Origin of the sequence: Bacillus cereus group sp. MYBK15-3 (assembly GCF_051916765.1) — a bacterium.
GTDB classification, from domain to species: domain Bacteria; phylum Bacillota; class Bacilli; order Bacillales; family Bacillaceae_G; genus Bacillus_A; species Bacillus_A cereus.
In genome coordinates this window covers 1-114804 of the sequence record NZ_JBQAHG010000002.1, presented here as the reverse complement: position 1 = coordinate 114804, position 114804 = coordinate 1, and the positions used below count along the sequence as shown (strand labels likewise).

The following is a 114804-nucleotide window of genomic DNA, read 5'->3' as shown; positions in this document are numbered from 1 at the left end:
GAAACTGCAAAAAGAGTCGCTCTTCTTGCAACGGAAGCGACAGTTCAAGCTGGTATTTATCAAGACGGGATTGCAAAACGGAATATAGAATACATTCATTATGAAAAATGGCAAAGGATGATTAATCAAATTATTACGTATATTAAAAGCGGAGAAGTTGAAGAAGCTCGCAAATTATGGAGCGCACTCGTTGTGCAATTGAAGGATGAAGTAGATAACGCAATTATCGCATGTACTGATTTGAATGTTGTGGCTAGTGAGGATTTTGTTGATTCTTCTCAATGTCTTGCGAAAGCGGTTGTTAGGACGTACTTATCAAATATAAAGATATCTTCATAAACATAAAAAACACTCCTTCTAAAATGTGTTTTCTGTTTAATAAAAATCCCACAAACTTTTAACTTTCTTCACAATTCTTTCAAAGTAATCACACTTAATCTCGCTATATTAAATAAGTAGTTATTCATATAGGGAAGGTTAGGGGAACTGAAAGTATGAAAGTAAATCGTTCGCTTCATTACATTTTTTGGCGTTGGCATTTTTATGCTGGGCTTTTTATTACGCCACTTCTTATTACGTTGTCACTGAGCGGAATTGGGTATTTATTTCGGGAGGAAGTTGAAGATTTCATCTATAAAGATTTATATTTTGGGAAGAGTGCTCAAACAGAATCTATTTCGATGTCTGATTCTATTTCCTTAACAGAGAAAAAATATCCACATTATAGCGTGGCGAAAATTAGTGAGTTTAATGGGGATTATAATACGAGACTTACGATTGCAAATGAGTATACTGGACAACAAAAATATGTGTATTTAGATAGTAATAATCAAATTGTTGGAGATCAAAACGCAAGTGAAACGTTTGCGAATATAATGAGGGAATTACATAGTTCTCTTTTAATCGGTGGCACTGTCGTCAACTATACTGTAGAACTCGCGGCATGCTGGACAATCTTTTTAATCGTAACCGGATTGTACATGAGTATACGCCAATTCAAAAACACACCATCATCCAATAAGCGAGAAAAAGCAAAAAGACGTCATTCTATTATCGGTATTATATTTACAATTCCACTCGTTTTGTTAGTCGCATCTGGATTGCCATGGTCAGGATTTATGGGTAACCAAATTTATAAAATCGCATCGTCGAATGAATCGATTGGATATCCAAAGTTGTATATGGCACCGCCTGAATCAAAGGTAAAAGAATTGCCATGGGCAACAAGAAAAGAAGCTCCTCCTGAATCGAATTCGAGTAAGCCAAAAACAATTTCTGTCGATGAATTACAAAAAGGAATTGAAATAAAGAAGCCATACGTTATCTCACTACCAGCTGATCCGAAAGGTGTATTCACTGTTTCGAAATCGAGCGGTTCTGGTATTACAGGTATGCATGTTGCACCAAATGAAGAGATAACAGCTTACTTTGACCAATATAGCGGGGAACTCATTTCAAAAACGGACTATCGTGATTATGGATTACTTGCACAATGGTTCACTTACGGCATCCCGCTTCATGAAGGACATTTATTTGGATGGCCAAATAAAATATTATGCTTACTAACGACATTATCTCTACTACTTCTTATTTATTACGGGGTAAAAATGTGGTTAGCAAGAAAGCCGAAAGGAAAATTAGCAGCACCTCCAAAACAAAGAGATAAGAACAGTATATTCGTTTTCTTTATCATGATGGTTATACTGGGCGCTGTCATGCCTTTATTTGGATTATCTGTATTAGTGATTTTTGCGATTGAACTTCTTATATATGTATTTTCAAAAATACAATCATAATGAAAAGAAAACCACTCTACATGAGTGGTTTTCTTCATCACTGCGCTGTTTTCTTTCGGTACATCTTCCCGTTCCAATAGAAGAATCGTGAAGTGAGGCCTCCGTACTTTACAATGCGCCGTGCCATTTTGTGCATATTCTTTTGTGCTGATACTTTTTGATCTGATAAATAAATACCAAGTAACCCTCGGCTTATAAGGCGATGAAACTTCGCATGAGGCAAATCACCAATACTCTTCTCCGCTTCTTCTACAAAATGTTTCATCCGATCTAATATTGCTTGCTCGTTTTCGTAATAACTACAGAAATTCAAATCTCCGCCTATACGGTCTTCTTCTTGATCAATGAAATAATCAAGTAAGATATGAAGCCCTTGTACGTAAGGGAAGTATCCTTGTCTAATTTTCGCAATATCTTCATCATGTAATTCATCATGAAAGGCATATGCGACAAGACAGAAGATTCCAAGTGTAGAACCGGCACATGCTGAAAATTCAAACCAACTCATCTCTGGTAAGTTTTCTTTATGCGCTTCAAACCACTTTTGTAATCGTGGTTCTCTTTCTTCTAATTTTACATGTTTATGAATTTGTAAATCACAATAATAACAAGCAAGTTCATGAAGAACAGGAGCAATTTTGTCATAGTGCTTCGTTTTCTTTAAAACATCTTGGCATGTTTCAACAAGTTCATCTAAATAACCACCATCATCTTGATCATCACGATAACGATAATAATTACCGCCGCCTTCTACTTCAGGTGATAATGCCATTAACATCGATTCATGCAGTGCGGCAAAATCATTTGGATCAAGTGATGTACTGCGATCACATAAATTATCTAAATAGTCGCTGATCGTTTGATACGCTACGATAAAACGAATACATTCTTCTCGGTGTTCATTTGCTAGCAGAGCTAAAATGCCACCGCCCTCGCAATGAAACGTTTTATGCTCAATACTTGCGATTGCCTGACTATGAAGCTCATCATTCGGAATATGGTAGGCACGCTCTTTCCACATCGCTAGCTCATGGTGTACAACCGGAAACACATCACGGTATACTTTCGCCATGAGCGTTATGGGATTACTCGGTACGTTCACTTCTTCCTTCATCTCCTCTATTAAATGTACAAATAATGATTTATTTGTTTGTTTTTACTATATTATTGACATGCATTTCAGTAAATGACTGAATATAACTCAAAATTTCATCACGCTCATACTCATTTAATAGCTCGTGATAACAATTCGGCCATTCTTTAAAAGCCTTATCACTTATTTTAACATTATCAAACCAAGTGCGGACACGTGTTTTATCTACAAGTTTATCCTCACAAGCTTGCATTAGCAAGAGCGGAACATCTGGAAAATCATCTATTTTTTTATGAGCAATTTCGATAGACTTGATCAATTCACTATACCAACGTACTGATACTTTGCGCAAGAACAAAGAATCATTCTCCATTGCATCTCTTACTTCATGGTTACGTGTTGACATTTCCACCGTAAGATTCGTTGCAAATTGCAATTTTGGAGCCACAACATTTAATATTTTTGAAGCAAATTGAAGCGGAGCAGAGGGTCCAGTCACTACCCCTAAACAAGGCGAACTCAAAATAACACCTTCTACATCTTCTCTCTTCGTTTCTTGCATCATACGAATGACAATAAGACCACCCATACTATGACCGAATAGAAAAATAGGTAACCTATACTTTCTTGCTTCTTTCACCCATAATTTAACTTCCTCTATGTATTCATCAAATGAATCAATATGTCCTCTATTCCTTGAAGTCGTTCCATGTGACGGAAGATCCCCCATCACGACGTGGTAGCCGATATGATTCCACATTTCCGCAACTGCTTCGTAACGTCCGTGATATTCCATTGCGCCGTGCACAATAACAATGACAGCTTTTGCTTCCTCCGCTTCATAATTCCACATACGGCTCTCCTCCATTTCACTCTTTCTCATAATTTGATACACTAAAACTAGTCTCTAGGAAAGGAAGACTTTACATGATATATCCTTACAAAGAAAAAAAACCGAAAATTGCGAGTAGTGCTTTTATCGCTGACTATGTTACGATTACAGGCGATGTTTCCGTTGGCGAGGAATCAAGTATTTGGTTTAATACAGTCATCCGTGGTGATGTGTCACCGACAATCATTGGAGACCGAGTAAATGTACAAGACCAATGTACACTTCACCAAAGCCCGCAGTATCCTCTTATTTTAGAAAACGACGTAACAATTGGGCATCAAGTCATTTTACATAGTTGCCATATTAAGAAAGATGCTTTAATTGGAATGGGATCTATTATATTAGATGGTGCTGAAATTGGCGAAGGAGCTTTTATCGGCGCTGGAAGCCTCGTTTCACAAGGAAAGAAAATTCCGCCGAACACGTTAGCTTTCGGTCGTCCCGCGAAAGTCATTCGTGAATTAACAGAAGAAGACCGTAAAGATATGGAGCGTATTCGCACGCAATACGTTGAAAAAGGTCAATATTATAAATCATTACAGAAGTAAATTTCCGCTGCCATAAGATTGGCAGCTTTTTTTATATAAAATCTAACTTTTTCTTTACAAAACATTATTACTCCCTCAACAAAATCTTATTAAAATAAAAGCTAATATCTCCATATATATGTAGATGAGGGAGGAGAATTTTCATGAAGGTCAGTGGATTATATAAAATAGAATGTTACATTTTCAGAGGAATTAACCGCTACTTTGATCAAAAAACATTAAATATCTTTTTCAGCAATATTACTCATATCGGTGGCGCGACTTTCTCCATCGCACTCACACTTTTCTTTTTAATTTTCGCAAAGGGAACTTTGCATCAAGCTGCAATTGCAACTGCTATTTCGTTAGCAATTAGCCATATTCCTGTGCAAATATTAAAAAGGTGGTATCCGCGAAAACGTCCTTATTTAACAATTCAGGATGCAAAATATCCAGTCCATCCATTAAAAGACCACTCTTTCCCGTCTGGTCATACAACAGCCGTTTTCTCTGTCTTCATTCCATTTATTTGCTATAATCCAAGCTTACTTGCTTTCCTATTACCGTTAGCATTATGCGTCGGTATTTCACGTATTTATTTAGGACTTCACTATCCGTCAGATGTATTCGTCGGTATGTGCCTTGGCACTTGCTCTGGCATCATCTCTTTTTATCAATTCATCCCACTTTTCACATAAAGGAGTGATATGATGAGAGTCGCCATTTTTACCGATACTTTTACGCCACAAGTTAACGGGGTTGCGAAAACGTTAGAGCGATTAACACAATATTTTCAGAAAGAACAGATCGCCTATTCTGTTTTCGCTCCTCAGCATACAGCTGAAGATAATTTTGTAGCGAATGTGAATAAGATGAGAAGTATCCCATTAACAATATTATATCCAGAATGTCGTTTTTCTTTTCCTACTCCGCGCATTAAACGAGAACTACTTTCCTTTAAACCTGACATTATTCACATTGCCACACCTTTCAACATGGGACTTTGTGGATTGTATTATGCAAAAAAGTTAAACATCCCAGTTGTCGGTTCTTATCATACTGATTTCGATGCCTATTTACGTTATTACAAAATCGAATTCCTCTCCAATATGCTGTGGAACTATTTAAAATGGTTTCATAGTCATATGCAAAAAAATTTTGTACCTTCCTTTGAAACATTACATCAATTAAAAAACAAAGGCTTTCAGACCCTCTCTATATGGGGACGTGGTGTAGATTGCACACTCTTTCATCCTGCTTACAATACAGACCTATTCCGAAAAAAATATAATATTACAGCGAAGTATGTCCTTTCCTATGTTGGACGAATTGCTCCTGAAAAAGATATTGATACGCTGCAACACCTTATCGTTAAAACAGCACATACTCGAAACGATATTCATTGGCTCATTGCAGGAGATGGTCCTCTAGCAACAAGTTTACGTGAAGCTGTTCCGAAAACAAATATCACTTTTACTGGCTATTTACAAAGTACAGATTTAGCTGAAGCATATGCTTGTTCTAACATAATGGTGTTTCCATCAGCTACTGAAACATTCGGAAATGTCGTACTTGAATCACTCGCATGCGGTACACCTGTCATTGGTGCAAATAGTGGCGGGGTTAAAAATATTATTACAGATGGAAAAACGGGAGTTCTTTGTCCGCCTAAAAATGAAGATGCATTTCTATCATCCATTTATTTTTTATTACAAAATGAAGAAAAACTTGAGCAGATGGGAATAGCAGCTTCATCTTTTGCGAAATCAAAGAGCTGGGATGAGATCTTTCACGGTTTGCTTAACCAATATGAAGAAGTCCTGCAGCATAACGCATCAGAGTTGCTTGCTTAAATAGAAAAACTCCCTTCAAAAAAACGAAGGGAGTTTATTACATGGTTATAAATTTTAGTTTAATAAATGATACATAAGGTTAAACATTGTTTTATTTCTATATTAATTATATCAAAAATAAACATAACTAAACAGACTTGTAATAAAAAACCATAAAAATAAATATATGGTTATACAGTATTTTAAACTGTATAATGATTTTAAGAATTCCCCTTAAAATCAACTTACTCACATACCTTTATACAGCAATTGTTCCCCAATTCTGTATATCCAAAAACCTTTCATTCATTTGAAAGGTCTTTTTGAGCCTGCACATATTCTTCTTTCGTATTTACATTTATAAACCAATCCGCATTCGCTTGTACATCTTCTCCAGAAACATACTTCACATTACATTGTGATAAAAGCTGGCCCATACTTCTTTTTTCTTCCTGAAGTAAAGCATAAATCTTTTCTTTCACGCGGTTGTGATACGCTGCAAGTAACGGTTGTTTTCTTCCATTAATAATAGGTACAACCGCATCATATTCATTACTCGTTTGCTCTAATAAAATGATAAACCATTCATGCGAAACGTTTGGTGCATCGCAAGGCATAATAGCGTACCAATCTGCTTCTATGTATTCCATACCTGATACAATGCCGGCAAGCGGTCCATTTCCTTTATAGTGCGGGATATCTTCTATAACAGGAACTTGTACGAATTGCTCTACTCGCTCTTTTATATCAGTATGGCTAATTACTACAATGTCTTGCAAAGTAGTTCCCATCACTTTCACAATATGCTCAACAAAAGTAGTTCCCTTCCAAATTGCTAACGCTTTCGGCTCACCAAATCTACTCGACATACCGCCCGCTAATACAATTCCAGCACACTTCCTCATTGGCGATGCAGCTCAAACGTAATATGGCCTAATTCCGGTAAAATTAATTTATTCATCGCAAGTCGAACCGCTCCGCTAGACCCTGGCATCGAGAAGACTACTTTGCGCCCAATTGTACCACCAATCGCTCTACTTAACATTGCGCTGCTTCCGATATCTTCTAAATAACTAATCATACGGAACAGCTCACCAAATCCAACAATTTCTTTATCTAATAACGCTGATACTGCTTCAATTGTAACATCGCGTTTCGTAATACCAGTACCGCCATTTGTTAATACAACATCTACATCTCCCTTATGATAACCAGCTAACACTGCTTGCTGAATACTTTCTTTATCATCTTTTACAATTTCATAAGAAGTTACTTTATGTCCCGCTTCTTTTAACAATTCATGTAATAGTTGTCCGCTCTTATCTGTTTCTTCCGTACGTGTATCGGAAATCGTAACAATCTTGCAACGCACTTCTTTTGGAGCTTGCTTTTTATGTTCAGTTACACTCATTTTTTATCTTTCCTTTCTTAAAGACTTTTCTTCATTTTATCATACATACCTTTACACAATTATGTATGAAGCCACTCATGCGGCATGATACAATATAAGTATACTAACCCACAAAAAGGAAAGTGTACTTTCTTATACTCCTAGACTACACATCTTTAGCTACTCTTTATATTTTCTACATAATAGAATTCAATTTTAAAACTTGTACTAAAAAATAAATTGGAGGTCTACATAGTATGGAACTTTATAAAAAATTAACAACAACATTTATCCTCTTATTCATCGCTTCAATCACTGTCGGCTTTTCCTTAAAAGGCGCAATTCCATACGCTACATTAGTAAGCATTATATTTGCGACACTATTTTTACTAAGTAGTGCCTTTTGCGCAAGTAAAGCACGTCAAATGAAAGGTTGATTACATATGTTCAGAAAGAAATCAATCTTTTGTAAATCATGTAAAACAGAAATACAAACGTATGAAAAAGCGTGGATTCATATGCCCTTTCCGGCGAATGGCATGACGAATATGAAAAAGTATATTGAATTAGAAGGACAAATTTATTGTAGTTCGTGTGTTGAGATAATGAATAAAAACCAGTAAATACAAAAGGGGTGTTTACATTGTTTGAGTCCAACCGTATCCAGTTACGAAAGTTTTCCGAAGATGATATTCTAACATATTATAAATGGCATAATGATATAGACGTTATGAGTTCAACTACACTTACTCTTGATAAATATTCCTTTCAAGACACAGAAAAACTTTGCCAGCAATTTATTCATTCTTCGAACTCTAAGAGCTATATCATTGAAGAAAAAGCTACGCATCTTCCAATTGGTATTACTTCTTTAATTCATATTGATTCGTATAATCGAAACGCTGAATGCATTATTGATATTGGTAAAAAGGATTACTGGGGACAAGGTTATGGGCAGGAAGCTTTAACCCTATTATTGGATTATGCATTTTTAGAATTAAATTTACATCGCCTTTCTTTACGAGTATTTTCTTTTAACGATAGAGCAGTTAAATTATATAAATCACTTGGTTTTCAACATGAAGGAACTTGTAAAGAAGCTATATTCCGCAACGGCACTTGGCATGACATTGAACTCTTCGCTTTATTCCAACGTAATTATAAATAAAAAAAGCTTTGCGCTCACCGCGCAAAGCTTTTTTTCATATATTATAGACCAGCTTGCTCTTTTAAAGCTGCAGCTTTGTCTGTACGTTCCCATGATAGATCTACATCAGTACGTCCGAAGTGGCCGTAAGCTGCTGTTTGTTTGTAAATTGGGCGACGTAAGTCTAACATTTTAATAATACCAGCTGGGCGAAGATCGAAGTTGTTACGAACTAGTTCTACTAGTACGTCTTCAGATACTTTACCAGTGCCGAATGTATCAACTGAAATTGATACTGGTTGTGCTACACCGATTGCGTATGCAAGTTGTACTTCTGCTTTTTCAGCAAGACCAGCTGCTACGATGTTTTTCGCAACATAACGAGCTGCATATGCTGCAGAACGGTCAACTTTCGTTGCATCTTTACCAGAGAATGCACCGCCACCGTGGCGAGCGTATCCACCGTAAGTATCAACGATGATTTTACGTCCTGTTAAACCAGCATCACCTTGTGGTCCACCAATTACGAAGCGGCCAGTTGGATTAATGAAGAATTTCGTTTCTTCATCCATTAATTCTGCTGGTACTACAGCTTTAATTACGTGCTCTTTTAAATCGCGATCGATTTCTTCCCATGTAACATCTGGGTGATGTTGTGTAGAAATTACGATAGTATCAACACGTACTGGTTTACCATTTTCATCATACTCAACTGTAACTTGCGTTTTTCCATCTGGACGTAAGTATGATAATGTATCATCTTTACGTACTTCAGTTAAACGGCGAGCTAATTTGTGAGCAAGCGAGATTGGAAGTGGCATTAATTCTTGTGTTTCATTACATGCAAAACCAAACATTAAACCTTGGTCTCCTGCACCAATCGCCTCAATCTCAGCGTCAGTCATTTGACCTTCGCGTGCTTCTAGCGCTTGGTCAACACCCATAGCGATGTCAGCAGACTGCTCATCGATAGATGTTAAAACAGCACAAGTTTCTGCATCGAATCCGTATTTTGCGCGTGTGTAACCAATGCCTTGAATTGTTTCACGAACGATTTTCGGAATATCTACGTAAGTAGAAGTCGTAATTTCCCCCGCTACCAATACTAAACCAGTTGTTACAGTTGTTTCACAAGCTACACGTGCATTTGCGTCTTTTGATAAGATCGCATCTAAAATTGAATCAGAAATTTGGTCACAAATTTTATCTGGATGTCCTTCAGTTACAGACTCAGATGTGAACAGATGACGTTTTTTTGTCATGTGGTAAACCTCCCTACAGTAATTGTATATATTGTACGGAACTCATCCTTAATTTGCCACAAACTGCGACATACATTTATTCTCCCACACAAGCATACAGAAAAACCTTTCCTACTTTACATAGAGGAAAGGTTTAATTTGCTACTTGCATACTGCTTTTTGCCCTTCGCTCTTATCGTTCGAGACCTGTAGCCTCGCACAGGTTTTAGCACCTATTCACCTGCATTTATCAATACAAGTGAGGTTGCTGGGCTTCATCGGGCCTGTCCCTCCGCCAGCTCGGGATAAGAGAGTATCCGTCCCAACCTATACTAAAGAAATGATATTCATTTGTCAATTAATATTCACATTTTCCTGAAAGTTTTTCTCAATACGCCTGAAATGAAATATTAATAAGGAAATAATGCATTCACACAAACAAAAAGAAATAAATAGTATACATTATTTATATAATTGTGTTATACTCTTGTTGGGGATTACGAGAAATATTTCATTAAATGAAAAGGATGGTATATAAATATGAGTACTGTGAATGTCCAAATTGGTTTACACGAATTATTGAACGGAAGCAATGCACAGATTCAACTAAGTGTTCCGCAATTAGTGGAAAAAGTATTAATGCGAAATGAAGGGAAATTAACTTCTACTGGTGCCGTTTCTGCTTCAACAGGAAAATATACAGGACGTTCTCCTAAAGATAAATTTATTGTGAAAGAAGCATCGGTTGCTGACAAAATTGCTTGGGGAGCTGTGAACCAACCGATTTCTGAAGAACATTTTAATAAATTATATACTAAAGTTTTAGAATACTTAAAAGAAAAAGAAGAGTTATTCGTCTTCAAAGGATTTGCAGGCGCTGACCGCAATTACCGCCTACCAATTCAAGTTATTAACGAATATGCATGGCACAATTTATTTGTACATCAATTATTCATTCGTCCAACTGAAGAAGAATTAACGACTCATGAATCAGAGTTCACAATTGTTTCTGCACCGAATTTCAAAGCTGATCCAGCTGTTGACGGTACAAACTCTGAAGCATTCATTATGGTTTCATTCGAAAAACGCATCGTATTAATTGGTGGTACAGAATACGCTGGAGAAATGAAAAAATCAATCTTCTCTATTATGAACTTCTTATTACCTGAACAAGATATTCTTTCTATGCACTGTTCTGCAAACGTAGGTGAAGAAGGCGATGTAGCATTATTCTTCGGTTTATCTGGAACAGGTAAAACAACATTATCTGCTGATCCAAACCGTAAATTAATTGGTGATGATGAGCACGGTTGGTCTGATAACGGTGTATTCAATATTGAAGGCGGTTGCTACGCGAAATGTGTAAACCTTTCTCACGAGAAAGAACCACAAATTTTCGATGCAATCACATTTGGATCTGTTTTAGAAAACGTTATCATTAATGACCAAACGCGTATCGCAGACTATAACGATACTACTTTAACAGAAAATACTCGTGCTGCATACCCTATGCATGCGATCGACAATATCGTACTGCCAAGTGTTGCTGGACACCCAAATACAATCATTTTCTTAACTGCTGATGCATCTGGCGTATTGCCTCCAATCAGTAAGTTATCAAAAGAACAAGCTATGTATCATTTCTTAAGTGGTTACACTAGTAAACTAGCAGGAACAGAGCGCGGTGTTACATCTCCGCAAGCAACATTCTCAACTTGCTTCGGTTCACCATTCTTACCACTTGATGCATCTCGCTATGCTGAAATGCTTGGTGAAAAAATTGAGAAACACGATGCGAAAGTATTCTTAGTAAACACTGGCTGGACTGGTGGCGAATACGGCGTTGGTAAACGTATGAACTTAGGTTACACTCGTGCAATGATTCAAGCTGCATTAAACGGTGAACTTGCGAAAACTGAAACAGCTAAACATGACATCTTTGGTCTTGAAGTTCCACTTCACGTACCAGGTGTACCTGACGAAGTGTTAATGCCTGAACAAACTTGGGCTGATAAAGCTGCTTACAAAGCAAAAGCAATCGAACTTGCAAATGAATTCAAAGCTAACTTCAAAAAGTTCGACAGCGTATCTGAAGACATTATTAACTTAGGCGGTCCAATCGCTTAAATTAAAACTTTCTGTTGAAATAACCCTTTACTCATATGAATAAGTGTCGTGTAACCGTAAAGTTTCGCGTACTCACCGACAAAACCCAATGCGGCTTAACGGTTTATACACACTTACATAAAAAAGAAGCTTACGTGAAAACGTAAGCTTCTTTCTATATCTTATATAAAGTGAAGCGCTAATCTCTTCATCTGTGACTTAGATTATAAAATTACAGCTGCAAATTTATACATTATATCCCTACTCGCTACATCTCTCTGGTTTCACACCACATGGGAGCAAAAAAGGTCCTGACCGCTTCTATCCGTGGCTGGATCATCTATTCCATCTAAAAAGAAGTCTTTTATCTTTTTTAGCTCTTTGTTAGTTCTTTCTCATCTTTCATGCTATAGTATCCTAAATTAACAACGATTAAGAAATAACCACCCATAATCCCTACTGCAAATGCCCACATAACCATGTGGTGCTCAATTTCGTACATAATAATAGCACCCAAAATGGCAGCTGCAAAACGGTTAAACATACCGAGTGTCGGTGCTTTCGTCTTCTTTACAATACTATCTCCAAGCTTCTCAATTCTTCTCCCTAAAAGCCAAACGCAATACATACTTACAATAAGCCCAATTCCAGCGCCTAAAAAATGTGCCGAAAAAGGTGTTAACATCCAACCTAGTAACAAAATACCTAGTATATAATACGATTGGATTTTAAATGATCTTAGTGACATACTAATCATGCTGTACCTCTCTTCATTCGTTCTTATCTATCCAACAAAAAATTTCTTTCAAATTCATATTCCTTACATCCATTTCATTCAAATTAAAAACAACATAAACAGTATGTTTATGTTGTTTAAATATTTTTAGGAAATAATATTATACAAGATTTCAAACATCATATTCTCATATTTTGTGACGGTTTTTCAAACTTTTTTCGTCCATTTATGAAAAAAATGATATCAATCTATGAACATACGGATATGATGTAATAAGCACACAAATAAAGGGGGCGTCTAATGATTTATTTTTTAATGGCTCTCATTCACCTCATTATCCCTGCACTTATTGGACTTTCATTGTATTGGTACACGAAAAACCATAGCATTTTTTACGCTGTCCTCGGTGTTCTTCTTCCAGGTATTATTCTTATTACACTCTTCCGTATTCCATTTTTAAACTTAATTCCACTTATTACTGCTATCTTATTTCTCATCTTCTTACCAAAAATAAAAAAATAGGAAAGCAGATCATAGGTGATCTGTTTTCCTATTTTGATATAGGTTCCCCTGCAATAGAATGAACTTTTACTTTCTCCGATTTCACAAACCATAGACCGACAAAAATGATAATTCCACCGATGATTTGTTGAAACGATACATATTCATTTGCCCAGACAGCTGCAAATAGAACAGCTACAAGCGGCGTTATATACATATATACCATCGTATGTGACGCCCCAATTTTTTGAACACCAACATACCACATTACTAGACCAAATACTGTTACAAAGAAAATAGAATATAGTAAAGCAAATAGTGTCATTCCGTGAGTAATGTGAAATGGCATGACAAACACATGTGGACCACTTAACAATAATAGCGGAATCGCACCCACTAATGCAGACCATGCTGTAACACGTAATGCTGAATATTTTTTAATTAATGGTCCTGCTAAAACAGGATAAAGCCCCCAGCATATTGATGTAATAAGTCCAATTCCATTGCCATAAAAAGAACTAGTAAGAGAATGTCCTGCTACTAAAACTAATGCTGCACCAACAAAGGCAGTCATAGAACCGATTAACTTTCGAGAAGAAAAATTTTCTTGTTTCAAGAAAATCGCAAATGCAGTTGTAAAAATAGGTGAAATAGAAATGAGTAAAGAGGCATTTGTAGCAGATGTATATTTGACAGTTTCCATAAATAACGTTTGATACAGTACAATACCTACAATGCTAACGATAATTAATCTAGGTATATCCTTTCGCTCCATATAAACCGACTTTTCAATAAAAAAGGTAAGGAGTAACAGAAGCGGTGCCGCCGCCATCATGCGAAGTGCAGTAAACTCAATTGCTGTAAATTCTAAAAGTCCATACTTCGCAATTGTATAGTTAATCCCCCAAATAATAACAACACTTAAAATTAACAACTCAATTCCCCATCTTCTCATGCGTATCCCCTCCGCAAAGAAGATTATACAGAAAATTCAATCACATGTACATTTCATTATGTGAAAAAATCTTTTTACTATTGAAACGTTTTGGTAAATGAAATTATATCAGCGATTTTCTGAATATATCGGCGCAACTCCATTTATATCAGCGATTTTTTCAATATATCGACTTATCAACAAAAATCGACAATAATAGCGACTTATAAAATAAAAAAGGTGATTCCAAAATACATTTTGGAATCACCTTTCCTTTACTATATTCGAACGTGTAACTTCATATTTGGATTATAAAACTGGCTTGGGCTCTTTAACTGAAAAGTTCCTCCACCTTCATGCCAATCAACAGTTAACTTATCATCCATAAATACAAGCTTTGTACGATCAGCGATAAAGTTCATTGTGCTTGATTCAATATCCACATCGCGCTCATCTTTCTCTGCTACAGCTACTAAATCGATAATTCCGCTCATAACACAACCGCAACCTTCATTATCGTAAAATAACTTTATATATTTCGCTTCACTTGGAATCGTATCCATAATCTTTTTATATGCTGCTTCTGTTACAGTAACGTACATACGTTAATCTTCATCCTCTCTTCTCTTATCATTCATATATTGTATCACCATTTTTCTTAAAAGTTATATACAGAAAATTAAGACTAATATACAATGTATGTGATAAAGTTTCAGCAATCTAGCTTTTATGAATAGTTCATGCAGGAGAAAGGAGGTTTACTATCCGTGTTCAAACTACAACGATATCCTATGTTATTAGGTCTATTGGGTAGTTTCTTCATTTCTAGCGGAATACTGTTACAGCATGTACTTCCCTATTCTCCTTCTATCGGCTGGATTCTAGGTTTTATTTGTTACCTATCCGCTTCTTATTTTACTACGAAGAATACAAACAACTCATAAAGCAAAAATCATCTTAAGGAGGATTATCAAACATGCCAGCCTTAAAAAAAATAGAGCAATCACTCAATCACTTATTCCAAATTGAAAAATACGGAAAAGATAGTGCCTTTAGTCGATTTATCCCAGCCGTATATGATCCTATCAAATTTCCTTGGCAACAATTTTTCGAAGCAAATTTTGTAGATTTATTTAACGGCCTTATGATGCACGGATCTGAAAATGTAAACAAAGTATTTTTAGCTGTATTCCCTACAGATGACGTTCTTGAAACATTCATTTCACAATCCACACCTGGTGATTTACTCTTTATGCACCATCCCCTTGTAATGGAGTGTGGTGATCCGCTTGGAAGATCAGGTCGCGGTTTCATACCAATTCCTGAAAAATATTTGCAAGGAATAAAAGAAAAACAACTTTCTATATATACATGTCATGTACCAATGGATTTTCATCAAACGCATGGAACGAGTATTTCAATTGCAAAAGCATTAAACGCTACTGTAGTGGACGACTTTGCATATGGAGGTCCAGAACAAGAACCAATTGGTCTTATTTGTGAAATAGATGAAACATCAACAGAAGCACTCCAAAAACATCTAAAACAACTCTTCCAGATTCCTTACACAGACTTCGAAGGTAAACGACATGATTCCATTAAAAAAATCGCAATTATCGCTGGGTGTGGCGATGTTGTATCTTTAATGAAGGAAGCAGAAGAAAAAGGTGCTGAAGCATATATTACAGGAGAAATCCATTGCCATATCGACAATGATTACGGCCGACATAAATACTCGCTCATTATGGATTATGTAAAAGAAACGAATATGTCTCTAATTGGTGTGTCACACTCTGCCTCTGAATATTTAGTGAAAGAGACATTGATGTATGATTGGTTTAAAGAAAATTTTGATGTGGATGTTATTTTGCTTCCGCAGGAGAAATGGTGGCTATAAATTTTTAAAGAGATAGCTAATTTAGCTATCTCTTTTTACTAAACTTAAAATTTCATGAGGCGTTTGAAAAATATAATCAGCCACCTCGAATCCTTTCCTTGTTTTCGCTCCCCACAGGGCTAAACCAAATTTTGCTCCCGCTTGTTTTGCGCATTGTAAGTCATATACTGAATCACCTATGTATATCGCTTCTTGTGCATCTATATTCAATCTTTTTAGACATGTCACAAGTGGCTCTGGATGTGGTTTATGTTTTATTGTATCTTCTACACAAATAGAGTGTTCAAAATATGAATGTAATCCAAATGGCTTGAAATCATTGATAAACTCTTGGCGTGTTTTTGAAGTAACAATACCTGTTCGAATCTTATATGAAGATACTATTTCAATCACTTCCGCAATTCCTTTAAATACTGTAATTTCATTCTTAAAATCTGCCATATTACGTATCCATTTCTCATGAACTGCTTTCATATTTTCCACACCAATTTCTTGTAACGCAGCCATACCAGGAATACCTAATGCAAAATGTAGCTTTTCTAATGAATAATTCATCCCTTCATCTCGCAACGTTCTCTGTAATGAATATAAAACTGCTTTTTCCGTATCTAACATTGTTCCGTCAATATCAAATATAATTCCCTTCATTTTTGCGTCCCCCTTTACTTCACTCCAGTGATTAGCTCAATTCCATATTCTTTCACTACTCTTTCTAAATTGCCGGGAATAACATCATTCGTAATAATTGTATCTATTGATTCTAATGACAGTGCCTTAAAGTTTTGACGTTGATTCATTTTTGTCTCATCGGCAAGTAAAAACACTCCATTCGTTTGTTTAACAATTTGACGCTTAAAATGAATATCTTCCTCATACGCATAATAAACACCATCTTCTGTAAGGCCGGGTGATCCAATAAAAACTTTATCAAAATGATAATCTTTTAGTTTCTCCATTGCAGAAAAACCCGCCATATAACGTGAGTGTTTATTTAATTCTCCACCCAAAATATGAATATTTACATTCTCCATATCCATTAAATGATTTACTGTATCAATTGAATTTGTAACAACCGTTATATTACTTGCTGTCAAAAATGAAGCCATACAGTTAACAGTTGTTGAAACATCAAGATAAATAATTTCATTATCTCCTACAAAAGAAGCAGCTTGCTTTCCAATAGATATCTTATATTCAATTTCTTTTTCCTCACGATTTACATAATCCGATATTTTACGGTGGAAAGATGATAAAGCTACACCACCATGAGTTCGTATTATTGTTGTTTCATTTGTTAACTTTACAATATCTCTTCTTGCTGTATCTCTGGAAACTTGAAATAGCTCACACATCATCTTCAAACTCATCGTCCTATGTTCATTCAAATAATCCATTATTTTTATTAAACGTTCCTCTTGATTCATACTCTCACCCATTTTCATTTACTTTTAAGTGATTTTAAGTTATTTTAAGTATATCACAACAAAATCACTTAAATAAACCTTAAAATAACTTAAAACGGAAGTGAGAAAATGCTACGTACAATTATTTTTGATTTTGATGGCACACTAGCTGATACTTTACCTTTATGTTATTACTCGTTTCAAAACGTTTTTTGGCAATTTGATAATAAAGAAATTACTGAAGCAGAGATTCTTTCTATGTTTGGTCCAAGTGAAGTTGGTATTATTCATGAGAACTTACTTTCTGAAGAAAAAGAAGTAGCAGTTGAAAGATACTATGAATGTTATGAAGAAAAGCATCATGATTACGTAAAGCGAAATCATGAAATAGTAGACCTTTTAATACATTTAAAAAAACAAGGGTTTCAGTTAGCTATCGTAACTGGAAAAGCAAAAAGAAGCCTGGATATTACTCTAAAAGCATTAGGATTAGTTTCTTTCTTCGACTGTATAGTAGCTGGAGATGATGTAATGAAGCCAAAACCTGACCCTGAAGGTATTCTTCTTGTATTAAATACATTAAATGTAAATGCAAACGAAGCAATTTTTATTGGGGATAGTGATGCTGACATACTTGCTGGAAAACAGGCAGATGTACGAACGATTGGCGTACAATGGTTACCAAACTATCAATCTGCTACATTTACTGTGCAACCAGATGATTTTATTAAGAAAACAGATGATTTTCTCATCTCATTAAATACTAGATTTTCAAAATATAGAAAGGAGAACGTATATGTACCACTTAATTGCTTTAGTTGCGACGGCAGACGCAACAGCAGTTCTAACGGAAACACCAGAACTATGGTATTTTCCATTAAACCAACGGATAGCGGAGTAGGACAAATTCAAGTATTTAATCCTACTCCAGCAGTAGGTTCCGCTACTGTAACTTGGACTAGTATTACAACTGGAAACCCAGTTGCAAGAGGAGATGCTATATCCCTTTATATTACCCCTGGAATTACTGCAAGTGCTATATATTCTATTTTTCTAATCACTGACATATAGCAATTCATTTCATAAAAAAAAGACCCGAGATTCGGGTCAACAAATAGAAATATAAATGAACTACAACAAATAACAGACAAAGCCATTATATATTTTTCATAGTAAAACATCCATTATTTTCTTTTTACACTATCAATATATTATTTTTCGTTATCGTCCTCTTTTTTAGAACGTCTACCTAAGAAGAACACAAAAACATTACTTCCAAATAAGTGATGTTTTCTCTATTTAATGCAGTGGTAACATAACCTCAACCGTTGTTCCAACCCCAACTTCACTTTCAAAACTCATTTTACCATTGTGGTCTTTAATAATTTTTTCTGTAACTACTAAACCTAGACCAGTTCCTGTTTCTTTCGTTGTATAAAAGGCTTCATTTAACTTTGGAATTTTATCTTTTGGAATACCACATCCCTCATCTTTCACTTGAACGATGATTCCATCTTTTACAGTAACTTTAATCGTAATTGTTCCCCCAACTGACATTGCTTCAATTGCATTTTTGATTAAATTAAAAAAGACCTGTTTTAATCGTTTTTCATCACATGTAATGGACGGTAAGTCTTTACTGTAAATACCTTGTATGTGGACTCCTTGTTTTAAAGCAGGCTTTTCCATAACTCGAATAACATAAGAGATAATTTCTTGTATGTTATGAGTTTCTGATTCTAGTGATTTAGATTTCTCAAATCCACTAAGTTCTGTAGCAATTATATGAATCCGATCTACTTCTTGTTTCATAATATCACTATAAATTTTATCCTCTGGATGCTTGTCGGCTTGTTTATTCACAAGTTTTTTTAAGTTTGCTAAAGGTCTTCTAATCTTATAACCAATAACCGTTGCCATTTTTCCAACAGCTGCTAGTTTTTCTGTCTGTTTTATTTCTTTGTCCATCATCTCAAGCGTACGAACGTAAGACTGAACCCTCAAAAATATAATCCAACATATAATAGTAAATACACTATATAATGCCATTGGGATTAAAACGAGAGAAGATTGAATAATGATTCCTGTAAGAGCGTACTTCCCGACAAGTATCGCTGGAACTAACCAGAAATATCTTTTGTTCACAAAGATTGGTGCGAACAAAATAAAAAATACTTCTACTATATTTCCACCGTCAAATTCCGCATCGCTACCATAATAAATCATAATGTTATGGATACAATCTAATACATTATAGCCAATTAGAATAATATACTTTACCACAAAAACATTCTTCCATTTCATAAAGTATATTCCAATGCAAAACAATACTACCGTCAAAAGGTAAAGCCATAAACCTAAACCATCTTCAAACTTTCCTACGCCTTCTTGCTCTCCCGCGATTAAAGGTACGATAAATTCATAGGCAAGATCATACACAAAAAATATAATAAAAAATAAACTTAAAAATACTTTCAATGCCTTTATTTCTTCATTTTTAAATATATAGCCTTTATTCATATGGTAACTCCTAGCTTTTCTTCCACTTGGATTTCAGTATTTCCACACTTCCTTGGGAGAATGATGTCTATTCTCGTTCCAGTATCTCTTTCACTTGAAATATGCAGCTCACCAAGGTGCTCGGCGACAATTCGATTCGCTACCGTAAGTCCCAGACCAATTTTATCTTGTTTCGTTGTATAAAAGGCTTCTGTAACACGGGTTAAGTTTTCTTGCTTAATACCATGACCATTATCGATTACGCTGATTATTACATATTCTTTCCCTTTATTCTCTAATTGTAAATGTAATATGCCACCTTGTTCCATTGCCTCTAAAGCATTTTTTATCGTATATAAAAAGACTCCTCTTATTTTTCGTTCATCACATTCAACTTCTATTGTTTTTTCTTCCACATTAGAAATAAACTGCACGTTTAATTCATTCATTTTTCCGCGAAGACTTGTTATTACTTGTAATACAATTTTTCCTACATCATGTTTCTTATAAATAGAAGGTTTGCATGTAGCAACTTCCATCAACTCACTTATCATATTATTCATATTTTCTATTTCAAAAATCATACGTTTATAAATAGGATCCTCTTCATGCTTCTCTCGTTGTAATTGCGTAAATCCTTTTAATGAAGCCAGTGGATTTTTAATTTCATGTCCAACAGTCGCTGCCATTTTTCCGATTACTGCTAATTTTTGTGATTCACTAGCAATCGCAATACTTTCCTTTACGGCTGAAAGATATTGTAAAAATCGATTTAAAATGATATATGCAGCTATTAACATAAGTGTACACATAATAAGGAACATAAATGCTTTTATTTCCTCTAATACAAATAAATAAATTAAATATTTTCCTACAATAGAGGAAAGCAAAAACACATAAAATTTTTTATTTAAAAATATGGGTACAAAGAAAATGAGAATAATTTCTATTATATTTGTCGCATCAAACGCCGCCTTATTATAAAAAATATACGAAATTATATTAGCGATTTCTATCCCTATGTATGCAAATATCCATGCATATTTAACAAGGTTTGCCTTTTCTTTTTTCAGTAAATATATATTCACGCACAGTATTGCTACTCCGCAAATAACTTGCCATACTATGTTGTATCCCTTATCCATTATTGATTTATCTTCTAATACGATTGGATAAAAAATTTGATATGCAATAACAATGACATATAACACCCATAAAAGGATTTTTGCATTCCTTTCTTCTTCTTTATATGATAGAAAACTTTCTTTCACTTCAACACCCCTTCAAAATAACATCTCAAAGAATACCATTTATTATAATAAATGATTTTCATAGACAAACAAAGATAAATCGAACATTTGAGGAAAATCGTACCAAAAACGCAATATATTTAGACTATATACAGAGCATAAAATCTATGATCATTAATACATATATTATGGAGAATGTTTTATATAGACGGCCTAAAAAGTAAAACAAAGCTTTTAGAATGGAGCCTATTGATAGAACAGGGGGAGTTTTATGTTTGTTACTGTCGAGAAAGATGTGCATATTTTTGTGCAAGACGTTAATCCTGGTCCAGGTAGTAAGACTGTTTTCTTCGTTCACGGATGGCCTTTAAATCATCAAATGTATCAATATCAACTCAATGTTTTACCAGAGCATGGCTTTCGCTGTATTGCCATGGATATACGAGGGAATGGGCAATCTGATAAGCCATGGACTGGTTACACGTATGATCGATTAGCCGATGATATCGCAATTGTTCTGGAAGCACTTCAAGTAGAGAACGCTACATTAGTCGGTTTCTCAGTTGGTGGTGCTCTTTCTATTCGCTATATGTCTCGCTATAATGGCCGCCGCATTTCTAAGCTCGCATTAATTGACGCTGTCTCCCCCTCTTTCGTTAAAAATCAAGAGTCCCCTTACGGTGTACCGAAAGAACAAGCAGATGCTCTCATTAATCAAATGTATGCTAATTTACCAAAATTTTTAAATGATGTATCTTTATCCTTTTTCAATAGAAACTTAGGAGCTGCAACCCTTGAATGGTTTTCTTATCTCGGTATGCAGTCCGCTTCTTATGCCCTTATCAAAATTTTACAAGCAGCTGCAAATGAAGATGTAACGAAAGATTTAAATAAAATTAACGTCCCAACAAAAATCTTCCACGGCGTTCACGACCAACTAATTCCTTACAAAAGTGCTGAACTTACACAACAACGAATTAAAAATTCTCAGTTACATGCTCTTACAAATAGTGGTCATGGTTCACCAATCGATCAAGCGGATGAATTAAATAAAGAACTGATAAAATTTTTACAAACATAACAACTGCAATATAAGAATGAAAGTTAACATAATCGTTTTTATAAAACATAAAATTCACACATTTCTCACAAATACACGAATAAAACGATTACATTTTCATATATACTAAATGTACAAGTAATACTCCCTAAACCCAGCTTGTCTGGTTACCCCGTTAAATACTATGAAAAAAGAACTTGTATCGTTATACAAGTTCTTTTTGTTTCTTTTATTTAAAGAGGATATCTTTACTATATTGATTTCCAACGAGTAAATCATATTGAAGCATTTTATATTGCTCTAACATTTCTTTTTGTTTCTTTGTTAAATCATTGATTACTTCTCCATTTTTATCAACTTTTAATTCATCTCTAAGCACTGGTATTTCCTTGTAAAGTTCCGATAAAAATTGATAAAATAAGGATTTATTTAATCCTGCATAATCAAAAATAAGATTAGAAAAATGAATTGGGCTTACTAAACCTAAATTATCATTTGGCATATCAAAGTTTGCATACATTAATAACGGAGTTTGCGCCATCGCTAAACGTTCGCTCGGTGTTTTTTCATTCGTTATATACCCATTTTCTTTATAAAAAGATTTATTTGTTCCTAATGATGGAAGATGATCTCCAAAGAATACTAATAATGTAGGTCTATCTAAATTATCTAGTTGCTCTATTAAATATTGAAGGGCCTCATCTGAACGTCTTAATCCTTCTGTATACGTCTCTAATTCTCCTTTTGATTCTTCATTTTCTAGACCGCTAATTTCTATTAGGTTTTCACCAAATCGGCCTTCTGTAAATGGAAAATGATTTTGCATCGTAACTGCATGAATAAATGTTGGCTGTTTTTGTTCCTCTAACTCAGCAATTATCTCTTTACTCATCGCTAAATCACTAATATAATCTCCATCAATATCCACATTTTCCATCGTGTCCTCTGCATTAAACTTATCAAATCCTAACACCTTATATACATCGTCACGTTTAAAGAATGTGCGACCAAATGAATGAATTGCACTTGTATAATAACCTTCTTTTTTCAACGCCGTAGGGATTGATGGAACTTCTTTCTTATTTGTAATAACCTGCTGATATGGTATAGAACCTGGCTTTAACAAACTCATTGAATAACTTGTTAATGCCTCAAATTCAACGTTCGCTGTATTTCCCCCAAATGTAGGAGAAATAGTTTGTCCCCCAGGAAAGTTTTCTATATAATGATGCAAATTTGGTACAGGATCTTCACTAAAAGAAAGGTTGGTTACTTTCGTCGGATCCCAAAACGATTCACTCATTACAAAAATAATATTCGGTTTCTTTTTTTTCTTTTGATTCCCTATATTTCCACTATATTGTTTTTTTATATCGTTTGCTATTTGAAGCATATTTTCTTTAGAATAATTTTTTGGTTTTTCCATAACTGTTGTATCTAAATTGCTAATAAACCCAAGTACAAAACCATTTGAAGCGTAGTTCTCATTTTGATTCCACAAAACAAAATCTACACCTGATTTTTGAAATACTTTATTCATAAATGTATTCGCAAAATTACCGTACGCATATAGAACAAAAATAGATCCTACTACTAATAAGGCTCTTATTCCTAGATGAATCTTTACATTTTGAATATACCTTCTCATATATATCCCTGCTACAATACAAGCTACGATACTTACGATAATGACAAAAATATAACTCCAACTAAAATAGTCCATCACCATCGGTATAACAGATTGCATATGCGTAATTTGTGTGAAATCAGAAGGATATAACGGATCACCTCTGAAAATAAGCTTCAAATAATTCACAATACATAAAATGACTAACGTACAGCTCGTTAAAACCATACTTAGAAAAACCTTACCTATTAAATTATATACAAGAATATATATTGCATAAATTACTACAAAACTTAATATAAACTGCATATTATAAAAGTAAATCCAATTCATTGCCTCTATGAAACTCATATTAACTTGCATGACAATATAAAATAACGCTACTGTATGAGCTAATAAAAGTAATATAAAATGCACTCGCAGGGATGCTCTAAGTATAGGCATCTCTTTTTTATTGAAATGCGTAATATAAAACGTTATGCCCCATATGAAAATCATCATAACACTTAAAACAAGCTTTTGATTTAAATGATCTTTCATCATGTCTAAATTAAAAACCTTTAAAATCATAAACAGCATAGTTATTACTAATAAAGTCACCATACTACTTATAATGCTAGAAATTAATATATTTCTTTTTGGAAGATGAAAAAGTGTAGAACCATACTTCAATTCATTCCCTCGTTTCTATGTCTTAATTTCCCCCGCATCGAAAGAACTATTTCTATTAAAATAACATATATTACATATTTCGTCTGCATACTTGCTTCTACCATAAATGTATTGTCTTAATATTCCCTTAATCAACAGTTAAATTGTGGTATACAAATTACTCATTCTTGAAAAACTTAATTTCAGCATTCCACTTTATGATATAATAACTATGTTTTGGAAATCCTTAATACTATTAAAGATTTCACATAAAAATACGAAAGAATTAATAAAAAAGGAGTTGCTCATTTTTGCTTACTAAGTTTAAGAGTTTGCCTAAAGCGGTATATGCAATTTTGGCGCTTTCTTTCCTGTTGCACGTTTTTTGTTTAATAAAACAGCCAGGATTAGATGGAGAGTTAGTCAAAGTAACATATGGTGCAAATGATGCCTTTAACTATTCGTTAACAGCTGAACAACTATTAAAACATGGTGTATTTGGTTATGTGTATTTAGAACCTAGTGAAGTTCCAGGGAAAAATGCATATATTACACCAGGTCAGCCATTACTATTAGCTGGCGCTATGATTATTTCTGATATTACATCAATTCCTTACTATTACGTAGCAACTGTTATTAACATGATCATGAACCTTTGCACAGTGCTATTAGTATTCTTAATAGGAAAAGAATTGTTCGAAAAAAACATTTATGGAATTGTTGCAAGTATTTTATATGCTATTTATCCAAGTAACTATACATACTTCCGTACATTGCTAACAGAAGTTCCATCCATATTCTTATTGGCGTTATGTGTATATGTATTTGTTCTCGCATGGAAATACAATAAAGTGAAATTCCATATATGGTTTGGAGTTGTCGTTTCAATTTTACTTATGTTCCGTCCAAATCCAGCTCCAATGATGCTTATTCCTGTTCTTGTTGTGTTATTTACATATGGATTTAAAGAATCCATTCGAATCGGATTGTTATGGTTTATCGGACCTTTCTTTATTATTGGCGCATGGGTTGTTCGTAACTACTTAGCACTCAACCAATTTATTTTATTCTCAACCCAAGGTGCAGATCCACTAATTGCCGGTGCAGATCCATTTAATAAAATTGGATATGAAAATATAGTAAATGAAATGAGAGCTAAAGGCTTAGATGACAAAGGTGCATACGCAAAAGAATTAATTAAGAACGGATTTAAGACGGACTTCACTTATTGGTTCTCTTGGTTCACTGTCGGTAAAACAATTGAATTATTCAAAACAGCTCCTGCTGTAGACCAATATCGTATTCACAACTTTATGCAACTATGTCATAGAGTGTTTATCATCGGTACATTCTTGAGCAGCTTCTGCTTCATGCTAAATTCATTTAAACATAAACGCGTTATGATGCTAGTAGCAAGTTCAATTATTTACATTATCTTCTCAAACTTATTCTTAGCAATTAATCGCTATGGATTTTTCATTAATCCTCTTATGTGCTTAATTCTTGCATACGGATTAATTCACATTGTGCAGAAGCTTCCATTCTTCCGCACTAATCAAGCATAATAAGAAAGAGGTCGTCCACCGTTGGACGACCTCTTTCTTATTCCCCCACACTTTACACACGGCCAATTTGTCCATTCTGTAATCACACTTTAATTCCGTATGTATGTGTGTCTGTATTTGTCAAAATATCTTTCACAACACCACTCACTGTTTTACGTATAAATGCAAGTTTTTTACAACTATTACTATAACGAAAAGAGAAAATGATTAGTATGTGTATTATATAAAAGGAAGCAGCCATATTTTCCATACGATACATACGAGCACTATAACTACAAAATCAAAAAAATCTAATCTCGGTCCTTTTTTCATATTCATATGTAGCCACATATGAAACCATTTTATTTTTGTATATTTATGGATGTTTTTCTTTGCAAATCGGTAAATAAGCATTTGCATAATAAAAAATCCGGCCACAAAAATAAATAATAAGATGAGAAATCCAATCACAAAATTCCTCCTATTTTTGTAGCGTTTTTTCTACTATCCGATTTTTCAAAACCCACTCTTCAAACTGGGCACTTCCAAATTCCCAACTAAGATCGCGAGCATGTACAGAAAAAACGTAATAACCGGCATATTCGTCCATAAACCTACCTAACTCTACATCGTCTTTCTGAATACCGTATACTCCAAAATTAAAATACACATCCCATACGTCTTCATTCTTCCTCTTATAAGCGATCGATTCCATATCACATTCTGTCCCGAAATAATCAAGATGTAAATGTACGCTATCATCGTATTCGTACTCCATTTTATCACCCCTTATATTTGTACTTCTTTACCACCCAAAAAATTCCTGCTATCTACACTCACATATGGGCACTTACCTACATATCATGCTTGTAGAGTGACTTCTAGGAGGTGTTATATAGTGAAAAAATTAATCGCGATTTTTTGCATCATGTTACTAGCTGTTTTTACTTTTGCTGCTTGTAGTAGTAAAAAAGAAAGTACGAAAGAACAAACTCAAAACATTCGCGTTGGCGAAGTTACCCATTCTCTCTTCTATGCCCCATTATATGTCGGGATTGAAAAAGGATTTTTTAAAGATGAAGGACTAAATATTGACCTACAAACAACAGCTGGTGGCGATAAAACGATGACCGCCCTATTATCTGGCGGAATTGATATTGCTCTCGTCGGTTCTGAAACGTCTATTTACGTTCATCAACAAGGAGCGAAAGACCCTGTCATTAACTTTGCACAGCTTACACAAACAGATGGGACATTTTTAGTTTCACGTAAAAAACTAGACTCTTTTAATTGGAATGACGTAAAAGGTATTACATTTTTAGGACAGCGTAAAGGCGGCATGCCGCAAATGGTTGGGGAATACGTTTTAAAGAAAAATGGAATTGATCCTCGGAAAGATACGAACTTAATTCAAAATATCGAATTTGCTAATATTGCAAATGCCTTTGCATCTGGTACAGGAGAGTTTGTGCAGCTCTTTGAACCGACTGCAAGCATATTCGAAAAAGAAGGTAAAGGTTATATCGTCGCTTCATTCGGAAATGAATCTGGTACTGTTCCTTATACAACGTTCATGGCAAAAGAAAGTTTCTTAAAGAAAGATAAAGCTGCTGCTGAAAAGTTCACACGTGCGCTCTATAAAGCACAGCAATGGGTTGATACACATAGTCCAGAAGAGATTGCTGATGCTGTTTCTCCGCTATTTAAAGACACTTCGAAAGACATTACAGTAAAAGTAATTGAACGGTATAAAAAACAACATTCTTATGCGACAAATCCACTACTAGATGCGGAAGAATGGAAACAGCTCCAAACGATTATGAAAGATGCTGGTGAATTACAAAAAGAAGTCCCACATGAAGCGCTCGTCAATACAAAAATTGCCGAAAGCGTTATTAAGAAATAGAGGCGAAGTGTATGAGTTTTTTACAAATACGTAACGTTTCTCACTGTTTTTTCGCAAAAGAGAATGCCAAACTTATTCTCGAAGATATGAGCTTACAAGTGGAAGAAGGCGAATTTATTTCTATACTCGGCCCAAGTGGTTGCGGTAAAACAACGCTCCTCTCAATCATTGCTGGACTACTTGATCCAATTGATGGTATCGTCTTTTTAGATGGTGAACCAATTACAACGAAAACTTCATCTATGGGATATATGTTGCAGCAAGATTACTTATTCCCGTGGAAAACAATTGAAGAAAATATTATGCTTGGACTTCATATTCGAAAGATTTATGATGAACAGATGAAAGAACATACTTTAAATCTTTTAAAACAAGTCGGTCTACATGGGGTAGAAGGACAATATCCTCGTGAACTATCCGGCGGTATGCGTCAACGTGCTGCTCTCGTTCGAACGTTAGCAACTGATCCGAAAATTTTATTACTAGATGAACCATTCTCCGCACTCGATTATCAAACGAAATTAAAACTAGAAGAACTCGTTTTCAACTTACTAAATAAATATAAGAAAACATCACTACTTGTTACTCACGATATTGAAGAGGCGATTGCGATGAGTGATCGTATTTATTTACTGCAAGCGAATCCTGGAAAAATCGCAAAAACCTTTATCGTCCCGGAAAGTATCCGTTCTTTATCACCGTTAGAAGCACGCCATCACTACGATTTCCCAGCCCTCTTTCAAGATATATGGAAGGAGCTGGAACGACTTGGATAATATACAACAACTACATGAACAATTTCGAAAGAAAGAACGCAGGCGTGCTTGGATTGCTCGCTCATTACAGCTTTTACTACTTATTCTTTTCTTTGCACTATGGGAAATAGCTAGCAAAAAAGAATGGATCGATCCTTTACTCTTTAGTTCTCCTTCGAGTATTTGGGATCTCTTCTTAACGAAATGGATCGATGGTTCACTTTGGGTCCACATATGGACGACATTGCTGGAAACAGGAGTAGGCTTCATTCTCGGAACGGTACTCGGTGCTATTATTGCCACGTTTCTTTGGTGGATGCCACTTCTAGCCCGCGTACTTGATCCTTACCTCGTCGTCCTAAATGCAATGCCAAAAGTTGCACTCGGTCCAATCATCATCGTTATTTTCGGTCCAAACATTTCATCTTCTATCGCAATGGGAGTAATCATTTCCATCATCATTACCATTCTCGTTATTTACAGTGCATTTCAAGAAGTCGATTCTAACTATATAAAAGTGATGGACACATTTGGCGCAAATAAATGGCAATGTTATAAGCAAGTCGTTCTCCCTGCATCCTTTCCAGCAATTATCTCAACGTTAAAAGTAAATGTTGGTTTATCCTGGGTCGGTGTTATTTTCGGAGAACTTCTCGTTTCCAAACAAGGACTTGGCTACTTAATTAGCTACGGATTCCAAGTCTTTAACTTCACACTCGTCTTACTTAGCGTACTACTCACATGTGTTCTTGCAACTCTTATGTATGTATTTGTTGAGGCATTTGAAAAAATTCTAATTGGAAAAAGAAAAAGAAGCTGACTCAAAACAGTGCGCTATAGTCAGCTTCTTTCTTTTACCTTTTATCACACATTTTCGTTTCATTTGTAATGTTTCCATCCGCAACCGTAACTGTATGGAAACAGTCTTTCACACGTACTGTAACGACATTATCTTTTCGATCTATCACATGATAATCATTAAACTTTTCATTCAAAGCACTACGAATTTGCTCCCCTTCAAAAATCGGAAAACCGTGAGACATTACCCAAATGAGACCAGCAACAGCAAGAATCGTTTTCATACGTTTCATTACCTCCTCGAGAGTAAACTTATAGTCCCTACAACACGCGCATTATAATTGTGTCTAAATTGTGACATTTTTATACTAATTCTATTTTATACCGCAAGTTCCTTCTTCTTTTTAATAAAAATACAGAATTTTCAATTTTATCAACATAAAAAAACGCAAAGAATTAAAAATTCTTCACGCTTTTCTTTAACGAAACTATATCGAAAGCATAACTCACATTAGTCTCCACTTTGTTGTTCTATCGTTTTTGAAACATCATATAATCCCGACAGCACTTCCGCTCTCATTTTTACAAGCTCAGGGAACTGATAGAAGAAAGCAATTTTTTTATATTTTAACTCTGTTCCTTCTTTCACCTTTTTTGAATCTTGTAAAATGAACGCTGTAAATGTATCTGCGATATCCTCCGTTACATTTGTTGTTCCATACAGCGATACAAAATCATCATGCTTTTCTTTATAAAATTCAATTTGTGCCTCTTCACTTTCTTCTACTTTCTTTTCTGTCCACTCTTGCTCAATTGGTTTCCAAAATTCATTATAAAATTGGTTAATATACGAAGTTTTTCTCGCACATCCATTTTTCAAGAACACCGTTTTACATTTATTTCGATATGATGAAATGTCTTTCTCTTCATCAAACGCCTCTAAATATTTCCTATCCACTGGTACTTGTTTATGCCCAATCGTTAATACGTGAGCCGTTTCATGAATTAATGTTTTCATCACTTCATCTATATTCACCCCAGAATCGAGCACGTCTAAACTAAGCAACCAATCTCTCGGGTCATCCATACTTGGCATGACATGGGCAACAACGCCGTCATAACCATCCGTTATTAGATCAAACCCTGTTATATTCTCACGATATTTCACTGGAATGAGAGTGCGATACATGTCCCATAACGTTTCATGATACTCTCTATCTTGTCGCTGGCTTAACAAATCATCTTTTGCTACTTTGTCATCTGCAAAAACTTTATTCAATCTCTTACGATCCAATTTCTCAAAATAAGGATCTACAATTTCATCATCATCGATATAATAAGAAGCTAAAAAGAAGTAATTGTCATCCTCTTCTTTTTTCTGTTCCGCCTCTTTCATATTCATACTTTCATACTCTTCTATGTCATAATCCTCTACTTTTTCAAGTTCTGAAAGTCCCTCTATCTTTTTATATACTTTTTGTAATGTTTTATCTCCTATTTGCGTGCACTCTTCTTCTGTTTTACAAATTTCTTTTTCTTTCGTAACCTCGATAGCACTCTCGCATCCTGCAACTAAACTGCTTGCTATAATACAACACACTAACTTGCCATACAGTTTCTTCATACAATCCCCCATTATTCCATTCTACAAAATATCATAATCATTTTTTTGCGAATATGCGATAATTAATTATAAAAACTGCAAGGAGGCTTCCCATGATTCGTGCAATCTTATTCGACTTAGATGGAACACTATTAGATCGGCGCCAATCTTTAGAACAATTTATTTGTGAGCAATATAATCGCTTCGCCTCACATTTGAAGAGCGTAGAGAAAACAGAGTATTGTTCTCGATTTCTTGAACTCGATAATAATGGCTATACGTGGAAGGATAAAGTATATGCTACTCTCCTTTCCCAATACAACATTACTACTTTAACGCAAGAACAACTACTACACGACTATATTACAAACTTCCAACATCATTGCATTCCTTTCAAAAACACGCATGAACTACTTCAACAGTTAAAACAGCGAAACATTAAAATTGGTATTATTACAAATGGTTTTACTGAATTTCAAATGAGCAACCTTCGAGCACTACATATACATACGTATACAAACACCATTCTCGTTTCAGAAGCTGAAGGAATTAAAAAACCTCATCCTGAAATTTTCGAACGTGCTTTGCAAAGACTAGATGTGAAGGCAGAAGAATGTCTTTATGTTGGAGATCATCCAGAAAACGATGTGCTTGGTTCTGAACAAGTAGGGATTCTTGGTGTTTGGAAAAAAGATTCGTTTTGGGGGAATTTTAAGCATTCACGTATCGTAGATGATTTGTTGGAGGTGCTTTCGTTTTTAGAGGTGGAGGTGGAGATAAAGTGAAACTTTAATCCGCCGCCCCCACCTACTTCATTGCTCCCGCTGAATTTTGAGGTGGGGGGTCTTACTGCCCGGCAAATAGCGAGATAAAAACATAATAATAGTAATTAAATCATATTAATGATTTTCATAATATATCGATTTACCGGAAAAAAGTGATAATAAAGGAAGAGGGGGCAGTTATTCAAAAACGCCTCCTCTTTCTTTATTATTCATACACTGTAAACTGTGGTTTACTCGGATGATCTTTTACTAGCGCATCATCTGGAAACTTTGAAACTTTTTGATATAAGGCAATGTCACCGATACAACCTGCTGTTAGTAGAATTCCTAAAAATGAGAGTGGCTCCAGATTCATAGCTAATCCCAATACAATTGGCAAAATTCCAGTTGGTAAAAACGGAAGCATTAACACTTTCTTCATTTGCTTTACTGTAACCGCCTGTTTAGAATGAGCATATGCAACACCTAATTTCCAATTAACGCCCCATTTTAGTTCACTCCACGGAACACCTCCGATATAGCGAAAACCAATTAAATGTATTGCCTCATGAATACAAACGAGAACAATCATTGCGATAATAAAAAGAAAAATCGTTAATAATGTAACTTCAACTTGAACCCCACCTGAAAGAAATATATGCAAATAACCAATTCCAAACGACAAAGCAATTATTATAAAAAATAAAGAAAAGTTTAATTTAACCATCGAAACAGTAACAGTCGTTTCTTTTCTTTTATCCATCTTCCCCCTCCTAAAATGTAAATATATCTTTACAAAATTGTATAATATAACCAAAATAATGTAAAGATATATTTACATTTATTCTTACATACAAAAAAAAGAAACCGGCTACTTTACTTCGTAAAACAGCCGATTTCTTCTATATGTTTCATCGTACGCGCTAATACGTCATCGCGCATTATAAAGCTAAATTTTCTATTCGTTTTAATGTTGTCAGGAATGTCTTTTAATAAAACAGACCCTTTCGTTTCTTCGTAATGCGTATGTTCTTCTACCGCACTAATTGTTGCAAAATAAATGTTTTTAATGATTATTTTGTCTTTTCCAGATACTTTGTATTGTCCTAAGTAAGTTAAATCAGAAACTATGCCGCCGGTTTCTTCATGAACCTCTCGAACTGCCGCTTCTTCCGGTGTTTCCCCTAGTTCTACTTTACCACCTGGAAATTCAAGACCGCGACGTAAATGATGCGTTAATAACCATTGATCCCCGTACCGGCATACAACCCAAACATGCTTTGGCTCAGGAGAAAATGGATAACGTTCAAACGATAATTGTACAGTGTTGTGGTAATAATCTTTAAATTTGTACATGCCATTACTCCCCTATTGATGGTTACAAGTTTTTCCTACCACAAATTGTAGCATATTCTCGCTTTTCTGCATAATATTATCCAATTACAATCCATTGATTATTCCCATTTGCGCGACTAATTCTTTCGTCTCATGATTTCCTAAATCGTAAATCATTTTATATGCTTTTTGTAGTTGTTCATCATATCGGTCATTATTTGAATCGTGATGATACTCAACAAATGGAACGTGGGAGCGTACAAATGACCCTAAATCTTCTACATATGCTTGATCAAAGTGCTCTCTTAATTCCGTAATTTCCTCATCATTTGCGGAAATCTCAAAATTATACGTATCCGCCGTCTTCACTTGTGAAATTTGACCATTTCCTATTGATATATAATATGTTTTTTTCGTCTCCATGTAACACCCTTCTTTCATCCTTTTAATTTCTATTGTTTTCATCAAATACAAAATTATGTAAAATAAAGAAAAGGAGGGATTTCATGCTGAAAATATTAATTATCGGTATTATCATCGTCCTAGTCATACTAGTACTCTCGGTCATGACGATTAACAAAGGCTACGCTTATAAACATTCTGTTGATAAACCAGAAGATAACCCTTACGCAAAAAATAATAAGGAGGGTTCATAATATGCTTCGTATACTTCGCATTGTAATCGCACTCGCTGTGATAATTATGTCAGCAATTGGGCTCTATACAGGTCAAAATAACTTTCTACCACTTTCACAATTTCTATTAGGAGCTTTACTATTTCTCATCGCAATTGAACAAATAAAGAAAATGGATTCAGGAACAGGCTTTATTTGTATTGCTGCTGGAGCTTTCTCTTGGATTGTTCTTATCGTTACCTACATAAAGTGAAACTTTAATCAGTGGGGTCTTACTGCCCGTTAAATGCGAGATAAAATAGAAGGAGGGTTTTTATGTTAAATGGCATTCGAATTACTCTTGCATTTGTCGCTTTATGTATAGCAATCTATGGATTTTTTACTGGCAATAGAGAAATAATGCCTTATATGTTCTTTTTCTTAGGATTAATGGCTTTCACTGTAGCGATAGGAGAAATAAAACAAGACAGAAAATCTAGCGGTATACTCGCTTTCATGGCTGGCTCTGGTGCTTTATTTCTTAGCTTATCAGAACTATTTCGGTAAATACTCTATTTAAAAGGTGGAGATTTGTATGCTAAAAACATTACGAATTGTATCCGCTCTTATCGTCATCGCTCTCGCTCTATCCGGAATGTTTACAAACGCACTTGTTACATTACCTTATATGCTCATCGCCTTATCTATTATGACTTTCATCATGAGTGCAGAAGAAAAACAGAAACAAAAGAAAGTACATAGTATACTCTCCTTCTTTTCTGGCATACTCACTTTCATTGTTGCTATTATAATTTTTGTCTCTCGGTAATTACCTTTCTATTAGGAGGTTCAAATGCATATAAGAAAAAGAAGAGCATTTCAGCTCTTCTTTAACTCACCATTTTCAATCCAATAATCGTCCCCATAATTCCTACGATACAAATAATTCGAAACGCATTTTTCGGCTCTTGAAAAAATAAAATACCCACAAACGCTGCCCCGAGCGTCCCAATTCCAGTCCAAACTGCATATGCAATTGATAACTGAATTTCTTGAAGCGCCATCGTTAAAAATTGAAAACTAATAATAAAGCCACCTATTAAAATAATATTATTCGTCCAATTATTATCTTTTGCTACTTTCTTTATCCCAATTACACCGACAATTTCAAAGAGCCCGGCTATAATTAAATACATCCACGCCATTTTATTTCACCTCTTCCTTGCCGCCACTAAATTTCAATCCGATAATAAATAATGCTAATAAACAAACAAGGAAAATTTTAATAAACGAAAATGGCTCTTTAAAATACACAATATCTACTACTATCGTTCCCACTGTCCCAATTCCAGTAAATACTGCATATGCGGTTCCAATTGGGATTCTTTTCGTCGCTTCAATTAATAGATGAAAGCTAACTAAAATTGCAATAAGTGTCAAAATACTCATCGAATTTGTTTTTAATCCAGTTGCCCAATATATTTCGATTAAGCCGCCAAATACTAAATACAGCCAAGCCCGATTTGTACTAATCTCCTTTTTCTTTTTCACTTCTTCTTTTATCTCTTGTCGTATTACTTGTTTTGAAGAGCTACGTTTCTTTTTCGGAAAAAGAACGTAAGACATCGCCCATATAAAATGAATCATAAGTATCGATGTCCAAACATTTACAATCGTATTAACAGTTTCATTTTGATAAAAACCTATTTGTTTATTCAAAATCCATTCTTTCATATGAAAAATATAAGATCCACTTGGTAATTCTTGAACTGGTACAAGCCCTATTACAAAAATAAATAGTAGCTGTGCAAGAATGAAAATACCCACATGTTTATAAAAGTATTGCCGCTCTAATCTCGCGTGCTCCTTTCCATATAGCTTCTCTTTTTGCATAGCTGTCATTTATCTTCCTCCTTTTTCAAATAATACTCTACCATTTCATCTATATACTTCATTGTTTCCGAATCAAGTCCATATACTTTTGCAATCTCCCCCTCTTCAGGTCTAATTAATTCCCAATACTTATTTATTAATTGTTCATCTTCTTGAAATACATGCATAGAAAAACCCACTACTTTTTCCGCCAATTGTTGAACTTCTGGTGAATCTACTGGTTCATTTATACGCTCACGAATTTCTCTTAATACTTGCAGCCACTCTTGCGTTCTTTTATCGCTTTCTTCAAATGTTGGTAAACCCTGAATAATCTGCTGCTCTTCCTCATTAAAATACCTTTTCCAAAATTTCTTCCTCTGGTCAATTCCCTGTACGGATTTTATAAATAACATTAAATCTTCTGTTCTAAGCTCTCCTGTTAATTCAATGGAATGAAATGTTGTATATAGTAGCTTTTCTAAATCCTGTAATTTTTTTACTTCCCCTTGTATCGTTTGAATTTCATTTTGAATCGCACTTTTCCATCTTTCTTCTTCTGAAATCCCCTTTTCTTCTTTTAATACTTCTTTTATTTCTGAAAGCTTAAAACCAAGCTTTTTAAAAGTTGTAATTTGCTGCAATGTAATGACATCATCTTTTGAATAGTAACGATATCCTGAATCGGCAACGTACGACGGTTTTAACAATCCAATTTCCTCATAATATCTAAGTGTTCTCGTCGTTACATTCGTTTCTTTTGAAATTTCGCCAATACTATACTTATCCATCATTTCCTCCCTTTACTTTATTTATCTCTACTATAAACTTTGACGTATACGTTAGAGTCAATACTCTTTATACATACATTTCTACAAATAAAAAAACTGCCCTTTCACAGGCAGTTTTTCTTTTTATCCAAAAACTTTCTCAAGTTCATCTTTATCTTGGCTTAACCAGAAGTTCATTAAGCGTTGTGCTCCTTCTAAGTCGTGAAGCTTCGCTTGACCACATTGCGTTTCATTTGCAGCCGGAATTTCTGTAATTTGAACCGCATCTTTTAATGTTAGTTCTAATAAATCAATGATTTCTCGAACTGTTGGCGTTCCGCTCACTACAAGATAATATCCTGTTTGGCAGCCCATCGGTGAAATATCGATAATATCAAAATGCGGATAACGATCAATATATTTACGTAAATTAAATGCTAATAAATGCTCTAACGTATGAATAACATCTGGTTTCATTGCTTGTTTATTCGGTTGACAGAAACGAATATCAAATTTATTTACAATACCGTCACTACCTACATTGTGAACTCCGCAATGTCTTACATAAGGTGCCTTTACAATCGTATGATCTAATTCAAAGCTTTCTACTGATGGCATACAACATCTCTCCCGCTTTTAATTTAATTCCGTTATATCCAATATGATATAACGGAAATGCACATTAGTAAAGTATTATGTACAGTCGTGCTATAATACTTTAAGAATATGCTGAAAAGGAGACCGTTATGAAACAGATTTTTATTGGGATTATACGCTTTTATCAAAAGTTCATTTCTCCGATGACGCCACCAACATGTCGTTTTTATCCAACTTGTTCTCATTACGGATTAGAGGCGTTTCAAAAACATGGTGCACTCAAAGGCTTTTGGCTTACTTGTAAGCGTATATTAAAATGTCACCCTTTCCACCCGGGAGGATTTGATCCTGTCCCAGATAAAAAGGATGACAAAGTAAATTCTTAATTGTCGTAACCATTCACAACTAAATCTAATTTTCCTGTATCAGGATCTATAACAAGACCGTGAACAGGTACTTCTTCCGGAAGTAATGGGTGGTTGCGAAGTACTGATACGCTATGTTCTACACTTTCTTCCACACTAGAGAAACCGCGCAAGAATTGTTCTAAATCGATTCCAGAATAACGAAGCATATCTAATTTCTCTTCTGTTATACCGCGTTCTTTCATTCTCTCAATCGTACTGCTTGCTTGAATTTTTGCCATACCACAATCATGGTGACCAACTACACATACTTCATCAGCGCCAAGTTCGTATACAGCGACTAAAATACTACGCATAATACTTCCAAATGGATGTGAAATAACAGCGCCTGCTACTTTAATAATTTTCACATCACCGTTACGCATATTCATCGCTTTTGGTAATAGTTCAACAAGTCGTGTATCCATACAAGAAATAATTACCATCTTTTTGTTTGGAAATTTCCCCGCTACAAACTCTTCATATTTTTTCTCTTCAACAAATTTCTCATTGTACTGCAAAATCTCTTCTAATGACTTCATAGTAAAGGACCCTCTTTTCTCTCGTTTACACTACATAAATAGTGTACCAAAATATGAAAAACTCAAAAAGGATATCGCTTTATAGTAAAAATAAGATATTTTCAGATAATCGACATAATTCTTTCAAAATATACACACATCTTTGTAACAAGTTTCACATACTTTAAACGTATTTTCACTATAAACTGATTGTAGATAATGTAAAAAAGGAGTGAATATTTATTATGTCCGACGTTCTGTTACTAAGTCGTTTTCAATTTGCAATTACTATTTTTTATCACTTTTTATTTGTACCTTTGACAATCGGACTTGTCATTTTAGTAGCATGTATGGAAACTCAATACGCCCGCACATTGAATCCAACATACCGTAAAATGGCAAATTTCTGGGGTAAATTATTTACAATTAACTTCGTAATGGGGATTATAACCGGGATTACGATGGAATTCCAATTTGGAACAAACTGGTCTGAGTACTCCAAATATATGGGAGACATTTTCGGATCACCTCTCGCAATCGAAGCACTCGTTGCCTTCTTCTTAGAATCTACTTTCATGGGAATATGGTTATTCGGTAAAGACAAAATTTCACCAAAGTTCCGTGCCTTCTGTATGTGGATGGTTGCACTTGGAACAAACATTTCCGCACTTTGGATTATTACAGCAAACGGCTTTATGCAAAACCCTGTTGGCTACGTAGTACGTAACGGCCGCGCTGAATTAAATGATTTCTGGGCACTCGTTACGAATCCATACGCTTGGAATATGTTCTTCCATACTGTAGTTGGTTGTTATATCGTAGGTGCTTTCTTCGTTATGGCAATTAGTGCCTATCACTTATTACGTAAAAATGAAGTAGAATTCTTCAAAAAATCATTTAAGTTTGGTTTAATGTTAGGCTTATTCGCCGCAACAATTACACCGTTTATGGGACATCAATCTGGTGTATCAGCAGCTAAATATCAACCCGCAAAAGGAGCTGCGATGGAAGCAGTTTGGGAAACTGGAAAAGGACAAGGCTTCTCAATTGTTCAAATTCCTGATGTAAAAAATGAGAAGAACTTTGAATTCCTTACGATTCCAAAACTCGGAAGCTTCTTCTACACAAATTCATTTGATGGCGAAATTGTTGGTTTAAAAGATATTCCGAAAGATGAACGTCCAAATGTTAACCTTGTGTATTATAGCTTCCGCTTAATGGTTGCACTCGGTATGTTCTTTATGGCATTAACTTGGTATGGCTTCTATTTAAACCGAAAAGGAAAACTAGAAAACTCAAAACGTTATTTAAAAATTACAATATGGTCTGTCTTACTTCCTTATATCGCGATTAACGCAGGATGGATTGTCGCTGAAGTAGGTCGTCAACCATGGACAGTATATAAACTAATGCGTACAGCAGAATCTGTATCACCTATATCTGTCCCGCAAATTTGGTTCTCATTAATTAGTTTAATTTTATTCTACACTTTACTTTTAATCGCAGACGTATACTTAATGCTGAAGTTCGCGAAAAAAGGACCTGCCGCATTAGAAGAACCTGCTACTGAGGGAGGTGTGGCTCATGTCTCATGATATGCTTGCAATCATCTGGTTCGGTTTATGGGGCGTGATTTGGACAGTTTACTTCATTCTTGACGGGTATGCACTTGGTAACGGAATGATTTTTCCTTTCGTTACGAAAGACCGACAAGAACGAAATCAATTACAAGAAGCAATTGGCCCGTTCTGGGGCGGTAATGAAGTATGGTTAATTACAGCTGGTGGCGCAACATTTGCTGCCTTCCCAGTCACATATGCTAATATGTTTAGTTATTTATATACACCGTTATTCTTAGTATTACTTGCACTATTTGCTCGTGCCGCTGGACTGGAATTCATGCATAAAGATGATTCACCAATTTGGCAAAAAACTTGTAAATGGGCATTTGCAATTGGCAGTTTCCTAATCGCCTTCTTATTCGGTGTTACATTCGCTAATCTTTATTACGGACTACAAATCGGAAAAAATGGCTATGAAGGAAATTTACTTAGCTTACTAAACCATTACGGTATATTAGGTGGTCTTTTCTTCACTGCTATATTTGTCGTATCCGGTGCCCTTTGGGTCATGATTAAAACGACTGGTGAAGTATCTGATCGTGCTTATAAAATCGCAAGACCATTTTCAATGGCAGCTGCTATTATTTTAGCTATCTTCTATGTAGCAACTGCTAATCGGACAAACTTATTCCAAAACTTTACGGAATATCCGGTACTATTCATTCTTCCAGTACTTGCAATGCTAATGAGTGTACTCGCACTTATTATGGTGTACAAACATAAAATTGGCCTTGCATTCACATTCATTTGCCTAACAATCGCAATGTTTATGACAACTGGCTTTGCAGGTATGTTCCCAAGAATGTTACCATCTCGTATTAACGATGCATACAGTACAACGTTATACAACGCAGCTGGTAGTCAATTAAACTTAAAAATTATGTTCTTCGTTGCAATGATCATGGTACCAATCGTTATTGGATATCAGCTTTGGAGCTACAGTATCTTTAAAAATAAAATTCATAAAGACTCTGCTAAAGGATATCACTAAAATAAAAAAGACACTTCGTTTGAAGTGTCTTTTTTTGTACGTATGATTTTCGATAAGATGTTATATTTCTAATCTAACAACTACACTATAGAAGAATCATTAACAGCTCACAGCTAGATTGTATCATAGGGCAACTTCATCATTTTATGCAATTTTACATACTGTACTATAAAGTAAACTGTATCCCCTGATCATTCGCATCATTATCCCATACATCAGCTGTACTAATCCCGCTAAACGTTTGTACTTTCATTCCTGTATTTGAAGATCCCGATCCATTATAAGCCTTCGTCTTTTCAATCGGCTGTACGTTATATTTGTCACCTACATTAATTGTTCCATTGCAGTTTTCAATAATAACACCTTCCACAACTGCCGGCATTTTGTCACCCACTTTCATTTCTTTACTTTTATTTTATGAAAATCGCCTAGAAAAATAGCATGTTTCAATAAGAAAAAGCACTCAAATTGAGTGCTTTTTCTTTAAGCATAAAGACAAGTTTGGAGACAGTTGACTTCTTCAAAATTTTATTAGGGGTAATATTTTGAAAAAGAAAGCCTTTCATATGTAGGTTAACACCACTGGAATATATAGTAAATTGATAATATTTATACGGAAGATTGCTAATGTTTAGTATAGATAGTTTACACTACGCTAACAGTGAAAACTATCTATACTAATAAAAAAGGTGCCTTCAAAAAAGACACATTTCAAAAACAGACACTATAAAACAGAATTATTTATTGTTATACGATTGTTAGATACAAAAAGTAGAGGGAAATGTTTGTATTAAATTCTGCTTTATAAAGTCTGTCTACAAATTATATTGTAATCCTCTTCATTTGAAAAAAAATATAATATGCACAATTGCATACAAAAAGAAAAAGCACTCTACTGAGTGCCTTTTCAACCATTTTACTTTTAATATATCGCTTTACATACATTGTAACATATGTATCTATATATTTTATTGAGAAAATTCTAAATCATTTTTTCTTTCATTTTCAATTATAAAATCATGTAATATAAAGGATATGTCAAATTATTATACAAATTGAGGTGTACTATATTTATGTATTTTGGAATTATTCCTCTTATATTGTTTATTATTTTTCTTATCTCCTATTTAAAAGATCCACGAAAAATAATAAACGGCTTTTTATTTAATGCCTTTTTCTGTTTTTTCCTTCTGTTTTGTATACTTGTCTCTTGGGACTCAAGTAATACTATCCTAGGCTACATAATAGTCTTACCTATTTTAGCAGTGATCGTTATGATTCCTTTCGGTGTTGTTGCTTTAATGTTTGGGCTATTTCTGAATGCGAGAATTTTAATGAAACGAGAAGGACGACGTTTTACTAACTGTTTAACACTTATTGCTGCTTTAGGTATTTTATTCTCTATATTATTCCTTTTCATAAGTCCAGCAAGTTTCTTCTCATCACATTTGCAACCTATTTTTGGTGGAATTTCTCTTATAACCATATATTTCTTTATACACTTATCTAACTTCTTAAGTGCATATTTTTTATACCAATTCAACAGACCAAGACGTAATCAAGATTTCATCATCGTTCTTGGTAGCGGCTTAATTAATGATAAAGTACCACCATTACTTGCAAGCCGCATTAATAAAGCTATCGACTTCTATTGGAAACAAGCAGCTGTAAATACACCACCAACAATTATTTTCTCTGGTGGTCAAGGTCCAGATGAAGGTCTTCCAGAGGCAGAAGCAATGCAAAATTATGCTGTTGAAAAAGGAATTCCTCTTGAACATACAGTGCAAGAAAATCGCTCTGTAAACACATATCAAAATATGTTGTTCTCTAAAGAAATTATGGATTCTTTAAAACCTGAAGGTAAATATAAAAGTATTTTTACCACAAATAATTTCCACCTTTTCCGCGCTGGCATATACGCTAGACAAGCTGGTCTTAATAGCCAAGGAATCGGGTCAAAAACTGCATTTTATTACTGGCCTAACGCAATGATTCGCGAATATGTTGCGATTGTCGTAATGGGACGTAAGCGCCATATGAAAATATGTGGAACTATTTTAGGTTTCGCTTTATTCGTATCAATACTTAGTTTTATATTTTCTTAATAGCATCCCATCCTTTGAAAGGATGGGATTTCTTATACTGATTTCAAAAATATTTTAAAGATAATATGGTGATAATATTCCCTGCATACATCCATTAAAGGAGAATTTTTTCAAATTAAATGTTAAAATAAAATTTAGGTGTGAATGACGTAACAAATAAGAAACTAGTTTGAAACGAGGAAATTATATGGAGAAAATTATCAAAAACAAGCCCAATAAGCTAAAAATTGCTTCAAAAGCTTTGATGATTATTATTGGGGCATTTATTACAGCGTACGGATTAGAAGCAGTATTAATTCCAAATAACGTATCAGACGGTGGTGTGACTGGTTTAAGTATCGTTAGTTCAAGATTATTTGGATTGCCATTAGGAGCTCTAATCGCAGTTATTAACATTCCTTTCGTTTGGTTAGGGTATAAGCAAATCGGTAAAAGCTTTGCGATTTATTCTATTATCGGAATTGCTTCATTAGCAGTAGGTACCGTTGTCATGCACGGAATACCAGCTATTATTGAAGGCGATACATTATTAGTTACAGTTGTTGGTGGTATTATCATCGGTTTTGGTATGGGACTAGCATTACGTAACGGTGGGGCATTAGATGGAATCGATATGCTTGCTGTATTGCTTTCTCGTAAGTTACCATTTGGAACGAGTGACCTTATTTTATTCTTAAACATGTTCGTATTTATTTTCGTATCAACGGTATTCGGTCTTCAAGGAGCTATCCTTTCGGCAATTGCTTACTTTATCGCTTCGAAAGTGATTCATATCGTTGAAGTTGGTTTAAGTGGTTCAAAAGCATTTAAAATTATTACAAAAGAGCCTGAATTAATGGTAGAAACAATTCGCGATCGTTTAGGCCGAAGTGCAACATATAACGAAGTATACGGTGGTTATTCAAGAGAGAAATTCAAAGAAATTTCTTGCGTAATTAACCGTTTAGAAGAAAGTAAAATGAAAGAACTTATTAATGAAATCGATCCACACGCCTTTATTACAGTTTATGACGTAGCAGAAGTAAAAGGCGGTAATTTCAAGAAACGTGATATTCATTAATCGTTATATAAAAGAGAGTGTGCCAAAATTTTGGCACACCCTCTTTTTATTATTAAGTTGCTATCGTTGTCAGTTTTTGTCGGTAAGTCGATATATTCCAATAATCGCTGATATATTTTAAATTGCGGTCGATATATTCTAATAATCGCTGATATATTTTTACTTCCCCCCTTATGCATAAATCGTACCAACTGAAAGGGATTAATTCCCATAACAAAAAAAGACCAAAAAGCAATTTACACTTTTCGGTCTCTATACTATCTTCTCTTTGTAATTTTTCCTGAACCACCGACCCTTGTTTTCGGAGGAGATGTGTTCCTTGGCGGCGTTTTAATAGATGATTTTGGCTTCACATCTGATCCGCTTGAACCGCCTGGTGTTTTTGTAATTTTACCCTTGCTTCCAGTAGAAGGTGGGGGCGTCGTATTACTTCCTTTTTCAGTAATACTTCCCTTATCACCTACTGATGGTTTTGAATCTACATTATCGCCTCGCTTAATGATAGACCCTTTCCCTTCCTTCGTAATTGGAGGTGGGGTTTTCTTTTCTTCTTTTGTAGGTGGTCTCTCTGGAATAACTGGTTTATGATTTTGTCTATCGTTATATCCTCGATAATCACCGTATGATGATTTTCGTGAACCGAATATATCGTTTAATATGCTACCCATAATATATCCTTGCAAGAAGGACGGTTGGTAATTTTGACGGACGAATTCTTTATTACTTATTTCAATTAACGTATCAGATGGTTTCTCTTTATCCTTTTGCAGGTTATAAATCTTATCAGAATAAACGAGGAACATTTGATTTTCGTCTTCTTTAGATGCTTGCTTCGGTTCTCTTTCGTTAATGAGTTCCTTCGCTACTTCAGGAACTGACCGATTGGCGGCCCTATACACGTAAGATTCTTGTTTACCTTCCTTGGCAACAGATTCAAGTGGATAACGGTCTTGAATCGACTTTGTCTGCCCGCCTTGACAACCTGATAAGGCATAACCAGCAACAACAAGTAATATAACGATAGCAAGTATAGGGATTACAAACGATTTAATCATGGTAAACAATCGGTTTGACATGATTACGCCCCCTTACGTTGCTCTTATAATTTGTACATCAGCAGGAATGATTGCTTCTCCCTCATACATCATTGTGCGACCATTTTGCCATTCAATACGCAATAATTTTCGATTGTCTGATTGGAATTCCCATACGTGCTGTTCTTCCGAAGCTGAGAATGGAGTTTTTCCCATAACAACAACACGTCCGTTATATTGTTCTTCCATATGGTACTCGGTATCATCCATTTCAATTGTCGTCGGAATTTCATCAATTGAATCTAAGCGACCATCAATTGGTGTATATAATTTGTAATACGTATTTTCACGATCTTCAATTTTTAAATAACGAATGTCTTTTCCATCTTGCAATGTCAAAACAATTTCCTTACGCGAATGCATACTCGTTTTCCCAATTAATTCATACATAACTAATGACACTTCAATCATATCGCCAGGAGCTAACGTTAAAAGACTTTTTTCCGGCTTCAGTGGCTCTGGGCTTTTCATTATATTTTTAATTCGTTTAAATAAACTCATGATCTACCCCTCCTTTTCTCTTTATAAACAAGCACCTAAAATTAGTGCACCAACAATATGTAATGATCCGGCTAACATCGCATGTGCAACGCTACCTTCTTTCGTACCTTCTTCTAAATCAAGACCAGACATTTTCTTTAATACAAATTCGATAAACATTTCTACCACTAATAAAATAACGAAAGAAACTGCTGAAGCAAGAAGTGCCTGCCATAAGTCATTTGCTTTCGTAATTGATTGGGATAAAATGTACCCTTGTGCAAATAATTTCATAATAAAACGAGTTGTTACAGCTGTATTTCCATTTTTAATTTCTTTTAAATCATTGTATTTTGTAAAAATTGAATCAACCCACATAATTGCAAATAAAAGTACTGCACTCGCTCCAGTCCATACAAGCATGGCAACTACATTCATCCATGTCATCGCAAAACCTCCTCTAAATATAATAGAAAACCGACATGAATATATTTAGACATGTCGGTTCATTTGTCTCTATTCTATATTATTTCTCATACTGCTTCATAATACGAGCTAATTCATCGTCAACAGCAGAATTTTTGTTTAAGCTTGCGAATTCATCATCTAATGATTTTTCTTTCTTATAAACTTCACCGCTTGCTTCTGCTTCAGCCTCTAATTGAAGAGCTTTCTCTTCCATACGACTTAAACCAGCTTTTGCTGAATTTGAATCAAATCCAGACATCGCCTGATTAATATTCTTTTGTGCTTTCGCCGCATTTACACGTGCTACAAGTGTTTCACGTTTATTTTTCAGCTCATTTAATTGCTTGCGCATTTCTTCTAGCTTCAGGCGCAGGTTATCAGCAGCAGCTTTATTTTGCTCATAGCTTGCTTTATACTCATTCATCTTTTGCTCTGCATTTTGTTTTTCTTCTAATGCACGACGCGCAAGATCTAGGTTATTAGCTTGAACAGCCATATGAGCCTGCTCTTCACGTTTTTTCACAAGTGCTTCTTGCTCTTCAAATAATATTTTGAATTTCTTCTCAAGCGCGATTTGAGCTGCTACACTTTTCTCAGCTTCTTGTACATCCGCTTGCATATCGCGTAAATATTGATCAGTCATCTTAACTGGATCTTCCGCTTTTTCAATTAATGAATATACATTCGACATTGTTAAATCTCTTAATCGTTTGAATACAGACATCTAAATTCCTCCTATGATATACCTCATATTTCAAATTCACTACTTGGAAAACTGAAAAATCTCCCTTTACAGTAAAGAATATTCATTTTTACAGCCTATGTGTTTATTATAACAAAACTAATATGTCCTTACATGTTATTTCCAAAATACATCCATTATAATATGACATTCTATATACAATATTGTATTTCTAATATATTCTCATTATCCCTTTTTGAAATTAACTTACTTTTATGCAATTTCACTAAATTACATAAGTGTAATGTTACTGTAAGCTAACTCGATAGTTGCATTCTAATATTTCTTATACACTAATACCAGAAGCAACAAACAAGCTTCTTCACTTGTAAGCAATAATACAAAAATTGTATTTAATATAAAACATGTAAAAGGAGAAATCATCATGAAAAAATTAGTAGGAATCGGATTAGCAGCAGCAATTTCACTTGGAGCATTATCAGGTTGTTCTTTATTAGGAGAGAAAGCGAACGGTTTTGTACTGTACGGCTCAGAAGAACAAGTTCAGCAAATTACAGATAAAAACAAAAAAGAAGTGAAAGAAAAAGACTTCTATAAAATGAAAATGACAACATTAGATGGTAAAAAAGTTCTTGTAATGGATAAGAAAACTGGTGAGGAACTAGTGAAAAAAGAGTTACTTAGCAAAGTTGATGAAAAAGACAACACGAAACCACTTGATAAATTACCAGCTGTAACAACAGAACAAGGTGTATTATTTGCAAAAGAAAAAGTAGAAAATGCTACACTTGATGGAGCGAAATTAAAATATGAAGGCAACACAATTATCGGAAGTGGCCGTGCATATACAGATATGTATGCGATTGTCGATGACGCAACTTACAACAATGTAAAAGGTGATGAAAAATCTGTAGGTGTATTAAAATTTGATAAAGACCCAAGTAAAGAATTCCCTGGTTACAACGGCGTCGAAGCTTCTCAACTTGTAAAAATTAAAAAGTAAAACAAAAAAGCTTTGCGAAATTCGCAAAGCTTTTTTCTATTTATTATGAGCAACTTGTTCCATATCTAGACTACAAGTTTTCGACTGACATGACTTATTTAAAGAACATGCTGCGCATTTTCCTTTTTTACTTCTCTTTACAAAATTAACTAACGTGTATGCTGCATAACCAAAAATGATAGCTCCAATTATAATATTGACCATCATTATACATCTCCTTTTAGAATCCTAGTAAAGATCCAACTTGGTATATAATAAGCGTTAATACATAAGCAACAACAAGCGGGTAAACGACTGAGAAAATCGTCCATTTCGCTGATCCTGTTTCACGTTTAATAACAGCCACCGTCGCTAAACATGGAACGTATAATAAAATAAAGAACATAAATGCATAAGCTGATAATGCTGTATAATGTGCTCCCATTACGTTTCCAAGCACATCTTCTTTAACTGCATAAATAATTGCCATTGTTGAAACGACAACTTCCTTCGCTAAAAATCCTGTTAAAAGGGATGCTGCAGCTTGCCACGTTCCAAAGCCGAGCGGTGCAAATAGCGGTGCGATAAATCCACCAATCATCGCTAAGTAACTGTCTCCCATATCAACACCAAATCCTGATGGACCTGCATAGTTTAATAACCAAATGATAACTGAACCACCGAAGATGAATGTACCAGCTTTACGAACAAATCCTTTTCCTTTCTCCCATGTGCTCAGCCATAACGTTTTTGCTTGTGGCACACGATAAGGAGGTAATTCAATTACGAAAATAGACTTTTCCGCTTTCAAAATCGTAAGAGACATAATTTTTGTAACTAATAACGCAAGAACAATCCCTGCAACATATAAAGAAAATACAACAGTCGCCTGACTATGCGGGAAGAATACGCCCGCAAATAATGCATATACAGGTAATCGTGCTGAACAAGACATAAATGGTGTTACTAAAATGGTAAGTAAACGTTCTTTCTCCTGTTCAATCGTTCTCGCAGCCATAATACCTGGAACGTTACATCCAAAACCGATAATCATCGGAATAAAAGCTTTTCCGTTTAAGCCGAAAAACTCCATAATTCTATCCATAACAACCGCAATTCGCGCCATATACCCTGAGTCTTCTAATAATGAAATGAAAAAGAATAGTGCAAAGATTTGTGGTACGAATACTAATACAGCACCAACACCGGCAATAATACCTTCTGTAACGAGTGCTTGAATAAAATGAGAAGCTCCAACACTTGTAAGTCCAGCCGTCACCCAATCCGTAAGCTGGCCACCAAAAAACTCATCTAACATATCAGATAAAGGTGTACCAATCCACGTAAACGTAACCTGAAAAATAAAAAACATAACTGCTAAAAAGATTGGAAGTCCTAAAATTTTATGTGTAATTAATCTATCAATTTTTTCTGAAAAAGGAATTTTTCCTTCTTTCTCATGCTTCATAACATTTGTTTTTAACTTTTCAATATACGCTTCACGAGTTTTGTAAATGTGCTCTTCTAACGTACAATCAAGTTTTCCTTCTAAGCGAGATCGAATGGCTATGAGTTCCTTATAAATTGGTAATGCTTTCATTTCTTTTTCTACTACTTCGTTATTGCTTAAAAATTGAAGTGCTAACCATCTCGGATGCTCGTAATTCACTGTCTCTAAAAGAGCAATTACTTCTCCAATTCCTTCATCCATTTGTACACCATATGAAATAAGGAATGGCTTTTTCTCTTTTTTGTCATTTTCTTTAAGAGTCGTAAGCAGTTCTTCACAGCCTTTTCCACTCCTTGCAACAACAGGAACGACTGTTACACCTAATAGTTCTGATAATCGTTTTACATCAATGACAATTCCTCTTTGCTTCGCCACATCAACCATGTTTAAACCAATTGAGACTGGCTTACCAAATTCAAGTAACTGCAACGTTAAATGCATATTTCTTTCAAACTGCGAGGAATCTACGATATTTAACATATGATTAAATTCTTCTGTTAATAGAAAGTTTGTTACAACACCTTCATCACGTGAAACTGGATTTAAATCATAAACACCTGGTAAATCAATTAATGTTCCTTGTCTATCTTTTAATTTACCAACCTTCTTTTCTACTGTTACACCGCTCCAGTTTCCTACATACTCATAAGAACCAGTAAGTGCATTAAATAATGATGTCTTCCCTGTATTCGGATTCCCTAGCAAAGCTACCTTATTCACGCTAATTCCACCTTTATCATTTTCGCGTCACAATGACGAATACTAATTAACTGTCCACGACACTCCAATGTACAAGGACCTTTAAACATCGCTTTCTGTTTCAGGCGAAGTTCGCTTCCTTCAGCAAGACCGAAAGCAGCTAGTCTACGCTTTAATAGCTGATCTAAAGACTGAATACTTTTTACTAACACTTTCTCTCCAATTTTAATATCTACTAAGCTCATAACCTTCCCCCTCAGAAGAGAATGATAATTATTTTCAAAAAAATTATACCACACCCAATTTCTCTTGTACTATACCCTTTTGCTTCATATTTATTAACATTTCGCTACAATTCTATTTCAATTATTGTCATACTGTATTCGTTTGCCATTCTCATCCATTTCGCTTACAATAAACAATAGCAAATAAAGAATCTCGTTATCACTGGGGGAGCCATGTCGCTGAGAGGGAACACTTCGTTCCGACCCTTCGAACCTGTTAGTTAATGCTAACGCAGGGATTGTGCAAACGTCCGAAATACATACCTCATTTTTATTTACGTATTTCGTATCCTCCTATGATATCTATTCTTTTTTGTACAACTTGGATTTAGGGGGAGACAACATGCGTAACACTAATTTACAAGCGATGATCGAATCTGCTATTCTTGCAGCCTTCGCCTTGGTCATCGACATTTTACCACTTTCAATAAAAATATCAGCAACAGGCGGTTCCATTTCATTTGCTATGATTCCTATTTTTATTATCGCATACCGCTGGGGCTTCAAAATGGCTTTCTTAGGGGGCCTAATTTGGGGATTATTACAAATTGTCGTAGGCGATGCCATTATCGTCACACCAATTCAAGTACTAATTGAATACTTTGTTGCTTTCGCATTCATTGGATTTGCTGGTTTATTCTATCGTCCAATTCAAAAAGCACTTTTAACTTCCAATGATAATAGCGAAGAGCAATCAAATTTAGGTAACCGTAAAGACAAACCTTCATCAAAACCAAACCAAGGAAAGAAAGTAATTGGATACATTATCGTCGCTACTTTTATCGGTAGTCTAGCTCGTTACTTCTGTCACTTTATCGCTGGTATCATTTTCTGGGGACAATATGCACCAAAAGGCCAATCGGCTTTCCTATATTCTTTAATATTTAACGGTAGTACAATGATTGGTTCCTATATTCTATGTACCGTTTTACTTATATTTTTATTTATCACTTCACCACGCTTATTCAAAAGCATCAGTGCTTATCAAATGAATACACAAAAAAAGGGCGCTTAATGAGCGCTCTTTTTTCATATCGTAATATTAATTAAAAATACAATAAATGCGCAAAAGAAAATAAATACCATTATACTTAGCCAATTGCTATGCACGGTTCATCGACTCCTTACATAACCTCATATTCTAAACAAATTATACTGATTAAAAATAAAGATTAGGTAAAGATAATATGAAAATAAATTAAAAAAGCGTAGCATGCATTATCTACGCTTTTTTCGGTAAGTAAAAGTAAAATAATACACCGTCTTCTGTATTTTTCACTCCATATTCAGCATCGTGTAATTCTAAAATATTTTTAGAAATAGCAAGCCCAAGTCCCGTCCCACCTTGTGAACGCTGACGAGCTGTATCCACGCGATAAAAACGATCCCAAATTTTATCTAATTGTTCTTCTTCAATGTGAGTACCTTTATTTTCAATACAAACTTTTATACGATCCTTCTCATCTATTGCAGAAATAATAATATCTTCTTTATTTGGTGTATAACGTATGGCATTCGTAATGAAGTTAACGATGACTTGTTCAATCCGGCCTTGATTTGCAATCACTTCAAATGAATGTATATTTTTATGAACATGAAGTTCTTTTTTCTCTATTTCCACAGATAGATGTTCACATATATCTTCAATTACTGTATCAATATAAAACGAAGACTTTTTCATTTTATATGTACCAGATTCAAATTTAGCTAGTTCAAGCATATCCAAAATTAAAGTATCCATTTTGTCTACTTCTCTCTCCATCGCTTGAAAATAATACTCTTTTTTATGCTCAGCTACCCCGTCTTTTAAAATGGAAATACAGCTTTTCATAATACTTAGCGGTGTTTTTAATTCATGCGAAACACCAGAAATGAATTCTTTCCGTGTATTTTCTAACTTTCTTTCCTTTTCAATATCTTCTTCTAACTGTCCAATATGTGAATGGAGCTTATTTGATAGCACATTAATATTTTTCGACAAATCTCCAATTTCATCTTTTGAAGTAATCGGTATTTTTTCTGTAAAATCTAATTGTGCTATTTTCTTCGTCGTATCATTTATTTTTAATAACGGTTTGGCAATTTGTTTTGAGTAATAGAACGAAGCTAAAAAAATAAGAACGACTACAAATGCAATGATATAGATGTAATAATCTTGCACCATTTGTACAGCTTCATCTACGGGCTGTAAAGAAGCCATCGCATAAATATATGTTACTGATCCGTCTTTTTCTTTTATTGGTTTCATTAATAATTTATATTTAATATCATTTTTTTCATAGTCCATTGTTTGTGTTGTATATTGTATGGGCTTGCTCTCTTTTAATAATAAATCAGTTTGAAATTCTTTTATGTTATCTAAGAAGATGCCATTTTTATAAATTGGATTCACAGGACCTTTTACATCTGGTAACTGTACTTTTGTAACACGTCCACCTATGTAAACATTTGATTCTTGAGCAGCTTGCTCCTGAACAGCTGGTTTCTTTTCCTTAACAAGTTGTTCCTCAGCTGCTCTCTTTTTCTCCTCATTTAATTTACTCATTTTCTCATTAAATGCTTTTTCTAACGGTTTATTAGATCCACTTAAATTCTGCTTAGATAAAGAAAAAGAGAATGGAATAAAACTATCTTCTTTTCTCACTCCAGAAAAATAAATTTCTTGCCCTAAAAACTGTTCTGATAATTTATTATCAATTTCCTCTATATTGACGAGATTACCTAAGGGAATTTTAAATATTTGTTGTCCAAAGCTCTTTTGTTGCCTACGATCTATCGTTACTTCAAAATAAAAATCATCTGTATGTTTTAAATTCCCGTTCTTATCTAATGTCGTAATCCACGTATTATTTTCTCTTAAAAAGTCTTGCTCTAGTTTCTGAATTTCTTCTGCATTTCCTGCATAATTTAAATAATTCTTCTCAAAGGAATTTAAATTCACTTTAATATCTTCTACTTTTCGATTCGCATAATATTGTTTAAAAAATATCGTTTGTCCAATAAATATCGTCGCTAAAATCAACATACATAATGCTGTTGTAAGAGTAAATAATTTTAGTACAATTCCTTTCTTCATACATTCCCCTCAAATTTATAACCAGTTCGTACTACAGTTGTAATATACTTTGCTTTCTCTCCTAATTTATTTCTTAAATTACGAATATGGCTATTCACCGTTCGATCATCGCCAGCAAATTCATATCCCCAAATTCTTGAAATGAGTTGCTCTCGCGTTAAAACGATTCCTTGATTTTTCATGAAATACACCAATATTTCAAACTCCGTATGCGTTAAACTAACATCTGCCTCATCAACAGTAACAGTACGCGACGGAAAATGGACATGGATGCCATGAATCGATAACGTATCATCTTCGTTCTCTAAAGGTTTCTTCGATGCTTTTCTACTTTCTAATAATCGTTTCGCTCTTGCTAATAAAATTGGAGGACTATACGGCTTCGTCACATAGTCATCTGCTCCAAGTTCAAAACCAAGTAACGTATCGTCTTCATCTACGCGCGCCGTCAGCATAATAATAGGCACCTCGGACGTCTTCCTAATCCTTCGGCAAACAGACCATCCATCGAGTTCTGGCAACATAATATCTAAAATAACTAAATCAACCTCTTCTTCTTCAAATACAACTAAAGCCTCTTTCCCGTCCCTCGCTTCAAACACTACATATTGTTCACTTAAAAAATAATCTTTTAATATTTCACGTAATATGTCTTCATCTTCAACAATTAAAATGTTTTTTGACATCACTTATATATCCCCCTCTCACTTTCAGAAACTATAATTTCACTTTGAATAACTGCCAGTTAACTTCGCCTCGATAATATATCTATCTGGTGCATCCCCTATATAATCAAATGGGTAACAAGTTGTCAGTGTTAATATCGGTTCTTCTTTTTTTATAATAACAGTACGATCATCCGCATGAGTAATCCATGTCTTTTGAATTTCATATGTGTACGTTTTATTATCATACTCTAAAACAAGGGTATCCTTTTCTTTCAACTCTTCTAAATCTGTAAATACAGTATCTCGATGTCCACTCAGTACAGTATGTCCCCCTCCAGATGGAGTTGTCGTTAAATCACTAACGAACATACCCACTCCTTTTTTCAAAGTCGTATCATCTGCTCCCCAATATATAGAAAACTTCTTCTTTATTTTCGGTATGTTTAACATCGCTACCTTTTCTCCTTCTTTATGTTCTGTTTGAGAAGAAGGCACTTGAGAAGTTACAGGTGTTTCATGAGAAAGTTGAGTATCTTGTATATTTTTAAGGCTCTTTATTTCTTCTGCCGTTAATTGCCCGGCAGAGCTTTTTCCTTTATACCATTCCACAGCGTAATAGGACCCCATGAATAGGCCTATAGCCATCAATATGATACCGATATAATTAAGTAACTTCATTCTTCATCCCTCCATGCCAAAAATGGTAGGAGTAACCTACCATTTTTAATATATGAAATTATCCCATTCTTTATAGGAAATTATTTTATTTATGCTTTAATCTTATTACGACGATTCAAACCAAATAATGTACCTATCGCTACAAGACATGCACTTAATCCCATCATTGCTACATTATTTGATGCTGTATTTGGTAATTTTTCACCTTGTACAACTGGCTTTACTACTTCTTTTTTAGCTACTTCATTCTTTTGTTCGACTTTTATCGCTGCTTCTTTTTTTGCCATATCATTTTTTAACTGTTCTTGCGCTATTCTCTTTTTCTCTTCTTCACTCTTTTTCTCAGCTTTTATTGCTTCCTCTTTTTTAGCCATATCATTTTTTTCTTGTACTTGTGCCGCTTGTTTTTTCTCTACTTCATTTTTTTTCTGTTCCTTAATTGCTTCTTCTTTTTTAGCTTTATCTTGTTGCACTTGCGCTTCTTCTTCCTTTGTTACTGTTCCAGTATCCGCACTCGCTACTGAAGAATATCCTACTGTTAAAAGTGCCATTGCACAAATTGGTAATAGTCTCTTTTTCATTTTCATTCTCTCCTTATATTTTATTCACATCAACTCGCATCGGATGTATTACTAGAATAAGCAAGCGATATAAATATAAGATGCAGATGAAATATATTTCATTTAAAGATTTCATTGTAGAAAAAGAAAAAACATCGCAATATGTACGATGTTTTTTCGGGTGTGTGTCTCAATATTTACATGTTACTTTCGCGTGATTTGGAAGTAGAACGGGCCGGAGCGATAACTAATTGTCTCGGCTCAGTTTTCTTGAAGTGATTTTTGACGTTACACTTACGACGTTGAACAACCCACGCTTTAATAGGGTTTGTTAAAATAATCTTTTGCTCTTCGTTAGGGGCCTCTTCTTCAAACCTACAACTTTCGCTCCATTTATTCCATTTCATTGTAAATTTAGAAGAAGAATGATCATCTTCACGATCAAACAAGTGCAAAAAATCCATTTTTCCATCTAGCATTACGGTGTTACTAGTCGCTAAAAAAGAAAAGGTCGTCCAACGTTTCTCCATGCCCTCCTACTCCTTTTTCACATATAGAGTGCCTAAAACTTAATTTACCTAAAATATGCTTGCCTTTTACCTTACACCCATAGTTTATCCAAAATGCTATTATGCAACTATCGATTTGCCTTACAACTACCTTACATTTTTGTAAGAAACAAAAAAACCTTCACTCTATATAATGAAGGTTTCTTACTTTTTATCTATATGATCTCTCATATCATCAAGTCCAGCTTCTTTTAGCTGCGACATCATACCGTGCGAAATTGCTCCTAACACTAAAGTCATTCCAATTAATGAAATACGAATCGCAGGTACATCAATTACGTAAGCCAACAGGCCAAGAACAATTGTTAAAAGTAATGCTTTTATAAATGTTACACTTGTGTACTGTTTCTTCTTCATCATATTCACCCTTTATGGAAGCGTTTTCTTAATATACTTAGTGTATCATATCATCAGATGATTTTGTCGTTATCTTTGTAAAAAATTACTATCTCCTTTGACTTTTTCTATTCTATCCTTTACAGTCGAAATGTTCGCAAGTTTTACACTGTAGGAGGATTACAATGAATATTGAAATAAAAGACACTTTAATTTCTGAAGAACAATTACAAGCAAAAGTTAAAGAATTAGCACTTCAAATCGAACGTGACTTTGAAGGAGAAGAAATCGTAGTTATCGCAGTATTAAAAGGTTCATTCGTATTTGCTGCTGATTTAATTCGTCACATCAAAAATGATGTAACAATTGACTTTATTTCTGCATCTAGCTACGGAAATCAAACAGAAACAACAGGAAAAGTGAAACTACTAAAAGATATCGACGTAAACATTACTGGGAAAAACGTAATTGTTGTAGAAGATATTATCGATTCTGGTTTAACACTTCATTTCCTAAAAGACCACTTCTTTATGCATAAACCAAAGGCACTCAAGTTCTGTACATTACTTGATAAGCCAGAACGCCGTAAAGTAGACTTAACAGCTGAGTATGTTGGCTTCCAAATTCCAGACGAATTCATCGTTGGATACGGTATCGACTGTGCGGAAAAATATCGTAACTTACCATTCATTGCTTCAGTTGTAACGGAATAATCGTATAACTTAAAAAATTGATAGTACATAAAATGTATATCGGCGATTTTTTAAATATATCGACTTACCGACAATAACTGACAATGTTAGCATCCAATTAATAGGGAGAAGCTGTTCTAAAATACATGGGAACAGCTCCTTTCTTGCCATTACAAACTACAGGGAGAGATGAAATATGACAAAGACAAAATTTGAAAAAGTACTCCTCATCGTAAATCCGAAAGCTGGTCAAGGTGACTTACATACAAATTTAACGAAAATCGTACCACCTCTTGCCGCAGCTTTTCCTGATCTACATATCCTTCACACGAAAAAACAAGGTGATGCAACAAAATATTGCCAAGAGTTTGCTAGTAAAGTAGATTTAATTGTCGTCTTTGGTGGTGATGGAACAGTATTTGAATGCACAAATGGCTTAGCACCTCTCGAAAATAGACCTACACTTGCAATCATTCCAGGCGGAACTTGCAACGACTTCTCTCGCACACTTGGTGTTCCGCAAAACATTGCAGAAGCAGCAAAACTTATTACAAAAGAACATATAAAACCAATTGACGTTGCAAAAGCAAATGGACAACATTTCTTAAACTTCTGGGGAATTGGCCTCGTATCTGAAGTATCAAACAATATAGATGCAGAAGAAAAAGCAAAGCTTGGTAAAATCGGTTACTATTTAAGCACAATTCGAACTGTCAAAAATGCTGAAACATTCCCAGTAAAAATCACTTACGATGGACAAGTATATGAAGACGAAGCTGTCCTAGTTATGGTTGGAAACGGTGAATATCTTGGTGGTATTCCATCCTTTATTCCAAACGTAAAATGTGATGACGGAACACTTGATATTTTCGTAGTCAAATCAACAGGTATTCAAGCATTTAAAGATTACATCGGAAAGAAACTATTTGAAGACTCAAATGAAAATGACATCTTCCACGTAAAAGCGAGATCCATTCATATCGAAACAGAGGAAGAAAAAGAAGTAGATACAGATGGAGAAAGTTCGCTTCATACACCTTGTCACATTGAATTATTACCAGGACACTTTACGATGATTTATAATCCTGCGGTTGTGTAATAAAAAAACGAGTGCTAGCACTCGTTTTTTCTCTTCTAATCTAGTTATATTGTTGGATCATTTCCTCTATTTCTTTAACTCTCTCTAAAGTAATTCCATTTCTTTGTTCGATCGCTAAAGGATGCTCGGTTGGCTCTAATTCAACATACGGTGCCATTCCAACTTCTCTTATATGTACATTTGTTTTTAAATTTAATGTTTCTGGATAAACTGGTATTTCTACAGATAACCACCCAAAATAAGGATCACTATTTTCTCGGCCTCTCTCATCCCACTTTTCTAATACTTCATCATAACTTTCTTTACTAAGCGATACCCAAACAGTCCATATGAAATTTTCGTGGTAGTCAATTATAGGAATCTCTAAACATCCTCTAATAAAATAGAAGAATGGCTTGTTTGCATACTCTAGTTCTTTTTATGTACAATGAAGGAAAGAAGTACCTTCATATAAGGGAGAGGACAAACTTTGTTCAACCAACAGTTAGTTAATTTACGCATTGATTTTGCATTTAAACAATTGTTTGGTACGAATGGTAGCGAAGATATTCTAATTGCATTTTTAAATGCTATGTTACAAGAGTCTTTAGAGTCGCCCATTGCTTCTCTACAACTAGAAGATCCACATTTACACAGGGAATATGAAGAGGATAAGTTATCTATTTTAGACATTTCAGCGACATTAGACACAGGAACAAAAGTCAATGTAGAAATACAACTCAATAATAATCACGATATGGTTAAACGCAGTTTATATTATTGGGGAAGACTATACACATCTCAACTACAAAAAGGGATGCCCTACAGTGCACTTCACAAAACCATCACCATAAACTTACTAAACTTCGTAATGTTTTCGGAACACCCAGCCTTCCAAACAACAAGCATATTATGGAATACACAACAACAAAAACTCCTGAGTGACGACATTGAAATCCACATTATAGAAATTCCAAAGTTAACTGAACAATGGCATGAAGAAAAAGTAAATCCGTGGAAAGATCCATTTGTTCGTTGGCTTTTATTGCTTTCAGCAAATGAGGATGAGCACTTAACTAAACTATTGGAGGATATTGCTATGAACCAAGACCCTATTTTACAAAAAGCGATAAATAAATGGGAACGTATGAGTCAAGATTCATCTTTCCGACAAGCCTATGACGCAAGGGAGAAAGTTTTAATGGATGAAGCAGCAAAATTCGCCCATGCAGAGACAGAAGGAATAAAAAGAGGAATGGAACAAGGGATGAAACAAGGAATTAAAAAAGGCATTGAAAAAGGCATTGAAAAAGGCATTGAACAGGGCATTGAACAGGGCATTGAACAGGGCATTGAACAAGGTCGAAAAGAAGGAGTTCAGCAGGGAAAAATTCAAATGATTAAAAATATGTATGATCTTGGTATACCACTTGAAACGATTGCTAAGGCAAGTAAATTAAGTTTGCATGAGATTGAGCATATTTTAGGACATAAATAGTGATAAAAAAAGAGCTTGAATAGTTTCAAGCTCTTTTTTTATCAACTCTCCTCAATATCATCCAATTGAGTCTTATAACATTCATCACACTCTGGCCTAGTAGGAAGAATCCCTCTGTCATCAGGTAATAAAACCCTGAAAACTTCTCGATCCATCTCTACGAAAGACTTCATAATAATGGGATATCCTTCAATAATATTCGTATACTCAATCCCTTGTTCAAACTTTTTTCCGCTCTTTATTTCTTCTATTATGGTACAAAAAACACTATGCGCGAATTCAGGATCCATATTTAATGCTATTTGTAAATCTTGATGATTAAAGTTATCTCTTAGACCATGCGTATGATAATTAGCATGGATGCCATCAATATCTTCTGCTAATATGCTATGCATGTACCATCCATACTCTTGTAGCATATTTTCTTCCCATTCATCAATATGTTGAACGTGTAACGGAAGAAAGAAATCTTCTTCTGTCCCCATTTCTTCACCAGCCCAAATGTACCAACCTGTCGTTCCATTTTCTACAGACATTCGTAACCCATTAATCGGTGCGATACCATCTTTCACATTTTGCGCTATTCCTAATTTCAATTCATTCGTAGATTCTACATACTCCGCTTTATATTTATCACATATACTCCTCTGTTCTTTTATGTATTTTTCCATCCTTTTAGCACACTCCCCAATTTTTGAAAGATAGATTTCTTTGCCGAAGCACTCTCTAACTTCCATACCCCACACGGATTATAAAATGGATCCTCTTGTTCATAACGATTATCTATATAATGAGATAAAAGATACACTGGAGCATCTTCTGTGAAACTAATTGTATCCCCATCTTTCAAATTAGGTTTTTCCAATATATTATGTAGGTTAAAATCATTTAATAAATTTACAGCTACTTCCGGATCTATTCCTCCGTCTAAAACAACGTCTGGTAGATTAAATGCTTGCATTCCACATGAATAGTAGCCGTCCTCTTCATCTCCAACTAAAGTTACAAGGTGCGAATACATCGGGAATATTTCCTTATTCTCTGTAAGCTCTTGCCATTCTTCTTTCGAATAAGCCACACCTGCTGTTTCAACTTTTAAAGCAAGTCCACCTGCATTTAAAAGTTCCATTCCTACATCAATTACTTCTTGTACTCTCTCTGTATCGTCAACTTTTGCAATAACATACACTGTATAAGTATGCTTCTCCAACTCCTGAAGCAATTCTTCATCAAAACGCTCACCACTTGCATAGAAGAAAGCCTCTCTCAAAGAAGGGTCTTGTTCATATATATCAAATTCAAAGCCAATCCCTTTCTCCTTATGGTGCATAACATTTCCTGCTAACATATAGTTACTTTTACTCACAACTTCTTGTATTAATTCTGTTCTATCTTTCCATAAACCAGGTACTCCAATAACGATTTGTGTCTCCATCATATGCACTCCACTTCTCATCTATTTTCAATCTATTCTTTCAATCTTCCAAACTAAATTAGCTGGGATATCTTTCTCTAAGAAGGTTAACATCCGTACAGTTTAGGCATCCTACTATGATTAAAATCTCCAAATATAACACTCCATGTGTACATTTATATTTATTTTCGTTTACATACTATTGTTATTCATAATCCATTTTAGCTAATAAACAAACGAAAGAGAACTAGGTGGATTAATGTTTACTTAAAAATAAAAAGTCCGAAACTATATAAAGTGATTTCGGACTTTTTATTTTTAAAATATTAAATTACATTTCGAACAAAAAGGAGCTGAATTTCCTCTTCTAATTTTCGTATCACATTTTGGACAATATACATATCGTTCCTCTACCTTTTGTCGTTCTATCATGTGTAAGGATACTATTTTCATACTGCACATAATTCCAATTAAGATAAGGCTAAAAATGAGTAGCACAACGCTCTTCCTTCCTTAACTACTTACCTATATTTTACCATTAAATAAAGATAATTTTATACTTATAATCCTATCTTGTCCTTCATACTGGAAGAAACTTTCTTTACTTCTATTTACTCATCAGCGTGATTCTTTTTTGTCTATATAAATAAAGAATACCTGTAACTATAAAAACAATCACGCCAAAATACACGCCATATTCTATCGCGATCGCTACAATACTTTCAATATGTTTTCCAAATAAAGCACCGAGCACAAAGTAAACGAGTGTCCAAACAAATCCTGTCGTATAAGAATACAAAGCATACGTCTTAAATGACATGTTATTCATTCCAACTAAATACGGTACGATATGTCTTACAACTGGTATGAAGTAACTTGTGACTAACGCATAATGACCATACTTCTCTACCATTTGTTGAGATTTCAAAAGATATTTCGCCTTTTTCTTTTTCATTAGCTTATCAAGTACTTTCGTACCAAATATTTTCCCTAATATATAACCTAAAGAAAGCCCAGATACAACACCTAAATATGTTAATAAAAATGCAGGAATGACACTTAATATCCCTAGTGAAGATACAAAGCCACCACTCATTACGATCATTTCGTCTGGAATTGGCATACCGATAATACCTAACCATAAACAGAAAAATAATGCCCAATAACCGTATTGTTCAATATAAGATAATAATTCATGTAATTCCATTATGCATATGCTCTCCTTAGCTCTTTTTTACAGCTAAAGATGTACGCTGGTGGGAAATTGAGCCACACTTTCTCTAGCGTAATTTCTGGAAAGAAGTGCTGTATAAATCCTTTTTTCACAAGTGAATATTGAAATGTAATAAATTCACCATTCTCATGTATCCCTTCCATTACATTGTTTAAAATACGCTTTGAAACTTCTTCTGGTAAAGAGGTAAAAGGTAATCCCGATAAAACGTAATCCACGCATTCTATATTGAGATCTTCTATATACTTTTTTATATTTTCGGCTGAACCGTGTACAACAATGACGTTCTGCTCATCTTTAAATTTTCTCTTTAGCTCCTTGCAAAACACTTCATTAATTTCAATAAGAAGAAATATTATTTCCTTCTTCTTTCTCTTCATAATTTCTTTCGTAAAGACTCCTGTACCAGGACCTAACTCTACAATGCATTTCGCTTTATTAAAATCAATTACATCTACCATTTTCTTTGCTAATATTTTTGAACTTGGCGCAATTGCACCAGTATGTTTCGGATGTTTAATAAATTCATGTAAGAATGTTATGAGTTGCATATAAACCTCTCCTCATTCGTTCAATAGTTTTTAACTTGTTTCTAAGTATAACTATTATTTCTTAACAAAAATTGAGGAGATTTCTTAAGATTTTATGAAGAATAAAAAAACAGCTATCGTCTCTAGCGATAGCTGTCCCTTATTACTTCGCACTCACGATCTTATAATAAGAACGAACCGTTAAGAAGTAATATCCAATATAAATCGCCCCGTATACTCCAATACTAATGAGAAGCGGAATCATAATTTCAAATGGTAATATATTTGACAAACCTTTTAGTGCAAATAAACTGTGTAAAATACCAATAATTAATGGAATAGCAAAGATAAAGCTCACTTGTTTTGCGATAGCTCTCTTCATCTCTTGCTTCGTTACACCAATTTTATGAAGAACAACGTAGCGATCACGGTCAGCACTTGCTTCTGTTAATTGTTTAAAGTAAATGATTGAGCCTGTTGCTAATAGGAATACTAATCCTAAGAATAACCCAATAAACATCATTAAGCCTGTTGTTTCAAGCCCCATTTGGAATCCTGTATAGAAATCGTTAAATGGTTTTAAAACTTCTGATTCTCCAGCTGGCATAATGCTTGCTAATTTTGCTGTTAACTCTTTACTATTTCGCTCACCTTTTACATCAATATTTTTTACAGTACGCGTTTCGTTTACTTGTTTCACTTGCTCATATGTTTTATCAGGAACGATTACAAATAGTTCATTTAAATTTGTAAGGCTTCTATTATTTACACCTTTAATTTTTAATTCTTTTGACTCGTTTCCAACAGGGAATACAGCTGTATTTCCTGTATAAAGAGGACCAAAATCAAGTTTCTCAATATATAAGCTATCATATACGAAAGCTTCATTCGCACTTAAATTTACAGGTTCTACATCTAAATGTTTCACAAGTGTATTAAAGCTTGATTGAGAAATAAGCTGGTACTGATTCGTAACATTATAGTGTGTGTTCAGAACTTGATCAGCTCTTTCACCTTTAAATGTTCCCTTCACAGGAATCATTTCAACTTCTGATTCATATGTGACTGGGTGATTATTCTTCTCTCCAGCAAGTATTTCATTTACTTTTTTATCTAATGCTGCATCTTTTTTCTCATAGGAATAACTATACGGCGCAGCAACTTTTGATTGCGTAAATGTGTTGTAATACATCGTAACTGACGTACCAACCGCTGTTAATGTAACTGCACTTAAAATAGCGATTGTCGCCAGTGATTTCGCATTTCCTTTAATACGATATAGTAACTGCGATGTCGTTACCATATTCATACCATTATAAAATGCTGACTTATTATTTCTTGCACGTTTCAATACAAATACTGTGAAGAACATGAACAGTAAATAAGTCCCTGCTACTGTCGCTAATAAAATATATAATGCAACGACCATAAAGTCTGCATACATAACTGCTTTCATGTACATTAATGCTAAAAAATAACCTGAACCGATTAAGAAAACTGAAATTAATGCCATGATGACAGATCCTTTTGGCATTGCTTCTCCTTCACGTTCTGCACGGAAAAGTTCAATTAACTTAAAGCGATAAATTAAACGATATCCTTGAAGTGATGTATATAAAATAATCACAAAGAAAATAATTGCTGTATCAATAATGGCAGCCACCGGTACTTCAAAATGAACGTTTAAATTTAATCCCATCATATTTACTAATAACTCAAGGAATAATTTTGAAAGGACACTACCGATCGCAATCCCAATTACTAATGACATTAATCCCATTAACATATTTTCATAAAAGAGCATTTTACCAATTTGTCTTTTCCGAATACCTAGTAAAGAATATAATCCAACTTCTTTTTTACGTTTACGTGTAAAGAATCCGTTCGAATATATAATAAACACTGCTACGAAAATGATAAGCATCACACTGGAAACTTGAAACGCACCGCTAATCTTTTTAGAAGCTTCTGCTGCTTTTTCCATTTGTGAATTATATTGCAGTGCTTTAAATGTGAAATAAATAACGATACTAAAAATCATAGATGCAAAATATACAAAGTAGTCTTTAAAGTTCCGCTGTATGTTGCGGAGGGCAATGCTAGATAAGGTCATCAGCCATACCTCCAGAAATAGAAGACATTACGTCAACAATTTTTTGGAAGAACTGTTTACGCGTCGATTCACCGCGGTGTAATTCTTTATAGAGTTCACCATCTTTAATGAAAATAACTCGTTTACAATAACTTGCTGCAAATGCATCGTGCGTTACCATTAAAATTGTTGAGTTATCATATTCATTTAACGACTTCATACTTTCAAGTAAATCTGTTGCAGATTTAGAATCAAGTGCTCCAGTTGGCTCGTCTCCGAAAATCATACTTGGATTCGTAACAATTGCACGCGATGCTGCACAGCGCTGCTTCTGCCCACCAGATACTTGATATGGGAACTGACTTAAAATATGATCAATACCGAATTTCTTTGAGATTTCAAGAACGCGGCGATCAATCTCACTCGCTTTCACCTTTGATAACGCAAGTGGTAAAGCGATATTCTCTTTCACCGTTAACGTATCTAATAAGTTATAATCTTGGAAAATGAAACCTAAATGATCACGGCGGAATAACGCTAACTTATCATCATTCATCTTTACAATATCTTTTCCATCAATTAAAATTTCACCGTTCGTCGCATTATCAATTGTAGAAAGAACATTTAGTAAAGTCGTCTTACCAGAACCAGAAGGTCCCATAATTCCAACGAACTCACCTTCTTTTACTTGTAAGTTAATACCTTTTAACGCTGCAAATTTATTCCCACCCGTGTCGTACACTTTTTCAATATTTTTTGCTTCTAACACTGTTTTCATCTCGACATCCCTCATTTCTTCTATTCTCTATTTTCAACTATATACACTCTCTACTCTTGCCACTATCGATGTTTCTTACACAAACATGACAGTTATGTAAGACGCATAAGTAAAGATATAAAAATTTAACCTACTGAACAAAAGTACTTTGTTACTATAACATTGGGATATCATACCATCCATTCATTCTCCTTACAGGAACATTACAATTTTGTAAGGTTAAAAATGTCCCCTACAAAGTTGTGCACGAAATGTCGGATGGAGCTATTTCGTTCCTGCTATTCTATGTACAGAGGAGGTCATAATATGGATTCACTTAAAAATATGAATACTGCAATGCGCTATATTGAAGATAACCTTACGAATGAAATTGATTTTAAAGAAGTTGCGAGGCTAGCTCTCTGTTCTGAGTATCACTTTAAAAGAATGTTTTCGTTTTTAGCAGGTATATCACTATCTGATTATATTCGCTGTAGACGTCTTACTCTTGCTGCCTTTGAACTAAAAAATAGCAATGCAAAAGTCATTGATGTCGCTATAAAATATGGCTACAACTCACCAGATTCATTCGCTCGTGCATTTCAAAACTTGCACGGTATAACACCTTCTGAAGCCCGAAATAGTAGCCGTTCTTTGAAAGCTTATTCACCAATGACCTTCCAGTTATCCATTCAAGGAGGAAATGAAATGAACTATCGAATTGAAGAAAAAGAGCCATTTCGAATTATAGGTATTACAAAACGAGTACCAATTGTTTTTAACGGTGTAAATGAAGAAATTGCTTCTATGTGGAAAAGTTTAAACCCAGAGTCTATTCAAACATTAAAGTCCCTTTCAAACATTGAACCGAATGGAATTATTAGTGCTTCTACTAACTTTTCTGAAGGAAGGATGGAGGAAAAAGGCGAACTCGATCACTATATTGGAGTAGCCACAACAAAGGATTGTCCAGAGGAGTTTAAACAGCTTGAAGTTGCTGCTTCAACATGGGCTATATTCGAAGCTGTCGGTCCATTTCCTGATGCACTACAAAATGTATGGGGACGTATTTATTCTGAATGGTTCCCTTCTTCGAACTATGAACTAGCGGAAGGACCGGAGATATTGTGGAATGAAAGTAAAGACGTATCCTCTCCGAATTTCAGAAGCGAAATATGGGTACCTGTTTTAAAAAAGTAATATAAGAGGCTAACCTTTTCAAAATAAAGAAGCTGCTCTCCCTTTTTAAAGGAAGAGCAGCTTCTTTATTTTATACTTCTTCTTGACTCGTTCTTATACAAGAAAATAGTAATAATCGTAAGCACTATAATAACTGCAAAAGTAAATACTCTGTAGTTCGAGATAGTAGCAGTACCAATTAACAAGGCAGGTATAACCGCCACAATTAAGCCACCAAACATACCAACAAACGATCCTATACTTTGTTTTACTACTTGAGTTTCTGATACCCAATCATAATAACCAAATCGATTATTAATGAAAATCCCCCATACTGCTGAAAATAATGAATATGTTATCGGTGTTATTACGATGAAAAGAGAGCTCCAAACATCTAGCTTTAACCCGATTATCAGTAATACAGCACTAATAAGTGATGCAGGTATACTCAATGAAAGATTCATAAGAATTTTACTATCATAAATCATCTTTGGCGCTATAGGCAATGATTTAATAATCCATACATTTTTTCCTTCTAAAGACAATGACACACATGTTGTACATGTCATCGAAATCGCTGCTGCAATAGCAAATGGAGCAATCTTTTGCAACAGGGGCTCAATTCCAGGATACGCTATTAATTGGCTTGGTCCTACTACAACTATAGCTAGCGAGAAAGCTAGCGCCATCACGACTCCCATTCCACTATTTATGACATACACTGTAGAAGAGAAGAAACGTTTCAGCTCTTTTTTATACAATGCGACCAATACACTCTCTTTTTTCATGCTATTAATCTCATAATTTGAAAGCATATGATAAGTGGTGATCCCTGTGTTTATTTGCTTATATTTTAACGAAAGTATTTTTACAAAAAGATAATACCAAATCACTGATATCCCCACGAATAAGATGAAAGCTACCATATCAGCATTAACAATTGCTTTTTGAAACATGTTAGCTAATGGATACACTTTAGTTAATTGCTCCGAAACAATTGCACCAATTCCGTTCATATCATTAAGGCTATATTGAGCATTTCCGTTTTTTAGCATAAAGGAACCGAATGTAATAATTACTATAAAACTTAAAATCGTAGTTATTTTATTCGTATTTTTAAATTTAGAAGCGATTGCCGTAATCGAAGCTCCAAAGATTGCTGCAATTGTTGTTGGGATTAAAGATGCTATAAACATACTGATGAACCACATAAAGTAAAAAGAAACTGATGGATTTTCATGTATGCAATACACAACTCCCATTGGTAGCATGATTATGATTGAAAAGATTGTATTCAGCAAGTATAAATACAAAAACCTACTTGCAATAACAGTACTTACGCGAATCGGCAATGACATTAAAAAGTCGTAATCCTTAAAAGCAAAAATTTCTCCATTTGCCTTAAATATAGTGAAAAACAACGTTAATACACTGCTAATAACTAGTGCATAGACGGGAATAATTTCACTAATTCCTATTTTTATCAATCCATATGCCGAAGCTCCGCAATATAACATTAACATGACACCAACTAGAGCAATAGATACTGTCAGCAAAATCTTATTCTGCTTCTTTCTCTTATCTTTTTCGTATTTAAAGGTGTTTAAACCGAGCTGCGTTATCAACCGAATTTTCAAAAGACCTAAACTATTAGTATTCATTAGCAAGCTCCTTCATAAAGAGCTCTTCCAATGAGCCTTCCTTTATTAAAGAATTTACTTCTCCTGAAAGTGCTAATTTCCCTCTATTAATCATCGCTACTTTATTACATAACTTCTCAGCTACATCTAAAACGTGTGTAGAAAAGAAAATCGCACTTCCTTTTTCACAAAGCTCTTTCATAATACCTTTCAATACTACGGCTGCCTTTGGATCAAGACCAACGAAAGGTTCATCTAAAACTAATAATTTCGGTTTATGTAAAACCGCCGATATAATCGCTACTTTTTGTTTCATACCGTGTGAATAAGAAGATATTAAGTCCCCTAAGTACGGTGTAATCTCAAAAGCATCCCCATACTTCTGTATCTGTTCTTCCCGATCCCTCGCAGGCACTTTAAACACATCCGCAACAAAGTTCAAATATTGAATTCCTGTTAATTGCTCATATAAATCTGGATTATCAGGAATATACGCCATTACTCTCTTACATGCAATCGGATCCTTTTTTACTGAATGTCCATCAACAAAAATTTCACCCTCTTCAAAATCTATAACTCCTACTAACGACTTAATTGTTGTACTTTTCCCCGCACCGTTATGTCCAATAAATCCAAAGATATCCCCTGCTTTAACAGTAATATTCAAATGATCAACTGCTTTCTTACCGTCTTTATATGTCTTGCTAAAATTTATAATTTCTAACATGTAAATCCCCCCAAATCACCTTTTCGATTGAATTTTCAGACCTTAAAACGAAAAATTTACTCAGTGAGCTTTTCATTATTCCCACTGAGTATTAAAATCTCTTAACACATAGAAACTATAAATATAAAATTTGACTAATATAGCTCACATTTGTATTTCTTTTTTATACAAAACGTAAGAATATAAATTCGTTATAATGACAGCAACTACTATAATCCCAAGCATCATATAAGTTCTCCAATCAGCCGGAGCGAAAACACTTATAATCATAATAATTCCTAACGCCACAAATACTTTTCCGCTAAACCGATGTGTTTTCCGCCATACTTCTTCATTACTTAACGTCCATGGATTACGCATCCCAACAAAAAAGTTTGGCTTACACTGTGGTAAATAATTACCCATTACTAAAAATAAAACACCAACTAATAATTCAGGCACCCGATTAATGAATAAGTTATATCCTAATCCACTTGTAATAATATCTATATTTCCTACAAATAGTAGCAATAGTACACCATTATTCATCATCATAAAGGCTTTAGAAAATTTCTCGTAATTTGCTTTTCTTGGATCAATCTTTGGTATCACATTTAGAAATATATATAATGCAATCATAATTCCGACCATAGAAATCATTCCGTAAAATTTAGAAGAATATCCATCTACCTTACCGCCGCTCCAATGCGTTGCAATTGTATCCGGCAAATGTGGCCAAGCAAACGCCCAAGCTAAACAAGTTATAACAATTAATAAGATTGCAAAAAGATGTTTTTTCATTTCCCCTCTTCCCCCTTATTCGTAAATGTAAACACCCAAGTTAATAAATCTTGAAAGACAGTTGTGTTTAAAGAGTACACAACAAATTGCCCTTTCTTTTCATCTTGAATAAGTTCAGCATTTTTAAGTGCGCTTAAGTGGTGTGAAATACTTGGTTTTGTCATATTGAAATGTTCAGCGATTTCACCAGCGGTTAAATCACCTTCTTTTAATAAGTCTAAAATTTTTCGCCTTGTTGGATCTGCTAATGCTTTGAATGCTTGATTCAATGTCTTTCTTCCTTTCGATAATTAGACATTTAGATATTTATCTAAATATTAAACCGATTACTGTTATTTGTCAATTGTATCCAGTGCCCTTTTTACTTTTCTCACTTTTAACCTATACTGTTTACTAGCTTATCTTTCAACATAATGAAAAGACTTGAAACACATGATACACTATAGCTACAATTGTTTTTCTGAGGAGGAATATACATATGTATAAAATTTTAATCGTTGAAGACGATCCAAATATTTCATCATTACTGCAATCTCACATTCAGAAGTACGGTTATGAAGCTGTTGTTGCAGAGAATTTCGATGATATTATGGAATCGTTTAACGCTGTGAAACCACATCTTGTTTTACTTGATGTAAACTTACCGAAATTCGATGGTTTCTATTGGTGCCGTCAAATTCGTCATGAATCTACTTGTCCAATTATTTTCATTTCAGCGCGTGCTGGTGAGATGGAACAAATTATGGCAATTGAAAGCGGTGCGGATGATTACATTACAAAACCATTCCACTACGACGTTGTAATGGCAAAAATTAAAGGACAATTACGCCGTATTTACGGTGATTATGCACCAAATATTTCTGAACGTATCGTTGAAGTAGAAGGTTTAAAACTATTCCCAGAACGTCCTGAAATTCACTTCGGATCTGAACAAGTTCTTTTAACGAAAAAAGAAGCTATTTTAGCTGAAATGTTATTATCTAAATTCCCTCGTACAGCAAGCCGTGAAGATTTATTAGCTGCGCTTTGGGATGACGAAAGCTTCGTTGAAGAAAATACATTAAACGTAAACATTACGCGTCTTCGTAAAAAGTTTAATGAGCTTGGTATTGAGAACTCTATTGAAACAGTACGTGGACTTGGATATCGCTTTAACGCAACTTGGAGTGAATAAGCATGAAGCTATTTTTACGTGATCATTTTGCATTTTTCCTACTGTACGTTTTAAACTTCGGTATCATTTTCGTTCTTTATGATGCAGTAGATGGATTTCAAAACAATAAATTTTATTTCGTCGTTTTAAGTTTATATTTATTTATTTGTTTCCTCGCTTACCGTTACGTTCGCAATCGTAGAATGTACCATAGATTAAGCGAGCAACCAGAGAAAATGGAAGATGCGTTTATTGAAAGAGCAACTGCTCCGATGCCTCACGGTGTAAATGAACTCGTGCGCACGCAATACCGTCTCTTCCAAAAAGAACTACAATCGTATGAAGTAAAACAACAAGAACATCAATTATTCATTAACCACTGGGTGCATCAAATGAAGACACCTGTTTCCGTTATGCAGCTTATGGTGCTCGAAATGGAAGATGAGCATTTGATTCCGAAATTCAAAAAAGAATTAGAGCGACTAAATCAAGGACTCGATATGGCTTTATATATGGCAAGGCTAAATAACTTCCATGAAGATTTCCATGTTGAGACGATTTCATTAAAAGATACGGTAACAAAAAATATTAACGGATTAAAAGAACTATTCATTCGTAATGGTGTCTTCCCTGTTTTAGAAGTCCATTCTGATTTAAAAGTTGCTTCTGATGCGAAATGGCTAAAATTTATCATCTATCAGTTAATGACAAATGCTGTTCGTTACTCTGGTGAGCGCGGAAAGAAAGTTTTCTTATCTGCTTACCGAAACGGAAAAGATATTATTTTAGAAGTTCGTGATGAAGGTGTTGGTATTCCACAAGAAGATATTCGAAGAGTATTTGAACCATTTTACACTGGGAAAAACGGTCGCGCATTCGGAGAATCTACTGGTATGGGACTTTATATTGTAAGTAAAATTTGTGATTATTTAGGTCACTCTGTCAAACTAGATTCTGAAGTTGGTAAAGGAACGACGATTAAAATCATCTTCCACAACGCTGCAAATAATCAAGCAGAACATACGGAGAAGGTGACCGAAGCATGATCGTAACATATGCAAGCAAAATGTATGAGAACTCACTCTCATACATTTTTTGCAATACAACTACTTCTATATCTTCTAGCCGGAGGTATAATCTATGACATTTTGGCAATTTGCATTTAAAAACGTCACGCGCAACTCGAGAGCTTATTTTGCTTACTTTGTAAGTAGTTCCTTTTCCATTGCTGTGTTCTTTTCGTTTGCTGTTTACTTATTCCATCCGAAATTACAAAACTTTGACATGACCTCTGAAATTTCAGGATTAATGATATTTTCAGAAGTAGTAATTGTATTTTTCTCTTTCTTCTTTTTACTATATTCCATTGGTACTTTTTTAAAAGTTAGAAAAAAACAATTTGGTGTTTTGACCATTTTAGGAATATCGAGAAAACAATTACATCGTCTTGTTTTTATGGAGAATATGTTAATCGGGATTTTATCTATCTTTTTCGGCATGCAGTTTGGAGTTGTTTTTTCTCAATTTTTCTTATTAGTAACAGCCAAACTTACGCATGTTCCAGGAATATATTTATACGGTCCTACTAACGCGTTTATTTTAACAACCATTGTTTTCCTTAGTCTTTTTATCATTGTATCTGCATTCACACCAATGCTTATTCGTACAAAAAAAGCGGTACACCTTTTAAAAACAAATGGTGGAAAACAAAAAGAAAGAAAACCATCCATACTTGTTTCATTATTTGGTGCGATTTGTTTATTTGGTGGTTATGCGTTAGCTGGAAATCCTAAATATTTCGTATCAGTAAGCCCGCAAATCGGTGTTATATATATGGTTTCGAGTATTTTCGTTATCCCAATGCTAGTTACAATAGGAACATATTTTTTCTTTTCTCAAATTAGTTTCTTACTTATTTATATTTTAAAGAAAAGAAGAAGATTTTATATGAAACGGATTAATATGCTTTGGATTTCAGATTTAGCAAACCGTATTCGAACGAATATTAATATGCTTTTTATTGTAGCAATGCTATCTACAATTGCTTTCACAATGATCACGTTCCTATATGGATTCGGGAAATTTATTAAGCTAGAGGTGAATAGAACTTCCCCTTTCCCAATTTCTTATTTCTCTTATGATGCGAACCCTTTTGTTACAGAGCATTTAAATTGGCTTGAGCAACAATTACAAAAAGAGCATTTCCCTTATCAAAAAATAAAAGCTGATATATATGAAACACCACTAAAAGAAGATAAAGATATAGCTATTTATAATGACGTATACGCAATTAAGCAAAGTGACTATAACAAACTTGCGAATTCTTTACGAATGAAACAACTATTTATGGATGATAACGAAGCATATGTGTTAACAGGGACATCTTATATCACCATATTCAACGAATTTGAGCAAAGCTACAATAGAGATTACATTACACTCTCTAGTACAAATACGAAATTAAGAGTTAAAGGCTATGAGCATGTAAATGCAATTCCATCTGGCTTTTCATATCAAACGATAGTTTTGCCTGATGTTATCGTAAATAACTTACCTAGCACCGTAAAGCATATATCAGCATACAATTACAAAATTCAAAACTGGGAACAGACATATGAAATTGCTGATAATTTTATAGAAAAGGTACAAAAAGATCGAAATAAATACCAGTATGAAGGGCCTCTTATTCGCTCCTTTGAATCAGCAGGATCGTTATACAAAATAACATCAGGTAGTGCCGCGTACTTCCTAATCGGGACATTTTTAGGAGTTATTTTCTTCATTGGAGCTGGTAGCGTTCTTTACTTTAGAATGTATACGGATTTGACGAACGAACAAGAGAAATATATAACGCTTTCTAAAATCGGTGTAACAGATACAGAGATGAAACGATCTGCAACCATTCAACTTAGTATTTTATTTTTCATTCCGTACATTATGGCATCCATTCATACAATGTTCGCAACAAAAATGCTACAAGATGTAATTGGTTTATCTCTGTTCAAAGAAGTTTCAGCCGTTCTTATTATTTTTGGATTCGTTGAAATCGTATTTTTCTTATTCATTCGTTCACTTTATATGCAAAAATTATCACATTACACGAGTGGACAAAATATTTAAAACAAACTTGATGAAAAGAGTATCTCTCATACGCTTTTCATCTTCACCCTATTAGGAGGTTTAGGTGAATGACATTTTGGCAGTTTGCATTTAAAAACGTCACAAGAAACGCCAGAGCTTATTTCGCCTATTTTGTAAGCAGTGCGTTCTCCATCGCAATCTTTTTCTCATTTGCAGTTTATTTATTTCATCCTAAATTGCATATGACAGACGTTAATTTTTCTCTGAACATATTAATGACAATTTCAGAAGTTGTCATTGTGTTCTTTTCATTTTTCTTTTTACTGTATTCAATCGGGACGTTTTTAAAAGTACGAAAAAAACAGTTCGGGATTTTAACAGTACTTGGCATATCTCAAAAACAATTAAAGCGACTCATATTTATAGAAAATATGTTAATTGGTGCTCTTTCTATATTTTTTGGCATTCAACTTGGACTTGTCTTTTCACAGTTCTTTTTGTTAGTTACCGCTAAAATTACACACGTACCTGGTTTATATTTATATCCGCCTACAAGTGCTATCGTTTTAACTATCATCATCTTTCTCGGGCTCTTCATTCTCGTATCATCTTTTACACCGATGCTCATTCGCACGAGAAAAGCCGTACGTCTTTTAAAAGAAGGAAAACAACAAAAAGAAAGAAAAGCATCCGTGCTCATCTCTCTATTTGGTGCGATCTGTTTAATATGTGGATATGCGTTAGCCGCAAATCCGCTGTATTTTATGTCGCTAGGTGACATAATTGGACTTTTATATGCCGTCTCTAGTATATTTGTCATCCCATCGCTTATTGCAGCTGGAACATACTTTTTCTTTTCACAAATTAGTTTTTTACTTATTCGTATTTTAAAAACACGAAGAACGTTTTATATGAAACGAATTAATATGCTTTGGATTTCTGATCTAGCATCACGTATTCGGACGAATATTAATATGCTCTTTATTGTGGCGATGCTATCGACGCTCGCTTTTACAATGATTACATTCTTATATGGATTCGGGAAATTTACAAAGTTTGATGCGATTAGACAAAATCCTTTCCCGTTTACTTATTTATCGCATACTGAAAATACGTTAGCTGATGAACATTTAAACTGGTTAGAGCAGAAATTTAATGAAGAGCACTTTACTTATACAAAATTTAAAACGGATATATATGAAGTATCTTCAGCTGAAGATAGCACGCAGCTCTATTATGCCATTAAACAAAGTGACTATAATGTACTTGCTAAGGCTTTAAATTGGGAAACGCTCACGGTCAATAAGAATGAATCTTATATTCTTATGAAAGACTTAGATGATCAGGTTATTGGAACGCTCCATAATAAAGAACAGAAAAATACTCTTACACTTACTCAAAACAATTTACAACTACAAGTGAAAGAATATAAAAGTTATAGCCCATTCCCAAACAGCTTAATATACCAATTACTCATACTATCTGATGAAAATGTAGAAGCCTTATCCACCGTTTCCAAACAAATGAGTGTATATAACTTCAAAGTTACAGATTGGGAAAAAGCACATAATATCGGTTCATCGTTTATAACAAAAATCCATAACGATAATGCAGCAATTCAAGCAGAGCATCCACCTTTCCATGCAAGTGAAGCGAGCGATTCTCTATATAAGACAAAACTAAATGTCGCTTCGTTCTTCTTAATTGGTACTTTCCTAGGAGTTATTTTCTTTATCGGTGCTGGCAGTGTTCTTTACTTCCGGATGTATACAGATTTAACAAATGAGCAAGAAAAATATATAACGATTACGAAAATCGGCTTAACTGAGACTGAAATGAAACGTTCAGCGACAATTCAGCTTGCGATTCTTTTCTTCGTACCTTACATTATGGCATCAATCCATACGATGTTTGCGACAAAGATGCTACAAGAAATATTACATCTCTCGTTCTTCGCTGAAATTACAGTCGTACTGTTGATTTTTGGAACAGTTGAAATTTTATTTTTCCTTTTAATTCGTTCCTTTTATATGCAAAAATTATCACAACACATTAAGTTTTAAAAAGTAGAAAGGTGATTACTATGGAAGAAGTATTACACATAAAAAACGTCTCAAAAGTATATGAGGGGAAAGTCCCTCATACTGCTTTAAAAAATATAAATTTACACGTGGATAAAGGGGAATTCGTTGCCATTATGGGACCATCTGGTAGCGGAAAATCTACATTTTTAAACGTTATCTCTACAATCGATTCTCCGACTTCTGGTGATGTCGTGATTAACGGAAAAAAACCGCACACATTTCGTAGAGAGAAGTTAGCTATTTTCCGAAGACAAGAGTTAGGATTTGTTTTCCAAAACTTTAACTTACTAGATACACTGACAATCGGTGAAAATATCGTACTACCTTTAACATTAGATAATGTTCCATTAAAAGAAATGGATGAAAAGCTTGATAACATTTCAAAAAAGCTTGGAATTGATCATATTTTGGACAAGCGTATTTTTGAAGTTTCTGGAGGACAAGCACAGCGTACCGCAGTAGCACGTGCTGTTATTCATCATCCTTCACTTCTACTAGCCGACGAACCGACAGGAAACTTAGATTCAAAAGCGGCAATTGACGTAATGGAGTTATTTACGAAATTAAATAAAGAAGAAGATGCAACGATTTTAATGGTTACGCACGATCCGTTTGCAGCAAGTTATTGTAACCGTGTTATTTTTATTAAAGATGGCGAACTTTACAATGAACTGCACCGCGGATTATATCGCGAGAAATTTTATCAAGAAATATTAGATGTTTTAGCATTATTAGGAGGAAGACGTGGATGACATTTTGGCAATTCGCATTTAAAAATGTCTCACGTAATTCGAAAGCATATTTCGCCTACTTTGTAAGTAGTGCGTTTTCTATCATGGTTTTCTTTTCATTTACTGTATACGCGTATCACCCGCGGTTACAAAGTGTACAAAGTTTCCAAGAACGTGATCCTCTAATGAACTTAGCTAGTACAGCACAGCTTGTGATCGTTATGTTCTCGTTCTTCTTTCTCTTATATTCAATTGGAACATTTTTAAATGTACGGAAGCAGCAATTCGGGATACTCACCATTCTCGGTATCTCACAGAGACAATTAAAGAGACTGTTATTTACTGAAAATATGATAATCGGGATATTGTCTATCTTTATCGGCATTCAAGGTGGACTTGTATTTTCTAACTTTTTCTTATTAGTCACTTCGAAATTAACAAGTGCGAAAGGTCTCTATTTATATTGGCCAACAGAAGCGATTATCGTTACAACCGTAACGTTTATCATTTTATTTTTAATCGTTTCTACGTTTACACCAATGTTTATTCGTACTCGAAAAACAGCCCACCTCATTAAAGGGAACAAGAAAATGCCAGCTGAAAAAAGACCATCTATACTCATCTCTTTATTCGCTTTAATTTGTTTAGGGCTATGCTATTATATCGCTGGTTATCCGCAAGGCTACGTAACGGAAAAAAATGTGCAAAATGGATCTGTCTTTTTTATTATGTTATCTATTTTACCGCTCGTAATAGTCGGGACATATTTATTCTTTTCACAAACATTCCTTCTTTTCATCTATATTTTAAAGAAGCGCAGAAAGTTTTATTTGAAACAAATAAATATGTTATGGATTTCAGATTTAGTTTCTCGTACACGCAGTAATATTAATGTACTCTTTATTGTTTCTATGCTATCTGCACTTGCATTTACGATTATTATTGGATTATTCGCCGCTAATAACAATACGAAGGCATCAGTACTAGAGCGATATCCCGTTCCCTTCACGTATACATCAGAAGGTGACAATTCCCTTGAACAAAAGCATATTTCTACAATTGAAACGGAGCTTACAACTAATAATTTTCTTTACAAAAAATATAAGTTTACAGTATTAAAAGATACAGCTTCCAAAGAAGATATTATGCTTATGAAGATGAGTGATTATAACGCAATTGCTAAACAATTGAAAAGACCGGAAATAACAATTGATTCTACAGAAGTGTATATTATTTCTCGCCACTCACCAGAACTTCTCGATCTCGTATCTAATCCATTTGCAAAGCAAAATACGATTACACTTGGATCTAATAAAAAAGAATTTCATATTAAAGGGTTTATTAATAAAGGAATCGAACCATCATTTGCATTCCCTCATTTAGCTGTCGTACAAGATTATGTATTTGATAATATGATTCCTCATATTGAAACAACTGTAATCTATAACTATTTCGTAGAAAACTGGGAAAATGCAATCGTTCCAACAAAAAATATGTTACGTGTTATTAGTGGTGATGCACGTGAGTTCTACGAAAAGCATACTGAAGAGAAAGCTCAAGTTCCTTTCTTCATACATACGGCTACGGATGAACTTATTTACGGTAAAGGAAATGCAGTTGCTCAATTCTTTATTTGGGCATTTCTCGGCTTTATTTTCTTTATCGGTGCGGCTAGTGTTCTATACTTCCGTATGTATAATGACTTAACAACTGAAAGACAAAAGTATATTACGATTACAAAGCTTGGCTTAACTGAATCAGAAATGTTTCGCTCTGCTACCATTCAATTAGGAATTTTATTTTTCGTTCCTTACATCGTTGCTGGTGTTCACACGTTATTTGCGGTTAAGTTTTTACAAAGCATGTTTTCTTTCTCATTACTAAAAGAGACATGTATCGTACTCACCTTTTTCGGGATTATCGAGATTATTTTCTTCTTCTTAATCCGCTCTCTGTACATTAATAAATTATCACAGCATATCAAAATATGAATAAAATGGCCTTGTGCATATTGCACAAGGCCATTTTCAATAGTTTTTAATAATTAGCAGCAATATCCGCCGTAGCCACCAGCATAACCACCGTAACCACCATAACCACAACCGCCGCCTCCGCCGAAGCAGCTAGCACCGATGATAATTAATAAAATAAACAATACGATTAGAAGCGCAAAACCGCCTCCGCACCCATGTCTGCGGTTACAATCATCATGTCTGTGTTCACACTTTTCGCTCATTACTCTATTCCTCCTTTAGTATCATTCATAACAAGTTCACCTTGCTCTAAATGAGGGGATTCCATTTATAGTATGTTTTCAGGGCGAATAGGAAGCTTGGCTTTCTTAAAAACGGGCTTGTTTTCGGAAATGGGCTTCATCAAAAAAAGATACCAATTAAGGTATCTTCTAAATAAACATATTTAATAAAAGTGCAAAACCAAATGCAATAAATGATAACAATGTCTCAAGTACCGTCCACGTTTTAAACGTTTCCTTCACCGTTAATCCTAAATACTCTTTTACAAGCCAGAATCCTGCATCATTTACGTGAGAAAACATTAATGATCCCGCACCTGTTGCTATAACGAGCAATTCTAAATTTACACCTGACATGTGCTGAATAACTGGTGAAACAATTCCTGCTGCCGTCGTTAATGCTACTGTTGCTGAACCTGTTGCGATTCGAATTAATCCAGCTACCATGAAAGCTAACACGATCGGTGATAACGATATATGTTCTGCCATTTGCGCAATCGCTGTTCCAACGCCGCTTTCAATTAATATTTGTTTAAACCCACCGCCTGCACCGATAATTAAAATAATGGAACCGACTGGTAATAAACTTTCATCCGTTAACTTTTTAATCATCTTTTTATTAATCCCTTGTCTTATTCCAAGTAAATAAAATGCTGCGAAACATGAAATAAGTAAAGCAATTACTGGGCTTCCTATAAATACTAAAAATTCAGTTATCTTTTTCGGTAATGAAATATATGGTGCCACTACTGATAAAATCATCAATACAACTGGTAATAAAATAATGAAAAATGAAACTTTACGACTTGGTAAATCTGTTGATACAGTCGTAACTCGAACAAGCTCTGGTTCATTTTCGGGTATAACCCTTTTATGTACCCACTTTGCAAATATCGGTCCTGCGATAATGGCTGCTGGTAACGCGATAAGTAATGAATATAAAAGTACCTTTCCTAAGTTCGCGTTATAAATACCGATTGCTGTCATCGCCCCTGGATGTGGTGGCACAAGCCCGTGCACAATAGATAATCCAGCAATAACAGGTAACGCAATTAATAATATATTTTGCTTCGTCGTTTTTCGAATCGAAATAACAAGTGGTAATAATATGACGATCCCCACTTCAAAAAACACTGGAATCCCTATAACAAAACCTGCAAATAACATAGCCCAAGGTAGTTTCTTCACACCGAAAAATCGAATAAAGAAGTCTGCCACTTGCATGCCCGCCCCTGAATCGGACATCATTTTTCCTAAAATTGTTCCGAGGGCTAAAATACCAACTAGATGCCCTAGTACACTACCAACACCAGTTTCATAGGCAGTCACTATTTTCGTCAAATTCAGTCCAGACATAATAGCTAAAAATAAACTCGCCACTGTTAAACTAATAAATGCATGCCATTTCCACCATGATACCCCTAAAATAACAATTGTGATCGCAAGTAACGTGACGATTAATAAGTATATATCCATCTCTCATTCTCCTTACTTTTATCCCGATTGGTGTGGGCTAATAATTAGTGGGTGATGCCCTCCTCCACTAATTAAAGTTTTACTTTATAAAAAAAGAGGGAACATCCCCTCTTTTTATACGTCATAATTCACTACATAATGCTGCATTTCTGTATTGTAGTAGCCTTCGCTATATTCAATTACTTCGCCAACTTCATCATAAGAATAGCGCATACGTTTTAATAACGCTGTCCCCTCTTTTTCACCTAGCGCTTCTGCAACGAAACTAGGCGCGAGTCCAACAGCGAATTCATCTCTGAAGTTTTCTAAGTGAATGCCTCGGTCTTCAACTAAATCATAAAGCGATTGCAAGTCAAAGTCCGATAAATCTGTACTTGCCATTCCTGCTGAGAAATAGTGCGTATAATGAATGTAAGGTGCATCATTTAACGTATATAAACGTTCAATACGAAAACTCTCCTTGCCGAATAATCGAAATGGCACCGTTCCTTCTTCATTATGAACGATTTCTGCTTTTAGCAATTTCTTTTGTACTTTATATCCTTCTTCCACTAACACTTCTGTAAATTTCTTACCTTTTGACAACTTTGTCGCAGAAGTATTACGGATAACTTTCGTTCCTTTACCGCTTTTCTTTTCTAAATATCCTTCTTGAGCGAGTTCTTTAATTGCATTACGCACTGTAATTTTGCTCACTTTGAACTCTTCTTCTAACTGCGGTTCGGAAGGAATATTCGTATGAATCGCATATACACCATGCAATATTCGATCACGAATAATATTTTTTATTTGTAAATATAATGGTCCTTTTTTCCTCGTTACGTTCACCGTTACACCCACTACCTTTCTACATCACCTACTGATGCCGTCATTGCCCGAAGTATATCCTTCTCTGATGACATTGGCGTATCACCGACGATTGTATGTGCAAGCATTCCAGCTACTGACGCAAATGAAACAGCTTTCTCTGGTGCAAACTCTTTTATCTCGCCATGAATAATCCCGCTCGTATAAGCATCTCCAGCACCTATTCTATCATATACAGAAAACGTAAGTGTTTTTGCAAAAGTGAACGCACCATCTTTACATATAAATCCGCGAAGCGAGTGTGTATTATCACTATTAATAGAGCGATGTGTACCAGCGATTGTAGCGATATGATATGTTTCAGCCACCTTTGGAATAAGATCAATAAGTTGTGCTTCTCGCTCCGTCTCCTCTGTTTTCATTCCAAGAACGAACATTGCATCTTTTTCATTCATCATAACGATATCAGCAAGAGCCAGCATTTCTTCATAATGTGGTTTCGCCTGCTCATACCCATCTTCTCCCCAAAGAGATGGACGATAGTTGCAATCAAAGACGACAGTGCCTGCGCTTTCTTTCACTGCTTTCGCTAAAGATTTCATATGATGGCGCACCGTATCATTCATCGCAAGTGTAATTCCGCAAAAATGAACGATATCAATTTCCTTTGCGATTTCTTCAAATTGATACATGTCTTCACATGCCGTATTGAAACTACTTTCTAATCGATTCGAATATGTAACGCGGCTTGCACGTGCGCCAAATCCATTTTCTAAAAAGTACATGCCGACATATTTACCGCTTCTTGAAATAAACGGTGACTGAATGCCTAACTTTTGAATATGTGATACCGCCGCATCCCCAACCGAGTTCTCTGGTAAAGTTGAAATAAGAAAGCCTTCATGCCCGAGATGAGAAAGTGCTGCTGCAACGTTCACACCCGTACCAGAAAATGAGTAATTTAATGTGTTAGCTTGCGACAACAACTCATATCCTGGTACTTGCAGGCGCATCATTACTTCGCCGAATGCTGCAATTTTCTTACGCATTTTGATCAACTAGCTTCTTCACTACCGCTAATAATTCGCGAACATCTTCTACTTTCGTATTGCCAGTTTCTTTATCAATAATAGAAGAGTACACGTGCGGGATCACTTGCTCTACATTTGCCTCAAGCGCAATACGTACAATTGTTTCGAAGTTTTCTTTATCAATTCCGCCTGTTGGCTCTAATGCGAATCCTTCTTCCGCACAAGCTTTCGCAACTGCACGATATTCTTCTTCATGAGCTAGCCCTTTCATCGGGAAGTACTTCAATGAATTTCCGCCCATATCACGTACAAGTGTGATCGCTGTTTTAATTGGAACGATTGCTTTTTCTTCTCCAGCCGCACTAATTGGGCCAGTAGAAATATTTACGTAACCTACTTTTCCTGTTGGCGATACTAAACTATTAATCCAGCTATCTTTTTCGCCAAGATTTGCACGTGTCGCTCCAACTGAAGGGAACACTTGGTTAATATGGCTACCAGGATAATGCTTCGCAATTTCAGCGACAACTGCCGCTTGACGATTATCTCCTGCGCCTAGTCCGATTGATACAGCGTCATCAATTTCTTTTCCGTATGCTTTCATCGCTGTAACAGCTTCTTCTACTGTTGGGTAGTCTTTTGATAACACTCCCACTATTACATAACCTTCTGCTGCTTCAAAAATATCTTTCGCATTTCGGGTATTGTTCGCTAATACATTTAATGCTACGCGGCCTTTATAAAAACGTTTTTGAATGTTTGCCATTTTAGTTTCCCCCTACAATTTCTCTCAATTTTTCTTCAATCACATGTATGTCATCACCTTGAAGTGGACGTGGATCAATATCAAAGAATCCTTGTCTTACTCCGTAATCACGTGTATAGATTGCGATTTCCCCTTCGCGTAATGCTGTCACAACGTCTTTTGCCGATTTATTTAACTCTTTTTCGCTAATATGAATACGTGCTCTAAAGATTGCTCTTCCAGCTTCATCTTGAACAATCGTTACATTTACACCTTTTAATTCTTTTAGCGGCATAAGTACTTGTAGCAATTCTTTTTCTTGCTCACTTTTATCTTCTTTTACGCCGTACTCATCAAGCGCTTGAAGTAAGCCGAAAGTTGTTTCTTTCCCAACTTTCATACTTCTTCCGATGCAATGTAATTGCACTTTCAGCCACTCAATATATTTTCGTTTCCCGCCAACAATACCAGAAGTAGGTCCTTCAATTGCCTTTGAACCACTATAAATGGCAAGGTCTGCATACTTCACATATTTTTGAATATCTTCTTCAGCTGCCGCATCAACGATAAGTGGTACGTTATTTCGCTGCGCAACTTCCCATGCTTCTTCAACAGAAATCATATTTTTTTGCACGGCGTGATGGGATTTCACATAAAGAATCGCTGCTGTATTCTCACCAATTGCATCTTCAATATGCTCTGCTTTCCCTTCATTTGCGTAGCCAACTTCTACAAGTTTACCGCCGCCTAAATAAATCATCGTTTCGACTGGAGCACCGTATTGAACGTTATGCCCTTTTAACATAATCACTTCGTTTTTCGCGATGACCTCTTGATGAAGTCTTTCACTTTTACGGCGATTTCCTTCTGTCACGATACCAGCGATAGAAAGTGCAATTCCGCTCGATGCTGAATTCACAACGACCGCTGCCTCTGAATCTAGAATTCTCGCAATATGGTCTCCCGCTTTATCTACTAAATCAGCAATTTCCACATAATTTTGTCCACCATGTTTCATCGCATCCATCACTGTATCTGTCGGAGCGGATACACCTAAAATACTCATTCTACCGCTCGCATTAATTACTCTTTTTAATCCGTACTTAGCATTCAATGAATGACCCATTGATGACAACCCCTTTCGTATCAATTCTTCTTTCAGCAATGCGCTGATCCCCTTCTGAATCAATTAACGTAACCTTCTCATCTTTCACCGTAAATAAAGTTAAGTTTGCAATATCGCCTTCTTGAATACGACCAAGCTCTGGTTTTTTCAGCCACTCTGCCGCATGTTTCGTAACCGCATCAATTACTTCTTCTAGCGGATAACCTAAGTAAAGGAATTTCGAAAGAACGTGAGCCATACTATACACGGGACCGTGTATACGATTCTTCCGGTAAATATCTGTACTAATCGTATTAAAGGTGATATCGTGACGCTTCGCCGCTTCTGCTACTTTAAAAGAAAAACTAGCATTACCGTGACCAACATCTAAATGAACACCGCGCTTCACTGCATCTAGTAATACAGGTAGCGGTTTTCCTTTTTCATCAAATAAATTATTTTCTTTCCCGTTTAAGTAATGTGTAATGACATCATCTTTTTCTAAAAGAGGTACAACTTCCTCTATGCGAGGAGGTGCTGAACCGATATGTACCATAATCGGCAATGATGTTTCACGAGATAACGAGCGTGCAACATGAAGCGGTTCAATTCCACTGTCACAAACGACACTTTTACTCATTCTCGCCTTTAACCCAACGATTACATCTTTATACTTTTCTACTGCTTCTATTACTTTCTCTTTATCGATCCATTCCATATTGGATAATTCATCAATTCGTTTCAAACCGATGCGAGAAATATTTAAAAAGGCAAATAAATTCGTTTTTGCCTGCTCCCTACTTTTTACTAAATCTGCAATACGATCAGCTCCGCAGCTGCCCGCATCAACAATTGTCGTTACCCCTTGCTTAACGCCAATTTCATCCACCTCATCGCCATACGGATCAAACTCCGGAAAAGCATGAACATGTAAATCAATCCAGCCGCTCGATACGTAAGTACCTGAGTAATCAAGAACCTTTCCACCTTCGACAGCACCAGCTTTCGTCACCTGTGCGATTTTATTATTTTCAATTACAATGTCAATCTCTTCCCCGTTCACACGTTTCACATTACGTAGTACGAATCGTTCTGTCATTGTACTTCCACCCTTTTCTATAAGAAGCCATAAGAATACGCTTACATTAAAGTTTCATTTTATATGTCTTTCACAAGTTTAGCGTAACACAAAAAAAGGGAGAAGTAAATATAACGTTATAATGTTTGAAAGTGAATAAAAAGATGCTCCTCCAAAATGGTAATAGTATAGGAAATTATATCAACGATTTTTTGAATATATCTATCATAACTTACAATATATCAACGATTTTTCAATTATATCTATCATAACTTATAATATATCAACGATTCGACAAGGAATATCGATTTACCGACAAGAAACGTCAATTCCTTTCTTATATAAAAAAAGCTGTCCCAAATGGCACAGCCTTTTTCTTTATTCCTCAACCGTCACAATAACCCCATCCATATTGTTCCCGGAAATTTTATACTGCTTGTTTGCTGGAACGTTCACTTTCATATTCTCAGAAACTTTATAATAAGAAACAGTATATTTCTTACCTTCTACTTCAGTTGAAATCTCTTTTTCCTCTTTTAAAAACTCTAAATATTCCTCTAGTGTGAAATTTTTTTTTTGCATAATTGCGCTATGAGGTAGGCCAACATAACGGATATGCCATGGCTCATATTGAATTCCAGTAATGTTACTTTTATTTTTCGGATAACGTAATACAAAGCCATGCTTCCATACGTTCTCTTCGATCCATTTTCCTTCAGGCGCTTTCTCCATCTTCTTTTGCGTTGATCCAACGTCTAGTGATAATCCTAAATTATGTTCACTATATCCTGCTGGAAGCGCGTAATCAGATCCCATTTCTTTATATAATTTACTTTGTTCTTTAAAATCTCGATACCCACTACTCATTAAGAAATGCTGTACGCCATCTTTTCCAGCCGCATCGACAACGTTCAAAAACTTTTTTACAACATACTTTGATAAACGAAGATTTCTATCAAATATTACGTAGCCTCTCACTAATTCACTATTATGATTTACATTTATAATATCAGACCTAATACTATCTTTTTTTACTGGATAATCCCTATTAACTAATAATAAATCACCCTTATAAATTTGTTCCTTCGTAATCTCTTTCCTCTCGGTATTTGTCGCCTTTACTAGCTCATCTTTTCCGACAATTTTAACATCGATTTCCTTCTGAAATAACGGTGATATATAAAAGCCTACACATACTGTGCATGCTATAAAAAAAGAAATAAATACCCACTTTTTCATTTCTAGTTCCTCCTTAACGTAACTTACGTATAGAATAGAAAAAACTATTAAAATAAAAAGTGGGGTAAAGTTTAAATTTTTATTAAATTGTTAAGTTCTCGTCTTTTGGCAATCGCACTTCAAACATTGTTCTAACTACATTACTTTCAGCAGAAATTGTACCGTTATGCTGCTCAACAATATTTTTCGCAATAAACAGTCCAAGGCCTGTCCCGCCACGGTTCTCAGTTCTCGATTTATCACCTGTATAAAACATATCAAAAAGATACGGTAAATCTTCTTCTGGAATGCTGTCTCCATAATTCATAACTTGTACGACAACTTCTCCATTATCGATATACCCATTCAGATCAACAAATTGCCCATCATATCCGTATCGAACGGCATTTGTTAACAAGTTTTCAAATACTCTAGCTAACAATTTTCCATCACCGTTAATTGGCAAATGAGGATCAATATTCAACCTAGCTTGTAAATGATGTTTCTCTAATAAAGGATACAATTCCTCATCTAACTGTATAAGTAGTTCACTTATATCAATCGGCTTTTTATCCAGCTTTAGCATGCCATAATTCATACGTGTAATTTCAAATAACTCATCAATTAAACTTTCGAGCCTTTGCGATTTCGTATATGCAATTGTGGAGAAATGTTTAATTTGTTCTTTTGTTAAATTCTCATCTTTAAGAATTAAATCTAAATACCCTAACACGGATGTTAATGGAGTTCTTAAATCATGAGCTAAGTTTACAACGAGCTGATCTTTACTACTTTCAGCAAAGTCTCCTCTTTCCACCGCTTCTTTTAACTTTTCACTCGCAACATTTATTTCACGTGCGATATCTCCAAACTCATCGTTTGATGAAACTTGAACTTTATTCGTAAAGTTACCGTTCGCAAGATGATGAATCCCGTTAGAAATCTCACTAAAATACTTTAAATACGGTTTTGTCAAAAAGAAGAAAAAGATAATAGATAACGGAATAAAGAAAATTAAAAAGAAGTTAATGTCTCCAAATTCCCTTACCACTGACCTAAATTGCGCTAAAGGCTCTTCGTAGCGAACCATCGTTTTATAATACAGCTGCAATCCTTTATAAATTATATAAGTTACAGTTGCTGCAAGCACCATACTTAACGCAAATAAGGCAATCATTTTAAATCGAAAACTTTTCATCATATTAGCCATTGAAAGTATAACCTACTCCCCACACTGTTTTTATTAATTTATCCTTTCTTTTATCTTCCCCAAGCTTTTTCCGCAACGTACGAATATGTACCATAACTGTATTTCCGCCTTCATAATAATCATCTGCCCATACTTGCTGAAAAATATTTTCCACATTATACACTTTCTTCGGATGGCTCGCTAATAAATATAAAATATCAAACTCTTTCGGTGTTAACTCAATTTGCTCTCCATAGACGTTCACTGTTCTTCGCTCAGGATCAATAATAACTCCGCCTATCTCTAAAGCAGATTTATTCTCCGCTACTTTCGGCTGATTTAATGTAAGAAACCTACGTAATTGTGCATTTACACGCGCAACTAATTCAATCGGTGTAAAAGGTTTCGTCATATAATCATCTGCGCCTAATACAAGACCTGTCACCTTATCAAAGTCCGAAGTTTTCGCACTTAAGAAAATGATTGGCATATGGTGCTTTGCGCGAATTTGACGCGTCACTTCATACCCATCCATTTTCGGCATCATAATATCTAAAACCACTAAGTCGATTGGCTGCGTTTCAATAATATGAACAGCCTCTTCCCCGTCTGCTGCCTTCACGACGTGGTACCCTTCTTTTTCTAAATGTATCTCAATTAAATCAGCAATTTCTGCCTCATCATCCACTATTAAAATTGAAATGCGCTTCATTTTACTCCCCCTTTTATACGCTCGATTGTAAACTAGTCTATCCAATTTGTACAATACGAAAAGGTTACCCGTTAGAGTAACCTTTGTAAATAAAATTATATCAGCGATTTTCCAAATATATCGACCATAACTTGAATTATATCGGCGATTTCTCAATTATATCGACCGTAACTCGCATTATATCAGCGATTATTGAAATATATCGACTTACCGACAATTAACAACGAAATTCGCCCGCTACTCTAAAGACTCAAGTTACCGCTCCAAAACAATTCGCTGTTTCGTGATCTCCGCCAACCTTCCACGGTCTACTTCATACTCAGCTTCAACACTTTGCGGCACCATAACTTTTCCGCCCTTAAGCGTCACTTCCGGCGAAATAATATCCTGCTCCCAATGTCTGCTAGAAGCAGATATATCGCCTGGAATCGTAAAGTTCGGCAATGAGGCAAGCGCAACATTTTGTGCTCTTGAAATCCCCATCTCCACCATACCGCCGCACCAAACGGGTATGTTGTGCTCCATGCAATAATTATGGATTTGAACCGATTCTGTTAATCCGCCCACTCGCCCTGGTTTAATGTTCACAATTTGGCAGCTACCAAGGGTAATCGCAACGCGTGCATCTTCTAAACTATGAATACTTTCATCTAAACAAATCGGCGTTTCAATTTTCTTTTGCAACTCCGCGTGATCAAGAAAATCATAATCGGCTAACGGTTGTTCAATCATCATTAATTGGAATTCATCTAGTCGTTTCAGCCTCTCCGTATCCCCTAATGTATATGCTGAATTTGCATCTGCCATTAGCGGGATATGCGGAAACTCTTTTCGAATCTCTTTCAATAATTCGTAATCATGCTCTGGCTTTATTTTCACTTTAAAACGCTCGTATCCTTCTTCTGCGTACTTCTCGATTTGTTTTAACATAACCGGAATCGTATTGATCCCAATTACAACGCCGACTTCAATTTCAGACTTCGTTCCGCCAAGCACTGTCGCTAACGATTTCTTTTGACACTTCGCATATAAATCCCAAACAGCCCCTTCAATTCCGGCCTTTGCCATTCGGTTTCTTTTTATATGTTGAAATAGACCCGGTACCTCATTCGGATGAGAAATTTCAGCCTTTAATAAATCAGGTATTAAAAAGTCTTGCAGTACATGCAGCGCCGTCTTCACCGTTTCTTCCGTATACCACGGTTCAGAGAACGCAACGACTTCGCCAAATCCAATGTACCCGTCTTCATCTTCTAATTCAATAACGATACTCTCACGCTTTTCGTAAGTCCCGTAGCTTGCAGCAAACGGGATTACGAGTGGCATTTCTGTTATATGAAGTGTCGCTTTTTTTATTTCCACCTACATCTCCTCCACTAATTGTCTTAACTCTCGTCTTAACAATTTTTTCGAAGCGTTACGTGGTAATTCCTCTAAGAAACATGCTTTCTTCGGCACTTTATATTTCGCTAATTTCTCCTCGCAAAAGTGAAGAATTTCTTCTTCTGTTACCGCCCCGCTTTTCACAACAAAAGCAGCGGGTACTTGTCCCCATTTATCATCAGTCATACCTACAACACCAGCTTCCGCTATCGCTGGATGGGACAGCAACACTTCTTCAATTTGAGCCGGATATATATTCTCTCCGCCAGAAATAATTAAATCACTGCGGCGATCTAATACGTATAAAAATCCTTCTTCATCTAAATAACCGAGGTCGCCAGTATGAAGCCATCCGTTTTGAATAGTCTCACGCGTCGCATCTTCACGGTTAAAATAACCGCCTGTTACGTTCGGTCCTTTTACTACGATTTCACCTTCCGCATGTGGCGGCACTACTACGCCGTCTTTTTCAATACGAAGTTGGCACTGAAATAGTGGCTTTCCAGCTGATCCTACTTTCGTTAACATGTAATCTGCGGACAACGTACAAATTTGCGAAGACGTTTCTGTCATACCGTACGTTTGATACACAGGAATTCCTTTATCTACACATGTTTCGAGTAACGGTTTTGGCGCTGGTCCTCCGCCAAGTAACATACATCGTAAAGAAGAAGGATATGTTTCTTCTCCAAGTCTCTCTAATAAATCAGTTAACATTTTTGATACGACTGAAATAATCGTTACGCCTCTCGTTTGAAGTGCTGTATGAATAAAATCAGCATCATATTTCGGAACGAGTAAAATGCGCATGCCGTACATAATATTTTTCATTAGAAGAGATAACCCGCCAACATGGAACATCGGCATACACGCTAACCAGCAATCATCATCACGAAGTCCTAAATTAAGCGAAGAGCCAACCGCGCTGGCCCAGTGATTTCCATATGTTAAAATAACGCCTTTCGGTTTCCCTGTCGTCCCTGACGTATAAATAATCGTCATCGCTTCTTCTAAAGAGAATTCTTCTTGTATAGAGGCTTCCTCTTTTGGTCCATTCATCACTTCGGCGAATGAATAGACAGGAACATCTTTAGCATCAAATTCTTGATCGGTCACTAAACAAATAACTTCAGCATCATCCATTTGCCAAAGTAGCTCTTCTCTTGAAAGACGCGTATTTAAAAGTACAGCTACTGCCCCTACGTAAGATAGAGCGTGAATAACTGTAATCATCTCCATACCATTTTTCATCAGAACAGCCACCTTTTGCCCACGCTTCACTCCTACATGCGTAAGGTGTTCACAAACAGATACTACTTTTTCATGCAGCTGCATAAAAGTAACTTTCTCTTCCTCTATTTCAATTGCAGTGCGATCTGGTGTTAAAAATGCACGTTGCTTTAACCAATTTGGCATCGTCTCCATCATACATTCTCCTTTCATGAAAGAAAGAGACTTGATATGACATCAAGTCTCTTAGTTGTTTTGTTTCCGCTTTGTCACATCCAGCTACAGCAGCTAGAATGCTCGGTGGCTTCACTTCTTCCTATGAGGCAAAAAGCGCCTCTACGTCAGAAGCTCCATCCCCCTCATATTCTAAGCGAGCCGCTTCCGCTTTTGGTTTCATCCAGCTACAGCAGCTAGAATGTTCGGTGGCTTCACTTCTTCCTACGAGGCAAAAAACGCCTCTACGTCAGAAGCTCCATCCCCCTCATATTCTAAGCGAGCCGCTTCCGCTTTTGATTTTATCCAGCTGCGCCTCCTAGCCCCTTCCGTCTAAGAACCTTCCGCACAAGAAAGTAAAAAACACTTTCTGTGCGAAAGAACCTTAGCCAACGGGGCTAAACAGTCGGCTCCGCTTTCATCACGGGAAACGAGGGAATTGACCGAAGTCCGGACTGCGTTTTTCTTTGAATGCGTCGCGACCTTCTTTTGCTTCGTCAGTTGTGTAGTACAATAACGTTGCATCTCCAGCTAGTTGTTGAATACCAGCTAGACCGTCTGTGTCTGCGTTGAATGCAGCTTTTAGGAAACGAAGTGCCATTGGGCTGTTTGCTAAGATCTCTTGTGCCCATTGTACTGTTTCTGCTTCAAGTTGTTCTAATGGTACTACTGTATTTACTAAGCCCATATCAAGTGCTTCCCCAGCACTGTATTGACGGCATAGGTACCAAATTTCGCGAGCTTTCTTGTGGCCTACCATACGAGCTAAGTAACCAGCTCCGTATCCACCGTCAAAGCTTCCTACTTTAGGACCTGTTTGTCCGAATACAGCGTTGTCTGCAGCGATTGTTAAGTCACATACGATATGAAGTACGTGTCCACCACCGATTGCATAACCTGCTACCATTGCGATAACTGGTTTAGGAATTGCGCGAATTAGACGTTGTAAGTCTAATACGTTTAGACGTGGGATTTGGTCGTCACCTACATATCCACCATGACCACGAACTTTTTGGTCGCCGCCAGAACAGAATGCACGTCCACCTTCACCTGTTAAAATGATAACGCCAACATTTGCATCATCACGAGCTTGTGCAAAAGCGTCGATTAACTCCATTACCGTTTTAGGACGGAATGCGTTATGTACTTCAGGGCGATTAATCGAAATCTTTGCGATACCATTGTATGTTGAATAAATAATATCTTCGTAATTGCCTTCTTTTACCCATTCAATAGCCATTACAACTACCTCCTTGTATATTTCTGATCTCCTCTATAAGTGTAGCTTCCTTCTTAGATGAAAAAGCATCACTGCATAGTTTTTAGAAATCCCTTTACTATTGTATCAAACTTTTCCGGTTGTTCCACATGAATTGCATGGCCAGCACCATCAATTTTGACAAATTTCGCGTCAGAGACGCATTTTTCGATGTTTTTTAATATGCGAAAGAACTTTTCATCATGCTCTCCGTTCATTAAAAGAACAGGTATTTTTAAGTTTGGCAACTCATTCCACCATGAAGGCTGAGCCCCTGTTCCCATGCCGCGTAAGCTATTTGCGAGCCCTTTTGGGTTGTTAGCAAGTCGTTCTTTTCGCACTGCTTCTTGTACGTTTTGTGCTAAACTTTTTTGCGTTTCAAACAGCGGAATATTTTCCCACATTGCTACAAAGCTATTGATGCCTTCTCGCTCAATTTTATGAGCAAGTCGATCATCTTTTTCACGACGTTCTTTTCTATCCGCTTCGTCTTCGAGCCCAGCTGTACAATTTTCTAATAAAAGAGAGTGTACATAATCTGGATATAGACATGCCATCGTAATCGCCAGTCTTCCTCCCATTGAGTAGCCAAGTATATGTACTTTTTCAATATGAAGGTAATCTAGTAGTTCTTTCATTTGCAATGCCACATTTCGGATATCATAATGCGCAACATCTTCAGGACTCTCCGTCTTTCCGTGCCCAACAAGATCAACTACAATAACTTGAAACTGCTCACTCCATGAAGAGATAAAAGAACGCCACGTTTCCATGCTTCCCGTAAAACCATGAAGAAGTAGAAGTGGTTCCCCGCTTCCGACTACTTCATATTCATACGATACACCTTGCAGCGTTACCTTCATTTTGATTCACCTTGCAACGATGTAGTAATTACGTCCTGTGTTTTTGCCCATAACGTACGGTGCAATGTTAAGTTTTCATCACGATTCGTACAAATTTCCACAACGTGTAAACCTTCTGTCGTCGTTCCTTTTCGAACTTCTTCTCGGAATTGCTCCCAACCATTTACACGGCTAAATGAACCGCCGTACATTTTGACAACATGCTCATAATCAAGTCCAATTGGTGTTCCAAATAATGATTCAAAATGTTCCTTTTTCTCATACTGTGGTAAGAATGAGAAAATACCCCCACCATCATTATTTACAACGACAATTGTTATATTTAATTCATGTAATTTCGCTGCTAACAGTCCATTTAAATCGTGATAAAATGATAAATCACCAATTACTAATACAAGTGGGTCGCAAATAACGCTTGCTCCTAGAGCTGTCGAAATGATTCCATCAATCCCATTTACACCACGGTTTGCCATCACATGGATGTTTTTATCCGATGTGAAGAAGAATGAGTCTGTATCACGAATTGGCATACTATTGCTCGCAAATAACGTTGCATCTTCTGGTAATACGCGCACAATATCTGTAATAACCTTTCCTTCAAATGCAGTTTCATATGTTTCCATTTCACGAAGCGTTTCCTTCGTTTTTTCGTTTATATGTTGCCACATTTGGGACCAATCATTCTTTTTCATAACTGGCATTTTTTCTATTAATGTACTGCAAAATGCAATATCACTTGCCTGTACAACTTCTGTCGCAACAAGAGCTGGATCTCTCCATTGTCCAGATTCGTCAACAACGATATGAACAGCTTTCGTTTGTTTTTTAATGAACTGCGTTAATGCTTTCGAAACAGGCATACCACCAAAACGAATTAAAACGTCCGGCTTCCACGTCTCTTTTAACAATTCATTTCGTAAAAATGTATCATAACAGTCGATTACCATCGTTTTATCGTGGTGTCCGCTACGAATATTAGAAAGTGGGTCTGCTAATATTGGGTATCCCGTTTTTTCAGCTAGTTGCGTTGCAAACGTTGCGATTTCTGAATGACTATCATCTCCACAAATAATAAGCCCCTTTTCCATATGTGAAAGGCGCCCTACAAGAGAATCTACATATTCACTCGGCATCACCACGTTCCCTTGCTGAACTACTCCTGTATATTCCCCGCGTCCTTTATCCCATAAACTTTCTAATGAAAAGTCCGGGATAAGCGGTTCACGAACTGGAAAATTAAGATGAACAGGTCCTTGCGGCGCTAAACAAGCACTTGCTATCATGCGCTGCGTTGTCATGCGAGCGTAGTGGTACATCGCTTCACTCGCTTCTGGAAGTGCCATCTCTGTAAATTGCTTCACAAACGTACCGTATAAATTAAATTGATTCATCGCTTGTGGTGCACCGACATCTCTTAATTCATGCGGTCTATCTGCTGTTAAGACGATAAGCGGCACTCGTGAATGGAAAGCTTCACATACAGCTGGATAGTAGTTCGCTGCTGCCGTTCCTGACGTACATAATAATGCAACCGGACGTTTTTTCGCTTTTGCGATACCGAGCGCAAAAAATCCTGCAGATCTTTCATCTACATGTAAATATGTGTTCATTCCTTCGTGTTGTTCCATTAGTAGAGCAATCGGCGTTGACCGTGAGCCTGGACTAATGACAACATCACATACATTTAGACGCGTCAGTTCATCCACGAACGCGCCTAAATAATATGATAATGCTTCTATATGATTGTTCATTTCATTAATTCCTCCAAAGCACCAAGCATCGGTCTAAACTTCAAACTTGTCTCTTCATATTCAAGTTGCGGTACTGAATCAATTACAATCCCGCAACCGGCAAATAAGGATGCTTTCTCGCCATTTAATAATCCGCAGCGAAGTGCAACCGCAAATTCACCATTTCCTTCATCATCTATCCAGCCAATCGGTGCACCATATAATCCTCTGTCTAACAATTCAACATCACGAATCAGTTTCATCGCTTCCAAACGAGGTGTCCCGCCAAGAGCTGGTGTTGGATGTAATTCTTCTACCATCGTTAAAAGACTCGCAGTGCCTTTTGCCTCTACAGGCGTATATAAATGAATTAAGTTTTTCGTTGTTAATAGACCTGGACTCTCCGGAATATTAACGTATTCGCAGTGCTCATTTAATACCGACCTGATCATGTTCACAACATAACCGTGTTCAGCTAAATTCTTTTCATCATGAAGAAGCGCATTACTATTTCGCTTACTTTCTTCTATAGATTGACCATGACCAGTTGAACCAGCAAGACACATCGAAGTAAACTTCTCATCTTCTTTGCGAATTAACCTCTCTGGCGTCGCTCCTAAGAAGCATGCTCCTTTATAATCAAAAGAAAATACGTAACAATCCGGTTGCCCAATGCGAAGTGCTTCTAAAACAAGAGCAGAATCAATATGATGATCCATTTCTACTTTTAGCTCCCTCGCTAATACAACCTTCTGCACGTTACCCTGCTTCATCTCATCTTGCACTTTCTCAATGGCTTTCATCCAGCCTTTCGGATCCACTTCCACTTTAGAAGTAACTGTTAATTTCGATCCTTCTAATGCACATTTACTCTCCCCAAAAATTTTCTCTTCTAAAGAAACAATTTCGTTATAAAGAGTTTCTGCACAATCTGTTGCTGAAACGAATGTATTCATCGTTAACCATGCTTTTTCATTTTTTACAGTTAATAAAAATGCTGGTAGTGAAAATGTCGTATCATCGAATTCTTTCCATAAGTCCGTTTTCTCTTTTTCTTGGTCAAATGAAAATCCACCAAATAAAAGAGGACCTGTTCCAAATTCATATTTTTCTCTTTGTACAAATGCTTTCTCTTTTACTTTATCCCACTCGTCACGAGCCGCTTGAAAGCGTTTGTGAGAAGAATTTGCTATAGTGAAAACAGAGCCAATTCCAGCAAATATTACATGCTGAGCTGGATCTGCAAAATAACATCTATTTTCCAATGCAATCCTTTTTCCTGCTGCATAAAACAGAAGCGGATCCATCCAGTCTATTTGTTTTACAAAACTAACCAATATTTTTTCATCAGTTGCATGCTTAATGGCTGCACTAAGAACTTCTTGCAAGCCTTTTTGTTTCGTTTGAATCACAATTGTCTCCCCCCTATGGGCGAAAAATAGTCATAATTACGCTTGATTTTAAGATACACCTCAAACGAAAGGCCTGTCAACGTTTAGCATTTCTGAGAAATTCACCTTCTCTTCCTAGAAAATAAACGTTGACACTAAATGATGCTTTTTCTACACTTAGTTGTGTACAATATGTGACCAAAGGAGGATTCAACATGGAAATGAACGTCGAAACGAATTCCTCTCCTATGGCGCCAAAACCAAGCAAGCAAACAGGCTGGCGCATTTGGTGGAGTTTACTACGTCCCCATACATTAACAGCAGCTTTCGTTCCTGTTTTCATCGGAACAGCCTATGCAATGCAGGTCGGAGGTATAAATCAAATCCATCTCCCTCTTTTCCTTATAATGCTTCTTGCTTGTCTTCTCATTCAGGCAGCAACAAACATGTTTAATGAATACTTTGATTATAAAAGAGGACTCGATCACGAAGGTTCAGTTGGTATCGGCGGCGCTATCGTTCGCGATGGCATTCAGCCAAAAACAGTGCTTAACTTAGCATTTGGATTTTTCGGCATCGCAATACTATTAGGTGTTTATATTTGTATGAATTCTAGCTGGTGGCTTGCTGCAATCGGTCTTGTTTGTATGGCCGTTGCTTACCTTTACACGGGTGGCCCACTTCCCATTGCCTATACACCATTTGGAGAGTTAACAGCCGGATTATTTATGGGTGTTATCATTATTGGAATTTCATTCTTTATTCAAACTGGAACTGTAACATCAGAAGTCATTTTACTATCTATTCCAAGCTCCATTTTAATTGGTGCCATTTTACTAGCTAATAATATTCGTGACTTAGATGGCGATAAAGAAAACGGTCGTAAAACGTTAGCAATTCTCGTTGGACGCGAGCGAGCGGTTGGTGTACTTGCTTCTATGTTCATCGTTTCCTACATTTGGACAATTGCTTTAATTATCGTGGGCATCGTATCACCATGGATGCTTATCGTATTTTTAAGTGCACCGAAAGCATTTAAAGCGACGAAAGGCTTTATCGGCAAAAGCATTCCAATGGAAATGGTACCTGCGATGATTGCAACAGCAAAAACAAATACAATCTTCGGTCTCTTAATGGGAATCGGGTTATTACTTGGATATTTCCTTTAAAAGGAGCTGCTAACGCGGCTCCTTTTTCGTATCTGAAATTCATCTCATAATTCCTACTCGCAACGCTCATACTATGTAAAGAAACTGAATTGTAGGAAGGTGGACGACTATGTTAACTCCACAACAAGTAGGTCAATTTAAATCCATTTTAGAAAAACAAAAACAAGAACTAGAGCAAACGATACAAACTCATGAAAATACAGATCGTGCTTCTGAACGTGACTCAGTAGGAGAACTATCTAGCTATGACAACCATCCAGCTGATATGGCAACAGAGCTATATGAACGTGAAAAAGACTTCGGACTTATTGAACTTTGGCATAAACAGCTAGAGGATACGAAGCATGCCTTGCAAAAAATAGAAGCAGGTACGTACGGCATTTGCGAAGTGTCTGGTGAAGAAATTCCGTTTGAAAGATTAGAAGCAATGCCGACTGCTACAACATGCATCCAGCACGCGGCAAATAAGTTAAATATGAATACACGACCAGTTGAAGAAGAAGTGTTATCTCCTTCTTTCCACAAACATGATGAAGATCGTTCTGTTGAATATGATGCAGAAGATGCATGGCAAGATGTTGCTAATTACGGAACGTCTGAAACACCGTCTGATTTAGAAAGACGAGATTCGAAAAACTATAATGGCATGTACGTAAACAGTGAGGAAAATGTAGGATACGTAGAAGATTTCGAAAACTTTATTGGTACAGATATGTATGGAAAAAATCCGCAAGTTTTCGCTACAGAAGAACATGAAGAATATGAACAAATGCTTGATGACTTTGAAGAGCGTACCTTTAAGGGCGAATTATCTTCAAATGAGTCGAGTTCCAAAGAATAAAAAAAAGCATTCCGAAAATCGGAATGCTTTTTATCGCTAGCTAATTAGTTTTTTGTAACGTTAGCAGCTTGTGGTCCACGGTTACCTTCAACGATTTCGAAAGAAACTTCTTGACCTTCTTCTAAAGTTTTGAATCCGTCACCTTGGATAGCTGAGAAGTGAACGAATACATCGTCTCCACCTTCAACTTCGATGAAACCGAAACCTTTTTCGCTGTTGAACCATTTAACTTTACCTGTTTGCATGTCATGTACCTCCTAAATAAAAATGAAACTATGAATCCACATGAAAAGGTGGATATAAAGGACATGAATGTATAACAAGCTTACAGCCTTTAATTCAACGTGCTTTATTTCCGTACCACATTATGTAGCTCAATAGTGATTTCACTATATCACGCTATATCCAAAACGTCAAATGAGAACACTTTCATTCCACCATTTTTTTATAATTTTAATATAATGTTGAATTTCCATATTCATATTTTAGCCCGGTATTTGTGGATAATTTGATTGGCGGGAGCTGCTAATCCGTTTGGGTTGGTCCCATTTTATTTGAAAATTAACAAAACTAAAGTATTCTAATCCTATTAAATTCTGTACAATATAAGTATCTATTACATACGAGGTGAAAAAAATGAGAGCACATGAAATCGAGTATAAGTTATACGGAGATGATATGCAGTTTGTTGAAATTGAGTTAGATCCAGAAGAAAGCGTGATCGCAGAAGCTGGCGCAATGATGATGATGGAAGATTACATAGAAATGGAAACAATCTTCGGTGATGGTTCTGGCCCATCTGGAGGTTTATTCGGAAAATTAATGGGCGCTGGTAAGCGTCTCGTTACAGGCGAAAGTATGTTTATGACTGTATTTACAAATACAGGTCACGGCAAACGCCACGTCTCATTTGCTGCTCCTTATCCTGGTAAAATTATTCCTGTAGATTTAACAGAATATCAAGGAAAAGTAGTTTGTCAAAAAGATGCCTTTCTTTGTGCCGCAAAAGGTGTTTCTATCGGAATTGAATTTACGAAAAAAATAGGAACTGGTTTCTTCGGTGGTGAAGGTTTTATCATGCAGAAACTTGAAGGTGACGGTCTTGCTTTCATGCACGCAGGTGGAACTGTATATAAACGTGAATTAAAACCTGGTGAGAAACTTCGCATTGATACAGGTTGTCTTGTTGCTATGACAAAAGACATTAACTATGATGTCGAGTTCGTTGGAAAAGTAAAAACAGCTCTATTTGGCGGCGAAGGTTTATTCTTCGCAACGTTAGAAGGACCTGGAACAGTTTGGATTCAGTCCTTAACACTTAGCCGATTAGCAGCACGCCTTACAAGCCCAGCAGCGCAAAGTACTGGCGAAGGTAGTGTATTAGGTGGCCTTGGTCGTTTATTAGATGGGAAAGAGTAAACTGTGCCCTTATGTGGGAATGGCCATCAACTAATAAAATAATAAAATTAAAACACCCTTGCTTGCAGTAATAAAGTGAAAGGGTGTTTTAATTTACGTCTACAAACGAGAAAAAGCAGTTAAAATAAAGTAATAAGGTTTACTTAAGGAAAATAAGGTATATTATATTTGTTGAGTAGATTCTCTTTAGAGACAAGAAAAGTAGGTGAACAAAGTGGGAAAATATCAATTGGATTCCAAAAGTCAGGTAGCTGTGGCAAAGTTCCATGAAAAACAGAAGCCTGCCAAATTTGATAAAAAGCAGCAACTTGAAAAATTGCGTACGGAGTATTTGAAAAAGAAGCAAAAACAAACAGATAAATAATATGTTTTATTTTCCGAATTTTTTCTGTATGTAACGCAAACAAACACAAGAAAATAGGTAAGTTATTCATCATTCAAATATATACAGGCTATTTTTTCAAACCTCTTACTTATGCAACTAACGCATGCGTCAGTTCATTAAGAATAACTAAAAAAGTCGATTCCTTGAGATGAAAAAGAGTAAACAGTGTCCTTATCAGGCACTGTTTTATTTTGACATTATAATTTCCTCCACTGATTTAGGTAAGCGATACAAGCTATTCTCCACCTCCAAAAGAATGAATCAAGTTCCTCACCGCATATATTAAACTATACCTTTTCTTAAGGAGGGCTTCCTTAATGCGTACTCCTTTATCCTTTGATAAAGACACTGCCATACTGTTAGCTTCTTGTTGTGAGTTAACGTATGAACAATATAAACAAAATGGTATTTTCGAAATACCAGATGGTTTTCAATATGTACAAGGTTTTCAAGGAAAGGCCATTCAAACAACAGAATGGTTCGGATTTATATTAGAATCTGAGGATACAATTATCGTTGCCTTCAGAGGCACTCAAACAGATCCAGATTGGATTATTGATTCTCTCGTCAATCAAAAACCTTATCCTTATGCTTTAAATGGCGGAAATGTCCATAACGGTTTTCTCTCTATTTATGAGTCTTGTCGTGATTCTATTATGGATATGCTCGTATCATTGCCAGCACATAAAAAACTGCTAGCTACTGGGCATAGTCTAGGTGGCGCGCTTGCCACATTACACATATTAGATGCACGTATAAATACTGCCTTCGCACAGTATGGACTTTATACATTCGCTTCTCCAAAAGTAGGAGATATCGCTTTTCGAAATTATTATAAACTACAAGTAGCTAGTAGCTTTCGTTTCGTCAACTTATTCGATGTCGTCCCACTTCTCCCTCCCCGAAACATAAATTTTAATGATCATGATTGGGAGTATGCACACGTCCATCACAACATGACATTTACAAAAAACACAAAATCCATTACAAATAATCATTCCATTACAACATACAAAACATGTCTGACTTCTCATTTTTAACCAGTAAACAATTGGAAATAAAATATTCGTATACTATAATAATCTATGAAGTTATTTTTGGATGAGGGGACCTTACATGTTAAAATTTATCTTCGCATTTTTCCTTATTATAATTTTTACGGTTACAGGTTTCTTTACATTTTCATACTTTGCGACAGGAGAGTATGATGGGGCAGGTATCATATATACCACTGTTCCATTTCTTTCTTAAGCAAAATAAATAAAACGAGCTTAATTTTATTAAGCACGTTTTATTTATTAATATCCATTTCTGTTGGTAAATCGATAATATATCTCCCAATATAGCAACCTCTTTAAAACTGTTTAACTGCATTACCAATACCCCAAATTTCATTACTGTACTGCAAAATCGTTCGATCGCTCGCAAAATGACCAGACTGTGCAATATTTAAAATCGACATTTCTAGCCACTTCGTTCGGTTCTCATAAGCTCTACCGACAGCTTCTTGTCTTTCAGCATATGGACCAAAATCTCGCAGAACGAAATATTCATCATTTTGAATAACGAGAGAATCGTAAATTGCTTCAAATTCGGCTCCCGACTGTGCAAAGAAACCATTCGTTAACTGATCTACTACCTTTTTAATGTGCCCATTGTGGTGATAATAATCACTTGCACGATATCCACCATTTTGATAGTAATGAAGAACCTCTTCGGCTGTTAAACCGAAAATGAAACAGTTATCATCACCGACCCGGTCTTTTATTTCAACGTTAGCACCGTCTAGCGTTCCGAGTGTAATCGCACCATTCATCATAAATTTCATATTACCTGTTCCCGATGCTTCTTTACTCGCCGTTGAAATTTGTTCACTTACATCCGCCGCTGGGAATATATCTTCTGCTAAAGAAACTCGATAGTTTTCTAGAAAGATAACTTTCATATATTGACTGACATACGGGTCATTATTTACTTTTCTTGCGAGTTCATTTATTAATTTAATAATTTTTTTCGCGTAATAATAGCCAGGTGATGCTTTCGCTCCAAAAATAAAAGTACGCGGATAAAATGTAAAACTAGCATCCTCTTTCAAACGGTTATACAAATATAAAATATGAAGAACATTTAATAATTGTCGTTTATAAGCATGTAATCTTTTCACTTGCACATCAAAAATAGAATTTGGATCAATGGTAATCCCCATTGTATTATGAATACGCTCCGCTAAAATCTCTTTACGCTCTTGTTTTACCTCTGCAAATTTCTCTTGGAAACTCGCATCATATTGAACTAATTGTAGCTCTTGAAGCTTAATCGGTTCTTTCTTCCACTCTGTTCCAATCGCCTCTGAAATGAGATTTGTTAACTGTGGATTTGCTTTCATAAGCCAGCGCCTATGAGCAATTCCATTCGTCTTATTATTAAACTTATCTGGATAAAATTCATAAAACAATCGCATTTCCCGCTGCTTTAATATTTCCGTATGAATTTTCGCTACACCATTTACGCTATGGCTACCGACAATCGCTAAATGAGCCATTTTCACAAGGTCATGTGCAATAATCGCCATTGCTTCAATACGATCCCACTCATACGGATACTGTTCCCAAAGTTCATGACAGAAACGTTCATTAATCTCTTCAATAATCATATAAATTCTCGGTAATAACGGTTTAAAAATGTGAATTGGCCACTTTTCGAGCGCTTCTGATAACGTTGTATGATTCGTATAAGAAATCGTCTGCGTCGTTATGTGCCAAGCTTCTTCCCATGCTAACTTTTCTTCGTCTAGTAAAATGCGCATCAGTTCCGGAATTGCTAAAACCGGATGTGTATCGTTAATGTGGATCGCAATTTTTTCATGTAGTTGACGAAGGTCACCATATCTTTCTCTATGCATTCGAACGATATTTTGCAAACTTGCTGATACGAGGAAATACTGTTGTTTTAAACGAAGTATTTTTCCCTCATCATGCGTATCATCTGGATATAAAAACTCCGATACAGCCTCTGTTTCACGCTTATATTTCAAAATATCTTTGCAGTTTTGCGGGAAAGGAACTGGTTCAGCATTCCAAAGTCTAAGTGTATTTACAGTACTCGTCTCATAGCCAACTACCGGCACATCATATGGCACGGCCATAATGATTTCTGCATTTGTATGCCTAAACTCTAAACGCCCGTCAATTTCTAGCGGTTCAACACTGCCGAAATAACTTACTTCTACAGCTTGATCATGCCTTCTTACTTCCCATACGTTTTCATGAAGAAGCCACTGTTCTGGAAATTCAACTTGATAACCATCAACAATTTTCTGATCAAACAAACCATGTTTATAACGAATTCCACAGCCGTGTCCTGGCAAGTTTAAAGATGCAAGTGAATCGAGAAAACAGGCTGCTAAGCGTCCAAGCCCACCATTACCAAGGCCTGCATCTGCTTCCACTTCTTCTAACTCTTGTAACGAAATCCCTAGTTCAGATAACCCCTGCTCGCATACATCTCGAATACCTAAATTCAAGATGTTACTTCCAAGCAAACGTCCAAGCAAAAACTCAATAGACAAGTAATACATTTGCTTTTGCTCTCCGGATCGATAACTCTCGTTCGTTGCAATCCATTGACCATTCATATATTCACGCACCATGTACCCAAGCGTATTGTATTGATCACGTGTTGTAGAGTCTTTGAAACTTTTACCATACATCGTCTCTAACTTTTCTAGAAAAGCTGATTTGAAACTTTCAACATGAGTAAACATTTCTTCACCACCTACATGTTATTCCATGAGACTTTTATACAATTTCTTATAAGCAAGAGCTGACTTCTCCCAGCTATAATCTTCCGTCATCGCTTGCTTTACAAGCTGCTCCCATACCGGTTTATCGTGATAGAATTCAATTGCACGATGGATCGTATGCAGCATGTCATGTGCATTAAAATTCGTGAAACTAAAACCATTTCCTTCTCCAGTTTCTTCATCATAAGAATGTACCGTATCGTTTAATCCACCTGTTTCTCTTACAATTGGAATCGTACCGTATGCTAATGCGATAAGTTGTCCAAGTCCACACGGTTCAAACAGCGATGGCATTAAGAATAAATCACTTCCTGCATACACTTGATGAGCTAATTCTTCATTAAATCCGATATAAACTTTTACCTTCTCCGGATACTCATATGCCATCCATTCAAAGAATTGCTCATATTCCGAATCACCTGATCCTAAAATAATACATTGTACATCTTCTTCCATTATTTCGCGGAATACAGTACGTACTAAATCAAGACCTTTTTGCTTCGTTAATCTCGTTACCATTGAAATAATTGGTGTATCCTCTTTTTCTGGCAAACCAAAATAACGCTGCAAGGCGCGTTTATTTTCACTCTTTTCATATAATGACTCTGCATCATACTGAGCCTTAATATACGAATCCGTTTCTGGATTATATACGCTCGTATCAATTCCATTTACAATGCCGCTAAGCTTATCATTATATTTGCGTAACAACCCATCTAACTTCTCACCGAAAAACTCATATTGAATTTCTTCTTTATATGTCGGGCTAACTGCTGTAATTTGATCTGAAGCTATAATACCGCCCTTCATAAAGTTCACATTCCCATAAAACTCTAACTGCTCACTGTGGAAATATTCATCACCAAGTTCTAACAAGTCGTACATTACTTCAGGAGGAAATACACCTTGGAACTGTAAGTTATGAATTGTATATACCGTTTTAATACGCTCATATAACGGGTTATCTTGATACTTTTCACGAAGTAAGAAATTAACCATAGCCGTATGCCAATCGTGGCTATGAAGAATATCCACTTCAAAATCAAGGTGCGAAATACACTCTAACACCGCTTTTGAGAAATAAGAAAAACGCTCTCCGTCATCATAATGACCATACAGAGAATCTCTCTTAAAATAATATTCATTATCTATTAAGTAATACGTAATTCCGTCTTGCTCACCTTTTAAAATTCCACAATATTGATTTCTCCACCCAAGCGGGACGTTAATTACTTTATGTAACGTACATCCATCTCTTAACTTTTGCGGAATGAGGCTATAATTTGGAAGTATAATACGAACGTCCACTCCTAATTTTTTCAGCTCTTTTGGGAGCGCACCCGCTACATCAGCTAATCCTCCCGATTTCACAAACGGTACACATTCTGATACTGCAAATAAAATATTCACTTGTTGTCCCACTGCGCGAAAAGTTTTTATTACTCCTCTTGCAGCTTCCTCCCTTCGAGTTTTCATTTAAATTAAAACTTTAATCAGTGGAGGAAAAAGCCCCCACTGATTCTTTTAAGAATAACTATTAATCGTACTGTTTTGTACGCTTCCTTTTTCTACAACATACGGCCCATCGGCGTTTCCTTTTAATACGACACCGTCACCAATTTTCACGTCTTTATCAATAATAACACCGTCTATTATACAGTTATCTCCAATTTGGCTCTTTTGCATAATAATACTGTTACGAATAATTGAACCTTTTCCAATTTTAACTGAACGGGAAACAACACTGTTTTCGACTTCCCCTTCAATAATACTACCGTTTGCAATCATTGTATTTTTCACGACTGCACCCTTTAGATAACGAGTTGGTGGCTCATCTTTTACTTTCGTAAAGATCGGTGCTTCTTTCTTAAATAATTGCTTCCAAATAGCAGGTTGCAAAATTTCTAAGCTATGTTTATAGTAACTTTCAATCGAGTCAATAATTGCTACATATCCAGTATGTTCATATGTAGCAATGTGTAATGATTTCCCGCGCTTTTCTCTCACTACATCAAATAAACTGTATTGTTCCACACCTTTATATGACTCAAATAAGTCTAACAATAATTGTTTCTTTAACACGTATGTTTGAAGCGAACCCCCTTCATGGCAAACTTCCGTAATATCAGCTGCCGTATGTATATGTCGCTCTAACACCGCTTGAAAATTTAATGCTGTTACGAGATGGCTATTCGTAATAACAACGTACTCTTCTCTGCTTCTTAGAAAATAATCAATATGTCTTCTAAAGTGTGCAAAAGACCCAAATTCATCTTGGTCACATTGGCAGTTTGGCGGGAATAAAAATAGTCCGTCTCGTTTTCTATCTAAATCCCACTGTTTTCCTGAACCAACATGGTCCATTAACGAACGATTTTTATGGCTTGTAAAAACTGCCACACTATGAATACTAGAATTCACCATATTTGAAAGCATGAAATCAATGAGTCGATAACGGCCCCCAAACGGTAACGCCGCTAGTGAACGATGCCCTGTTACTTTCTTTAAGGAAGGAAAACTTCCCGTTGCATTAATAATTCCTAACATTTTTTCTCCCATTCATTTCATCCCCCTTTTCTATTTCCCTTCAGCAATTAATACTACATCGTCAACATTCTTTTCTGGACGAATGATTGTTCCATCCTCGATAACCATTTCTGATCCAACAATCGCTCTTTCAATCACAACATTTTTACCAATCTTAGCCCCTGGCATAACGACAGAATCAATCACCATACTTCCTTCTTCCACCGTCACTCCTTGGAATAACACAGAATGCTTCACGTCCCCTTCAATGACGCACCCTTCGTTAATAAGCGATTCTTCTACTTTCGCCTTTTCAGCAATATATTGAGGCGGTTCGTTTGGATTGACTGAGTAAATACGCCAATTACGATCGTTTAAATTCAGTGATGTTTCATCGCGAAGCAAATCCATATTCGCTTCCCATAAGCTCTTCACCGTTCCAACATCTTTCCAATATCCTTCAAACGGATACGCCATTAGCTTCTTCCCTTCATCCAATAAAAGCGGAAGTACGTCTTTTCCGAAATCGTTACTAGATTCAGGGTTTCTTGCATCCATCTCTAAATACTCTTTCAAAATTGACCAATTAAAAATATAGATTCCCATTGATGCAAGATTACTTCTTGGAAATTGTGGTTTCTCTTCAAACTCAACAATCTCCATTTCTTCATTTGTATTCATAATGCCAAAGCGACTTGCTTCATCCCAAGGTACTTCAATAACAGAAATGGATACGTCCGATTCTTTCTCAATATGGTAATCTAGCATCTTACTGTAATCCATTTTATAAATATGGTCGCCTGATAAAATGAGAACATACTCCGGTTCATACTGACTTAAATAGTTTAAGTTTTGATAAATGGCACTTGCCGTACCTGTATACCACTTAACCCCTGAAGACTCCGCATAAGGAGGTAAGACTGTGACCCCACCGTTTACTCGGTCTAAATCCCACGCATTTCCGATTCCGATATAATTATGAAGTTCGAGTGGTTGATATTGCGTTAAAATCCCAACCGTTTCAATACCAGAATTCGCACAGTTACTTAGCGTAAAATCAATAATGCGATATTTACCACCAAATGGAACAGCTGGCTTGGCTAAATTCTTTGTTAATGCACTTAAACGACTACCTTTTCCCCCTGCTAGTAACATTGCTACGCACTTTTGTTTTTGAGCCATCTTGTTTTTTGCTCCCCTTTCTCGTCTTCACTGGTCGTAATATGGATACGCCAAATGGTGGAATTGTAATCTCTACATGTGCTGCTTGATTATGGTACGGTTCTAGAATCGTCTTAAGACGTTTCTTATTCACTTGTCCCGAACCGCCATATTGCTGTGCATCACTGTTTAAAATCTCGTTATAATACTCGAAATCTGGTACACCTACTTTATAGTTTTCATATGTAGCTTTCGTAAAATTACATACGATAACTAACGCATCTTCTTGTTTATCCCCTTGGCGGATAAACGAGAAAATACTTTGCTCGTTATTATTAGCATCAATCCACTGAAAACCTTCAGGCGAATGATCAAGCTGCCAAAGTGGTTTTGAGCGCTTATACAATGCTATGAGCTCTTTAAAGTAATCATGCATATAACGATGCATTTCAAAATCATGTAAATTCCAATCTAAATCTTCAAGGTCTTTCCACTCATCAAACTGCCCGAATTCTCCTCCCATGAAAAGTAATTTCTTTCCTGGGTGAGTAAAGAAATATCCATATAACAAACGAAGCTGAGCAAACTTATCCCAGTAATCACCTGGCATTTTATTTAATAACGACTTTTTCCCATGAACGACTTCATCATGAGAAAGCGGTAATATGAAGTTTTCAGAGTAAGCATATAGTAAAGAGAACGTCATTTTCTCATGAATATATTTTCTGTACTCTGGCGCACACTCCATATATTTCAGCACGTCATTCATCCAGCCCATATTCCATTTGTAATTGAATCCAAGCCCACCTTCATACGTTGGTGCTGTTACAAGTGGCCAAGCTGTTGAATCCTCTGCCGTCATAAGAAAATCTTCATCCTCTGCAAACACTGCTTCATTTAACTCCCGTAAAAATGACACAGCGTACTCATTACTTTGCTCTTGTCCTTCTTTATTCCAGTACAACATGTTCGCAACTGCATCTACTCTGAAACCATCAATATGGAAATATCTCATCCAAAATAACGCATTTGAAATTAAGAAATTACGTACCTCTCTCTTTCCTAAATCAAAATTGACAGTTCCCCATACTAGATTTTCTTGTACATCTTTATCTTTATATTCATAGGTCGGTGTGCCATCAAACAAATATAAACCGTGAGCATCTTTACAAAAGTGCCCCGGTACCCAATCTAAAATGACACCGATTCCATATTTATGACATTCGTCGACAAAATACATTAAATCATGCGGTGTACCAAATCTACTCGTCGCTGCATAATATCCCGTTCCTTGATATCCCCAAGAACGATCATATGGATGCTCAACAAGCGGCATAATTTCAATATGTGTAAATTGATGTTCCACCACATACGGAATGAGTTCTTCTGCCATTTCCCTGTAAGAATATAGTGTTCCATCTTCTTTCTTTTTCCAAGAACCAAAATGTAATTCATAAACTGTCATCGCTTCTTTATAAATCGGTTTTTTCTTTTTCTTACGATTCCAGTTTTTATCCTTCCATTCATATCCTTTTATATCAAAAACTACAGATGCCGTATTCGGTCTTACTTCTGCATATATAGCATACGGATCTGCCTTTAAAATGACGTCACCAGCCAACGTTTCAATCGCATATTTATATATTTCTCCTTCTTCAATATGCGGTATAAATAAGGACCAAATGCCTTCTTCTGTCACTTGTAGCATCTTATGTTGCTCATAATCCCACTCATTAAAATCTCCAACAACACTCATTGCTTTCGCATGAGGAGCCCACACTGTAAATCGTACCCCTTGAATCTCATCTTCCGTCACAACATGTGCGCCAAAGATGTTATAACTTTCATAGTACTTTTCTGTATGAAACTCATCTCGTTTCACTTCTTCACAATTTATTACACTCAATATGCTCACCTCACTTAGATGACAGAATTTTTTATACTTTAACTATTTCTGCGAAAAACTGCAATATCCTTGTTAATTTATAAAAAACATTCGTTTTTTTCTTAAAAATGTTAGTTTTTCTTCACATTTCCGTGTAAAATATCGAATTTTGACGAATATTCATTGAAAACGCTTTATTACCCTTGTATATTTTTTCTTATTATTTTTTCTCAATCTTTATTTTAGTAGGTTTATCCTACTTTTCATGCTATTTTCCACTCAAAATCAAAACAAAATAATCTATCATAAAAAAATGTTTATCAATATTTTTTGTCATAATTTTATTAAAATGCGAAATTTAATCCTGCTTTTGAAAAGCTACTTTCCGACAAAGGAGTAACCGCAAAAGTAAATGAACCGAAACTAGAGGCAGGTTCTGTTACAGTTGGCGGCGCTATCGATGACAAAAACTTTGCTGGATTAGATGGTGATTTCCCGTTCATTGATGTAACTTTCAAAGTAGAAAATGATGAATTTTATGAAGCAAACGCTCAATTAGAGTCACCAATTTTTGTTTACTGGAAACAAGGTGAATCAGAACCAAATAGAATGCGTGTACTTCAAGATCAAACATTCTCAGTTATGTCCTTAAACTCACTAGTAGAAGGAAATATTAAACCTGGTGCGTTCTTAAATGAATGCGGATATTTAGATGAAAAGTTCGATTATACAAAGCTTGGCGTAAAAGTATATGCGACTGATTCTTACCGTCATAAGTTTGAAGGCTCACTAGATAAATACGGATACTTCAAACTAAATGAACTTCCAGTTAATAAACGCGACTATAACTTATATGTAGAGGTGCCAAGACATTTAACAAGCCGCCTAACAACGAAACTTGGTACTGAAAAAGACGGTAAGCTGCTTGGCCAATATTATTATGCAAGACCTGACGAAAACCTTGCCGGCGATGTAAATGGTGATAAAGTAATCGATATTAAAGATGCTGAAATTATCGCTAGCAACTATGGTAAAAAAGAACTAACTGTAAAAGACGGAGACCTTAATAAAGATGGTATTGTCGACGAAAAAGATATTCGCTTCGTTGAAAGGAACTTCTTGAAAAAAGGTCCAGATGCATCTAAATCACAAACACCTGTAGAAAAATCCAAAAGCGGTACACTGGCAGATATTTTAAAGAAATTAGGATTAACACCTAAAAAATAATAAATTGAAACTTTAATCAGTGGGTTTTTACTGCCCGACAAATAGCGGAATAATAAAGAGCACTCTACGTAAAATAGAGTGCTCTTTTCTATAAACGACCCTTATCCAGCAAAAGGGGTATATTGGGGATATACAAGGGAAACCGGAAAAGGAATTTATATTAAATTATATAAGTTCAGAGGTAAGAAGCAGTTTCCCACCTCTGAATTATTTAGCAATTATTATAGTACTGGTGCCATTGTTTCTTTTAATACTTTTACAGAATGAGCGAACTTCACTTTTTCCTCTTCATTTAGCTCAAGTTCTACGATTTCACGTACACCTTCGCGGTTAATTACAGCTGGAACACCTACGTAAGCATCTTTCTCGCCGTATTGACCTTCAAGGTATGCAGATACAGTTAATACGCTGTTCTCGTTGTTTAAGATTGCTTTAGTTACACGAAGTAGTGACATACCGATTCCGTAGTAAGTTGCACCTTTACGCTCGATGATATGGTAAGCTGCATCACGTACGTTTTCGAAGATTTTGTCTAAGTCTTCTTGTTTGTACTGTTCGTTGTTAGCTAAGATTGTTTCTAATTTTTGTACACCAATAGTAGCGTGGCTCCATACTGGAAGTTCAGTGTCACCGTGTTCACCAACGATGTAAGCATGAACGTTACGTGGATCTACATCTAAGTAGTCACCTAACATGTAACGGAAACGAGCAGAGTCTAAAGTAGTACCAGAACCGATTACGCGCTCTTTCGGTAAACCAGATTCTTTCCAAGTTACGTAAGTTAAAATATCAACTGGATTAGTTGCGATTAAGAAGATTCCATCGAATCCGCTATCCATAATGCCGCGAACGATTTGTTTAAAGATCTTTGTATTTTTCTCAACTAAGTCTAAACGAGTTTCACCTGGCTTTTGTGGTAACCCAGCAGTGATAACAACTAAATCTGCATCTTTACAATCTGCATAGCTACCGCTCCAAACTTTTGTTGGTGATGGAGAGAATGGTACCGCATGGCTTAAGTCCATTGCTTCCCCTTCTGCTTTTGCTTCATTAACATCTACTAATACGAATTCTTCAGCTACACCTTGGTTGATCATTGAGTAAGCGTAACTACAACCTACAGCTCCTGTTCCTACTAATACTACACGATTGATACCTTTTTTCATGGTAATTTCCCCTCTCTATTGTTCACATATATTTTTTTATGATTGTTTAAGTAATTAATTAAAATACTAATTTAATGTTGTTTAACTTCTTTACATTCATATTGTAGCACGTATTATTGTGAATTACTTCACAAATTATGACCTATTTGTGAACTTTTTCACATAGAGTGTAAAGTTATTGGAATAGGTGTGGAATCCATTTCAATTGAGGCGTTTTCTTTAGATTGTGAAAGGGTTTTTCTTGTGGTTTTCATCGGTAAGTGAAATTATATCGGCGATTTTTAGAATATATCGACCGTAACTCCAAATATATCAGCGATTATTAAAATTTATCGATCGTAACTCAAATTATATCAGCGATTTTTGCAATATATCGACTTACCGACAAAACTCGACAATAATGACAACATAAAAAAGCTGTCTCCAGTAGATCACACCTGTTGAAAGAAGCAGCTTCTTCTATATATTATTTATTTTCATCGGTTTCTCCAAGTGTAGGAGGCTACAGCCATACAGCTGGGGTAAATAAACAACATGATTGTATTTACCGCTCTCTATACCCAACTGCAACAGCCCATACTTCATATTTCTTCTATTGCATAAAAAAGCAGACTATCCAAAGTCCACCTTTATACAACAAAAAAGAGATAGCAGATTATGCTATCTCTTTTAGTATGACCCGTACGGGATTCGAACCCGTGTTACCGCCGTGAAAGGGCGGTGTCTTAACCACTTGACCAACGGGCCAGTTCTGGCAGAGAAGAAGGGATTCGAACCCTCGCACCGCGTTCGCGATCTACTCCCTTAGCAGGGGAGCCCCTTGAGCCACTTGGGTACTTCTCTATAAATATGGCTCCGCAGGTAGGACTCGAACCTACGACCGATCGGTTAACAGCCGATAGCTCTACCACTGAGCTACTGCGGAACAATTATGGTGGGCCTAAATGGACTCGAACCATCGACCTCACGCTTATCAGGCGTGCGCTCTAACCAGCTGAGCTATAGGCCCATAATTGAAAAGCGGGTGAAGAGAATCGAACTCTCGACCAGAGCTTGGAAGGCTCTTGTTTTACCACTAAACTACACCCGCATTAAATTGTAAATGGTGAGCCATGAAGGACTCGAACCTTCGACCCTCTGATTAAAAGTCAGATGCTCTACCAACTGAGCTAATGGCTCATTTTGAAAGTGGTGCCGACTAGAGGACTTGAACCCCCAACCTACTGATTACAAGTCAGTTGCTCTACCAATTGAGCTAAGTCGGCTCGTGATTTCAAAATGGTGGCTCGGGACGGAATCGAACCGCCGACACGAGGATTTTCAGTCCTCTGCTCTACCGACTGAGCTACCGAGCCTTTATGTAAAAAATGGCGGTCCCGACCGGGGTCGAACCGGCGATCTCCTGCGTGACAGGCAGGCATGTTAACCACTACACCACGGGACCATTTGGTTGCGGGGACAGGATTTGAACCTGCGACCTTCGGGTTATGAGCCCGACGAGCTACCGTGCTGCTCCACCCCGCGATGATAAAATATTCACTTTAGAAAAAATGGAGGAGGTAGAGGGATTCGAACCCCCGCGCGACTCTCGCCGCCTGTCGGTTTTCAAGACCGATCCCTTCAGCCGAACTTGGGTATACCTCCGAGATATATACGTCTAATGGTGGACCTTGTAGGACTCGAACCTACGACCGGACGGTTATGAGCCGTCTGCTCTAACCAGCTGAGCTAAAGGTCCTTTATGGTAGCGGCGGAGGGGATCGAACCCCCGACCTCACGGGTATGAACCGTACGCTCTAGCCAGCTGAGCTACACCGCCATAAATGATATTAATATAAGTGGAGCCTAGCGGGATCGAACCGCTGACCTCCTGCGTGCAAGGCAGGCGCTCTCCCAGCTGAGCTAAGGCCCCATGTTTTTTGGAATATCGGGAAGACAGGATTTGAACCTGCGACCCCCTGGTCCCAAACCAGGTGCTCTACCAAGCTGAGCCACTTCCCGTTAATAAAAGCGCGCCCGAGAGGAGTCGAACCCCTAACCTCTTGATCCGTAGTCAAACGCTCTATCCAATTGAGCTACGGGCGCATATGGTGCCGAGGGCGGGGGTCGAACCCGCACGGTGGTCACCCACCGCAGGATTTTAAGTCCTGTGCGTCTGCCTGTTCCGCCACCCCGGCATGTCATATTGAAAATTGGAGCGGAAGACGGGATTCGAACCCGCGACCCCAACCTTGGCAAGGTTGTATTCTACCACTGAACTACTTCCGCAAGACATGTATGAGTTATTTAATTAAAAGTGCGGGTGAAGGGAGTCGAACCCCCACGCCAAAGGCGCCAGATCCTAAGTCTGGTGCGTCTGCCAATTCCGCCACACCCGCATATTAATTTATTTAAGAAAAATGGGGCGACTGATGGGAATCGAACCCACGAATGCCGGAGCCACAATCCGGTGCGTTAACCACTTCGCCACAACCGCCATGATTTCTGGTGCCGACTAGAGGACTTGAACCCCCAACCTACTGATTACAAGTCAGTTGCTCTACCAATTGAGCTAAGTCGGCTAAATGGTGGAGGATGACGGGATCGAACCGCCGACCCCCTGCTTGTAAGGCAGGTGCTCTCCCAGCTGAGCTAATCCTCCATTTGCCTGGCAACGTCCTACTCTCACAGGGACAAGGTCCCAACTACCATCGGCGCTAGAGAGCTTAACTTCCGTGTTCGGTATGGGAACGGGTGTGGCCTCTCTGCCATCATTACCAGACTGTATTCATTTAAGACAAGAATTATTTTAACTCATTTACTTTTGAAAGTCAACAAGTTTTTTATATTCTTTCAAAACTAGATAACATTGCTTCATATTATATGGTTAAGTCCTCGATCTATTAGTATTCGTCAGCTCCACATGTCACCATGCTTC

General features: G+C 35.9%; 119 protein-coding genes, 22 tRNA genes, 1 rRNA gene, 3 pseudogenes and 2 riboswitches (1 of these 147 only partly in view). Of the genes and pseudogenes, 47 read left to right on the top strand and 98 right to left on the bottom strand.

Annotation, left to right across the window (positions count from 1 at the left end):
• Both ACTFR8_RS08975 and ACTFR8_RS08970 read left to right on the top strand, forming a co-directional pair.
• Positions 1–339: the 3' portion of an aspartate/glutamate racemase family protein gene (locus ACTFR8_RS08975; RefSeq protein ID WP_100619474.1), read on the top strand. Its footprint begins 336 nt before the window's first position; the window shows 339 of its 675 coding nt (coding positions 337–675); its start codon lies beyond the left edge, outside the window; it ends in the stop codon at positions 337–339.
• Positions 340–494: 155 nt separating this feature from the next.
• Positions 495–1796 carry a PepSY-associated TM helix domain-containing protein gene (locus tag ACTFR8_RS08970; RefSeq protein ID WP_000867821.1) on the top strand — a complete coding sequence of 434 codons (1302 nt, stop codon included), beginning with the start codon at positions 495–497 and terminating at the stop codon, positions 1794–1796.
• 37 nt (positions 1797–1833) lie between these two features.
• Here the strand turns inward: ACTFR8_RS08970 and ACTFR8_RS08965 are convergent, their stop codons facing one another.
• On the bottom strand, positions 1834–2898 hold the full coding sequence (locus tag ACTFR8_RS08965) for a tetraprenyl-beta-curcumene synthase family protein (RefSeq protein ID WP_001102467.1): 1065 nt from the start codon (positions 2896–2898) through the stop codon (positions 1834–1836).
• A gap of 40 nt (positions 2899–2938) precedes the next feature.
• Positions 2939–3742: an alpha/beta hydrolase gene (locus ACTFR8_RS08960; RefSeq protein ID WP_000267425.1), complete on the bottom strand. Its 804-nt coding sequence runs from the start codon at positions 3740–3742 to the stop codon at positions 2939–2941.
• A gap of 74 nt (positions 3743–3816) precedes the next feature.
• Between ACTFR8_RS08960 and ACTFR8_RS08955 the strand changes: the two genes are divergently transcribed.
• From ACTFR8_RS08955 to ACTFR8_RS08945, 3 genes are all read left to right on the top strand, one after another.
• Positions 3817–4329, top strand: a complete 513-nt coding sequence (locus tag ACTFR8_RS08955; protein ID WP_000640186.1) for a gamma carbonic anhydrase — start codon at positions 3817–3819, stop codon at positions 4327–4329.
• 143 nt (positions 4330–4472) lie between these two features.
• Positions 4473–5006 (top strand): phosphatase PAP2 family protein, encoded by a 534-nt coding sequence (locus ACTFR8_RS08950; protein WP_000868592.1) that lies wholly within the window; start codon positions 4473–4475, stop codon positions 5004–5006.
• Positions 5007–5018: 12 nt separating this feature from the next.
• Positions 5019–6161 carry a glycosyltransferase family 4 protein gene (locus tag ACTFR8_RS08945; protein ID WP_074596461.1) on the top strand — a complete coding sequence of 381 codons (1143 nt, stop codon included), beginning with the start codon at positions 5019–5021 and terminating at the stop codon, positions 6159–6161.
• A gap of 281 nt (positions 6162–6442) precedes the next feature.
• Here the strand turns inward: ACTFR8_RS08945 and ACTFR8_RS08940 are convergent, their stop codons facing one another.
• Complete coding sequence (locus ACTFR8_RS08940; RefSeq protein WP_098300188.1) at positions 6443–7045, bottom strand: molybdenum cofactor guanylyltransferase; 603 nt, start codon at positions 7043–7045, stop codon at positions 6443–6445.
• Positions 7042–7551 carry a MogA/MoaB family molybdenum cofactor biosynthesis protein gene (locus ACTFR8_RS08935; RefSeq protein WP_000117128.1) on the bottom strand — a complete coding sequence of 170 codons (510 nt, stop codon included), beginning with the start codon at positions 7549–7551 and terminating at the stop codon, positions 7042–7044. Before ACTFR8_RS08935 ends, ACTFR8_RS08940 begins: the two co-directional genes overlap by 4 nt.
• A gap of 236 nt (positions 7552–7787) precedes the next feature.
• On the opposite strand from ACTFR8_RS08935, the gene ACTFR8_RS08930 reads away from it, so the two are divergent.
• The 3 genes from ACTFR8_RS08930 to ACTFR8_RS08920 are packed head-to-tail and all read left to right on the top strand — an operon-like array spanning position 7788 to position 8698.
• On the top strand, positions 7788–7967 hold the full coding sequence (locus tag ACTFR8_RS08930; RefSeq protein ID WP_000424800.1) for a hypothetical protein: 180 nt from the start codon (positions 7788–7790) through the stop codon (positions 7965–7967).
• A 6-nt stretch (positions 7968–7973) separates the two neighbouring features.
• Entirely contained in the window at positions 7974–8153 is a 180-nt protein-coding gene (locus ACTFR8_RS08925) for a hypothetical protein (RefSeq protein ID WP_000488709.1), read from the top strand.
• 20 nt (positions 8154–8173) lie between these two features.
• Positions 8174–8698 carry a GNAT family N-acetyltransferase gene (locus ACTFR8_RS08920; RefSeq protein ID WP_000464119.1) on the top strand — a complete coding sequence of 175 codons (525 nt, stop codon included), beginning with the start codon at positions 8174–8176 and terminating at the stop codon, positions 8696–8698.
• Positions 8699–8739: 41 nt separating this feature from the next.
• On the opposite strand, the gene metK is transcribed toward ACTFR8_RS08920, so the two are convergent.
• Positions 8740–9939: a methionine adenosyltransferase gene (gene metK / locus ACTFR8_RS08915; RefSeq protein WP_074596457.1), complete on the bottom strand. Its 1200-nt coding sequence runs from the start codon at positions 9937–9939 to the stop codon at positions 8740–8742.
• Between the two features lie 169 nt (positions 9940–10108).
• Positions 10109–10230: riboswitch (SAM riboswitch) on the bottom strand.
• A gap of 228 nt (positions 10231–10458) precedes the next feature.
• On the opposite strand from metK, the gene pckA reads away from it, so the two are divergent.
• The gene (gene pckA / locus ACTFR8_RS08910; RefSeq protein WP_000108802.1) at positions 10459–12045 is read left to right on the top strand and encodes a phosphoenolpyruvate carboxykinase (ATP); all 1587 of its coding nucleotides are present in this window, start codon (positions 10459–10461) and stop codon (positions 12043–12045) included.
• 352 nt (positions 12046–12397) lie between these two features.
• Here the strand turns inward: pckA and ACTFR8_RS08905 are convergent, their stop codons facing one another.
• The gene (locus tag ACTFR8_RS08905) at positions 12398–12781 is read right to left on the bottom strand and encodes an ATP synthase subunit I (protein ID WP_000624926.1); all 384 of its coding nucleotides are present in this window, start codon (positions 12779–12781) and stop codon (positions 12398–12400) included.
• 279 nt (positions 12782–13060) lie between these two features.
• Between ACTFR8_RS08905 and ACTFR8_RS08900 the strand changes: the two genes are divergently transcribed.
• Positions 13061–13282, top strand: a complete 222-nt coding sequence (locus ACTFR8_RS08900) for a hypothetical protein (protein WP_000639042.1) — start codon at positions 13061–13063, stop codon at positions 13280–13282.
• Positions 13283–13310: 28 nt separating this feature from the next.
• On the opposite strand, the gene ACTFR8_RS08895 is transcribed toward ACTFR8_RS08900, so the two are convergent.
• Both ACTFR8_RS08895 and ACTFR8_RS08890 read right to left on the bottom strand, forming a co-directional pair.
• Complete coding sequence (locus tag ACTFR8_RS08895) at positions 13311–14216, bottom strand: DMT family transporter (RefSeq protein ID WP_050822140.1); 906 nt, start codon at positions 14214–14216, stop codon at positions 13311–13313.
• 257 nt (positions 14217–14473) lie between these two features.
• Positions 14474–14797 carry an iron-sulfur cluster biosynthesis family protein gene (locus ACTFR8_RS08890; RefSeq protein ID WP_000289569.1) on the bottom strand — a complete coding sequence of 108 codons (324 nt, stop codon included), beginning with the start codon at positions 14795–14797 and terminating at the stop codon, positions 14474–14476.
• Between the two features lie 165 nt (positions 14798–14962).
• On the opposite strand from ACTFR8_RS08890, the gene ACTFR8_RS08885 reads away from it, so the two are divergent.
• A complete protein-coding gene (locus ACTFR8_RS08885; RefSeq protein ID WP_033685738.1) occupies positions 14963–15139 on the top strand; it encodes a hypothetical protein in 177 nt (58 codons plus the stop codon).
• A gap of 32 nt (positions 15140–15171) precedes the next feature.
• Entirely contained in the window at positions 15172–16092 is a 921-nt protein-coding gene (locus ACTFR8_RS08880; protein ID WP_001111132.1) for a Nif3-like dinuclear metal center hexameric protein, read from the top strand.
• A gap of 21 nt (positions 16093–16113) precedes the next feature.
• Here the strand turns inward: ACTFR8_RS08880 and ACTFR8_RS08875 are convergent, their stop codons facing one another.
• Together ACTFR8_RS08875 and ACTFR8_RS08870 are read right to left on the bottom strand one after the other, a co-directional pair.
• On the bottom strand, positions 16114–16740 hold the full coding sequence (locus ACTFR8_RS08875) for an HAD family hydrolase (RefSeq protein ID WP_000676033.1): 627 nt from the start codon (positions 16738–16740) through the stop codon (positions 16114–16116).
• 14 nt (positions 16741–16754) lie between these two features.
• Positions 16755–17516 carry a DeoR/GlpR family DNA-binding transcription regulator gene (locus ACTFR8_RS08870; protein ID WP_015382478.1) on the bottom strand — a complete coding sequence of 254 codons (762 nt, stop codon included), beginning with the start codon at positions 17514–17516 and terminating at the stop codon, positions 16755–16757.
• Between the two features lie 108 nt (positions 17517–17624).
• Between ACTFR8_RS08870 and ACTFR8_RS08865 the strand changes: the two genes are divergently transcribed.
• The gene (locus tag ACTFR8_RS08865) at positions 17625–18566 is read left to right on the top strand and encodes an HAD family hydrolase (protein WP_234483390.1); all 942 of its coding nucleotides are present in this window, start codon (positions 17625–17627) and stop codon (positions 18564–18566) included.
• A gap of 228 nt (positions 18567–18794) precedes the next feature.
• On the opposite strand, the gene ACTFR8_RS08860 is transcribed toward ACTFR8_RS08865, so the two are convergent.
• Complete coding sequence (locus ACTFR8_RS08860) at positions 18795–20015, bottom strand: ATP-binding protein (protein ID WP_001032638.1); 1221 nt, start codon at positions 20013–20015, stop codon at positions 18795–18797.
• Complete coding sequence (locus ACTFR8_RS08855) at positions 20012–21265, bottom strand: ATP-binding protein (RefSeq protein ID WP_044584925.1); 1254 nt, start codon at positions 21263–21265, stop codon at positions 20012–20014. Before ACTFR8_RS08855 ends, ACTFR8_RS08860 begins: the two co-directional genes overlap by 4 nt.
• Before the next feature lie 250 nt (positions 21266–21515).
• Between ACTFR8_RS08855 and ACTFR8_RS08850 the strand changes: the two genes are divergently transcribed.
• Entirely contained in the window at positions 21516–22325 is an 810-nt protein-coding gene (locus ACTFR8_RS08850) for an alpha/beta fold hydrolase (RefSeq protein ID WP_000498279.1), read from the top strand.
• A gap of 208 nt (positions 22326–22533) precedes the next feature.
• On the opposite strand, the gene ACTFR8_RS08845 is transcribed toward ACTFR8_RS08850, so the two are convergent.
• Entirely contained in the window at positions 22534–24603 is a 2070-nt protein-coding gene (locus ACTFR8_RS08845; protein WP_200509857.1) for an LTA synthase family protein, read from the bottom strand.
• A 290-nt stretch (positions 24604–24893) separates the two neighbouring features.
• Between ACTFR8_RS08845 and ACTFR8_RS08840 the strand changes: the two genes are divergently transcribed.
• Positions 24894–26147: a glycosyltransferase family 39 protein gene (locus ACTFR8_RS08840; protein ID WP_252209706.1), complete on the top strand. Its 1254-nt coding sequence runs from the start codon at positions 24894–24896 to the stop codon at positions 26145–26147.
• Positions 26148–26229: 82 nt separating this feature from the next.
• On the opposite strand, the pseudogene ACTFR8_RS08835 reads toward ACTFR8_RS08840, so the two are convergent.
• The 3 genes and pseudogenes from ACTFR8_RS08835 to ACTFR8_RS08825 all read right to left on the bottom strand — a co-directional run.
• Positions 26230–26301 (bottom strand): annotated as a pseudogene (locus ACTFR8_RS08835) (DUF2196 domain-containing protein); the annotation flags it as partial.
• A gap of 65 nt (positions 26302–26366) precedes the next feature.
• Positions 26367–26597, bottom strand: coding sequence for a hypothetical protein (locus tag ACTFR8_RS08830; protein WP_000578981.1), 231 nt, complete (start codon positions 26595–26597; stop codon positions 26367–26369).
• A 10-nt stretch (positions 26598–26607) separates the two neighbouring features.
• Positions 26608–26904 (bottom strand): DUF3986 family protein, encoded by a 297-nt coding sequence (locus ACTFR8_RS08825; RefSeq protein ID WP_000455580.1) that lies wholly within the window; start codon positions 26902–26904, stop codon positions 26608–26610.
• A gap of 120 nt (positions 26905–27024) precedes the next feature.
• Here ACTFR8_RS08825 and ACTFR8_RS08820 point away from each other — a divergent pair, with 120 nt between their 5' ends.
• The 3 genes from ACTFR8_RS08820 to ACTFR8_RS08810 are packed head-to-tail and all read left to right on the top strand — an operon-like array spanning position 27025 to position 29607.
• Positions 27025–28032: an ABC transporter substrate-binding protein gene (locus tag ACTFR8_RS08820; protein ID WP_200509856.1), complete on the top strand. Its 1008-nt coding sequence runs from the start codon at positions 27025–27027 to the stop codon at positions 28030–28032.
• An 11-nt stretch (positions 28033–28043) separates the two neighbouring features.
• Entirely contained in the window at positions 28044–28808 is a 765-nt protein-coding gene (locus ACTFR8_RS08815) for an ABC transporter ATP-binding protein (protein ID WP_000009025.1), read from the top strand.
• Positions 28801–29607: an ABC transporter permease gene (locus tag ACTFR8_RS08810; protein ID WP_000368822.1), complete on the top strand. Its 807-nt coding sequence runs from the start codon at positions 28801–28803 to the stop codon at positions 29605–29607. Before ACTFR8_RS08815 ends, ACTFR8_RS08810 begins: the two co-directional genes overlap by 8 nt.
• Positions 29608–29641: 34 nt before the next feature.
• Here the strand turns inward: ACTFR8_RS08810 and ACTFR8_RS08805 are convergent, their stop codons facing one another.
• Both ACTFR8_RS08805 and ACTFR8_RS08800 read right to left on the bottom strand, forming a co-directional pair.
• Complete coding sequence (locus tag ACTFR8_RS08805) at positions 29642–29869, bottom strand: hypothetical protein (RefSeq protein ID WP_000849112.1); 228 nt, start codon at positions 29867–29869, stop codon at positions 29642–29644.
• Positions 29870–30096: 227 nt separating this feature from the next.
• Positions 30097–31209, bottom strand: a complete 1113-nt coding sequence (locus tag ACTFR8_RS08800) for a hypothetical protein (RefSeq protein WP_000737829.1) — start codon at positions 31207–31209, stop codon at positions 30097–30099.
• 92 nt (positions 31210–31301) lie between these two features.
• Here ACTFR8_RS08800 and ACTFR8_RS08795 point away from each other — a divergent pair, with 92 nt between their 5' ends.
• A complete protein-coding gene (locus ACTFR8_RS08795; RefSeq protein ID WP_030028728.1) occupies positions 31302–31973 on the top strand; it encodes an HAD family hydrolase in 672 nt (223 codons plus the stop codon).
• A 205-nt stretch (positions 31974–32178) separates the two neighbouring features.
• Here ACTFR8_RS08795 and ACTFR8_RS08790 read toward each other — a convergent pair whose 3' ends face one another.
• From ACTFR8_RS08790 to ACTFR8_RS08780, 3 genes are all read right to left on the bottom strand, one after another.
• Positions 32179–32715: a DUF3267 domain-containing protein gene (locus tag ACTFR8_RS08790; protein ID WP_044584928.1), complete on the bottom strand. Its 537-nt coding sequence runs from the start codon at positions 32713–32715 to the stop codon at positions 32179–32181.
• Positions 32716–32828: 113 nt separating this feature from the next.
• On the bottom strand, positions 32829–33308 hold the full coding sequence (gene mutTA, locus ACTFR8_RS08785) for an antimutator 8-oxo-(dGTP/GTP)ase (RefSeq protein WP_000276385.1): 480 nt from the start codon (positions 33306–33308) through the stop codon (positions 32829–32831).
• A gap of 84 nt (positions 33309–33392) precedes the next feature.
• Positions 33393–33710: a hypothetical protein gene (locus ACTFR8_RS08780; protein WP_000448409.1), complete on the bottom strand. Its 318-nt coding sequence runs from the start codon at positions 33708–33710 to the stop codon at positions 33393–33395.
• Positions 33711–33793: 83 nt separating this feature from the next.
• Here ACTFR8_RS08780 and ytzI point away from each other — a divergent pair, with 83 nt between their 5' ends.
• The 4 genes from ytzI (at position 33794) to ACTFR8_RS08760 (ending at position 34730) form a co-directional block, all read left to right on the top strand.
• Positions 33794–33943, top strand: a complete 150-nt coding sequence (ytzI, locus tag ACTFR8_RS08775) for a YtzI protein (protein WP_071721094.1) — start codon at positions 33794–33796, stop codon at positions 33941–33943.
• A gap of 1 nt (position 33944) precedes the next feature.
• The gene (locus ACTFR8_RS08770) at positions 33945–34175 is read left to right on the top strand and encodes a DUF3953 domain-containing protein (protein ID WP_087875831.1); all 231 of its coding nucleotides are present in this window, start codon (positions 33945–33947) and stop codon (positions 34173–34175) included.
• 62 nt (positions 34176–34237) lie between these two features.
• A complete protein-coding gene (locus ACTFR8_RS08765) occupies positions 34238–34468 on the top strand; it encodes a YczI family protein (protein WP_030028735.1) in 231 nt (76 codons plus the stop codon).
• 28 nt (positions 34469–34496) lie between these two features.
• A complete protein-coding gene (locus ACTFR8_RS08760) occupies positions 34497–34730 on the top strand; it encodes a hypothetical protein (RefSeq protein WP_030028737.1) in 234 nt (77 codons plus the stop codon).
• A gap of 61 nt (positions 34731–34791) precedes the next feature.
• Here ACTFR8_RS08760 and ACTFR8_RS08755 read toward each other — a convergent pair whose 3' ends face one another.
• From ACTFR8_RS08755 to luxS, 4 genes are all read right to left on the bottom strand, one after another.
• Positions 34792–35106: a DMT family transporter gene (locus tag ACTFR8_RS08755; protein WP_252209707.1), complete on the bottom strand. Its 315-nt coding sequence runs from the start codon at positions 35104–35106 to the stop codon at positions 34792–34794.
• Position 35107: 1 nt separating this feature from the next.
• The gene (locus ACTFR8_RS08750; protein WP_083432572.1) at positions 35108–35803 is read right to left on the bottom strand and encodes a DMT family transporter; all 696 of its coding nucleotides are present in this window, start codon (positions 35801–35803) and stop codon (positions 35108–35110) included.
• Positions 35800–36564: a MerR family transcriptional regulator gene (locus ACTFR8_RS08745; RefSeq protein ID WP_098871825.1), complete on the bottom strand. Its 765-nt coding sequence runs from the start codon at positions 36562–36564 to the stop codon at positions 35800–35802. The genes ACTFR8_RS08750 and ACTFR8_RS08745 overlap by 4 nt, the downstream gene beginning before the upstream one ends.
• Positions 36565–36687: 123 nt before the next feature.
• Positions 36688–37161, bottom strand: coding sequence for an S-ribosylhomocysteine lyase LuxS (gene luxS / locus ACTFR8_RS08740; RefSeq protein WP_001141371.1), 474 nt, complete (start codon positions 37159–37161; stop codon positions 36688–36690).
• Positions 37162–37289: 128 nt separating this feature from the next.
• On the opposite strand from luxS, the gene yidD reads away from it, so the two are divergent.
• Complete coding sequence (yidD, locus tag ACTFR8_RS08735; protein WP_000809334.1) at positions 37290–37526, top strand: membrane protein insertion efficiency factor YidD; 237 nt, start codon at positions 37290–37292, stop codon at positions 37524–37526.
• Here the strand turns inward: yidD and ACTFR8_RS08730 are convergent.
• Positions 37523–38086 carry a beta-class carbonic anhydrase gene (locus ACTFR8_RS08730; RefSeq protein ID WP_000838164.1) on the bottom strand — a complete coding sequence of 188 codons (564 nt, stop codon included), beginning with the start codon at positions 38084–38086 and terminating at the stop codon, positions 37523–37525. The two genes, yidD and ACTFR8_RS08730, sit on opposite strands and share 4 nt — an antisense overlap.
• A gap of 224 nt (positions 38087–38310) precedes the next feature.
• Between ACTFR8_RS08730 and cydA the strand changes: the two genes are divergently transcribed.
• Positions 38311–39660: a cytochrome ubiquinol oxidase subunit I gene (cydA, locus tag ACTFR8_RS08725; protein ID WP_001286188.1), complete on the top strand. Its 1350-nt coding sequence runs from the start codon at positions 38311–38313 to the stop codon at positions 39658–39660.
• Complete coding sequence (gene cydB / locus ACTFR8_RS08720) at positions 39650–40678, top strand: cytochrome d ubiquinol oxidase subunit II (protein WP_000017658.1); 1029 nt, start codon at positions 39650–39652, stop codon at positions 40676–40678. The genes cydA and cydB overlap by 11 nt, the downstream gene beginning before the upstream one ends.
• Before the next feature lie 166 nt (positions 40679–40844).
• Here cydB and ACTFR8_RS08715 read toward each other — a convergent pair whose 3' ends face one another.
• The gene (locus ACTFR8_RS08715) at positions 40845–41078 is read right to left on the bottom strand and encodes a spore germination protein (protein ID WP_002001299.1); all 234 of its coding nucleotides are present in this window, start codon (positions 41076–41078) and stop codon (positions 40845–40847) included.
• Between the two features lie 673 nt (positions 41079–41751).
• Between ACTFR8_RS08715 and ACTFR8_RS08710 the strand changes: the two genes are divergently transcribed.
• Entirely contained in the window at positions 41752–42786 is a 1035-nt protein-coding gene (locus ACTFR8_RS08710) for a YdcF family protein (protein WP_002098000.1), read from the top strand.
• 187 nt (positions 42787–42973) lie between these two features.
• Complete coding sequence (locus tag ACTFR8_RS08705) at positions 42974–43846, top strand: YitT family protein (protein ID WP_000411244.1); 873 nt, start codon at positions 42974–42976, stop codon at positions 43844–43846.
• A 257-nt stretch (positions 43847–44103) separates the two neighbouring features.
• Here ACTFR8_RS08705 and ACTFR8_RS08700 read toward each other — a convergent pair whose 3' ends face one another.
• The 4 genes from ACTFR8_RS08700 to ACTFR8_RS08685 form a co-directional block, all read right to left on the bottom strand.
• Positions 44104–44922 carry a DUF4247 domain-containing protein gene (locus tag ACTFR8_RS08700; protein ID WP_000071190.1) on the bottom strand — a complete coding sequence of 273 codons (819 nt, stop codon included), beginning with the start codon at positions 44920–44922 and terminating at the stop codon, positions 44104–44106.
• Between the two features lie 12 nt (positions 44923–44934).
• Positions 44935–45441, bottom strand: coding sequence for a DUF4178 domain-containing protein (locus ACTFR8_RS08695; protein WP_098536780.1), 507 nt, complete (start codon positions 45439–45441; stop codon positions 44935–44937).
• Between the two features lie 21 nt (positions 45442–45462).
• A complete protein-coding gene (locus tag ACTFR8_RS08690) occupies positions 45463–45867 on the bottom strand; it encodes a DUF350 domain-containing protein (protein ID WP_000220087.1) in 405 nt (134 codons plus the stop codon).
• A 79-nt stretch (positions 45868–45946) separates the two neighbouring features.
• Entirely contained in the window at positions 45947–46612 is a 666-nt protein-coding gene (locus ACTFR8_RS08685; RefSeq protein ID WP_000110280.1) for a PspA/IM30 family protein, read from the bottom strand.
• Positions 46613–47015: 403 nt separating this feature from the next.
• Here ACTFR8_RS08685 and ACTFR8_RS08680 point away from each other — a divergent pair, with 403 nt between their 5' ends.
• The gene (locus ACTFR8_RS08680) at positions 47016–47594 is read left to right on the top strand and encodes a lipoprotein BA_5634 family protein (protein ID WP_000737502.1); all 579 of its coding nucleotides are present in this window, start codon (positions 47016–47018) and stop codon (positions 47592–47594) included.
• Between the two features lie 36 nt (positions 47595–47630).
• Here the strand turns inward: ACTFR8_RS08680 and ACTFR8_RS08675 are convergent, their stop codons facing one another.
• The 3 genes from ACTFR8_RS08675 to ACTFR8_RS08665 are packed head-to-tail and all read right to left on the bottom strand — an operon-like array spanning position 47631 to position 50027.
• Positions 47631–47801 carry a FeoB-associated Cys-rich membrane protein gene (locus ACTFR8_RS08675; protein WP_016118780.1) on the bottom strand — a complete coding sequence of 57 codons (171 nt, stop codon included), beginning with the start codon at positions 47799–47801 and terminating at the stop codon, positions 47631–47633.
• A gap of 13 nt (positions 47802–47814) precedes the next feature.
• Positions 47815–49803, bottom strand: a complete 1989-nt coding sequence (feoB, locus tag ACTFR8_RS08670; protein ID WP_098536781.1) for a ferrous iron transport protein B — start codon at positions 49801–49803, stop codon at positions 47815–47817.
• Positions 49800–50027 (bottom strand): FeoA family protein, encoded by a 228-nt coding sequence (locus tag ACTFR8_RS08665; RefSeq protein ID WP_000060512.1) that lies wholly within the window; start codon positions 50025–50027, stop codon positions 49800–49802. The genes feoB and ACTFR8_RS08665 overlap by 4 nt, the downstream gene beginning before the upstream one ends.
• A 194-nt stretch (positions 50028–50221) precedes the next feature.
• Positions 50222–50323, top strand: a riboswitch (TPP riboswitch).
• A gap of 86 nt (positions 50324–50409) precedes the next feature.
• Here ACTFR8_RS08665 and ACTFR8_RS08660 point away from each other — a divergent pair.
• A complete protein-coding gene (locus ACTFR8_RS08660) occupies positions 50410–51081 on the top strand; it encodes an energy-coupled thiamine transporter ThiT (protein WP_001246570.1) in 672 nt (223 codons plus the stop codon).
• 207 nt (positions 51082–51288) lie between these two features.
• On the opposite strand, the gene ACTFR8_RS08655 is transcribed toward ACTFR8_RS08660, so the two are convergent.
• The 6 genes from ACTFR8_RS08655 to ACTFR8_RS08630 form a co-directional block, all read right to left on the bottom strand.
• Entirely contained in the window at positions 51289–53142 is a 1854-nt protein-coding gene (locus ACTFR8_RS08655) for a sensor histidine kinase (protein WP_098536782.1), read from the bottom strand.
• Positions 53139–53828, bottom strand: a complete 690-nt coding sequence (locus ACTFR8_RS08650) for a response regulator transcription factor (RefSeq protein WP_000041848.1) — start codon at positions 53826–53828, stop codon at positions 53139–53141. Before ACTFR8_RS08650 ends, ACTFR8_RS08655 begins: the two co-directional genes overlap by 4 nt.
• Before the next feature lie 39 nt (positions 53829–53867).
• The gene (locus ACTFR8_RS08645; protein WP_000771572.1) at positions 53868–54488 is read right to left on the bottom strand and encodes a class D sortase; all 621 of its coding nucleotides are present in this window, start codon (positions 54486–54488) and stop codon (positions 53868–53870) included.
• Between the two features lie 89 nt (positions 54489–54577).
• On the bottom strand, positions 54578–55069 hold the full coding sequence (locus ACTFR8_RS08640) for an LPXTG cell wall anchor domain-containing protein (RefSeq protein ID WP_252209708.1): 492 nt from the start codon (positions 55067–55069) through the stop codon (positions 54578–54580).
• A 176-nt stretch (positions 55070–55245) separates the two neighbouring features.
• Positions 55246–55578, bottom strand: coding sequence for a hypothetical protein (locus ACTFR8_RS08635; RefSeq protein ID WP_000415613.1), 333 nt, complete (start codon positions 55576–55578; stop codon positions 55246–55248).
• A gap of 183 nt (positions 55579–55761) precedes the next feature.
• Positions 55762–55977, bottom strand: a complete 216-nt coding sequence (locus ACTFR8_RS08630; RefSeq protein WP_002001286.1) for a hypothetical protein — start codon at positions 55975–55977, stop codon at positions 55762–55764.
• Positions 55978–56138: 161 nt separating this feature from the next.
• On the opposite strand from ACTFR8_RS08630, the gene hpt reads away from it, so the two are divergent.
• A complete protein-coding gene (gene hpt, locus ACTFR8_RS08625) occupies positions 56139–56666 on the top strand; it encodes a hypoxanthine phosphoribosyltransferase (RefSeq protein WP_001019295.1) in 528 nt (175 codons plus the stop codon).
• 175 nt (positions 56667–56841) lie between these two features.
• The gene (locus tag ACTFR8_RS08620) at positions 56842–57744 is read left to right on the top strand and encodes a diacylglycerol/lipid kinase family protein (RefSeq protein WP_086411085.1); all 903 of its coding nucleotides are present in this window, start codon (positions 56842–56844) and stop codon (positions 57742–57744) included.
• 40 nt (positions 57745–57784) lie between these two features.
• Here ACTFR8_RS08620 and ACTFR8_RS08615 read toward each other — a convergent pair.
• Positions 57785–58129: pseudogene (locus tag ACTFR8_RS08615) on the bottom strand (DUF2199 domain-containing protein); the annotation flags it as partial.
• A gap of 84 nt (positions 58130–58213) precedes the next feature.
• Here ACTFR8_RS08615 and ACTFR8_RS08610 point away from each other — a divergent pair.
• Positions 58214–59221 (top strand): Rpn family recombination-promoting nuclease/putative transposase, encoded by a 1008-nt coding sequence (locus ACTFR8_RS08610; protein WP_252209709.1) that lies wholly within the window; start codon positions 58214–58216, stop codon positions 59219–59221.
• A gap of 41 nt (positions 59222–59262) precedes the next feature.
• Here the strand turns inward: ACTFR8_RS08610 and ACTFR8_RS08605 are convergent, their stop codons facing one another.
• From ACTFR8_RS08605 to ACTFR8_RS08575, 7 genes are all read right to left on the bottom strand, one after another.
• Complete coding sequence (locus tag ACTFR8_RS08605; RefSeq protein WP_016118786.1) at positions 59263–59892, bottom strand: DUF4262 domain-containing protein; 630 nt, start codon at positions 59890–59892, stop codon at positions 59263–59265.
• Complete coding sequence (locus ACTFR8_RS08600) at positions 59877–60656, bottom strand: DUF4261 domain-containing protein (protein WP_000449856.1); 780 nt, start codon at positions 60654–60656, stop codon at positions 59877–59879. The genes ACTFR8_RS08605 and ACTFR8_RS08600 overlap by 16 nt, the downstream gene beginning before the upstream one ends.
• Positions 60657–60953: 297 nt before the next feature.
• A complete protein-coding gene (locus tag ACTFR8_RS08595; protein WP_001986677.1) occupies positions 60954–61133 on the bottom strand; it encodes a hypothetical protein in 180 nt (59 codons plus the stop codon).
• Positions 61134–61242: 109 nt separating this feature from the next.
• Positions 61243–61842 (bottom strand): DedA family protein, encoded by a 600-nt coding sequence (locus ACTFR8_RS08590; RefSeq protein WP_000418924.1) that lies wholly within the window; start codon positions 61840–61842, stop codon positions 61243–61245.
• Complete coding sequence (locus ACTFR8_RS08585; protein WP_252209710.1) at positions 61842–62420, bottom strand: class I SAM-dependent methyltransferase; 579 nt, start codon at positions 62418–62420, stop codon at positions 61842–61844. The genes ACTFR8_RS08590 and ACTFR8_RS08585 overlap by 1 nt, the downstream gene beginning before the upstream one ends.
• Positions 62421–62562: 142 nt before the next feature.
• Positions 62563–64512 (bottom strand): ABC transporter permease, encoded by a 1950-nt coding sequence (locus ACTFR8_RS08580; protein WP_044796400.1) that lies wholly within the window; start codon positions 64510–64512, stop codon positions 62563–62565.
• The gene (locus ACTFR8_RS08575) at positions 64499–65269 is read right to left on the bottom strand and encodes an ABC transporter ATP-binding protein (protein WP_000859655.1); all 771 of its coding nucleotides are present in this window, start codon (positions 65267–65269) and stop codon (positions 64499–64501) included. Before ACTFR8_RS08575 ends, ACTFR8_RS08580 begins: the two co-directional genes overlap by 14 nt.
• Before the next feature lie 306 nt (positions 65270–65575).
• Here ACTFR8_RS08575 and ACTFR8_RS08570 point away from each other — a divergent pair, with 306 nt between their 5' ends.
• Positions 65576–66448 carry an AraC family transcriptional regulator gene (locus ACTFR8_RS08570; RefSeq protein ID WP_000377729.1) on the top strand — a complete coding sequence of 291 codons (873 nt, stop codon included), beginning with the start codon at positions 65576–65578 and terminating at the stop codon, positions 66446–66448.
• 65 nt (positions 66449–66513) lie between these two features.
• Here ACTFR8_RS08570 and ACTFR8_RS08565 read toward each other — a convergent pair whose 3' ends face one another.
• The 4 genes from ACTFR8_RS08565 to ACTFR8_RS08550 form a co-directional block, all read right to left on the bottom strand.
• Positions 66514–68088 (bottom strand): hypothetical protein, encoded by a 1575-nt coding sequence (locus ACTFR8_RS08565; protein ID WP_001095689.1) that lies wholly within the window; start codon positions 68086–68088, stop codon positions 66514–66516.
• Positions 68078–68794: an ABC transporter ATP-binding protein gene (locus ACTFR8_RS08560; protein WP_000889756.1), complete on the bottom strand. Its 717-nt coding sequence runs from the start codon at positions 68792–68794 to the stop codon at positions 68078–68080. The genes ACTFR8_RS08565 and ACTFR8_RS08560 overlap by 11 nt, the downstream gene beginning before the upstream one ends.
• Positions 68795–68938: 144 nt before the next feature.
• Complete coding sequence (locus tag ACTFR8_RS08555; protein WP_000716347.1) at positions 68939–69574, bottom strand: SdpI family protein; 636 nt, start codon at positions 69572–69574, stop codon at positions 68939–68941.
• Positions 69571–69843, bottom strand: coding sequence for an autorepressor SdpR family transcription factor (locus ACTFR8_RS08550; protein ID WP_001070531.1), 273 nt, complete (start codon positions 69841–69843; stop codon positions 69571–69573). The genes ACTFR8_RS08555 and ACTFR8_RS08550 overlap by 4 nt, the downstream gene beginning before the upstream one ends.
• A 209-nt stretch (positions 69844–70052) precedes the next feature.
• On the opposite strand from ACTFR8_RS08550, the gene ACTFR8_RS08545 reads away from it, so the two are divergent.
• The 6 genes from ACTFR8_RS08545 (at position 70053) to ACTFR8_RS08520 (ending at position 78614) form a co-directional block, all read left to right on the top strand.
• Positions 70053–70748, top strand: a complete 696-nt coding sequence (locus tag ACTFR8_RS08545) for a response regulator transcription factor (protein WP_000276738.1) — start codon at positions 70053–70055, stop codon at positions 70746–70748.
• Positions 70749–70750: 2 nt separating this feature from the next.
• Positions 70751–71773, top strand: coding sequence for a sensor histidine kinase (locus ACTFR8_RS08540; protein ID WP_000765341.1), 1023 nt, complete (start codon positions 70751–70753; stop codon positions 71771–71773).
• Positions 71774–71867: 94 nt separating this feature from the next.
• Complete coding sequence (locus ACTFR8_RS08535) at positions 71868–73847, top strand: ABC transporter permease (RefSeq protein WP_000145056.1); 1980 nt, start codon at positions 71868–71870, stop codon at positions 73845–73847.
• A gap of 68 nt (positions 73848–73915) precedes the next feature.
• Positions 73916–75871 (top strand): ABC transporter permease, encoded by a 1956-nt coding sequence (locus ACTFR8_RS08530; protein ID WP_000144972.1) that lies wholly within the window; start codon positions 73916–73918, stop codon positions 75869–75871.
• A 20-nt stretch (positions 75872–75891) separates the two neighbouring features.
• A complete protein-coding gene (locus ACTFR8_RS08525) occupies positions 75892–76644 on the top strand; it encodes an ABC transporter ATP-binding protein (RefSeq protein ID WP_000393250.1) in 753 nt (250 codons plus the stop codon).
• Positions 76641–78614 (top strand): FtsX-like permease family protein, encoded by a 1974-nt coding sequence (locus ACTFR8_RS08520; RefSeq protein ID WP_000144953.1) that lies wholly within the window; start codon positions 76641–76643, stop codon positions 78612–78614. The genes ACTFR8_RS08525 and ACTFR8_RS08520 overlap by 4 nt, the downstream gene beginning before the upstream one ends.
• A gap of 53 nt (positions 78615–78667) precedes the next feature.
• Here ACTFR8_RS08520 and ACTFR8_RS08515 read toward each other — a convergent pair whose 3' ends face one another.
• From ACTFR8_RS08515 to ACTFR8_RS08440, 16 genes are all read right to left on the bottom strand, one after another.
• Positions 78668–78859, bottom strand: coding sequence for a YjcZ family sporulation protein (locus ACTFR8_RS08515; protein ID WP_001290392.1), 192 nt, complete (start codon positions 78857–78859; stop codon positions 78668–78670).
• A gap of 168 nt (positions 78860–79027) precedes the next feature.
• On the bottom strand, positions 79028–80353 hold the full coding sequence (gene gntP, locus ACTFR8_RS08510; protein ID WP_044796396.1) for a gluconate permease GntP: 1326 nt from the start codon (positions 80351–80353) through the stop codon (positions 79028–79030).
• Between the two features lie 114 nt (positions 80354–80467).
• Positions 80468–81193, bottom strand: a complete 726-nt coding sequence (locus ACTFR8_RS08505; RefSeq protein WP_000539261.1) for a GntR family transcriptional regulator — start codon at positions 81191–81193, stop codon at positions 80468–80470.
• Positions 81193–82209, bottom strand: a complete 1017-nt coding sequence (locus ACTFR8_RS08500; protein ID WP_252209711.1) for a sugar kinase — start codon at positions 82207–82209, stop codon at positions 81193–81195. Before ACTFR8_RS08500 ends, ACTFR8_RS08505 begins: the two co-directional genes overlap by 1 nt.
• Entirely contained in the window at positions 82202–82957 is a 756-nt protein-coding gene (gene dagF, locus ACTFR8_RS08495; protein ID WP_252209712.1) for a 2-dehydro-3-deoxy-phosphogluconate aldolase, read from the bottom strand. Before dagF ends, ACTFR8_RS08500 begins: the two co-directional genes overlap by 8 nt.
• A 1-nt stretch (position 82958) precedes the next feature.
• A complete protein-coding gene (locus ACTFR8_RS08490) occupies positions 82959–84062 on the bottom strand; it encodes a DgaE family pyridoxal phosphate-dependent ammonia lyase (protein ID WP_061664539.1) in 1104 nt (367 codons plus the stop codon).
• Positions 84040–85140: an amidohydrolase/deacetylase family metallohydrolase gene (locus ACTFR8_RS08485; RefSeq protein ID WP_109139969.1), complete on the bottom strand. Its 1101-nt coding sequence runs from the start codon at positions 85138–85140 to the stop codon at positions 84040–84042. The genes ACTFR8_RS08490 and ACTFR8_RS08485 overlap by 23 nt, the downstream gene beginning before the upstream one ends.
• Positions 85141–85497: 357 nt before the next feature.
• The gene (locus ACTFR8_RS08480; protein WP_252209713.1) at positions 85498–86358 is read right to left on the bottom strand and encodes a M15 family metallopeptidase; all 861 of its coding nucleotides are present in this window, start codon (positions 86356–86358) and stop codon (positions 85498–85500) included.
• Positions 86359–86440: 82 nt separating this feature from the next.
• On the bottom strand, positions 86441–87547 hold the full coding sequence (locus ACTFR8_RS08475) for a HAMP domain-containing sensor histidine kinase (RefSeq protein ID WP_061654864.1): 1107 nt from the start codon (positions 87545–87547) through the stop codon (positions 86441–86443).
• Positions 87540–88238 carry a response regulator transcription factor gene (locus ACTFR8_RS08470; RefSeq protein WP_000822516.1) on the bottom strand — a complete coding sequence of 233 codons (699 nt, stop codon included), beginning with the start codon at positions 88236–88238 and terminating at the stop codon, positions 87540–87542. The genes ACTFR8_RS08475 and ACTFR8_RS08470 overlap by 8 nt, the downstream gene beginning before the upstream one ends.
• Before the next feature lie 255 nt (positions 88239–88493).
• Positions 88494–89600, bottom strand: coding sequence for an o-succinylbenzoate synthase (menC, locus tag ACTFR8_RS08465; RefSeq protein ID WP_098871819.1), 1107 nt, complete (start codon positions 89598–89600; stop codon positions 88494–88496).
• Positions 89601–91046, bottom strand: coding sequence for an o-succinylbenzoate--CoA ligase (locus ACTFR8_RS08460; protein WP_044584944.1), 1446 nt, complete (start codon positions 91044–91046; stop codon positions 89601–89603).
• A 439-nt stretch (positions 91047–91485) separates the two neighbouring features.
• Positions 91486–92304 carry a 1,4-dihydroxy-2-naphthoyl-CoA synthase gene (gene menB, locus ACTFR8_RS08455; protein ID WP_000963884.1) on the bottom strand — a complete coding sequence of 273 codons (819 nt, stop codon included), beginning with the start codon at positions 92302–92304 and terminating at the stop codon, positions 91486–91488.
• 68 nt (positions 92305–92372) lie between these two features.
• Positions 92373–93185 (bottom strand): 2-succinyl-6-hydroxy-2,4-cyclohexadiene-1-carboxylate synthase, encoded by an 813-nt coding sequence (gene menH, locus ACTFR8_RS08450; RefSeq protein ID WP_252209714.1) that lies wholly within the window; start codon positions 93183–93185, stop codon positions 92373–92375.
• Complete coding sequence (gene menD, locus ACTFR8_RS08445) at positions 93182–94936, bottom strand: 2-succinyl-5-enolpyruvyl-6-hydroxy-3-cyclohexene-1-carboxylic-acid synthase (RefSeq protein WP_098601422.1); 1755 nt, start codon at positions 94934–94936, stop codon at positions 93182–93184. The genes menH and menD overlap by 4 nt, the downstream gene beginning before the upstream one ends.
• Complete coding sequence (locus ACTFR8_RS08440; RefSeq protein WP_000616750.1) at positions 94933–96327, bottom strand: isochorismate synthase; 1395 nt, start codon at positions 96325–96327, stop codon at positions 94933–94935. Before ACTFR8_RS08440 ends, menD begins: the two co-directional genes overlap by 4 nt.
• A 194-nt stretch (positions 96328–96521) precedes the next feature.
• Between ACTFR8_RS08440 and ACTFR8_RS08435 the strand changes: the two genes are divergently transcribed.
• On the top strand, positions 96522–97475 hold the full coding sequence (locus ACTFR8_RS08435) for a 1,4-dihydroxy-2-naphthoate polyprenyltransferase (protein WP_153600599.1): 954 nt from the start codon (positions 96522–96524) through the stop codon (positions 97473–97475).
• A 109-nt stretch (positions 97476–97584) separates the two neighbouring features.
• Positions 97585–98316 carry a yteA family sporulation protein gene (locus ACTFR8_RS08430; protein ID WP_000957392.1) on the top strand — a complete coding sequence of 244 codons (732 nt, stop codon included), beginning with the start codon at positions 97585–97587 and terminating at the stop codon, positions 98314–98316.
• A gap of 44 nt (positions 98317–98360) precedes the next feature.
• On the opposite strand, the gene cspD is transcribed toward ACTFR8_RS08430, so the two are convergent.
• Entirely contained in the window at positions 98361–98561 is a 201-nt protein-coding gene (gene cspD, locus ACTFR8_RS08425) for a cold-shock protein CspD (RefSeq protein ID WP_001193054.1), read from the bottom strand.
• Positions 98562–98952: 391 nt separating this feature from the next.
• On the opposite strand from cspD, the gene ACTFR8_RS08420 reads away from it, so the two are divergent.
• The 4 genes from ACTFR8_RS08420 (at position 98953) to ACTFR8_RS08405 (ending at position 101371) form a co-directional block, all read left to right on the top strand.
• Complete coding sequence (locus ACTFR8_RS08420) at positions 98953–99735, top strand: TIGR00266 family protein (RefSeq protein WP_001201257.1); 783 nt, start codon at positions 98953–98955, stop codon at positions 99733–99735.
• Positions 99736–99949: 214 nt separating this feature from the next.
• Positions 99950–100099: a hypothetical protein gene (locus ACTFR8_RS08415; protein ID WP_000521639.1), complete on the top strand. Its 150-nt coding sequence runs from the start codon at positions 99950–99952 to the stop codon at positions 100097–100099.
• A gap of 338 nt (positions 100100–100437) precedes the next feature.
• Positions 100438–101160, top strand: a complete 723-nt coding sequence (locus ACTFR8_RS08410; RefSeq protein WP_001260111.1) for a lipase family protein — start codon at positions 100438–100440, stop codon at positions 101158–101160.
• Positions 101161–101236: 76 nt separating this feature from the next.
• Positions 101237–101371: a hypothetical protein gene (locus ACTFR8_RS08405; protein WP_000911064.1), complete on the top strand. Its 135-nt coding sequence runs from the start codon at positions 101237–101239 to the stop codon at positions 101369–101371.
• A gap of 103 nt (positions 101372–101474) precedes the next feature.
• Here ACTFR8_RS08405 and glgP read toward each other — a convergent pair whose 3' ends face one another.
• From glgP to glgB, 5 genes are all read right to left on the bottom strand, one after another.
• Positions 101475–103883 carry a glycogen phosphorylase gene (gene glgP / locus ACTFR8_RS08400; RefSeq protein ID WP_252209715.1) on the bottom strand — a complete coding sequence of 803 codons (2409 nt, stop codon included), beginning with the start codon at positions 103881–103883 and terminating at the stop codon, positions 101475–101477.
• Positions 103884–103901: 18 nt separating this feature from the next.
• Positions 103902–105332 carry a glycogen synthase GlgA gene (glgA, locus tag ACTFR8_RS08395; RefSeq protein WP_033685823.1) on the bottom strand — a complete coding sequence of 477 codons (1431 nt, stop codon included), beginning with the start codon at positions 105330–105332 and terminating at the stop codon, positions 103902–103904.
• Between the two features lie 114 nt (positions 105333–105446).
• Positions 105447–106481, bottom strand: a complete 1035-nt coding sequence (glgD, locus tag ACTFR8_RS08390) for a glucose-1-phosphate adenylyltransferase subunit GlgD (protein ID WP_070184444.1) — start codon at positions 106479–106481, stop codon at positions 105447–105449.
• Positions 106482–106499: 18 nt separating this feature from the next.
• A complete protein-coding gene (gene glgC / locus ACTFR8_RS08385; protein WP_000057604.1) occupies positions 106500–107630 on the bottom strand; it encodes a glucose-1-phosphate adenylyltransferase in 1131 nt (376 codons plus the stop codon).
• On the bottom strand, positions 107578–109515 hold the full coding sequence (gene glgB, locus ACTFR8_RS08380; RefSeq protein ID WP_252209716.1) for a 1,4-alpha-glucan branching protein GlgB: 1938 nt from the start codon (positions 109513–109515) through the stop codon (positions 107578–107580). Before glgB ends, glgC begins: the two co-directional genes overlap by 53 nt.
• A gap of 327 nt (positions 109516–109842) precedes the next feature.
• On the opposite strand from glgB, the pseudogene ACTFR8_RS08375 reads away from it, so the two are divergent.
• Positions 109843–110721 (top strand): annotated as a pseudogene (locus ACTFR8_RS08375) (dockerin type I domain-containing protein); the annotation flags it as partial.
• A gap of 221 nt (positions 110722–110942) precedes the next feature.
• On the opposite strand, the gene ACTFR8_RS08370 reads toward ACTFR8_RS08375, so the two are convergent.
• From ACTFR8_RS08370 to rrf, 24 genes are all read right to left on the bottom strand, one after another.
• Positions 110943–111887: an L-lactate dehydrogenase gene (locus ACTFR8_RS08370; protein ID WP_000715340.1), complete on the bottom strand. Its 945-nt coding sequence runs from the start codon at positions 111885–111887 to the stop codon at positions 110943–110945.
• Between the two features lie 675 nt (positions 111888–112562).
• Positions 112563–112634 (bottom strand) — tRNA-Glu (locus tag ACTFR8_RS08365).
• A gap of 5 nt (positions 112635–112639) precedes the next feature.
• Positions 112640–112730, bottom strand: a tRNA-Ser gene (locus ACTFR8_RS08360).
• Positions 112731–112737: 7 nt separating this feature from the next.
• Positions 112738–112812, bottom strand: a tRNA-Asn gene (locus ACTFR8_RS08355).
• Between the two features lie 7 nt (positions 112813–112819).
• Positions 112820–112896, bottom strand: a tRNA-Ile gene (locus ACTFR8_RS08350).
• A gap of 10 nt (positions 112897–112906) precedes the next feature.
• Positions 112907–112977: transfer RNA gene (locus ACTFR8_RS08345), tRNA-Gly, on the bottom strand.
• 13 nt (positions 112978–112990) lie between these two features.
• Positions 112991–113066, bottom strand: a tRNA-Lys gene (locus ACTFR8_RS08340).
• A gap of 10 nt (positions 113067–113076) precedes the next feature.
• Positions 113077–113152, bottom strand: a tRNA-Thr gene (locus ACTFR8_RS08335).
• Between the two features lie 14 nt (positions 113153–113166).
• Positions 113167–113242 (bottom strand) — tRNA-Phe (locus ACTFR8_RS08330).
• Positions 113243–113255: 13 nt separating this feature from the next.
• Positions 113256–113331: transfer RNA gene (locus tag ACTFR8_RS08325), tRNA-Asp, on the bottom strand.
• A 3-nt stretch (positions 113332–113334) separates the two neighbouring features.
• Positions 113335–113411, bottom strand: a tRNA-Met gene (locus ACTFR8_RS08320).
• 27 nt (positions 113412–113438) lie between these two features.
• Positions 113439–113531, bottom strand: a tRNA-Ser gene (locus ACTFR8_RS08315).
• Between the two features lie 17 nt (positions 113532–113548).
• A tRNA-Ile gene (locus tag ACTFR8_RS08310) sits at positions 113549–113625 on the bottom strand.
• 4 nt (positions 113626–113629) lie between these two features.
• Positions 113630–113706, bottom strand: a tRNA-Met gene (locus tag ACTFR8_RS08305).
• Between the two features lie 20 nt (positions 113707–113726).
• A tRNA-Ala gene (locus ACTFR8_RS08300) sits at positions 113727–113799 on the bottom strand.
• A gap of 15 nt (positions 113800–113814) precedes the next feature.
• Positions 113815–113888, bottom strand: a tRNA-Pro gene (locus tag ACTFR8_RS08295).
• Positions 113889–113898: 10 nt separating this feature from the next.
• Positions 113899–113972, bottom strand: a tRNA-Arg gene (locus ACTFR8_RS08290).
• A gap of 3 nt (positions 113973–113975) precedes the next feature.
• Positions 113976–114064 (bottom strand) — tRNA-Leu (locus ACTFR8_RS08285).
• A 16-nt stretch (positions 114065–114080) separates the two neighbouring features.
• Positions 114081–114155, bottom strand: a tRNA-Gly gene (locus tag ACTFR8_RS08280).
• A 29-nt stretch (positions 114156–114184) separates the two neighbouring features.
• Positions 114185–114265 (bottom strand) — tRNA-Leu (locus tag ACTFR8_RS08275).
• Positions 114266–114287: 22 nt separating this feature from the next.
• Positions 114288–114363: transfer RNA gene (locus tag ACTFR8_RS08270), tRNA-His, on the bottom strand.
• A 9-nt stretch (positions 114364–114372) separates the two neighbouring features.
• Positions 114373–114448 (bottom strand) — tRNA-Thr (locus ACTFR8_RS08265).
• A gap of 4 nt (positions 114449–114452) precedes the next feature.
• A tRNA-Val gene (locus ACTFR8_RS08260) sits at positions 114453–114528 on the bottom strand.
• A gap of 4 nt (positions 114529–114532) precedes the next feature.
• Positions 114533–114648: ribosomal RNA gene (rrf, locus tag ACTFR8_RS08255) — 5S ribosomal RNA — on the bottom strand.
• Positions 114649–114804: the final 156 nt, after the last annotated feature.

What these genes read in the sequence shown, in the direction of transcription:
- ACTFR8_RS08970 (WP_000867821.1), top strand. Translation starts at nt 495, where the DNA reads ATGAAAGTAAATCGTTCGCTTCATTACATTTTTTGGCGTTGGCATTTT.
- ACTFR8_RS08960 (WP_000267425.1), bottom strand. Translation starts at nt 3,742, where the DNA reads ATGTGGAATTATGAAGCGGAGGAAGCAAAAGCTGTCATTGTTATTGTG.
- ACTFR8_RS08955 (WP_000640186.1), top strand. Translation starts at nt 3,817, where the DNA reads ATGATATATCCTTACAAAGAAAAAAAACCGAAAATTGCGAGTAGTGCT.
- ACTFR8_RS08950 (WP_000868592.1), top strand. Translation starts at nt 4,473, where the DNA reads ATGAAGGTCAGTGGATTATATAAAATAGAATGTTACATTTTCAGAGGA.
- ACTFR8_RS08945 (WP_074596461.1), top strand. Translation starts at nt 5,019, where the DNA reads ATGAGAGTCGCCATTTTTACCGATACTTTTACGCCACAAGTTAACGGG.
- ACTFR8_RS08940 (WP_098300188.1), bottom strand. Translation starts at nt 7,045, where the DNA reads ATGAGGAAGTGTGCTGGAATTGTATTAGCGGGCGGTATGTCGAGTAGA.
- ACTFR8_RS08935 (WP_000117128.1), bottom strand. Translation starts at nt 7,551, where the DNA reads ATGAGTGTAACTGAACATAAAAAGCAAGCTCCAAAAGAAGTGCGTTGC.
- ACTFR8_RS08930 (WP_000424800.1), top strand. Translation starts at nt 7,788, where the DNA reads ATGGAACTTTATAAAAAATTAACAACAACATTTATCCTCTTATTCATC.
- ACTFR8_RS08925 (WP_000488709.1), top strand. Translation starts at nt 7,974, where the DNA reads ATGTTCAGAAAGAAATCAATCTTTTGTAAATCATGTAAAACAGAAATA.
- metK (WP_074596457.1), bottom strand. Translation starts at nt 9,939, where the DNA reads ATGACAAAAAAACGTCATCTGTTCACATCTGAGTCTGTAACTGAAGGA.
- pckA (WP_000108802.1), top strand. Translation starts at nt 10,459, where the DNA reads ATGAGTACTGTGAATGTCCAAATTGGTTTACACGAATTATTGAACGGA.
- ACTFR8_RS08905 (WP_000624926.1), bottom strand. Translation starts at nt 12,781, where the DNA reads ATGATTAGTATGTCACTAAGATCATTTAAAATCCAATCGTATTATATA.
- ACTFR8_RS08900 (WP_000639042.1), top strand. Translation starts at nt 13,061, where the DNA reads ATGATTTATTTTTTAATGGCTCTCATTCACCTCATTATCCCTGCACTT.
- ACTFR8_RS08895 (WP_050822140.1), bottom strand. Translation starts at nt 14,216, where the DNA reads ATGAGAAGATGGGGAATTGAGTTGTTAATTTTAAGTGTTGTTATTATT.
- ACTFR8_RS08890 (WP_000289569.1), bottom strand. Translation starts at nt 14,797, where the DNA reads ATGTACGTTACTGTAACAGAAGCAGCATATAAAAAGATTATGGATACG.
- ACTFR8_RS08880 (WP_001111132.1), top strand. Translation starts at nt 15,172, where the DNA reads ATGCCAGCCTTAAAAAAAATAGAGCAATCACTCAATCACTTATTCCAA.
- ACTFR8_RS08875 (WP_000676033.1), bottom strand. Translation starts at nt 16,740, where the DNA reads ATGAAGGGAATTATATTTGATATTGACGGAACAATGTTAGATACGGAA.
- ACTFR8_RS08870 (WP_015382478.1), bottom strand. Translation starts at nt 17,516, where the DNA reads ATGAATCAAGAGGAACGTTTAATAAAAATAATGGATTATTTGAATGAA.
- ACTFR8_RS08865 (WP_234483390.1), top strand. Translation starts at nt 17,625, where the DNA reads ATGCTACGTACAATTATTTTTGATTTTGATGGCACACTAGCTGATACT.
- ACTFR8_RS08860 (WP_001032638.1), bottom strand. Translation starts at nt 20,015, where the DNA reads ATGAATAAAGGCTATATATTTAAAAATGAAGAAATAAAGGCATTGAAA.
- ACTFR8_RS08850 (WP_000498279.1), top strand. Translation starts at nt 21,516, where the DNA reads ATGTTTGTTACTGTCGAGAAAGATGTGCATATTTTTGTGCAAGACGTT.
- ACTFR8_RS08825 (WP_000455580.1), bottom strand. Translation starts at nt 26,904, where the DNA reads ATGGAGTACGAATACGATGATAGCGTACATTTACATCTTGATTATTTC.
- ACTFR8_RS08815 (WP_000009025.1), top strand. Translation starts at nt 28,044, where the DNA reads ATGAGTTTTTTACAAATACGTAACGTTTCTCACTGTTTTTTCGCAAAA.
- ACTFR8_RS08805 (WP_000849112.1), bottom strand. Translation starts at nt 29,869, where the DNA reads ATGAAAACGATTCTTGCTGTTGCTGGTCTCATTTGGGTAATGTCTCAC.
- ACTFR8_RS08800 (WP_000737829.1), bottom strand. Translation starts at nt 31,209, where the DNA reads ATGAAGAAACTGTATGGCAAGTTAGTGTGTTGTATTATAGCAAGCAGT.
- ACTFR8_RS08795 (WP_030028728.1), top strand. Translation starts at nt 31,302, where the DNA reads ATGATTCGTGCAATCTTATTCGACTTAGATGGAACACTATTAGATCGG.
- ACTFR8_RS08790 (WP_044584928.1), bottom strand. Translation starts at nt 32,715, where the DNA reads ATGGATAAAAGAAAAGAAACGACTGTTACTGTTTCGATGGTTAAATTA.
- mutTA (WP_000276385.1), bottom strand. Translation starts at nt 33,308, where the DNA reads ATGTACAAATTTAAAGATTATTACCACAACACTGTACAATTATCGTTT.
- ACTFR8_RS08780 (WP_000448409.1), bottom strand. Translation starts at nt 33,710, where the DNA reads ATGGAGACGAAAAAAACATATTATATATCAATAGGAAATGGTCAAATT.
- ytzI (WP_071721094.1), top strand. Translation starts at nt 33,794, where the DNA reads ATGCTGAAAATATTAATTATCGGTATTATCATCGTCCTAGTCATACTA.
- ACTFR8_RS08770 (WP_087875831.1), top strand. Translation starts at nt 33,945, where the DNA reads ATGCTTCGTATACTTCGCATTGTAATCGCACTCGCTGTGATAATTATG.
- ACTFR8_RS08765 (WP_030028735.1), top strand. Translation starts at nt 34,238, where the DNA reads ATGTTAAATGGCATTCGAATTACTCTTGCATTTGTCGCTTTATGTATA.
- ACTFR8_RS08760 (WP_030028737.1), top strand. Translation starts at nt 34,497, where the DNA reads ATGCTAAAAACATTACGAATTGTATCCGCTCTTATCGTCATCGCTCTC.
- ACTFR8_RS08755 (WP_252209707.1), bottom strand. Translation starts at nt 35,106, where the DNA reads ATGGCGTGGATGTATTTAATTATAGCCGGGCTCTTTGAAATTGTCGGT.
- ACTFR8_RS08750 (WP_083432572.1), bottom strand. Translation starts at nt 35,803, where the DNA reads ATGACAGCTATGCAAAAAGAGAAGCTATATGGAAAGGAGCACGCGAGA.
- ACTFR8_RS08745 (WP_098871825.1), bottom strand. Translation starts at nt 36,564, where the DNA reads ATGGATAAGTATAGTATTGGCGAAATTTCAAAAGAAACGAATGTAACG.
- luxS (WP_001141371.1), bottom strand. Translation starts at nt 37,161, where the DNA reads ATGCCATCAGTAGAAAGCTTTGAATTAGATCATACGATTGTAAAGGCA.
- yidD (WP_000809334.1), top strand. Translation starts at nt 37,290, where the DNA reads ATGAAACAGATTTTTATTGGGATTATACGCTTTTATCAAAAGTTCATT.
- ACTFR8_RS08730 (WP_000838164.1), bottom strand. Translation starts at nt 38,086, where the DNA reads ATGAAGTCATTAGAAGAGATTTTGCAGTACAATGAGAAATTTGTTGAA.
- cydA (WP_001286188.1), top strand. Translation starts at nt 38,311, where the DNA reads ATGTCCGACGTTCTGTTACTAAGTCGTTTTCAATTTGCAATTACTATT.
- cydB (WP_000017658.1), top strand. Translation starts at nt 39,650, where the DNA reads ATGTCTCATGATATGCTTGCAATCATCTGGTTCGGTTTATGGGGCGTG.
- ACTFR8_RS08715 (WP_002001299.1), bottom strand. Translation starts at nt 41,078, where the DNA reads ATGAAAGTGGGTGACAAAATGCCGGCAGTTGTGGAAGGTGTTATTATT.
- ACTFR8_RS08710 (WP_002098000.1), top strand. Translation starts at nt 41,752, where the DNA reads ATGTATTTTGGAATTATTCCTCTTATATTGTTTATTATTTTTCTTATC.
- ACTFR8_RS08705 (WP_000411244.1), top strand. Translation starts at nt 42,974, where the DNA reads ATGGAGAAAATTATCAAAAACAAGCCCAATAAGCTAAAAATTGCTTCA.
- ACTFR8_RS08700 (WP_000071190.1), bottom strand. Translation starts at nt 44,922, where the DNA reads ATGTCAAACCGATTGTTTACCATGATTAAATCGTTTGTAATCCCTATA.
- ACTFR8_RS08695 (WP_098536780.1), bottom strand. Translation starts at nt 45,441, where the DNA reads ATGAGTTTATTTAAACGAATTAAAAATATAATGAAAAGCCCAGAGCCA.
- ACTFR8_RS08690 (WP_000220087.1), bottom strand. Translation starts at nt 45,867, where the DNA reads ATGACATGGATGAATGTAGTTGCCATGCTTGTATGGACTGGAGCGAGT.
- ACTFR8_RS08685 (WP_000110280.1), bottom strand. Translation starts at nt 46,612, where the DNA reads ATGTCTGTATTCAAACGATTAAGAGATTTAACAATGTCGAATGTATAT.
- ACTFR8_RS08680 (WP_000737502.1), top strand. Translation starts at nt 47,016, where the DNA reads ATGAAAAAATTAGTAGGAATCGGATTAGCAGCAGCAATTTCACTTGGA.
- ACTFR8_RS08675 (WP_016118780.1), bottom strand. Translation starts at nt 47,801, where the DNA reads ATGATGGTCAATATTATAATTGGAGCTATCATTTTTGGTTATGCAGCA.
- ACTFR8_RS08665 (WP_000060512.1), bottom strand. Translation starts at nt 50,027, where the DNA reads ATGAGCTTAGTAGATATTAAAATTGGAGAGAAAGTGTTAGTAAAAAGT.
- ACTFR8_RS08660 (WP_001246570.1), top strand. Translation starts at nt 50,410, where the DNA reads ATGCGTAACACTAATTTACAAGCGATGATCGAATCTGCTATTCTTGCA.
- ACTFR8_RS08655 (WP_098536782.1), bottom strand. Translation starts at nt 53,142, where the DNA reads ATGAAGAAAGGAATTGTACTAAAATTATTTACTCTTACAACAGCATTA.
- ACTFR8_RS08650 (WP_000041848.1), bottom strand. Translation starts at nt 53,828, where the DNA reads ATGTCAAAAAACATTTTAATTGTTGAAGATGAAGACATATTACGTGAA.
- ACTFR8_RS08645 (WP_000771572.1), bottom strand. Translation starts at nt 54,488, where the DNA reads ATGAAGTTACTTAATTATATCGGTATCATATTGATGGCTATAGGCCTA.
- ACTFR8_RS08640 (WP_252209708.1), bottom strand. Translation starts at nt 55,069, where the DNA reads ATGAAAAAGAGACTATTACCAATTTGTGCAATGGCACTTTTAACAGTA.
- ACTFR8_RS08635 (WP_000415613.1), bottom strand. Translation starts at nt 55,578, where the DNA reads ATGGAGAAACGTTGGACGACCTTTTCTTTTTTAGCGACTAGTAACACC.
- ACTFR8_RS08630 (WP_002001286.1), bottom strand. Translation starts at nt 55,977, where the DNA reads ATGATGAAGAAGAAACAGTACACAAGTGTAACATTTATAAAAGCATTA.
- hpt (WP_001019295.1), top strand. Translation starts at nt 56,139, where the DNA reads ATGAATATTGAAATAAAAGACACTTTAATTTCTGAAGAACAATTACAA.
- ACTFR8_RS08620 (WP_086411085.1), top strand. Translation starts at nt 56,842, where the DNA reads ATGACAAAGACAAAATTTGAAAAAGTACTCCTCATCGTAAATCCGAAA.
- ACTFR8_RS08605 (WP_016118786.1), bottom strand. Translation starts at nt 59,892, where the DNA reads ATGGAAAAATACATAAAAGAACAGAGGAGTATATGTGATAAATATAAA.
- ACTFR8_RS08600 (WP_000449856.1), bottom strand. Translation starts at nt 60,656, where the DNA reads ATGGAGACACAAATCGTTATTGGAGTACCTGGTTTATGGAAAGATAGA.
- ACTFR8_RS08590 (WP_000418924.1), bottom strand. Translation starts at nt 61,842, where the DNA reads ATGGAATTACATGAATTATTATCTTATATTGAACAATACGGTTATTGG.
- ACTFR8_RS08585 (WP_252209710.1), bottom strand. Translation starts at nt 62,420, where the DNA reads ATGCAACTCATAACATTCTTACATGAATTTATTAAACATCCGAAACAT.
- ACTFR8_RS08580 (WP_044796400.1), bottom strand. Translation starts at nt 64,512, where the DNA reads ATGACCTTATCTAGCATTGCCCTCCGCAACATACAGCGGAACTTTAAA.
- ACTFR8_RS08575 (WP_000859655.1), bottom strand. Translation starts at nt 65,269, where the DNA reads ATGAAAACAGTGTTAGAAGCAAAAAATATTGAAAAAGTGTACGACACG.
- ACTFR8_RS08570 (WP_000377729.1), top strand. Translation starts at nt 65,576, where the DNA reads ATGGATTCACTTAAAAATATGAATACTGCAATGCGCTATATTGAAGAT.
- ACTFR8_RS08565 (WP_001095689.1), bottom strand. Translation starts at nt 68,088, where the DNA reads ATGAATACTAATAGTTTAGGTCTTTTGAAAATTCGGTTGATAACGCAG.
- ACTFR8_RS08560 (WP_000889756.1), bottom strand. Translation starts at nt 68,794, where the DNA reads ATGTTAGAAATTATAAATTTTAGCAAGACATATAAAGACGGTAAGAAA.
- ACTFR8_RS08555 (WP_000716347.1), bottom strand. Translation starts at nt 69,574, where the DNA reads ATGAAAAAACATCTTTTTGCAATCTTATTAATTGTTATAACTTGTTTA.
- ACTFR8_RS08545 (WP_000276738.1), top strand. Translation starts at nt 70,053, where the DNA reads ATGTATAAAATTTTAATCGTTGAAGACGATCCAAATATTTCATCATTA.
- ACTFR8_RS08540 (WP_000765341.1), top strand. Translation starts at nt 70,751, where the DNA reads ATGAAGCTATTTTTACGTGATCATTTTGCATTTTTCCTACTGTACGTT.
- ACTFR8_RS08535 (WP_000145056.1), top strand. Translation starts at nt 71,868, where the DNA reads ATGACATTTTGGCAATTTGCATTTAAAAACGTCACGCGCAACTCGAGA.
- ACTFR8_RS08530 (WP_000144972.1), top strand. Translation starts at nt 73,916, where the DNA reads ATGACATTTTGGCAGTTTGCATTTAAAAACGTCACAAGAAACGCCAGA.
- ACTFR8_RS08525 (WP_000393250.1), top strand. Translation starts at nt 75,892, where the DNA reads ATGGAAGAAGTATTACACATAAAAAACGTCTCAAAAGTATATGAGGGG.
- ACTFR8_RS08520 (WP_000144953.1), top strand. Translation starts at nt 76,641, where the DNA reads ATGACATTTTGGCAATTCGCATTTAAAAATGTCTCACGTAATTCGAAA.
- ACTFR8_RS08515 (WP_001290392.1), bottom strand. Translation starts at nt 78,859, where the DNA reads ATGAGCGAAAAGTGTGAACACAGACATGATGATTGTAACCGCAGACAT.
- gntP (WP_044796396.1), bottom strand. Translation starts at nt 80,353, where the DNA reads ATGGATATATACTTATTAATCGTCACGTTACTTGCGATCACAATTGTT.
- ACTFR8_RS08500 (WP_252209711.1), bottom strand. Translation starts at nt 82,209, where the DNA reads ATGCGTAAGAAAATTGCAGCATTCGGCGAAGTAATGATGCGCCTGCAA.
- dagF (WP_252209712.1), bottom strand. Translation starts at nt 82,957, where the DNA reads ATGGCAAACATTCAAAAACGTTTTTATAAAGGCCGCGTAGCATTAAAT.
- ACTFR8_RS08490 (WP_061664539.1), bottom strand. Translation starts at nt 84,062, where the DNA reads ATGGGTCATTCATTGAATGCTAAGTACGGATTAAAAAGAGTAATTAAT.
- ACTFR8_RS08485 (WP_109139969.1), bottom strand. Translation starts at nt 85,140, where the DNA reads ATGACAGAACGATTCGTACTACGTAATGTGAAACGTGTGAACGGGGAA.
- ACTFR8_RS08480 (WP_252209713.1), bottom strand. Translation starts at nt 86,358, where the DNA reads ATGAAAAAGTGGGTATTTATTTCTTTTTTTATAGCATGCACAGTATGT.
- ACTFR8_RS08475 (WP_061654864.1), bottom strand. Translation starts at nt 87,547, where the DNA reads ATGGCTAATATGATGAAAAGTTTTCGATTTAAAATGATTGCCTTATTT.
- ACTFR8_RS08470 (WP_000822516.1), bottom strand. Translation starts at nt 88,238, where the DNA reads ATGAAGCGCATTTCAATTTTAATAGTGGATGATGAGGCAGAAATTGCT.
- ACTFR8_RS08460 (WP_044584944.1), bottom strand. Translation starts at nt 91,046, where the DNA reads ATGGAGACGATGCCAAATTGGTTAAAGCAACGTGCATTTTTAACACCA.
- menB (WP_000963884.1), bottom strand. Translation starts at nt 92,304, where the DNA reads ATGGCTATTGAATGGGTAAAAGAAGGCAATTACGAAGATATTATTTAT.
- menH (WP_252209714.1), bottom strand. Translation starts at nt 93,185, where the DNA reads ATGAAGGTAACGCTGCAAGGTGTATCGTATGAATATGAAGTAGTCGGA.
- menD (WP_098601422.1), bottom strand. Translation starts at nt 94,936, where the DNA reads ATGAACAATCATATAGAAGCATTATCATATTATTTAGGCGCGTTCGTG.
- ACTFR8_RS08435 (WP_153600599.1), top strand. Translation starts at nt 96,522, where the DNA reads ATGGAAATGAACGTCGAAACGAATTCCTCTCCTATGGCGCCAAAACCA.
- ACTFR8_RS08430 (WP_000957392.1), top strand. Translation starts at nt 97,585, where the DNA reads ATGTTAACTCCACAACAAGTAGGTCAATTTAAATCCATTTTAGAAAAA.
- cspD (WP_001193054.1), bottom strand. Translation starts at nt 98,561, where the DNA reads ATGCAAACAGGTAAAGTTAAATGGTTCAACAGCGAAAAAGGTTTCGGT.
- ACTFR8_RS08420 (WP_001201257.1), top strand. Translation starts at nt 98,953, where the DNA reads ATGAGAGCACATGAAATCGAGTATAAGTTATACGGAGATGATATGCAG.
- ACTFR8_RS08410 (WP_001260111.1), top strand. Translation starts at nt 100,438, where the DNA reads ATGCGTACTCCTTTATCCTTTGATAAAGACACTGCCATACTGTTAGCT.
- ACTFR8_RS08405 (WP_000911064.1), top strand. Translation starts at nt 101,237, where the DNA reads ATGTTAAAATTTATCTTCGCATTTTTCCTTATTATAATTTTTACGGTT.
- glgP (WP_252209715.1), bottom strand. Translation starts at nt 103,883, where the DNA reads ATGTTTACTCATGTTGAAAGTTTCAAATCAGCTTTTCTAGAAAAGTTA.
- glgD (WP_070184444.1), bottom strand. Translation starts at nt 106,481, where the DNA reads ATGGGAGAAAAAATGTTAGGAATTATTAATGCAACGGGAAGTTTTCCT.
- glgC (WP_000057604.1), bottom strand. Translation starts at nt 107,630, where the DNA reads ATGGCTCAAAAACAAAAGTGCGTAGCAATGTTACTAGCAGGGGGAAAA.
- ACTFR8_RS08370 (WP_000715340.1), bottom strand. Translation starts at nt 111,887, where the DNA reads ATGAAAAAAGGTATCAATCGTGTAGTATTAGTAGGAACAGGAGCTGTA.